The organism is Sulfurimonas marina (assembly GCF_014905095.1).
Taxonomy (GTDB): domain Bacteria; phylum Campylobacterota; class Campylobacteria; order Campylobacterales; family Sulfurimonadaceae; genus Sulfurimonas; species Sulfurimonas marina.
Genome location: NZ_CP041165.1, coordinates 288,358 through 403,700, shown reverse-complemented (window position 1 = coordinate 403,700; position 115,343 = coordinate 288,358). Strand labels below are relative to the sequence as shown.

Genomic DNA, 115,343 nt, shown 5'->3' with positions numbered 1-115,343 from the left:
TATTGTTGAAAGATCTAGTACGACTATTCATGTGGAGGTACACTCAAAAACAAATGAGGTCTCTCACTATGAACATGTTTTTCAATCTACTAAACTCACAGAAGAGATATATGAATATATCACAAGTCATATAAGCGAATCTCCCTATTATTACATCTCATTTTTAGACACATCTCATGAACAAGGTGCACTACCAAGCTGCGATAAAAACAAACTTTCGCAGTATCAAGATCTCTCAACTACCGAATACAGATGTATCAATAAAAGCTGGACAACATACACTTCTAAAACAGATCTTTATGAACTTGAAAAAAAATATGAAGATATAGGAATAGACTTTATATTTTCACCGTTTGTGGTTTTAACAAAGTTTTTTAAAGATAAAATCGATAAAAACCTTGCAATGTTTGTACTCATAGAAGACAGTTCTTTATCTCTTGCTGTTTTTGAAAATTCAGAACTTCTGTTTGCAGAACATCTTGATATGGAGGTCGATCTGGAATCTGAGAACATGGCTTTAGATGATCTAGAAGATGAAAAAGATTTTGAGCTTGAACTGGATGATGAGGGGATAGTTCTTGATGATATGGATGTTGATGATGAGCTTGAAGATTTTTCCGATATTGAAGATCTTGACTCTTTAGAAGATATTGACGAGTTTTCTGAAGGCAAAGACTTAGAAGAGGAACTTTATGAAAATGAAGTTCGAGAAAACACAACAGAAACACCTGAAAGTGATGATTCCCATTTTAATGAAGATTATCAAAGATTCTCTTTAATACAAAATGCATTTAACCACTTTTATAAAGATACGCGATATGAGAGTAAATTTATAGAAAACATCTACATTGCAGACAATACACACGTAAGCAATGATCTTAAACGTTATCTTGAAGAGGAGATGTTTTTAAATACATACATCAGAACTGTCGATTTAGGAGCAGAGATCTGTGAACTTGCAAAAGAGGAGCTTGGTTTATGAAATACAGTTATATAAAACCAAGAACGAAAACTCCTTTTACCCAAGAACTTAAACTCTTGGTAACCTTTTTTTCAATGACACTTATTATGATCTTTTCTACTTTCATTTTTCTGGTATATAAAGACTATAGCTTCCAAAAAGAGAAAGCTGAAACTATTGAAGCACGATTAGAGTTGCAAAAAGATATAGAAAATATGAAAAATCAGATAACATATATTAAAAAACAAAAAGATCTCTCTGAAAGAATTTTTACGAAAAACAGTGTTTTAAAAGACTCTATAACAAACCTTTTTGATCTTGTTCCCGAACGTATAACACTTTCAGAGGCAAAACTGCTCGAAAATGGACTAGTCCTTTACGGTATTACACCAAATAAAGATGTATACAACTTTATGTTACAAGCACCTTTACGCTCCATTTTTCACAAAACATACAGCAGTTTTTATCCGGCAGGAAACGGTTGGTTAAGATTTGTATCTACCAACTACATCGATGAGATGGATCAGGAGTTAGAAAATGAGAATTAATATCCCTCGTCACTATCTTTACCTCTCATTAATTTCGATAGTATTACTTATATTTGTAATTGTTTTTTCATTTACACTGCTTATTCCAAAAGGGAAAGAGTATAGAATTGAAAGACTGGATTTTAAAACAGAGCTAAGAGAGTATAATAAATACCAAGAGTTTTACGATGAAACACTCGATGTACTAAAAGATCTCCAAAGCAAAAATAGACACATTATCCAGGCCTTTGATAAACCTTTTAATCCTCAAAGATTTGAAAAGCAACACAAGACTTATTTTTCTGATTTGAAAATCTCTAAAGTTGATCGAACACAAAACGAGGAAGGTTTTGCAGTATATGAAGTAAATACTACTTCAAAAATAAGCTCACCGACTAACTTCTATGACTTTTTAGATGCAGTTAACAAAGGGGATTGGATCATAGCTGTGAACTTTCCTATAGTTTTTAAAAGAGAGGGGGAGATGATTAACTCCTCTTTTACTATGAGAGTTTACTCTAACAATAACGATACAAACTCTACTGCCTCAAAATCTGAAGCTAAATAGCCTCGAAGCTTCACAGGTACTCTCAGTAAACGGAACTTCTCTTTTAGCTCTTTATCCAAGCCTACTGCTTGAATATAAGGTGCTATAAATACATTTTCACTATCTTGTGTGACGATATATTTTCGCCCTATCACTACACTCTCATTTTTTAAAAGCTCTTGTTTTTCATTTGCCGTTATCAACTCTCCGCAAGATTTTAAATATTTGTCTATATGTACAAGGTTTGTTCTTCTATCTTTCGATTCAAAATACGCCAGCTGATTTACCACTTTCAGTTCAATCTCTTCTATCAGAGAGTCTATATCCTGATCTATATAGCTAAAACTTTTTTCTATCCCGCTTTTATATTTTTGCAGAAGCGGCTCAGAGAAATTATGACGAAAATAGTTTCTCTGAAAACGCTCATCACTGTTTGTTTCATCTTCAAAATATTTAATCTCTTTAGAATTGAGATATTCAAGTAATTCCTGCTTATCTAGATGAAGTAATGGCCGTACAAGATTATAGTTCTCTCTATTCTCAACTCTTTTCATCCCTGAGAGTTCAACACACCCTGCACCTTTACATAACTGCATTAAAAACCACTCCAGTCTATCACCCAAATGGTGTGCAGTTAAAAGGTATTCATATTCATATTCTTCAATCAGCTCTTCAAAAAAACCGTATCGCAGTGATCGAGCTTCAGCTTCAAAGTTTTTCGTAATTTTTGAAGCTGTTTTTTCATGACAAGTAAATCCATACTTCTCTGCCAATACTTTTGCATAAATGAGTTCATCTTTACTCTGCTTACGTACACCGTAATCAACAATAGCGATATCAAATTTAATATTATTTTCTAAAAGGAGAAATAGGAGTGCGGTAGAATCCCCTCCGGCAGAAAATGCCAGAAGGTTTTTAGAGTCTTGTAAAAGCTCTTTAGTTGTTTGAAGGAGCATTGTCCACTGTTGCCATTAGAATATCACCGGCAATTCCAGTAATTTTAGCTTTATAAGGTTTCCCGAAAACAATCTCGGCATCCTCATCTGTTCTGTCATTAACAAAGATCTCACCGTCAATATCTCTGTCCCAAAGTAGTTCTCTGGCACTTAAAAGATACTCATGTTCGTCACTCTCGCCGTCAATAACGATATCAACCTCTTTACCGATTTCAGCCTCAAGTGATTCAAGTGTAACTTCTTTAACAATTTCACCCAAAATCTCGGCACGTTTTGCAATAGTCTCATCATCGATCTTATCTGCCATATCATAAGCAGATGTTGTCTCTTCATCAGAGTATGCAAAAACATTCACACGATCGAAGCCAAAACTTTTGGCAAATTCACACATCTCATCAAACATCTCCTGTGTCTCCCCAGGATGCCCCACGATAAAACTTGTTCTTACAAAAGAGTTTGGCATATTTCTCATATAGTTTAATAACTCTAAAGTTTTCTCTTTGCCGAACCCACGCTTCATAATACGTAACATATCATCGTTTATATGTTGGATCGGCATATCGAAATAGTTATGGAATACTTCACTTTTCTCAATACGTTTGAGTAAATTAAGCGATGTAGTTGATGGGTATAGATAAAGGATTCTTGCAGACTTTACACCTTCGATCAGCTCAATTCTCTCAATCAGAAGTGAAAGTCCATCTTTTACATTTTTATCCCTTAAGTATGAACTTGAATCTTGAGACACAAATGAAAAATCCCAGTACCCTTGTGCGACTAAAGATTCTACCTCTTTTGCGATCGAATCAAGCTCGCGAGAGTTTAATTTTCCTTTGAAACTTGGAATAGCACAAAATGAACACTGTTGGTTACACCCTTCACTCAACTTCACATATGCATGATATGATGAACCTGTAACTACTCTTTCAGCTCCGTCAATAAGATATACTTCATCACTAAATCTGCTTTTTTTCTCTGCTAAAAGCTCATCAATCTTATCGTAGTCACCAACACCTGTAAAAATATCAACTTCAGGAATCTGTTCTTGAAGCTCCTCTTGATATCTTTCACTTAAACATCCAGCCATAACTAAAACAGAATCATCTTTTCTCGCTTCATCTAAAGAGAGAACCGTATTTATAGACTCTTCTTTTGCAGCATCGATGAATCCACATGTGTTTACAATGATCACATCTGCATCTTCATTGTTGTCTGTTAATTCAAAATTTTTGAGTCGTCCCATCATAACTTCAGTATCTACAAGATTTTTTGTACATCCTAGTGAGACTATATGTAGTTTGTTTGCCATTACCCTACTTTTATTGTTTTTGAAATTATATCTTATTTTGGGTTCATCAGTTATAATTGCATTTATGAAAAACTACGATGTACTTATTTTAGGGGCTGGCGCTTCGGGACTTATGTGTGGAGCCAACCTTTCTAAAAATCTCTCCGTTGCCATTGTTGAAGGAAATGACAAAGCTGCAAAAAAGCTCAAAATTTCCGGTGGTGGGAAATGTAACATTACAAATGTTAGTGTCAAACCAAGCAATTTTGACGGTGACAAAGAGCTGATCAAACAGGTTTTTAAAAAATTCAATAAAGAGAAACTGCTTCGTTTTCTAGATCGTAATCATATTGACCTTGAAGTACGTAAAGAGCGTTACTATTTTTGTAAACATTCTGCACAAGATATCATCAACCTGTTATTACAACTAAATGAGCAACACCACTTTTATCTCAATCATAAAATTATATCTCTAACAAAAGAGGATGATCTTTTTGTACTCAAAACAGATAAACAGCATATAAAAGCCAAAAATGTAGTTGTAGCCACGGGTGGGAAAAGTTTTGCAAACCTCGGTGCAAGCGATATCGGTCTGGAGATTGCTAAAAGTTTTAAGCTTGAAGTAAAAGAGTTCACCCCTGCCCTAGTCGGACTTACTGTGCAACCAAAAGAGGCATGGATGAAAGAGTTAAGTGGTCTGAGTACCTATGTAAATATAAAGGTTGGAGACAAACTTCTCAAAGAGGAACTTCTTTTTACCCATAAAGGACTCAGCGGCCCAGCCGTCTTATCGGCTTCTTTGTATTGGAATAAAGGCGACATTAGCGTTAATTTTCTCCCTGAGGAGAAAAAAGAAAATCTTCCAAAACGCTTGAGTAATATAATGAAAGACAAATCCCTTACAAACTACAAATTTTCTCCTGCAGGCAACTATGGTTTTACAAAAGCGGAAGTTTCTCGAGGCGGTGTTCTTGCAAATGAGTTAGATTTTAAAACTTTAGAGTCAAAAAAGGTAAAAGGGCTTTACTTTATAGGTGAAGTTGTCGATGTTACTGGGGAACTTGGTGGTTATAATTTTCAATGGGCTTTCTCCAGTGCTTATTTTTGTGCCAAATGCATAAAAGTATCATAGTTTAAAGATACCATAAAAAAGTATGATGTATAATCATCTATTATGCGAAAGGGAAAAATATGAAAAATAGTTTAACGAAATTAGCTTTAGCTACTTCTATCGCGGCTATGCCTTTATTGGCTGACGACACTTTCAAGAATGCAAAATCATTATTTGCTATTGAGGGTGGCTACAGTGACTTAGGTGTCAATGTGTACGATTCTGGAGTCGGTATCTCTAATTTAGGTAAAGAGAACGGCGGAATGGGGACTATCGGTATTAAAGTGGGTGCGCAAAGTGAAAATTACAGAATTTTCATTAGTGCAAGACACTATGATACAGATAAATTAAGCAGATTAAACACTTATGGCGCTGAAGCACAATATATGTTTAACTTTTCAGAACCTGTTAACTTCTTTGTTGGTATCAATGGTGGTATAGCTAACCTTAGAGTTAGCAGTACAGCGACATATGATACAGCTTATGATAACTTAAAATATGTTGGTGGTGATTTAGGTTTTAACTATCATGCTACTGAACTTGTTGATGTGGAACTTGGATATAGATTTATGACATTTCCGGATGATATAGAACGTTCAACTTACACGTATCAATTCGATAGACTACAAACGTTTTATGTAAGTGCTATCATTAAATGGGATATGGATTAATTTCCTATCTCATTTCCTCTTTTTTTATCTTCCAATATAACAATTCAATTATCATCCAATAAAAATTAAGTTATCATCTTATAAATTTAAAATTTTAGTAAAGCAGTAAATTATTTTTAAGTAAATAGAGAAGAAGTTTCAACTCCAAAAAGGAGTTGAATTTAAGAAAGTTATTTCTTAGAAGTTTACAGTGATGTAAGCGTTAACTCTGTTTGAAGCATCAATATTTTTTCCTAAATCAGTGTAGATATATGCTAATTTAAGATCTAAAGGACCATAAGTTCTGCTAGCAGCTACTGCTACCTCAGTTAAGTCTTGTGAACTAACTAGTTTATCATGGTCTGCATATGTATATTGAGCAGTTAAATCAGTACCTGCTAATGTAGCATCTACACTTGCTTTATATGCAGTAGTATCTGCTGTTGTAACTTGACCAAAGTTACCACCCCAGAACGCTTCAGTATAAAGTTTAGACTGAGAGTTTGCATGAGTACCAGTACCAGTACCAATATTTTGTCCATGTAAATCACCTTTATCAGATGTTTGAGAATAAGCAACTTTAAAAGTAGCCATATCTTTCATCTCATAACCAGCCATTAAAGCGTATGTACCACTTGAATCACCATCACCAACTTTTACTGATGTATACTGAGCACCAGCTAATAAACCAGGAACTTTTTGGCATTTTAAATCAGCTTGTAACCAATATGCTTTTGCAACATTTACTACATCATAATACCAAGCTTGTGCAGTTAATGGTTTAAAAGAGTTATTAATTGCAGCAACTGCATATGCACCGCTTTTACCTAATGTATTGAATTCACCATTAGCATTCACAACTGGTGCCACTGCTAAACCAAGATCATTTACATTACTGCTAATGCCACCACCGTTTGTATTACCAACATATGCACCTACTAAAGTAGTATCTGGAATATCCTGGTTCATTACAACAGCAGCTTCAAAAGTATTTTTTTCAATTGACCATTTTTCAGTAAATGCTATTGGAGTATCAAGTTCCATACGACCAAGTTTAATAGTAGTTTTACCTGCAGTAGCAGCAACCCATGCTTCATTCATCCAAGAAGCATTTTCAACTTTATGACCACCAGCATAATTAGATGTACCGTTATCTGTAGCAGTGTGAGCAGAACCCCATACATTTGATACAAACACATTCTCTAAACCTAAAGTTGTTAGAACAGTATACCCAGCACCTGCACTTAAAGTAACCATATCATTTTTTATTAAATCTGCAGTAATATTTAAGTTAATTGATGCATCAGCAGCAGAGTTATCCTTGCCAAATAAATCATCTTTATTAGCCATTGTTGGATCAGCATACCCAGCTTTAGCATCTGAAGTACTATAATAAAGATTAGCATCTCCACTAACTTTTACGTTGTCAACAGCGAATGCAGCTGAACCAGCAAGTAATGCAGCTACTAAACTTAATTTTGTAAATTTCATATATTCTCCTTGTTTCTTTACAAATTTCATATGCAGTATAGCACACCCTATTCTTAATTTATCATTAAAACTGTTTATTATTTACGCATCTTTAGTTAAAATGACGTTATGAAACAAAAAACACATATCACATTATTTACATTTATCACATTTTTGAGTTTAACTGGATGTAGTTCAAACAGTGCTGTTTCCCCGACTCAGAATGATGAATTAAATAGTGTCAGTCCAACAACAAGCAACAAAAAAGCCGGTTTTATGCAGAACTCTTTAGATAATTGGCTTAAGGATGATTGGTCTCCAGCAGTAGAGAAAGATCCGGAAATTCAAAAAAAGTATATGACAAAAGAGGTAGTGACTGTAAAGGAGAGTAACACTACTAAAGAAGAGGTAAAATATACTGAAAGTAAAACAAAGGGATTTACACTACAAGAGTATGTAGATAAGATTGGAGCATATCAAAAGGCTAAGCCTAGTGATGAAAACAGTTCCCATCAAAAGCAGATGGAAACTTTACCTGTTATTGGGAAGTGAAATTATTTCACATCCCAAGAAAGAACAGTTTTTCCTTCATCGTTTGACTCAACTGCAGCCATTCCCATAACATTATAACCGCTGTCTACATAGTGTACTTCACCAGTTACACCAGAAGCTAAATCACTTAAAAGATACATTGCAGAATTTCCAACCTGATCGATTGTCACATTTCTTTTTAGTGGAGAATTAGTTTCATTCCATTTTAGTATCTGTGAAAAATCACCGATTCCCGCAGCTGCTAAAGTTTTAATAGGACCTGCAGAGATTGCATTTACACGTTGCCCTTTTTTACCTAAATCTACCGCCATATATCTCACAGTAGATTCTAGAGCAGCTTTTGCAACACCCATTACATTATAGTTTGCTACATATTTAGGTCCGCCTAGGTATGAAAGTGTAAGGATAGAAGCATCATCTGCTAAAACACTCTCAAGACGGTTTGTTAAATCAATTAAAGAATATACTGAAATATCCATTGCAATTCTAAATGCCTCTTTAGATGTTTTCATAAATGGTTCAGATAAAGCCTCTTTTGGAGCAAATGCAACAGAGTGTACTAAAAAGTCGATTTTTCCAAAGTCTTTTTCAATTTTTGCCGCAATTCCTGCCATATGCTCTTCATTAGATACATCTAGTTCATATACATAATCACCACTACCAAACTCTGTAGCAATAGGCTCAACTCTTTTCTTAAGAGCATCATTTAAGTATGTAAATGCAAGTTCAGCACCTTGTTCTTTACAAGCTTTTGCAATTCCATATGCAATCGATTTATTATTAGCAAGACCTACGATTAGACCTTTTTTACCTTTCATTACCATCTTTGTATTTCTCCTTAATTTTATTTACTTGTTTTCTAGTTCTTGTGCAAACGTAACCATTTGACAAAAGTCTTCAACTTTTAATGCTGCACTACCAACCAATACACCATCAACATTTTGAAGTGCCATAATCTCTTTTGCATTATTTACTTTTACACTTCCACCATATAAAAGCGGGGCAGGTGATTTTTTCTTCAACTCTCGATGAATTGCTATAATATCTTCATTTGTAGGAGTAAGCCCCGTACCGATCGCCCAAACAGGTTCGTATGCAATAATCAGTCTTTCATATGATGTATCGATACCTCTATATTGAGCATTAATATAATCCATCATTTCAGCAACACCTGCTTCTCTTTTTTCCAGTGGTTCACCTACACAATATACTATCGTATATCCAAGCTCTTTGAAGTAATTAAACTTTTGCAATATTACATCTTGAGTTTCACCTAAAATATGGCGACGTTCACTGTGTCCGATCAAAATAGTTTTCAAACCGAACTCATCTAAATGTTCAACACCTATCTCACCGGTAAATGCTCCATTTTGTACAGGATAAGCATTTTGAGCACCGATAGTTACATCTGTATCATAACTATCTAAAGAGGATGTAGCAGGGAAAACAAAACTCTCTTGGTTTATATGATTTGTTTTTACAAAATCATCAAGTGTTTCTATATACTCTTTTGTTTGTTTTCTTGTCAGGTTTGTTTTTAAATTAGCTGCTACTATCATACTTCTTCCAATTATCCTTTTACTAGTGCTTCAACACCCGGTAAAACTTTACCTTCTAAAAGTTCAAGTGAAGCTCCGCCACCTGTAGATATAAATGTGATCTCGTTTCCTACATTTATACGTTGTACAAGATCAGCCGTATCACCACCGCCAACTACAGTAGTTGCATAGCTATCTGCAACAAAGTGTGCTATTTTCGAACTACCTCTTGCAAATTTTTCCATCTCATAAACACCCATTGGACCATTCCAAAGTATTGTTTGAACATCATTAAGACCTTCACGGTAAAGTCTTACAGTCGCAGGTCCAATATCTAGTCCCATCCATTCAGTAGGAATCTCCTGAGCAGTTACTATTTTACTTACAGCATCTGCCGAGAATTTCTCTGCAGCTATAATATCTACAGGAAGATAAAATTTCACACCTAACTCTTTTGCTTTGTCCATAATCTTTTGTGCCTCTTCAAGAAGATCATCTTCAACAAGTGATGCACCAATGTCATATCCTAATTGTTTTAGGAATGTAAAAGCCATACCGCCACCGATAAAAACTTTATCAACTTTTGGAAGTAAATTAACAAGTGCTTCGAGTTTTCCTGAAACTTTTGAACCGCCAACAATTGCAGCAAATGGACGAATAGGATTGTCGATCAGATTCGCAAAAAAGTTAATCTCTTTTTCAAGTAAGAAACCGGCTGCTTTATGTGCATCGTCAAAATATTTCGTAATTCCGTGAACTGAAGCGTGTGCACGGTGAGATACACCAAATGCATCATTAATGTAAAACTCTGCCATAGATGCAAGTTTCTTAGACAACTCTTCATCGTTTTCAGTTTCACCTTTTTCAAAACGAAGGTTCTCTAAAAGCATAACTTCATGACGAGGTAACTCTTCGGCCATTTTCATAGCATCTTCACCCACTACACTCGGAGCCAGTGCAACAGCACGCTTTAATAATTGTTGTAATCTGCGAGCAACAGGTGCTAAAGAGTATTTTTCAACCACTTCACCTTTTGGACGTCCAAGGTGAGAAGCAAGAATAACTGCACAGTCTTCATCTAAACAATGATTGATAGTAGCAACTGCTGAACGGATACGTCTGTCATCCGTAATATTTCCAAACTCATCCATTGGAACATTAAAGTCACATCTGATAAAAACTTTTTTATCTTTTAAATCTAAATCTTTTAAATGTAATAATTCCATCTACTGCCTTACATAAATATTTCTGCTTCCTGCAAGGAGGCAAATTTTAGTGGCCAAGTGGCCTAAGAGAGACTTAAAGGAGAGCAAACTCCTTTAATTTAATTATTTACTAATATGGATAGCCATATCGATAAGTCTCATAGAGTAACCCCACTCATTATCGTACCAAGCCATAACTTTTACCATGTTACCGCCGATAACCTGAGTAAGATCTTCTGCAACGATTGAGCTGTATTCACACCCTACGAAGTCTTGAGATACTCTCATCTCTTTATCTACTAAGATAAGTCCCTGATGAGAACTAGCAGCTGCTGCATTAAATGCTGCATTTACTTCCTCTTTTGTAGTCTCTTTTCTTACAACTACGTTTAAGTCAACCATAGAAACATCAGGTGTCGGTACACGAACAGACTGACCATGAAGTTTCCCTTCAAGTTGTGGAAGAACAAGGCTGATTGCTTTAGCAGCACCAGTTGTTGTCGGGATCATGTTGATAGCACCTGCACGAGCACGACGCTTATCTTTAGAATGTTTTACATCTAGGATGTTTTGGTCATTTGTATATGAGTGGATAGTTGTCATAAGACCTTTTTCAATTCCAAAAGCATCATCTAAAACTTTTGCAACAGGACCTAAACAGTTTGTTGTACAAGAAGCATTTGAAACGATTTTTTGACCGTCATATTTATCTTCATTTACACCCATTACGAATGTTGGAGTGTTTTTATCTTTTGCAGGAGCAGAGAAAAGTACTTTTTCTACACCGTTGTCAATATGAACTTGTGCACTCTCTTGAGTTAAAAATACACCTGTACACTCTAAAACCATATCTGCACCACAGTCCGCAAATTTTAGATTTTTAGGATCTCTATCAGAAAAAACTCTAATTTTTTGTCCATCAATACTAATGTTTTCTTCATCAATTTGCTCAATTTCACTGTTAAATGTACCGTGAACAGAATCGTTTTTAAGAAGATACAACATCATATCCATACTTGCCATATCATTGATAGCAACAATCTCTACGTCATCTCTTTTTGCTGCTATTCTAGCAACACAACGACCGATTCTACCAAATCCATTAATTGCTATTTTAAGTGCCATTTTATATCCTATAAAAAATTAAATTCGGTTATTTTATCCAAATTTAGTTATAATTCTGATTAAATGAAAAATATAGCACTTTTTGGCGGCTCATTTGATCCTCCACATTTAGGTCATCTAAAAATTGTAGAGGCATTAAAAAAATTAGATTTTATTAATAAGATCATAATTATGCCAACATACCTCAATCCATTTAAATCAAAGTTTGTAGCAGATGCAGCTTTACGGTTAAAGTGGCTAGAAGATATATTTCAAAATGATCCAAGTGTAGAGGTGAGCTCTTTTGAAGTCGATCAGGCTGCAAAAGTTCCTACTATACAAACAGTACAACATCTCAAAAAATATTATGATGTTATCTATCTTGTAATAGGTGCTGACAACTTAGCATCTTTAGAGAAATGGTATAAGTATGATGAGCTAAAAAACTTAGTAAAGTTTATAGTTGTTACAAGAGAGAATATTACAATTCCTGACAGCTATATAAAAGTAGAAGTGGATGTCTCTGTATCATCTACTGAATTACGAGAGAATATAGATATAAACTATCTTCCTCCAAAAATTGCAAAAAAAATAGAAAATTATTACAAGGAACATAATGTTAGATAGAATAGAAAAAATAACTTCTGTACTAGATAAAAATAAAGCTGAAGCTATTGAGGTGTTTGACCTGCAAGGTAAAGACTATATTGTTGACTATGCGATCATCGCTTCATCACTTGGACAAAAACATACAATCGCTCTTTTAGACCACCTGAAAAAAGAGTTAAAACCGGAAGAACACTTCAACAATGTTGATGAGAGCGGAGACTGGGTTGTTATAGATCTTGGAGATATCCTCATCCATATCATGACTCCTGAGTATCGTGTTAAATACGATATGGAAACTTTTTTAGCAGAACTTTCTAAAGCTGGTGAGTAGTATTCTCATCTAGCTTTTTTTCCTCCTCTGCCTTCTCTTTTTCATCAACCAACTTATCTAAAATAGATTTATAATTATAAATAGCCTCAACATATTTTACAGGTTCACTCCCTCTAGCATAACCGAATTTGAGTGTTTTATAGTATTTTTTCTGTGATAAAAGCGGTAAAACAATCTTCAGATCACTCCATACGTATTGGTTGAGTCCAAGTTTTTTTGCTAACGACATTGCATCTTGAATATGCCCGCCACCCACATTGTATGCAGCAAGTGCAAATTTCAATCTATCCTCACCTTCTACACCTTCAGGAACATTTTTAATCATCTGTTTTAGATGTCTTGTACCACCGACAATACTTTGCCTTGGATCTAGTCTGTTTTTAACACCTAGAAGTCTCGCAGTATGACGCGTTAACATCATCATCCCTCTAACACCCGTAAAACTTTTTGCTTTAGGATTCCAGTGTGATTCCTGATATGATACCGCAGCTAAAAGTGTCCAAGGAATTCCAAAGCGCGTCGCTGAATTTTTAAAATAAGACTCATATCTTGGCAGTCTTGAATCAACTCTTTTATAAAACATCTTTGTATTGTAATAGTCAAAGAAAAGTACATAAGAGTAGTAATGATCTTTTAAACGTGTCATTTTTCCTGTTTGAACAAAACTATTGAGCCAGGTGTACATGTTTGTCTCTAACTTTGTAGAGTTAGGCGGCAAGATCCATGCAAGCTGTTCCCGTCCACTGATCGCAAAAGCCATCGCTATATCTGGAAAATATTTTAAATTGATTGAGTAGATGTTAGAATCGGCCAATGTACAATCTATCTGATGGTTTGAAACCATCTCTAAAAGCTCTTCTGTAGAGTATTCTGATGTAACACTGACATTTATATCAAAGCCGTCATCTATAAGAGAATTTACCGTTTCATAGTAACTTGTATTTTCCCCGACAACAATCTCTAAACCTTCCAGATCTTCTACATCTCTTGGAAACTTGGAACTCCCGAGCATCCCACGATGACATATAACCTGCTCTTGTACTTCAAAATAGGATGGTCCAAAATTATATAGCTCTTCTCTATGGGGTGTTTTTGTAAGTGAAGCCGAAACTAAATCTATCCCCTCTTTGCCTACATATTCCAGTGCCTCTTTAACCGTATGTGCAGCAGTGATATTAAGTTCAACTCCTAAGCTTTTTGCATATGCATCTAATAGTTCATATTCAAATCCGCTAGGACCGTCAGGTCCGATATAGTAAGTTGATGGAGCATTTAAAAGGACAACATTTAATGTTTTTCTCTCTTTTATAGTATCTAAAATAGATTTTTTTTCTATACGTTTTCCGGGTTCGTAAGTTGCGTGGCTAAACCACCCAAAAAGGAAAAAAGAGGATGCAAAAAAAAGATACACACCAATGTGGAGAAATTTATTCATTACAACAGTTTACATATTTAAACTTACGCAAATATAAAACGATTTACCCCGTTTTCATACTCGTGAGCTAAAATTTCTCCATGTGCTTTTAAGATAGAATCTACCAGGTAAAGTCCGAGTCCAAAACTATTTTTTGACGGGTTTTCTTTTGTAAAAGGTTCTATATAATATTGTAGAGGATGCTTTAAACACTCCCCTCTACTTTCAAAACAAAGTTCACCTTTTTCATTGATAAGAATTTTAATATATGCATCATCAGAATACTTCATCGCATTGTCAATCATATTTTTTATAGCGGTTGTATAAAGGCGATAATTTACATCTACTTTGACGTCAGTACTTATCATCACTCCCACTTTTTCTCTATCAACCATTGCCATGTCGATCGCACCGTCAATGATATCTACTAAACGGTACTCTTTAAACTCGGTAGTATCACCCAGACTTGTCACCTCTTCGATCAATGCAAACTCTTCAACCAAAGTCTCTAAACGTTTAAAAATTGAAGTGAAACGATCACGCTGTTTTTGCTCCGAGAGCATTTGTGTAACAATGGTCCCTTTTGCAATCGGTGTCTTTAACTCATGCATCAGGTTTCGTAAAAAAAGTGTACGTGATTCTAAAATTGTATTGATCTTCTCTCTTGTATTTTCAAGCTCATTTGCAACAGAGCCTATCTCATCAATATTTTTCGTTTTAAAAGAGATCTCCATATCACCGTTTCCGTAAAGTGCTATCTTTTTTCTAAGTCTGATAAGGGGACGCAGTTTTTGCATAACTAGGACAAACGAGAGTGAGATAATAATAAAAACCATACTATAAAAATATAGAATATTCAGATAACTATATGGGTGCAGTCTTTCATCCTTGATCAACACTTCAGAATCGGGGCTTTCTATATAAAAATAGATCTGCTTTTGATGTTTTAACATTGAAGCTTCAAGGTTTGTCACGGTATTTTTAGTAAAAAGTCCGTTTTTGTTGAGCATTAAAGAAGTACCAAAACTTTTAAACCCCTCTTTTTTAAGGAGTTTCGATTTTTCTAAAATATCTTTTTTCTCTTTTTTATCTTTAATGATGAAGAGATCATATACTGCAAGGTTGGCTTCAAGCATAATCTCCGAAGAACTTCTTTGCATATGCTCACGGTAGATTTGTGCAATAACAGAGTATTTCGTAAAAATATGATCTATATATTGTTGTTTGTTGAGCTTATAAAACTCCCAAAAAATTGCACTGACACTTATGAGTGAAACACTCAATGCAAAAAGTATCGTGATAAGGACTGCGTTTCGTTTCATCATTTAAGCAGTTTATATCCTACGCCACGAACCGATTCGATAAGAGATTTATCCCCTAGTTTGCTTCTAATACGTCCAACCATTACGTCAATTGACTTGTTGGAACTGTCTTCATTGATCGCATTTACGTTATGAATCAGATCTTCGCGAGACACTACAAGACCGTGTTTTTGGATCATATAAGCCAAAATCCCAAATTCGGCATTTGTAAGATCGATATTGCGACCTTTATATGTGATTGTCATTGTTTCTTTATCACATTTGAAATCACTTTTATTTTCCGCTTTTGCCTCTGTTTTTGCAGCATAACGGCGTAGAACAGACTGGATTCTCGCTTCAAGTTCACGAGGGTCGTAAGGTTTTGGCATATAATCGTCAGCTCCGAGTTCCAGTGCTTTTACTTTATCTGTTACGTCACTTCTAGCCGAAGAGATAATTATAGGGATATCTTGACGTTCACGAATTGCTTCACACACTTCAAGACCATCCATCCCCGGAAGTGTCAAATCTAAAATAACAAGGTCAAAAGGCTCTAATTTTAAAATACTAACAGCTTTAAACGGATCATCTTCTACAGTGATCGCAAAATCAAACTGCTCAAGATATTCTGTTAGGATCTCGGCAAGTTCAAGATCATCTTCTATCATCAATATTTTATGTTGTGCCATTCTCTAAACCTTTTTAATTTTTCTCAATTATAACTTTATGAAAATAACAATTAGCTAACACCTGTCAGAGCCAATGTTACTCTGTATGCGATAAACGCCATCACATATGCAGCTACCGAAGTAAATGCAAAAAGGTAGAAAAAGTATTTGATACTACCCGCTTCACGTGTAAAAACGATAGAAGCTGCCAGACACGGTAAATAGATCATAACAACAACTATAAACGATACGGCTGATGCAAAAGGAATATTTTTACTTATCTGATTTACCAAAGTTTGGCTCTCTGCATCTACATCATCCCCTAAAGAGTAAAGAACTCCAAGAGTTGAAACCACAACCTCTTTAGCAGCAAGACCAGTCTGCAATGCTATATTCATTTTCCAGTCAAATCCAAGCGGTGCAAAAATAGGTTCTGTAAACTTTCCAATAGTGCCGAGATAACTCTGTTCCAAATGCTCCATTGCCAGTTTATTCTCAAGCTGAATAATCTCCTGTTCACTTTGTGCCTTTTGAATTTTAACCTCGTACTCAGCTTCAAGCGTACTATTGTGTGGATAGGTTGATAAAAACCAAATCAACATCGATGCACCCGCGATAAAAGTACCCGCTTTTTTCAGGTACATCATTGTTTTTGTAAGTACTGTATGCCAGATAAGCTTCACACTCGGCAATCTATACTTCGGCATCTCCATAACAAATGGTTCGTCCACACCTTTGAATGCAGTGAGTTTTAAAATTTTTGCCGCAATCAGTCCTATGATTGCACCACTGATATAGATAGCAAATAAAACATTTCCCGCCATATCCTCAGGAAAAAAAGCTCCAGCGAAGAGTACATATACAGGGAGTCTTGCACCACAAGACATAAACCCGATAATAAAAAGCGTTAAAAGTCTGTCACGGTCATTTTTTAAAACTCTTGCACTCATATATGCAGGAATAGAGCATCCAAAACCTGTTACAAGCGGGATAAAACTTTGCCCATGAAGCCCAAATTTATGGAAAAATCCATCAAGCAAAAAAGCTACCCTAGACATATATCCCGTACTCTCTAACAGTGCTATACCAATAAATAAGATAACAATATTAGGAATAAAAAGAACAACTGCCCCTACACCGGCAATGATCCCATCCACCACAAGAGAGCGTATACTCTCATTTGTAATAGTAGCTCCGATCACATCTCCGAACCATCCGAAAAATGCATCGATATAATCCATAGGAATTGCACCTATCTCAAAAGTGAGCTGAAACAATCCCCACATAAAAAATAAAAATATCGGAATACCCACAACAGGGTGAATAAGTACCGAATCTATCTTCTCTGTAAGTGTTTTTTTCTCTTCTCTTTTATCCTGTTTTACTACCTCGGCAACTATACCTCTGTTAAATGATGCATACTCTTCGGCAAAAGCTTCTTTTACATCATCCGTATCATGATGGATCTCAATATGTCTTGAAGCTTCGATCAAAACCGGCTGTAATTCTGTCCAAATAGGATTATCATGCAGTTTTTCGTAAGTTTTTTTATTGTTTTTCAGAAGATTGATCGCAATATTTCTATGTGAATTTACCGCTTGATATTTATGCTTTTTAAAATAACTTACAAGATTACTGATCTCATCTTCTACACTCACTGAAAAAACAAGTTTTGGATCAACCTTTTCAGCTTCAAACTCTTTTACAACAGTGTCGATCAGCTGATCGATACCCAGTTTTGTAGCTGCTGAAACCTTTACACAAGGGATCCCCATCAGTTCCGTCATATACTCGGCATCTACTGAGATCCCTTCTTTTTCAGCTTCATCACTCATATTAAGTGCTATCACCACTTTTTTACTCATTGTAAGAAGTTCAGATGTGAGTTGTAAATTTTTCAATAGATTTGTTGAATCTACTACATTAATAATAATGTCATACTCTTCAGCACAAAGATAATCGTGTGTTACACGCTCTTCGATCGTATAATCTGTAAATGCATACGTACCCGGAAGATCAACTACAGTAAAGTTATACCCTTTATAGTCAAACAGTACTTCCGTTTTATCTACCGTCACACCTGAAAAGTTTCCAACATGCAGGTGGGCATTACTTACCGAATTGATAAGCATACTTTTACCTACATTTGGTTGCCCTACAAGTGCTACTTTTATATGTTTTGCAGTAACGGGACAGGCTAATGTCTCTTCATTCATATCTCTTTTACCTCTATCATTTCTGCTTCTTGGGCTCGGAGTGCCACTTGCATATTTCCCACTTTAATCTCTATAGTTTTTTTTCTAGGTGCCTCACCTATAAACTCTATAAGGGTATGTTTCATTATTCCAAAAGATATCAGTCTGTGTTTTAGTTCTTCATTTGCATGAAGTTTTACAACCTCTAACTTTTGCCCCCGTTTAGATTCAATCAATCTCATATAGCCTCTTTTAAAAATTATAATTTATCATTAACTGTGTTCTATCGTAATCATATTCTGTTTTCAAAACACTTTGTTTATCTTCACTCATAACATAGATAAATGCTACTAAAAACTCATCATTGATGTTGTAGTCTACATTAAAGTTTTGCTCAACAATATGTGCTTTCTCACCTAAGCTGTCAGCTTTACCTGAGAAATCACCGTAAGCATATAAAAGTGATATGCTACCGTGATTATACACCAAACCTGAAACGATTGCATCAACTTCTCTGTCTTTTGTAATATTATCCATGATCATCATGTCCATATTCGTAAACAATGTCCCTCCGCCTGCTCCGGAGAAACTCTCTTTATCTGTTTTTTTATCAGAATGGTTATATGCAAAGTTAATCCCTAGATCACCAAAAACGAACTCACATAAACCACCGTAAATACTCGCTTCGTATCCACTATTGCTCAACTCTTGTTCATTCAGATACTGTGCCATTAGATGTAGTGTAAAATCATCATTAAAAGGGTATTGCACTCCAAAATCCACATAATATGCATCCATCATACCTGTCATATTGTAATACCAAGATTGAAACTCCCACATATCGAAGTATCTTGCACCGGCAAAGTTAATACCGTTATCACCAAGTTTTACCTAGCCGTCATCAAGACCGTTTTCAAGGTCTATTCCGTGCCACGATTCAATATGTCCAGCCTGCAGCTCCCAACCGTGTTTGATATATGAAGCTACATATGCTTCAAATGTATTTTGAATCATTCTAATATCATCACTATCAGCTAAAGGAGTGTCAAGCACCTGACGACCAAACCTTAGATTGAAATAGTTATATTTATAATTAATATATGCTTCATTCATATCTTGATCTTCACCCTCAGATGAAGAAAGTTCAAGGTTTCTATTCTCCCCATTACCGCTAAGTGCAGGGATATCTTTTGATGTATAAAAAGCAACACCCCCGTGAAAACCATTATACGCTGCTAATTCATATTTTAATACTCCGCCGATTGCTGTAGCATAAAGATCCGGATCACTGTTTTTATTATGGTAGCCTGCATAAACAACTCTTACCTGTCCGCTCACTTCCCCATCTTGAAACATGTTTTTAAAGTTATCAACAACAGATATCTCTTTCTCTTCCAATTTTCCAATTTCAAAAGCAACTTCTCTTACAGAGTGTTTTCTTTGTAATAGTTCATTTTCTTCTGAAAATAATACGGTTGTCAAAAACAATAGACTTATTAATAGTAATAAACGCTTCATAATTATACCTTAAAAAATAACATATTGAGAATGATAATCAAAGTTTACTTAGTGATATCTTAATACTGATAATACTTATCAATTTCAATACATAACTAATATTTCATTCTTCTGCTATAATTTCAAAAAATTACAAGGCTTATTTTAATAATGAAATTTCTATTTACACCATCATCACATTTTAATCTTGCTAATATGTTTACATTTGTAAATATAACTGCCGGTTTACTCGCAACTTATTTTATTACGCAGAACAATTTCTTTCTTGCTATTATCCTTGCTTGGATCGGTGGAGCATTTGATATTTTTGATGGGAAAATCGCAAGAAAATTTAATCTCTCTAATGAGTTTGGTATTCAGCTTGACAGTTTTGCGGACTTTTTAAGTTTCGTACTTGTTCCCGTATTTTTAATCTTTCAGGCAACATATGCGACAAGTTTTGACGGAGCTTTTCTAATTGTAGCGGGTGTAATCAGTATCTATTACGTTATTTCAGGACTTAGAAGATTGATTCAATTCAATATAAATTCAGATGCGGGTTCAGTTGAAAAACATTTTGTAGGGGTACCGACACCACTTGGTGCTATACTTTTATGGTTAGTATATCTTGCAAATACGTATGAATTCTTACCGGCTTACGGCGTACTTGGATTTATGATCCTTATCGGTTGGAGCCTAAACTCAACTATAAAAGTAAAACACCTGTAAACACTAAATTTATTTAGAGTTTACAGCGTATTTCCCGCTTCCTAAAAGTATCACTAAAATACTCATAATAAAATAAACAAGAGCTAATTCCCAGCTCAGTCCCCCATGCTTTGAAAGACTAAGAGAAAAACCGTATGCTAGATAGATAGCAATAAACATATTAAATGCCAATACGCCTGCAGCGATTCTTGCATATAAACCTAAAATAATAAATATAGGGGCGATAAGCTCCCCTACAAAAACACCGTATGCAAAAAATGTAGGAAATGGTGTTGATGCGATCATCGCTTTTACCCCTCCAAGTCCATGAATCATTTTATGAATTCCGTGAAAGAGGATTAAGATACCAAGACTCAGTCTCAGTAATAGTTTTGCTATATCTGGATTTTGTAACATTATTTTTCCTCTTTTTTTACTCTGAACTTACAAGAACCTACTGTGATCTCTTTACCGGTTTTGATAACCTCTTTGATATACACAAGTGTCCCTTCCGGATCCGCATCACCAACCTCTTCGGCAATGATCTTTAAGAGATCTGCCTCTGAGGTTAGTGACCATGTTTTTTCGTAGCTGTATTTTGTTTCTATCTTCATGATAGATTTATATCATTATTCTCTTTAATAAATCTTTTATACAGCATCGGTAAAAGCACTAATGTTAACACAGTTGAAGAGATCAATCCAAAGATCACAACAATAGCCAGCGGTTTTTGAATTTCCGAACCCGGCCCCGTTGCATACAACATAGGTACTAGAGACAAGGCTGCAATAGTTGCCGTCATAAGTACCGGACGCAATCTTCTTTTAGCCCCTTGAATAACAACCTCTTCTATCTTCATAGTTTGTGCCAATTCGTTAAAGTAACTGATCATCACGACGCCGTTAAGAACTGCAATCCCAAGCAGTGCGATAAATCCGACAGATGCAGGAACCGAGAGATAAGAGTTTGTCAAATAAAGACCAAAGATCCCACCCATCATCGCAAGTGGAATTGTTGTAAAGATAATAACACTCTGTACAATTGATTTAAATGTCATATAAAGTATCATAAAGATAAGTACAAGTGCGATCGGAACAACTAAACTAAGACGCTCCATTGTTGCTTGCTGATTTTTAAACTCTCCACCAAAAGTAAGAGAATATCCCGCAGGCAACTGTAGTTCTTTTGCAATATTTGCTTTAAGATTATCTACAAAAGTTACTAAATCCGTTCCGTTTACATTTGTCTGGATTGAAACAAAACGTCTTGCTTTTTCATGTTTTATTTCAACAGGACCGCTGCTTCTTACAATATCTACAACTTCAAGAAGTGATATAGCCTCCCCCTGTGCACCTACAAGATAGACCTCATCAAGATTTTTTGTTTTATATTCACCCTTTATGATGATTGAGAACTGTTTCATCCCCTGATAGATTGTGCCAACCTCTACACCGCTTACTGCAGCTTTAAGTAAGTGTGCTACATCACTTTTATCAAGTCCGTAGTTTCTTAATTTCTCATCATTAAAACGAAGTTCCTGATAAGCTGCTCCTTCATTTTGACGCATATAAACATCTTCTGAGCCTTGCGTATTTTCAGTGATCTCTTTAATCTTAGTTCCAAGTTCGTTGAGTTTATCTATATCTTCACCAAATATTTTAATTACAACATCACCGCGTGCACCTGTGAGCATCTCTGATGTACGCATCTCAATAGGCTGTGTAAATCCATACTCAATCCCTTGAATCTCTTCAAGAGCTTTTCTCATCTGCTCTTTAAGCCACTCAGTATCTTGCTCTCTCCACTGCTCTTTTGGCTTAAAAACCAAGAATGTATCACTATCATTAAGACCCATCGGATCAAGTCCTATCTCATCAGAACCTGTTCTGGCAATAATAGCTTTAATCTCAGGAACCTCTTTGAGCAGTTTTTGCTGGATCTGCGTATTTAGCGAGATACCTGCCGGGATGTTGATCGAAGGTGGTGCTTCAATCCCAATCACTATATTTCCCTCATCCATTGTAGGCATAAAAGTTTTTCCTATGTTGGAAAAAGCGAAAAATGTCCCTACAAGTAAAAGAGCGAGTAATCCATAGATAGTTTTTTCCACTCTAAAAGCTTTTTTGAGTAACGGCTCATACCATGCGATCAGATGACGTACTAAAAATGTTTCGGTATGCTCAACCTTTCTAATTAAAAACGAGGCAATTGTCGGGATCACAAAAAGTGCCAAAAAGATTGCCGCAGCAAGTGTAAATACAATACTCAAAGCTACCGGAGCAAACAGTTTTCCCCCTAAACCCTGCAGCATCAATAGCGGTGTAAATACGATAATAATGATAAGTACACCTGAGATGATCGGAGTACTCACCTCTTTTGCGGCATTATAAATTGTGTGTAGGCGGCTTGCTCCCTTGTTTTCTGCCAATCTTGCGATCACGTTCTCAACTAAAACAACACCGGAATCTACAATCATCCCTATCGCGATTGCAATACCTCCGAGACTCATCAGGTTCACACTTATCCCAAAATAGTACATAAAGATAAAAGCACTAAGTATTGACAGAGGTAAAATCAGTGCAACAGTGAGTGCCGAAACAAAACTACCTAAAAATAAAAAGAGGATAATAAGTACAAGTATTACCGCTTCAGTAAGTGATTTTTGTACCATGCTTACCGCTTTAGAGATCAGATCTTTTCTATCGTAAAACACATTTATGTGTGTCCCCTCAGGCAGATTTTTCTCTAACTCGTCAAGACGCTCTTTTACTTGTGAAGTAACACGCGAAGCATCTGCACCTTTGAGTCCGAGAACAAGTCCTTCAACCGCTTCACCCTCACCATTTTTTGTAACATATCCGTAACGTGTTAGTTTATCTGTCAGAACTTCTGCTACATCTTTTAAACGCACAATAGCACCGTTCTCATCAACTCTTACTACCAGGTTTGAAAGGTCTCTGCTGTTTTTCATACTTCCCGGAAGTCTTACAAGTAGTGCTTCATCACCACGTTCAATTCTCCCCGCACCGAAATTTGCATTGTTTTTTTCGATCTTGTTTTCTATATCTTCTAAAGTAAGTCCCAATGATGCCATTGAAGTAAAATTTGGTTTAATACGGAAAGTCTGTACCTCACCCCCTAGGGCATTTACATCTGCAACACCCTCTATGTTTCTCAAACTTGGGCGTATAACCCAGTCAAGTAGAGTACGTTTTTCCATTAACGACAAACTTTGAGATTCGATCGTAAACATTAAAATCTCGCCAAGCGGTGTAGTAACAGGTGCGATCCCTCCCGTCATAGTTGAGGGAAGAGAGTTTTTAATGTTGTTAAATCTCTGATAAACCCTATCTCTTGCCCAGTACAGATTAGTACCCTCTTCAAAATCGATCGTAATATCTGCTAAAGCATATTTAGATATAGATCGCACTATTTTTTGATGCGGGATCCCCTGCATCTCAAGCTCAATAGGGATCGTAATCTGCTGCTCCACCTCTTTTGGTGTCATTCCCGGTGACTTTATAATGATCTTTACCTGTGTTGTAGATACATCGGGAAAAGCATCAATCGTGAGTTTTGAATAAGAAAAAACACCGCCGATTGCAATGGCCAAAGCGATAATAAGTGCAAGAACTCTTTGTGAGAGTGCAATACTTATAAGTTTATCAATCATTACCCTGTGCCTCCAGCGCACCTTTGAGTGCTATGGCACCGCTTGCTGCAAGCTGGGAGTTGTTATCTAACTCTTTAGCGATAACATACACATTAGAGATATCTCTGCTGAGTACTGTAACCTGAACCAGTTTATAGCCGTTTTTTACCTTTACAAATACCGATGTATGTTCATTAAAGTCTACAATAGATGATGCAGGAATTTCATAAGCCTCTCTCGGCCAAAACAGTTTAATATTTTTCTTCTCTTGCGGTAAAACAAACATCTCTTTCTTACTTAAAAGGTGTACAGCTATTGTTTGTGTTTTCGGATCAATCTTTGCAGCAATAGATTCAACTTCGACTGCTTGTTCCTCTATGTAAAGTTTAGCACCAACTTTCAACTCTTTCGCTAAATTTATAGGAAGTGAAATCTCAAGGTGTGTTTTTGTAGCATCAACAACACTCATCATATGTTCACCCCGTTGCAGATACATTTTCGGGTTAATATTGAGATCAGCCACTTTTCCAGATATTGGAGCATATATTTTAATCTCTGTAATTGCTTTTTTTGTCTTTGTTACCGTATTTATTTGATTCTCACACAATCCCCATTCTAAAAGGAGATTTCTATAAAACTTTAACTGTGTTTGATATTTTTTAGAAATATTTTGTGCCATAAGATACTGTTTTTTTGCCACTACAGCCGCTTCATAAAGAGGTTTCAATCTTTTTAGCTCATTTTGATTGTATTCTTCTTCGATCAGAAGATTGATATATTCAGCTTCAAGTTCAAGAATTTTTGGACTTTTGATAACGGCAAGTACAGTCCCCTTTTTTACTTTGTCATATATATTTGCATATAGTTTCTCTACGATACCCTCAAGAGGAGCATCTATTCTAAAAGAGGCATTAGCAGGCAGGTGACCTTGAGCTAAATAACTTCCAAGATATACGCTTTTTGTCTGCTTTACTTTTGTTAACTTTACCATTGGGTTTTCACCCACTACTACTAAATCATTTGCAAATAATGATGCGATTGTTATAAAACTTAATATTATTATTTTTACCATTTTTTTACCCCTTGTGGATCGATAGAATAGTCGTACATATATTGCGCAACGGCATTGTGTCTTTCAATTTTTAAATTTAAAATAGTTTCAATCATACTGAGCTTTGTCTCTGTAGCTTTGATCATTGACAGAAAACTCTCTTCTCCGGCTAAAAACCTCATATTGCTCTGTTTAATAAGTTGATTTGCATGTTGTAAAATAGTTTTTTCACTTGAGAGCAAATACTTTTTATAAATATCTATCCTTTGTTTTAAAGCATTGCTTTCATGTCTGTAATGATTATGAAATGCTTCTAGTTTATAGTTTGCGGCACTTGTTTGACTCATAGCTATTGCACGCTTTGCTTCGTTTTTTTCACCTATATTCAAAGGGAGTGAAAGATTTACCATATATCTGTTTGTATCTAGTTCATCTGTATACTTTGCCTCTACGTTTAGAGTACTGAAACTGCTATGTGCCATCTTTAGAGATGCTTCGCTTTTTTGCACATTAGACTCCAGCATCGGCCAAAGTGCTGAGTGTTCTGGATCAAAAAGTTTGTCTATATCAACTTCCAAGTTTTTACACTCAAACTGCCCGTCAAAATCAACTAAAACTTTAATTTGCGATTCATACATCTGAACAAGATTTTCCAATTTTGAGAGTTCAAGATTCAAACTCTCCAATGCCAAAGAGGACATAATAAGTTTCGAGTTTTCAAACTCTCCATACTCTACACCTTTTTGCATATGCTCTTTGATCTCGTCATATACCGATGATAGTTCTGCTTTTGCCTGCAATGCTTCCATAGCGACACAATAATCGCCGTAGAGTTGCCAGATCTGTACTTTATAACGGTTCTGAAGACTCTTTGTTTGCAGGTTTTTATATTGACTGCTTTGACGTAAAAAATTATCTATTTTTGAACCGTTTAAATTCAAATCTTTTGAGATAAAGGCCTCATACTCAAGCCCTGAATCTGAATTGTCTTTGATGTCGGCATAAGCAACACCGCCGCCAACATTAAATCCGTCTGCTAAAACACTTGCTTTTGTAGTTTGAAATTCTACATTTAATGTTTCTACTTTACTTTTATAGTTATTACTCTGAGATACCTTTTCGTAGAGTGTCTCAATGCTATCTGCCATAATGATATAGGGCAATAGCAATACAAGAATAAATCTCATATCTAAATTCCTTTATAGTGGTGATTATTTTTTTATTGTGAATTTAGTTATATGTGTTGGGGTGGTTTAAAGAGGGAGTTTGTAAAATTGATAATTACAAAGTTTTTAAGGGGATAGATACTTTTTTCTATAAATGCGAGTTCAAAATCTGTATCTAGATCGGTTAAAATCATAGGGGTATGAAAAACATTATGCTCCATTTTTGTAAGTGTCTTTTGTTTTTCTACACCACCAGCCAAATCGGTCTGAGTAAGGATGTAATCGTGCATCGAAAAAAATAACATTGCAAACAATAATCCGCTCAAAATCAATTTAACTTTTTTCATAATTCGAAGTATATCAACTAATTAATTTACAAAATTATAAAATTGTTAACTAATCTTTTTTATTCATCTTCATTTGTTTTTACAGGAAGTTCTTTTTTTGTTTTTATCCCTAATTTGACAATATTTTGAGCACGTTTGATCACGTTTCCACGTCCTGAACTAAGACGATTCATAGCTTTTTCATAAGAATCATGCGTTTTTTGGATCTGATTGCCGATGTTATTCATCTCTTCTAAAAAGAGTACAAGTTTGTCATACATCGCTTCTGCTTCTTTAGCTATCTTTTGAGCATGTTCCTCTTGTCTTTGGGTACGCCAGATATGTTCAATCGTTCTAAGTGTCACTAAAAGAGTTGATGGAGACACTACTAAAATATTTTGATCATACGCCCGTTTAAAAAATTCTCCGTCACTCTCGAGTGCGAGTAAAAAAGCTCCTTCGATCGGCATAAATAAAAGAACAAAATCAAGAGAGTTTATATTCTCCAAGTTTTCGTAACTTTTGGCACTTAACTCTTTTACATGGTTTGAGATACTCCCTATATGCTCTTTAAGTGCCTGTTTTCTATCAAGCTCATCTTCAGAATTCATAAAACGCTCATACGCCGTAAGAGAAACTTTTGAGTCAATTACTATATCACGCTCCCCGGGCATATGTACAACAACATCTGGTCTGTATGTTTTGTTCTCTTCATTTTTGAGTGTCGCTTGAAGCTCATACTCTACACCTTTGCGCAGACCTGATTGTTCTAGTATCTTCTCTAAAACGATCTCGCCCCAGTTCCCTTGCGTTTTATTTTCCCCTTTAAGCGCCTTTGTAAGATTTATCGCTTCACTTGCCAGTTGGGCATTCATCTCTTTAAGTCGGTAAAGTTCATCTTTTAAAAGGTGTCTGTCTTTAAGTTCAACTTCAAAACGCTCCTGTGTCTGTTTTGAGAAATTTGCTACTTGTTCACGAAACGGTTTGAGTAAAAGCTCAAGCTGTTCCTTATTTGATGAACTAAATTGTTTTGATTTATCCTCAAAAATCTGATTTGCCAGATTCTTAAACTCTAAAGAGAGTTCATCTTTTGCATCTTGAAGCAATTTTAACTTTTCATTGGAAGCTTTGATCTCTGCTTCATATCTACTTTTTAAAGCTATATACTCTTTTTCAATACTGTTTTTTAATTCTGTCTCATTTTTTGAAAATGCTTTCTCTTTTATAAGTAAAAACAGTGTGCCAAAAAGTGTCACTAATAACACTAAAATTATTAAAATATTTATATCTATTTGCATTATATCCCTTTAGTTTTATCCCAAAATTATACATTTTTTTATTTAACTCATTAACAAAATATTACAATTTGCAATATATAAACTTAAACTATCTATAAAATTAATAATTTTAATAACTTCTATGGTTTATTTGGGTATAATTCGCAAAACAATTTGAGGAGAAGGTGCTATAAAGAGTTTAAATAGTCTGTATCATCTCCTTAATATACAAGGAATATGATGCAAGACAATGCACAACAAGAAGAAAAAGTACTAACGTTTGACGACTTAGGCTTAAAAAAAGAGATACTAAAGAGTATCAAGTTTGCAGGGTTTACTAGCCCTTCTCCAATTCAAGCACAAGCAATTCCAGTAGTTTTAGCTGGCCGTGATATGGTTGGTCAAGCACATACAGGTACAGGTAAAACTGCGGCATTCAGCCTTCCAGCACTACACAATATGAAACTAGACGGTTCAGTTGAACTTTTAGTTATCACTCCTACTCGTGAACTTGCTACTCAAGTAAGTGATGAAATCTTTAAATACGGTAAAAACTTAGGTGTTAGAACTGTAACAGTTTACGGCGGTAGCTCATACAAACGTCAACTTGATCTTATCGGTCGCGGTGCAAACGTAGTAGTTGCTACACCTGGACGTATGTTAGATATCCTAAAGAAAAATATGCTTCCTGATTTTGCTCCAAGTATGGTTGTACTTGATGAAGCTGATGAGATGTTAGATATGGGATTTTTAGATGACATTACTGAGATCTTCTCATATATGCCGACAGATCGCCAAACACTACTTTTCTCGGCAACTATGCCACAGCCTATCAAAACACTGGCACACAAAATTTTAGAAAACCCTGAATTTGTTTCAATCACTAAAGGGGAAACTACAAATGCCGACATCGAACAACTTTACTATGTGATCGATGAGCATGAGCGTGATGATGCTATCATCCGTTTAATGGATAGTGAAACTACTAAAAAATCGGTAGTTTTCTGTAGAACGAAATCTGAAGTAGACAGACTTTCAAACGTTCTTTCAAATGCTGGTTATTTAGCAAACGGTTTACATGGAGATATGGAACAACGTCAACGTGAAACAGTTATCAAAGGTTTTAAATCTAACTCTGTAAAAGTGTTAGTTGCGACTGACGTTGCAGCACGTGGTATCCATGTTAACAACATCTCTCACGTATTTAACTACCATATTCCGTTTGACCCTGAGTCTTACGTACATAGAATCGGTCGTACAGGTCGTGCAGGAACAAAAGGTAAAGCGATTACACTTTTAACTCCTTTAGAGTTTAAAGAGCTTCAAAAGATCAAAAAAATCGTTGGAACTTCAATGGAGCACGCTTTTGTACCAAGCAAAAACGATCTTCGTCAAACAAATATTGACAATATCGTAAAAAGCATCGAAGATCAAAAGATCTATGATGAAGCACACCTTATCCTTGATAAATTAAAAGAGGATATTGATGAAGAGACGATTATGTACAAGCTGATCTCTATGATTCTTAATAAACAAGATATCAAAGGGCCAAGTAACATCGGTATCCCTGCTGATAAACTTCAAGCTATTTTAGATCGTGCTAGTAAAAGAGGCGGAGATAGAAATTCAAGAGGCCGCGGTGGAAACAGACGCGCTGGACATAGAAACTCAAGAGGACGTTCTGGCGGTTCTCGCGATGGTGGTTCTCGTAGTTCTCGCGGTGGAGATTCTAGAAGAAGATCGTCGAACAGACACTAACCAAAACTACACTAAATCCATCTTTGGATTTAGTTTTCCCCCTTTTTATGATAAAATATACAAAAAAGTGACGTGCTTATGTATATTATTTTCGAAAATCAAGATTTTTATATAGAAAAAGAAGAATCCCAAATCCCTTGGGTAAAAGTTTTTACAAAAGAACCATATAAAGAGATAAGTGATTTAAGTGATGAGTTAAGACATCAACTTTTTGATATCGTTAACGTAGTTGAAAAAGAGATGCTTTCATACTACAGACCTACAAAAGTAAACGTTGCATCGTTTGCAAATATGCTTCCACGTGTACATATCCATGTTATGGCTAGATTTGAAGATGATAACTACTATCCAAATCCTATGTGGGGAGAACAACAAAGGGACACTCAGCTAAAACTTCCTGATGAAGAGAGATTTTATAAAAATATATTTAATAAATTAACCGCATTGTATAACTAAAAGGTTCAAAAAACAGACTTGTTATTAAATAATTTTTTTAATTAACTATTTATACTAAATAGACTATCATAGACACTATTTAAAGGATAGTGCTATGTTTAGACGAAGTATCCGAACAAATATTCTAGGAATATTTTTAATAATTGTCGCTATTGTCGCTCTCTCTTTACTAACATCACAATACTATTTTAACAATAGTATGGCTATTGAATCTACACACAAAACATTTAAACTCATAAGCACTAACATCTCTGAAGAGATCACATCTAATAACCGAGATATTGAAGATATTTTAAAAACAAACACTGCAAACACTAAACTTTATAAGAAGATCACATTTGATTATAATCATCCTGCTTTAGATACATGTATACAAATAATGTCACTAAATAAGAACATATACGCGACCTATTTTGCACACAAAGAGGGTACGTTTTATGAAGTGATTAATATGCATGAATCCCCTTTACTCTTTGAAACCTATAAAGCTCCCAAAGATACAAGATGGATAGTACTAATTCATATAAACAACAAAGTAGAATATTACTACTTGGATGCAACAAAAAAACTCTTAAAACAATCTTCTAAAATAAAAAAATACAATCCACTCTCTCGCCCTTGGTATAAAAGTGCGGTCAATACAAATAAACCAATTATGACAGAGCCCTATCTATTTACAAACCTAAAAAATACGGGAACTACATATGCAGTTGAGTTGAAGAAAAAAGGGAGTGTACTTGCTATAGATATGACAATGAAAAAACTCAATAATTTTCTTCATCTGCAAAAATTTGAAAAAAATTCTGAAATATTTCTTTTTAACAGTAATGGGAATATCCTAGCATCTTCCAATGCTCTCGAACAAAACAGTAAAAACAATTTTCAAAAATCAGAACCGGTCAATTTTACACAAGAGGAGCAGGAGTATATAAAAAACTCCCCTCCACTAATCGTCTCAAATGAAAAAGACTGGGTACCTTTTGATTTTCAATCGGCAGGTAAACCGACAGGATATTCCATAGATCTCTTACACCTGATGGCAAAAAAAAGCGGACTGAAACTAGAGTTTATCAACGGTTTAACATGGAAGCAAATTATCCAAAACTTTAAAAACAAAGAGATAGATATTGTCCAATCTATTTATAAGACACCTCAAAGGGAACAGTTTGGTTTATTCTCCGATCCGATTTACCACTTTAAAAACTACTTTATTACAAATCAACATACAACAAATGTTTATTCATTAAAAGATCTAAACTATAAAAGGGTCGGTGTAGTTGAAGGCTGGGCGATAGAAGATCTTATCAAAGAGAAATACCCAAAAATACAACTTAAACGATATGATGATCTTACATCAAGTATCTTAGCGCTTTCCCAAGATGATATTGATGCAATCATTGAGACAAAAGAAGCGTTCCAGTTTTTAACAAAACAACTCTATGTAAAAAACCTCACTATAGGTGCTTGGTGTGCCGAATATGATAATTATGAACCCCGTGCCATCTACCTAATGTCTCAAAAAGATGACCCTATACTTTTATCTATTCTCAATAAAACTATTCAATCAATTACACCTCAAGAAAAAGCACTCTTAAAATATAAGTGGTTTACGAAAAATTCAAATAATAATACCATGATTGATCCACCAATAATGGAACACTTTTTAAAAGGTAAACAACATGTTGTTGAATATAGCACTAACAAAAAACACTACTATGCTATCTATAAACCCTTGCAGAACGGTCATCTGTTTCTTGGTATAAAACTTGATTCTGACGTACTTTTGGCACCATATTATGAGAATATGAAGTTTTCATTTATAATCGCCATTATACTTCTTATACTCTCATTACCTGTCATTTTTTATGCAACACGTATCATTATAGAACCTATTAAAGATCTGATTGTTGAAAATGAAAAAATTAAAAATAGACAATTTACAAAAGTGAATAATATTAATACGAATATAATAGAGTTTATAGAATTATCAAACTCTATGTTTTCTATGTCACTAAGTATTGACGAATATCAAAGGTCTCAAGAACATTTACTTGACTCTATCGTAAAATTAATAGCAGATTCAATTGATGCCAAGTCTCCTTATACGGGTGGACACTGTAAACGTGTACCTGTAATTGCGCAGATGCTCGTTGAAAAAGCCAATGAATCTAATGAAGGGATTTTCAAAGAGTTCAAACTAGAAACTGAGGATGAACTACGTGAATTTGAGCTCGGTGCCTGGCTTCATGATTGCGGGAAAGTAACTACACCTGAATATGTAGTGGACAAATCTACCAAACTGGAAACTATCTATAACCGTATTCATGAGATACGTACAAGGTTTGAAGTTCTATGGCGTGATGCCCAGATCAGATACCTAGAAGCAAGACTTAACGATAAAGATGAACAACAAGCACTTGAACAATTCAAAAAAGAGCAAGCACAACTGCTTAAAGATTTTGAATTTATTGCCAGTGTAAATATTGGCGGAGAGTTTATGAGTCAAGAGCAACAACAAAGGGTCAAAGATATATCAGAAAAAGAGTGGATTAGACACTTTGATGACTCTTTAGGTCTAGGTGAAGAGGAGAGTTTACGTTACGATAAGTCTAAAGCATCTACCCTGCCCGTTACGGAAAAATTACTTAGTGACAAACAAGAACATATTGTCAAAAGAGAATCATTTGATTATGAAGCATACAGACGAAGCGGCTTTAAACTAGAAGTCCCTCAGTATCTTTATAACTATGGAGAGGTCTACAATTTGTGTATTGAAAAAGGGACACTTTCTGAAGAGGAGCGTTATAAAATTAATGAGCATGTTATTATGACAATAAAAATGCTTCAAGATATCCCTTTCCCAAAACATCTGACAAATATTCCTGAATATGCGGGGACTCACCACGAGACACTAATAGGGACAGGGTATCCAAAACAACTCACAAAAGATGAGCTTTCAATTCCTGCTCGTATAATGGCAATTGCAGATATATTTGAAGCCTTAACAGCCTCTGACAGACCTTACAAAAAGGCAAAAACACTTTCCGAATCATTAAAAATACTCAGTTTTATGGTAAAAGATCAACATATTGACGGAGATATATTTAAACTGTTTTTAGAGAGTGACCTACATAATATATATGCAAAAAAATACTTAACTCCTGAACAAATAGATAGTGTAAATATAAAAGATTATTTATAAGAGCTACAAGAGAATTTATATGACAAAAATGGATAACTTTTAGTTCATATATTAATAAATATATTCACAAAAAATAAGCAGACAAGTTACCTTGAATCTACTACAATGATTGCCTGAATTAATTAAAGGCATTATTATGAAAAAAATAGCAAAAATTTTAATAGCAAACCGTGGAGAGATTGCACTGAGAATTATCAGAGCATGTAAAGAACTTGATATAAAATCGGTTGTAATATTTTCCGAAGCAGATGCAAACGGCTTATGGGTAGCACGAGCTGATGAAGCCCACCCTATAGTAGGTAATCCTATCGATGCCTATCTAAAATATGAAAAGATAATAGATATAGCAAAAAAAACTAAGTGTGATGCGATTCATCCCGGGTACGGTTTTTTATCAGAGAGTGCAGAGTTTGCACAAGCTTGTGAAAATAACGGTTTAACATTTATCGGTCCGAAGCCTCACCATATACAACTATTCGGTGATAAAATGGCTTCAAAAGTAGCTATGAAAGATGTAGGTGTACCTGTAGTTGAAGGGACCTCTACACCCGTAGTAGATCTTAATGATGGTAAAAAGATAGCTCAAGAGATCGGTTACCCCGTAATTATCAAAGCTGCATTTGGTGGCGGTGGCAGAGGTATGAGAATTGTCCATTTTGCCAATGACTTTGAAGCGATGTTTGAATCAGCTACGAATGAATCTATCAAATATTTTGGCAAAGGGGAAGTATTTATTGAAAAGTATGTACAAAATCCAAGACATATCGAGATCCAAATTATAGCCGATCAATATGGCAATGTTCTCCATCTTGGGGAGCGAGACTGCTCTATTCAAAGACGCCATCAAAAAGTGATAGAGATAACTCCTTCACCCCTTTTAAATAATGATGTAAGGGAAAAACTCTGCCAAATTTCGGTAGATGCTATGAAAAAGCTTGGCTATGAGAGTGTCGGCACGGTTGAGTTTTTGGTAGATGATAAAGATGAGATCTATTTTATAGAGATGAATACTCGTGTACAGGTTGAACATCCCGTTACAGAGATGGTAACAGGTGTAGATATTATACAAAGGATGATACAGATAGCTGCAGGTGACACTCTTAGATACAAACAAGATGAGATCAACTTCCGCGGCTATGCAATAGAGTTTAGAATCAATTCTGAAGATCCGCAGAAAAGCTTTATGCCCACAGCGGGAACAGTGAAAAAATATCTCACACCTACAGGTCCCGGTGTAAGGCTAGAGAGTGCTCTGTATGCAGGGTACGAACTCCCGACTTGCTACGATTCGATGATAGGAAAACTTATCATCACAGCATTAGACTGGGAAGGTGTTGTAGCAAAAGCAAGACGTGCATTGGATGAGTTTCATATAGAGGGCTTTAAAACAAATATACCTTTACATAAAGCTATAGTTCGAAATGCAGCATTTAAAGCAGGGAAATTTGATACGGGATATCTTGATCTAAATCTAGATACACTTACATTGGATACTACAAGTGATATAGCAAATGAAGATGAGAAGTTTTTAGAGTTAGCAGCAATGATTCAAGAACTCAAAGAGAATAAACTCGTTTCACTGCAAAATGATTTTACACTCTATTAATCTATACACTCCCAACTAAAAGTATGGGAGTGTTTTAAAAAGAGAAAAAATAGTTTTCTTACTATTTTAGGTTGTTAAAATTCTCAGCGAAGTTTGGTTTTGTTGAGGAGCTTACTGAAGTAAGTGACGAAAGAAAACCAAATTTCAACGAAGAAATTTGGCAAAAATGTTATTTTAAAGGTGAAAATGGGACTAGAGCTGAACCCCATGTTAAACCGCCTCCAAAAGCGTCAAGCAACATAAGCTCACCCGCTTTTAGTTTCCCCTCTTCATAGATATCATTGATAGCCATAGGGATTGATGCACCTGAAGTATTACCGTATTTTGCAACAGTAAGTACTACTTGTTCATCTTTCATTTTTAGTGCATCACCAACCGCTTTAATGATACGGTAATTTGCTTGATGCGGTACAAAGTGTACTACATCGTCACTTGCAACATTATTGTCAGCTAAAATCTCTTGAACATCTTTTGTCAGAGTTCTTACCGCAACTTTGAAAGTTTCATTCCCTTTCATTTGCATAAAACAGCTTGCTGCTTCTTGGTCAAGTGAATCGTGAGCTGAACCGCTTCCACCATTTGGAGTCATAAGAAGGTCTGCATATTCACCATCTGCACCTGTATGTACGTCAATGATAGCTTCCTCTTTATTATCTGTAGCAGAGATAACAGCTGCACCGGCACCATCACCAAATAGGATACAAGTACCGCGATCAGTATAATCAGTAATAGCTGAAAGCTTTTCTGCACCGATAATCAGTACATTCTTTTTCATGCCCGCTTCAATGAAAGCTTTTGCGATTGAAAGGATGTAAACAAATCCTGTACAAGCAGCAGAGATATCAAAAGCTGTTGCGTTTTTAATCCCTAATTTTGTACCGATAATAGTTGCTGTTGAAGGCATACAAAAATAATCAGGTGAAATTGTTGCACATACGATCATATCGATCTCATCTTTACTTATACCGCTTCTCTCTAGAGCTTTTTCAGCAGCTTTTACACCTAGGTCACTTGTAAACTCATTGTCAGCTGCAATGTGACGCTCTTTAATACCTGTTCTTTTTGTAATCCATTCATCTGAAGTATCAACCATATGAGTCAGATCTTCATTTGTTAAAATTTTCTCTGGAACATATGCACCAATAGAACGAAATGCAGCGTATGCCATTAAGCTTCCTTTTGTTTTAACTCAGCTATTCTAGCTTCTATATGTTTATTTACACCAGTATCAACATATCTAATTGCCTGATAAATAGCATTTTCAATTGCTCTAGCATTACTTTTACCATGGCTTACAATTGCACAACCTTTTATACCGATAAGCGGTGCACCGCCGATCTCAGCATAATCGATCTCTTTTTTAAGAAGTTTAAAAACTTTTCTCATTAAAAGAGCACCCGTAATAGCTACAGGTGATTTTCTAATATAGTCTTTAATAAGTGCAGAAATTGTTGAGGCTACACCTTCACTCGCTTTAAGTACAAGGTTTCCAACAAATCCGTCACAAGTGATAACATCACAACTTCCATTAAAAATGTCACTTCCTTCAACATTCCCTTTAAAACCTCTGTAACCTTGAAGAAGTTTGAATGTTGCTTTTGTTAATTCATTCCCTTTTGAGTCCTCTTCACCGTTTGCTAATAATCCGATAGAAGGTTCTTCAACATTTAAAACATCTTCAGCATAACAGCCACCCATTACGGCGAATTCTGCTAAATGTTCAGGTTTAGAATCAACATTTGCTCCAACATCTAATACAACAGAACGACGCCCTGTTCTTGTTGGCATAAGTGTTACAAGTGCCGGACGAGAAACACCTTTTAGACGACCGAGTCTAAGTGTTGCTAATGTCATCGTTGCTCCGCTGTGTCCAGCAGAAACTACACCGTGTGCCTCACCGTTTTTTACTAGTTCTACAGCTTTGTAAATAGTACTCTCTTTACGTTTTACTGCATCTGTAGCTGCATCTGACATACTAATTACATCGTCAGCATCAACTATTGAAATCTTATCTCTATAACTTTTTGGTAGTTTTTTTGGTAATAGAGATAAAATCTCTTCTTTGTTACCCACTAGTATAGGTGTGAAGTCTTTACGTTTAAGTGCTTTTAAGCAACCTTTTACAATTGGTTCGGGACCAAAGTCCCCTCCCATTGCATCAATAGCAATTGTAACCATTAATTATTTGTACTCACCAGTAGTTGGATTAATGTGGTGTGGTAATCTATAAGTTCCATCTTTATCTTTAACTGGACGAGCTAAAGAAATTTTATAGTGAGTTCTACGTTTCGCTGAACGTGAGTGAGATACTCTTCTCTTAGGTACTGCCATAATCTATTCCTTTGTTGAATTTTAATCTTCTTTACAATTATCACAAGAGTGGTAATCGCTTTTAATCATTTCAATCTCTGAGTGTAAAAGCTCATCCAAGTCTGCATGGCCGTCAAAAGACTCAACAACATCAAGTTCGATGTCGCCTTCATCTTTATATATTCCATCAGATATATAAAACTCTACATCCTCATCAACTGAGATCTGCATATCCTCTGCGCATATATCGCAAGGCTTTTCAAGCTTTCCGTTTAAATTTGCTTTGAGCAAAATCAACTTTGGCTTATAATACTCCAAATAACCTTTAAAAGTCATTTCGTTTGAGTCTAGCTCAAACTCCACTGGAGTATTTGTTACTTTTCTAAGTAGTATTTTCAAAAAATACAGCTTAACTTATGAAATTTCTCTTTCAGAGAAAAAGAATGCGATTTCAATAGCTGCATTTTCTAAAGAATCACTTCCGTGAACTGCATTTGCATCTATATTTTCAGCGAAATCTGCACGGATTGTACCAGCTTCAGCTTCTTTAGGATTTGTAGCACCCATAAGATCACGGTTTTTAGCCATTGCGTTTTCACCTTCTAAAACAGAAACAACAACCGGTCCACTGATCATGAAATCAACTAAGTCATTGAAAAAAGGTCTCTCAGCATGAACTGCATAGAATGCCTCAGCATCTGCTCTGCTTAATTGAAGTTTTTTAGTAGCTGCGATTTTAAGACCATTGCTTTCAAAACGATCTAAAATTTTCCCTATAACACCCTTTGCAACTGCATCTGGCTTAATGATTGATAGTGTACGTTCCATCAAATCTCCTCTGAAAATATAAAATTAGGGTGCGATTATATCTAAAAAAAAGTATATTTTAGTTTAAAAATTGATTTTTTTGATTTAAATTAAGAAAGATGTCGACTTTTCGACTAAAATAGTGAGGCGAGAGCCCCACTAAAAACCAGAATTATTCTACTACTGGTTCTTGACTTGAACGTTGCTCATCAGTGATATCATCACGGTGCTCTGGAGAATCTCCGATAGCATCCCATACGATACAACCCTCAGTAGGACATGCAGTAGCACATGCTGGCTCATCGTGGTGACCAACACATTCTACACATTTATCACCGTAAACGTAGTAAATTTCTTCACCAGTTGGATTATCATCTTCATCAACGATAGCTTCTACTGGACATTCGTCAATACAAGCACCACAGTTGATACATGTATCATTAATATAAACTGCCATAATTTTCTCCTGTAATTATTTGAAAGTAACTATACAATGAAGAGTTTTAAATGTAGCTAAAACTTATCATATAGTTTACTAAGTGTAATAATTAGTTACACTTAGATGTTTAAAAAGCTTTTTATCGCCTCTACTTTGTCTGTTTTCTCCCATGTAAAGCCCTCTTCTTCTCTTCCGAAGTGACCATACGCCGCTGTTTTTCTATATATAGGACGAAGTAAATCTAAGTCTCTAATAATTCCCGCAGGTGAAAGGTCAAATATCTCTTTTACACATGCTTCAATTTTCGATTCTTCTACTTTACCAGTTCCGTGAGTATCTACCATAACAGATACAGGGTGTGCAACACCGATAGCATACGCTACTTGGATAGTTGCTTTATCACATACACCAGAAGCTACCAAGTTTTTAGCAACCCATCTTCCTGCATATGCTGCACTTCTGTCAACCTTGGTCGGATCTTTTCCAGAAAATGCTCCACCACCGTGAGGACAGCTTCCACCGTAAGTATCAACAATGATCTTACGTCCTGTAAGACCTGCATCACCTTGTGGACCACCAATTACGAACTTTCCTGTCGGATTGATATGAAACTTAGTTTCATCACTCATCATCTCGTGCGGGATTACATGTTTGATAACCTCTTCGATCACATCTTTATGGATCTGTTCTTGCGCAACTTCCGGAGCATGCTGAGTAGATACAACTACCGTATCAACTGATACAGGTTTATCGTCAACATACTTCACACTAATCTGTGCTTTTCCATCAGGACGAAGATATGGGATAATTCCCTCTTTTCTTACTTGAGCTAGTCTTTGCGTTAAACGGTGAGATAAATATATAGGTAACGGCATAAGCACATCAGTTTCACGACATGCATAACCAAACATTAAACCTTGGTCACCCGCTCCAATATCTCCACTTGCTTGATCAACACCTTGGTTAATATCAGGTGATTGTTCACCTATTCCGTTTAAAACTGCAGCAGAACGGTAATCAAAACCGTATGTAGCATCAGTATAGCCTATCTCTTGAACCACTTTTCTAGCAATCTCTTGCATCGGCGCATATGCCGTAGTCTTCAGTTCGCCTGCTATTACACAAAAACCATTAGATACCAGAGTTTCACATGCAACTCTAGCATTTTTATCATTTTCAATAATATAATCCAGAATTGCATCACTGATCTGATCAGCCATCTTATCAGGATGCCCTTCTGTTACAGACTCTGAAGTAAATATGTACTCTTTTTGTGACATTATTTTCTCCCGTCATCGATTGTTTATTGAAGTATGGACGCACATGATAGCGTGCTCATAAATCGATGAAAGTATATCCAAATTCAATAAATAATAGTTTATATCTATCTAAATTTAAAAATGTACTAAACATATTATATAATTAATGTATGCAAAAGAATTCTCTAAAAGCTTATCTGATTGAGCAGTTTGATCAAGCCATTGAAAAACTGCCTTTGATTTCTGAAAAATCAGATATTGAACATCTACACAAGCTAAGGGTAACGCTAAGACGTTTACGCTCTTTAGTAAAACTTTACCTCATTGAGCCTTCAACCTTTAACCATACACTGAAATCTTTTATAGAACCTACAAACCAATTACGTGAACTAGATGTATTTTTATCCTCTCTCGATCCTCTGGAATATCCAACTTTAACAAAAGATATTCAAACATATAGAAGCGAGTGTTTCACTAAAGTTTGGAATGAAGCTTTTAGAACTAAATTTCTAAAGAACCTTTCCTTATTAAAGGAAAAACTTCTAAAGCTTCCCCTCTCCTATGATTCAAGCTGGCTTTTAACAACTACTCAGCTCCATAAGCAAAACACTTTTATTGCATTTGAACACTTAGAGGAACAACCCTCCACTAAAAAAATGCACAAACTGCGTATAGAGTTCAAAGTTTTACGATACGCACTAGAATTCATTCATCAATCTAAAATCAAAGACTACTCCAAAACAATCAAAGAGTGTAAATTAATTCAAAAACATTTGGGGATGGTACAAGACTATGCAAATCAACTTGAATGGCTACAGCACTTTTGTGAAAAAAAGCCATCTAAAGAGTGTCAAAAACTAATTAAAGAGCGTACAGAAATTCTGGAAGCTCTTAAGAGAAATATTTCAGAACCTCATAAAAACAAAAATAGCTCTAAACGATAAAAATTATCCTTAACTTAAAATAATCATTTAAATACTAGGAACTAAATTTAGCTTAATAAACTTTAGATAGAATTTTGGTAACTTAATTTAAAAAAAGGACATATAACAATGTTAGTAACAAACAAAGCTCCAGACTTTACAGCAACAGCAGTTTTAGCAGACGGTTCAATCGTAGAAGATTTTAACTTAATGGATAACTTAGGGGAAAAAGGTGCAGTACTTTTCTTTTATCCACTAGACTTTACTTTCGTTTGTCCATCTGAAATTATCGCTTTCTCTCACAGAATCGAAGAGTTCACTTCTCGTGGTGTTAACGTAATCGGTGTATCAGTTGATAGCCAATTCTCACACTTTGCATGGAGAGAAACTCCGGTAGATAAAGGTGGTATCGGTAGAATCAAATACCCACTAGTAGCTGACCTTTCAAAATCAATCTCTAGAGATTACGATGTACTTTTCGGTGAGTCTGTAGCACTTCGTGGTTCATTCTTAATCGATGCAGACGGTACAGTACGTCATGCAGTTATCAATGACTTACCACTTGGTCGTAACATTGATGAGATGATCCGTATGGTTGATACTATGCTATTTACTAACGAGCACGGGGAAGTTTGTCCAGCTGGTTGGAACAAAGGTGACGAAGGTATGAAAGCTTCTACTGAAGGTGTTGCTGACTACTTAGCGAAACATGAGTCTGAGCTTTAATAGCTCAACTCATTCACTATCTAATTTATTTAGCGATTTTTCACTCGCACTGTTTGAGCGGTCATACTCTTTATCTGAAATCCCACTACTTTTTGAACTACAAGCACTAAAACCTAAAACAACCAATAAACTTACAAAAATAATTTTCATAAAAACTCCTTAAAAAATTCTATACTACTTTTTCTTAATGCCACATTGTCTCTTTACTTAGCAACTGCCTATTTTTCTTAAAGCTCTGATGCATTTCATGTAAAATATGGCGTAAAATCGTAATGGTTTCTGCAGCAAACATCCCTTTGTTTAACATTACACACTCTGCTCGACCTCCCATTGCCGCATCAGTGACCTCAGCACGACTAGGCAAATTATTTTTCATCTGCCCCTCCAATACCTGTGTCGCCCAAATAACAGGAATATGTGCCGCATCACATATGTCGAGTAACTTCTCTTGAATAGAAGCCAGATTTGCAAAACCAACCTCAATAGCAAGATCACCGCGTGCGATCATCACCCCAGAAGATTGCCATTGAAGTAGTTGTCGTAAAATCTCCGGCATCTGTGTAACCGCCTGTTTTGTCTCTATCTTTGGAACAATCCCTATATCAGTGCATCCCTTTAAAGTTAAAATATTTTGTAACTCTTCAACATCTTTTGCACTTTGACAAAATGAGATTCCCAACAGATCTACAAACTCCAGGATTCCATCTATTAAACCTTTATCATGTTCTGTTATAGCTGCTGTCTTTATAAATGTCTCCGGAAAGTTTATCCCTTTCTCCTCTTTAAGTACAACACCCTTGATTTTAGTATTTTGTACTTCACATACTATATCGTTATCAACAACCTTTACAACTTTAAGTCTAATCTTTCCATCATCTATAAAAATCGGATCACCAACTTGTACCATTGAACTTAGATCTTTGAAACTACAACTAATTATTGCAGGAGTAATAACTTCTCCACTTGTTTCAACTTCTGCAGAACGGCCTAATATATCTCGCTCTGTAAGTACCAAAGTATCTCCTGTATATAAACGGATAGATTCCATCTGTTTTACAATATCTTTTACTGAGCTCTCATATATTTTATATTTTAGGTGTGAATCCTCATCGATATAGATCTTTTTTTCAATGCTCCCTTTTACATAATCAGATCTCACATCTATAATTTTTATTCGAGCTTTTTTCCCATCTACACCATAAAGTGTAACTGTTTTTCCAAGTTCTAATTCACTAAAGAGCTCTTCATCAATCTTTATCTTTGCCGGTATCTTCTCTAAAGTAAAAGGGTCACGACTTTGTGGCATAGTGCTTTGAGTAGTAGATAAAAGTACTTCACTTTGATGTTTATTGCTCCCTATCTTCACCGGCAGGGACAACCTTTGTATCGCACCTGTTCTAATCTTTGGTCCTGCAAGATCGACAAATATTCTGATCTTCTCCTCAATTTTACGTCTTTGGTTGATCTTTTCAACTACAGCAGCCATCTTTTTCCATACACTTAGATCATCATGTGCCGTATTGATACGCAATACCTGTACACCCTCTGATGCAAGTTCCTTAATAAGTGCGCCGTCATTCTCAGTAGCATGTGAAGGAAGTGTGACCATCACTGCTGTTTTTTGTTTACTGAGCTTTGCTGCGACATCTCCGCCAAAAAGAGCTGCTGCATTTTTTGAAGATTCTGTAATTGACTCAGATATACTGATATGGAGAAAGCTCTTCATCTTCTTCTTAGAGATACTTTTTTTATCTGCCCAACAACTCAATTGGTCATAAAGAGTATCTATACTGGCTGCGACATGAGCATATGAGCGTCCTAAAGATGAGAGTGAAAGTAAAAAAAGTTTCTCTTGCAGTTCTGTTCTGTCTTTAGAACGTAGGATCATATAATGTTCTAAATTGAGTAAACTTTTGAAATGTGTTTCATTATCTGAGAGCTTGGATCGAGCATGAAAAAGTTCTTCTCTTAATAGTTTGATCTCTTGAAGAGTTTGTTTTATGAGCTTTTTATCTAACATTATATGCACCCTTTTAATTGAACTATGATACCAAAAAATTAACTCTTTTTTCTCCCAACCAATATACCGCCAAAAATAATCAGTGCTATTCCTAAAAATGTTAAATTGTCCGGAAAAGCATCCCCAAGTAAAAATCCAAATCCGATCGCAAAGGGGATGTTTGTATAACTGATCACACCTACGACACTTAATTTTTTTGCACTGTACGCTTTTGTAAGGAGCCATTGTGAGAGTGTAGAGATCAACGCCATAAAAGCTATTAAAGCCCACAGTTTGAAACTACTTGGCATTATAAACTCGGGAAATAGAAAAGCTATCGACTCAGGTGCCGTTATATATGGAGCTGCCAAAAAGAGTAAGCTTGGAAGAATTGTCCCCACCCCTACAAACGATAAAACTATCACCCTTGAATCGTAAATATCTTTGATCCTCTTAATAGTAGTATACGCAGCTGCTGCAAAAAAACCGCCGAATACTCCCAAGATATGTTCATACGATAAACTCATACCAAAAGGTTTTACTATTAAAATCACCCCTAAAAAACCGATAAGCAGTGCTAAAAGTGTCATAGGACTCAGTTTTTCATCCAGAAGATAAAAAGCAAGTATTGTGACAAAAAACGGTGAGGTTTTATTGAGCGTTATTGCTTCGCCTAAAGGGATAGTCGTAATAGTGTAGAAAAAGAGAATCATTGCCAAAAACCCGAACAAGCCTCGTGTTAAGAGCAGATGAAAACTTCCACCGCTGAGTTTAGGCGGGGTATGTCTAAGTGCATAAAGGATTAAAAAGATTCCAATCATATTTCTAAAAAACACTATCTCCAAAGCCGACATATCATCTGCGAGTATTTTTGTAAGTGCACCGTTGAGTGCCGAGATAAGTGCTGAGAGCAACATGTAGAGTATGCCGTTATCGAGTTGTCTTAACATTTTGAACCTTGTTTAACAAATGCGAGTGCTTGAGGGTCTACAAAAGCAAGATTATACCATTGTGTATTTGGTGCGATCAGTATAAGATTATTTGGATTAGAACTTCTTGAGAGCGCTACATAAAACTGTGATGGGGCAAATATCTGCCTTGTATCTATGATCAGGTTTTCAATACTCATCCCTTGCGACTTGTGAATGGTGATCGCAAAGGCAAGTTTTACAGGATACTGATAGATTGAAAAACTGCTCTCCTCAACCATCTCTTTTTTGCCGTTTATCGTTTTTTCAACCCACTGCGATTTGCTTTGTGCAACCGTTTCCAGTTTCACTACACGTCCGTCAGATTTTTGTACGTAAAGATACTGCTCATCTATGTTTACGATCACGCCGCGCTCACCGTTATAGTAGTTCCAAGCGTTTCTTGTAAAAAGTACAGGGGCATTGATCTTTAGTTCCAGCTCTTTTTCAATCCTGGCATCATCAAAAAATCTCTCTACCTCTTTATCGTTAACACTTGTTTTGTGTTTAATTACCTGTGCCTCTTTAGAGTAAAGCTCCCCTTCAATATTTTCCAGCTGATTTTTATTGTGCTGTGAAGCGGAGATATTTTTTCCGAACAAAAAGGTAAAGTTATTGAGTTCATTTGGAAGCGGTTTTATATAATGATTAAGCTGGTTATGGACATCTTCATCTACATAGCCGAAACGTACATGCCCTAAAAGCTCTATAAATTTCTGATCATCGGTTCTGTAGATATGTGTAAGTTCAACAACTTTAAAATCCAATTCATCCCAAGATGGCGATTCAAAAGCAAACTCTGCTCTTTGCGAGCCTCTAACCACAGGCGGCAATTGCAAGAAATCCCCGACTACCAAAACAGAGCCTTCAAATTCACACTGCTCCAAGCGATAGGCAACCATCTCCATCAAAGAGCTGCTAACCATAGAGATCTCATCAATCACAATAAGTGTAAGGGAGTTTATAAGTTTTTTTAACTTCTTCTTCGGTTCCAGTTTGCCGTTTTTTTCCAACTCCTCTAAAGAGCCTGCAATTCCAAAATCAAAAAAACTGTGAAGTGTCTGCCCACCCACAAGGGTAGCTGCCATTGCTGTAGAGGCCAGTTTTGCAACTTTTTTTGCCTCACTTTCATAATGTTTGATCACCTCTTGCGTGATCGTAGTTTTACCAACTCCGGCCCCACCCGTTAAAAAAACATTACTTCCTGATTCAAGCAGACCCGTTACTTCACTTTTCATAAGTGCAAGAGTAGCAAGTATTTGTTTAAATTTGCTACAATTTCAAAAATTTATATTGTTTTACAAACAGTTCAATGAAGGAAACCATTATCAAAGCACTTACACAAACAAAACTCATACTTTTTACGGCACTTTTTTTAGTCCTTTTTGACAACTACGCTTTTTTTCACAATGTGTTAGAAGTGTACCCTTTCAACTTTTCAAATTCAGGGTTTTTAATCTCTTTGGCAGTTGTACTCTTTGCAGTTACAAGCTTGCTTTTAACACTGGTAAGTTCCAAATACACACTTAAACCTATCATTATCCTCATCCTTATTGTCTCATCAATGACAAACTATTTTATGAATTCATACAAAGTCGTTATAGACGACACTATGATCAGAAATATGATGCAGACAGATATGGCTGAAACACTTGATCTTATTAGTATCAAACAGGTTCTTTATTTTATCTTTTTAGGTTTGCTACCGGCATTTTTAGTCTATAAATCAAAGATCGAATACGGTTCGTTTAAAAAAGAGATGTTTGCAAAGATCGTAACTGTGTTTGGTGCGTTAGCACTTGTACTGCTCTCTGTGTTTATCTTCTCTAAACACTACACATCGTTTTTCCGTGAGCATAAACCGCTTCGTTACTCTACAAATCCTCCATACTGGATCTATTCAACTGGAAAATACATCAATAAAACATTTAACTCGGGTCCTATCATTGTAAAACCGTTAGGTGAAGATGCGAAGATCGAAGGGGATGCAAACGAAACTAAAAAACTTGTAATCTTTGTAGTGGGTGAAGCGGCTCGTGCTGATCATTTTTCACTCAACGGTTATGAAAGAGAGACAAATCCACGTTTAAGCAAAGAGGATATTATCAACTTCTCAAATGTATTTTCATGTGGAACTTCAACGGCAGAATCTGTACCTTGTATGTTCTCTCCGTTTGAGAGAGATGAATATTCATACAAAAAAGGGATCACACACGAAAATATTTTAGATGTACTTGCACATACAGATGACATAGCAGTTTTATGGCGTGATAACAACTCAGACTCCAAAGGGATGGCGCTAAGAGTTCCTTATGAGAACTATAAATCCAATAAACTTAACACAATCTGTACAGAGGACGGTGAATGTCGTGATATTGGTATGCTTATAGGACTTGATGACTTCATTGAGAAAAACAAAGACAAAAATATGTTTATTGTACTGCACCAAATGGGTAACCACGGTCCGGCATACTACAAACGCTATCCAAAAGAGTTTGAAAAATATACACCTGTATGTGAAACAAACCAACTTGAAGAGTGTACACAAGAAGAGATCAAAAATGCTTATGATAATGCATTGTTATATACAGACTTTTTCCTTTCAAAAACAATTTCATTTTTGAAACAATATGACAAAGATTATAAAACGGCAATGTTTTACATGAGTGACCACGGTGAATCTCTCGGGGAAGGTGGTGTATATCTTCACGGTCTGCCGTACTTTATGGCCCCTGATGCACAAACACACATTGGTGCATTTATGTGGTTTGGCGAGCAAATGAAACAAGATGTAAATATGGAAAAAATAGAAGCTGTAAAAGAGCAAAAATTTACTCAAGACAACCTGTTTCACTCAATGCTCGGTATCTTTAAAGTAAAAACAGAAGCGTACGACAAAGATCTGGATGTCTTCAATGGCAAGCACTAAAAATATACTTTTTACTTTTTCCCTGCTAGTTTTTAGCATAGTTTTTTTTGGTCTTAGCGGTTTTGATCTATATCTTCAAGATATGTTTTATAACTTAAGTGAAAAACATTGGATCCTCTCACCCAATGTAGAGCCTTATAAATTTATTTTTTATGACGGGATCAAAAAACTTCTTATCCTTATCAGTGTTTTATTTTTATTCTCACTTGCCTTTTACAAAGTGAGTACACTTGTCAGAAAATCAAGACGAGGTATTTTGGTTGTTGTTCTAGCTGCCATTATGGTACCCTCAATCACAGGGCTTTTAAAATCAAATACAAATATGCCTTGTCCAAGAGACGTGATCCAATACGGCGGACTTTACCCTGAAACAAAAGTATGGGAAAACTATCCCGAGGAAGTTCTTTCTCGCGGACATCAGCTAAAGTGTTGGCCTGCGGGTCATGCAAGTGGTGGTTTCGCACTGCTGAGTTTGGCTTTTTTATTCAAAAAGAGAAAAGACCAATACTTCACAATTGGGGTAGCACTTGTTATCGGCTGGAGTATGGGTCTGTACAAAATGATCATAGGGGATCATTTCTTCAGTCATACGTTTATAACAATGGTGCTCGCTTGGCTAATCATTCTTATTATTGCACGTGTTGTAAAAGTTGAAAAGGTAGTAGAATAATGGAAAAACAAAAAATACTAATCGTTGAAGATAACAAATCACTCGCAAAACTCATAGCAAAAAAGCTCTCACTCGCTTTAGATATGGAAGTTGATACCGCTTTTACATTAGCAGAGGCGAAACTCTTTTTAAAAGGGTATAAATACTTTGTTACGGTTCTAGATGTAAATCTTCCGGATGCTCCCGATGGAGAGGTGATCGACTACGCTTTAAAAAACAAAAACCATGTACTTGTTTTAAGCGCTAATATCGACAAAGATTTCAGACAGAAAATGCTTGAGAAAAACATTATTGACTATGTAAACAAAAGTGGTATGAACGATATCGAGTATATTATCAATACTATTAAAAGGCTCCGTCAAAACCAGCAACATAAAATTTTAGTAGTAGATGATTCTCTTGTATTTAGAAACCAGATGAAAACTATGCTTGAAAATCATTTCTTTAATGTTATCACTGTAGCCCACGGTGAGGAAGCTTTAGGGATACTCAACGTAAATCCGGACATCTCTTTAGTTCTGACTGATTACAATATGCCTGTAATGAACGGCTTAGAGCTCACAAAAGAGATCAGAAAAACATACCCGAAAGATCAACTCTCAGTAGTAGCTTTATCGGGTAACGATTCAGATGATATCAATGCACTTTTTCTAAAAAACGGGGCAAACGACTACATCAAAAAACCTTTCTCAAAAGAGGAGTTTTCATGCCGTATTACCAACTCGATCGAAGCGTTGGAAAATATACAGATGATAACTCAGTACGCAAACAGAGATCACCTTACAGGTCTTTATAACAAACGAAATTTTTACAACCTAATGAATGAATTCCTAGAGGATATTCAAGAGGATGAGATAAAGCTCGCAATTGCTCTTATCGACATTGACAACTTTAAACACCTTAATGATACATACGGTTCTGAAGTTGGAGATAAAGTGCTTGTAGCCCTTGGAAATATCCTACAAAGTGGAACAAATGCAAGCGATATCGTAGCACGAATCAGCGAAGAGGATTTTTGTGTAGTTTTAAAAGATATCGACAGAGACACTGCAGCAGATATCTATGAAGCGATCCGTTCAGAAGTGGAACTCGCTACTATTAAAATCGACAAAGAAAAAAGTATCAAGTTTACAATTTCACTCGGTGCAACTCTATACAATACGGACGAGAGCATTGAAGAGAACCTAAACGAAGCAGATATGCTTTTATATAAAGCAAAACACTCAGGCAAAAACCTCTTAGTCTTCGAGTAAGTTCAGCTCTCCAAATGGGATTTCACTCTCTTTTAGAGAGACCCATTTCACTTCATAATTTGGTTCCTCTTTAGGAAAAATACCGTCGAGATCAGTAAAATAAAGCAACAGTTTCACCTCATCTATATTTTGCTCGATAAACTCAAATACAGGGCGAAAATCAGTCCCCCCACTCCCTACAACTTTTACTTCTAAAGGCTCTCCGCTGTAAAAAGTTTGGTGTGAGTGGATCATATCGTCACACACTATAAGAGTAATCTCATAGTTTTGTACATGCTCCATCAAAAAGTTCACTTCGCTCAAAAACTGATTTAACAGCTCCTCATCGATCGAGCCGGAGGAGTCAATGGCAATCACAAGTTTAAAAGTGTTTGAGATGTTTGATGGAAGGTAGATCCCCTGATACAACAGTTTTTTTGAAGGTGGAAGCAAAGTGTAGTCATCTCTATAATATTTATCGATCGCATCTCTAAGCTCATCACGCCAGTTTATCTTTCCAAAGCCACTTATATCAAAAAAACGCTCTATAGATTCAGGAGCTTCACCGCTTTGAAACTTTTGCTCCAAAAGAGAGATCGCCTCTTCCGCCATCAACTGCTCTTGAAGTATCTCCTCTTGCAGTTCCTCTTCAGTTTGTTGCTGTTGCTGCTCCTGCTTTTGCTCTTCATCTTTTTTCTCAACATCGTCGGCATCATCCGCTTCATACTCTAGATCTTCATCATCGCGTAAGATATCATCTTTTAACTCGGCATAAATCTCTTCGGCATACATCCCTGCAAACCGTTTTCTATACTCTGCACCATAAGGCATATCAAGACCGTTTTCAAGAAGCATATCATTAATCGCTATATCTGTAGCCATTCGCCATAACCAACCGCTTCGATCTCCTTTGCGGTTTTCATGAGCTAGAGCCTTGTGCATGGCACCGTTTGCCAAGATAAACTCTATCTCACTAAGCTCAAGATCTGAAAGATACTCTTCGCGATACTCAATCTTTTTACCGTCAGACTTGAAACTCTCTAGATCATCATTAAGTTCTAATGAGATCTTTGAAGCAAGAGTACCAAAGTAAGGATACTCTACTAAAAGTTTTGCTTTGGCTTGTGAAATCTTTTCTTGTATATTCATATTATGCTAGCAGATAAGAAAACTTCTGTACCCATTCTTTAAATGCAGGGCTATGCTCCATAGTTATGCCGTTTCTTTGCAAGTCTTGTACGATCATAACGGCAAATTCCCCTTTAAGTTCAAGTGTATATTTTAAAAGATTTTCTAACTTACTCTCATCTTTTAATATACCGCTTACAAGAGCTGAAGCAAGTGAATAAAGCACATCGATCTCTTCAGGGTACTCAGAACTATTCCCCTCAAGGATTTTGTTAATATCAGGCAGTTTGTCCATCACTTTTACGAAGCTCAAAAAGCCAACTGCCACATCTTTTCCGATCGCACCGCTTAGCGTATCGAGTATCACATCAGAAGTGATCTCCGCTTTCATAATCTTATCTACATATTCCCAGCTTCTCGGAGTGGCAAAACTTTTTGTATCGTTTTTAGGATCAAAGGTAAAAAGGTGTTCGTTTTTGTATGAGATATAGGCAATGATGCTCGGTTCTATCTCACTTTTATACGCCCACTCTCTCCAGTCATCCACATCCACTTCTAGCTCAAAGTGCACAAATCTGTTTGCAAGAGGGGAAGGCATTTTATATGTAACACCGCGATCACCCTCACGGTTTCCTGCAGCTACGATCGCCCAGCCTTCAGGTAGCTCATACTCTCCGATCTTACGATCGAGGATCAACTGGTATGCAGAAGACTGCACAGCAGGAGGAGCGGAGTTTAACTCATCTAAAAAGAGTATCCCTTCCCCCTCTTTTGGTAGAAATGCAGGCGGTGCCCAAAGTGCCGTATGACTCTCTTTATCGTAAAAAGGAATTCCCTTGAGATCTGTCGGGTCCATTAGGGCCAGACGCAGGTCAATAAAACCAACATTTTGAGATTCTGCTATCTCTCTCACTATGGAAGATTTTCCAATCCCAGGAGCACCCCAAAGAAATGTAGGTACTTTTTTCTCGATCAAAGCCGTTAATGATTTTACTAAATTTGTCGCTTTCATAACCATCCTATATTTTCTGTCTGAATATGTTTTCCAAAGGCCTCGTTTGTTCTTACAGCCCTCTCAAATCTGCTGTCTAACTGCATTTGGTAAAGCAGTTCAACCGGTGTGTTTTCATTTTTTGCAAGCTCTAACAGCACTTCGGCATCACCCAATTCATAAAGTTTCGTAAGTATCTCTTGTGGAGTGGAAATATTTTTAGCAAGTGAGAGATGATTGTTAACATCTTCAAAAGCACTCTCTAAAATCTCTTTTGGTGTCGAATTGTTCTCTAAAATGTAACGTTGCAGATGAGCCGATTTTTGATAGAGTTCTTCTAAAAGCTCTCCCTTTACACTGCTGTTTTGTACCAGATTTTCATCAACACTCTCTTCAGACATATCAAATAAGCTTTGCTGCATCTCCTCAGTTAGAGTAGTGTTTTTTGCGAGCTGATCCGAATAGTTTTCTAACAATCTAAACAGCTCATCATCAAGGGCTATGTTTGCCGCTATCTTTTTCGCGATATCTGCTTCATCTATCAAGCTCTTTGCGATCATCTTATCGAGGTTGACGTTAGAGTAGATCACTTCTAAAACCTCATCGTCACCCTCTTTTAAAAATCGTTTTAAAACCTTTTTAGGCGTGTTAGGATGAGTCGCTAAAATAACTTTTATCTTTGGATGAAACTTGATAGGCTCAAGATCACTAATCGCTTCAAGCAACTCTTCATCTTTCGTCTGAGATATAAGATGGATTAGACCCGTTGTCGCAAACTGTACATTGTGGTTACGCTCTATATTCTCATAAAAACGCTCAATGAGTGCCGCCGTTACGTCACGGTTATCATCGTTTTCAAAGAAATCTTCCCCGCCCCATTTGTAACTCTTTAGCAGTTTAAAAAAGAGCCCGTCAGTTATACACCCGTTTTGCAGAAAACTCTTCATTCGATCACGGTCATGTGAGAGTTTCAGACTCATCAAAAGTACGTTATCATCGATCTCCTCAGCTAAGAGTTTTTCGAGTTCATCTATAGAGACAAATTCAAACTTTTTCATCTCATACAACTCATCGGAAAAGTTTTGCTCGTAAGGGCTTAGAACTCTCCCCTCTATAATAAAACGAACATTATCCTCAAGCTCTCTAGTCAGCTCAATATTATGAGTTTTAAGTTGAGAAAGAAACTCCTCCTCGTTAAAAGCTCTCGGTTTTCCAAGCAATAAAATAGTTTGATTTTTCAGATTCTCTAAATTCATAAAAGGATTATACAGCAGTTTTTTCCATACTTTTATATAAACTCGCAAATAGTTGCTATAATTAAGAATTAAGACTTTTTGCAAAACTTTACAAGGAAATATATGAAACTTTATGCACCGTGGGAAAAGACATTTCAAAAGGTGGCGACTCCGCTTGAACACTTTATTCATGCACAAACGACAACGGGTATTATCCTCGTTTTTATGACAATAGTTGCACTTATACTGGCAAATACTCCCCTTTATGAATTTTATAAAGATGTTTTCCATCTTAAAATATCGTTCAATGTTAGTGACTGGAAACTCTCACACACTATTCACCACTGGATAAACGACGGCCTGATGGCAATATTTTTCTTTCTAATCGGTCTTGAGATCAAAAGGAATATACTAGTAGGTGAGCTCTCAAACGTACGTGTCGCAATTCTTCCGATTCTTGCTGCTCTTGGCGGGATGATTGTACCCGCACTCATATACATCTATATAAACAGCGGTCTGCCAAGTCAAAACGGCTGGGGAATCCCGATGGCGACAGATATCGCCTTTGCCATTAGTGCGCTTGTTTTACTAAACAAACGTGTATCTCCGTCACTTGTAACTTTTTTAATTGCCCTTGCCATTGTAGATGACTTGGGTGCCGTTGTTGTGATCGCAGTATTTTATACTGATCAAATACATCTGCTTCCTTTAGTACTGGCTGGAATCAGCTTTTTAATAATGGTTATATTTAACAGATTTGGTATCCATGCAATACTTCCATACTTTCTTGTAGGTATGTTTTTATGGTTTTTCATGCTCGAATCGGGTGTGCACGCAACGATCGCAGGTGTTATAGCGGCAATGGCGATCCCTTCAAAACCAAAATACACTCCAGATGACTTTACCCACCATATGGAAAACAACCTAAACGAGTACGACAACTATCCTGTTGCAACAGACTACTCTTTGCATGAGAAACAAAAAGCACTTCTTATCAATATGTCTGAGAAGATCGACTCTATCCAATCACCTTCTGCAAGGTTAGAGCAGGTGCTGCATCTTCCTGTGAGTTTACTTGTTATTCCCCTTTTTGCCCTTGCAAATGCGGGTATCAGCATCAACTTTGCCGAAGTGGATGAAGCACTGCTGCAGCCTATCTCTTTAGGGATTATTTTAGGGTTAGTGTTTGGTAAAGTTTTAGGAATAGCGGGAGTCTCTTACATCGCTACAAAACTGGGGATAGCTCAACTTCCGGACAACAGCTCTATGAGTCAGGTTTTTGGGGTTTCACTTCTGGGCGGAATAGGTTTTACGATGAGTATCTTCGTAGCCGAACTCGCTTTTTACGGTAATGCCTCTTACATCTTTCAAGCAAAAATAGCTATTTTAACTGCTTCGCTTCTAGCAGGTCTGGGTGGGTTTCTTTGGCTGCGCTTTATCGCACAAAAACCTCACCCCGATCGAAATGGAAACTAAGCAGTTCTGAGGGCTCTTTATAGAGCAGCGGGCTGTCAAGATCGACAAACTTGATCACATCTCTGTAGTTAAAAGCGAGCTGCACAGCTGCATTAATCGAGATGGGACCTTCGATCATTGAACCGAGCATACACGTTATGTTATGCTCCCTTGCATACTCCAAAATCTTTATAGCCTGACTTACACCACCACACTTCATCAGTTTAATATTTATCATCTCTGCAATACCGTTTTGGTGAATATGTTTCGCATCTTCAAAACTAAATACCGCTTCATCGGCTAAGATCGGAATGGGTGAATTTTGCGAGATGTTTTTTAACCCTTCTAGATCTTTTGCGATCACAGGTTGTTCGATCAAAGCTATAGAGCTTAGATCTTTTACCCCCTCGATATACTCCAAACTCTGCGCAACACTCCACGCCTGATTTGCATCTATGAGGAGTTGATGCTCGGGGAACTTTGCAGCCAAACTCTGCGTTACCTCTATGGCATGCTCTATATCTTTGCCGAGTTTTACTTTAAAGAGTTTTATCCCCCGCTCTTGTGCAATACGTGCTTCATTTAACATCTCCTCTTTACTGCCAAGCGAGATCGTAATATCTGTCTCTATCGGCTCACTGTTGCTGATGGTCTCTTGGATAAAAAGTGCCATATCTATTGCCGCTTTTGAAGAGGAGCCGATCGAAGAAGTATGTAGAGTTTGCAGAGCTTCTGCACGATTAAGCCCAAGGAGTAAAGGAGTGAGCTCTTTGATGTTTTGCTCAATGCTCTCTAAATCTTCCCCAGTGATCGCTTTGGTTGCAGGAGCTTCTCCAAAACTCTCACTCCCACTCTCAAACACAATTTTCACCCGTATAAACTCCGCATCATACACAGTTCTTAGAGCTGTTACAAACGGAGTTTTTAAAGGGATCCTCTCCCTTGTTGTTGTAATGCTTACTATCTTCACTGCGCCATCCCCACTAAAATATTTCCCACAAAAAGACCTCCGAAAGTTCCAATGATGTAACCCATGATCGCCATGAGCACTCCCACACCTACAAGTTTTTTATCGTAAGTTGCAGCAAGGATCGGAGCCGAGGCTACACCGCCGATGTTGCTGAGTGACGCCACTGCGATCGAAAAAAGATCGAGTTTAAAAAGTTTTGCCCCAAGTGCCATAAGTACAAAATGGATAGCCAAAATTAGAAACCCTGCAAGAACATACAAGCCCACACTCCAAAAACTCTCGATTACCGCCTGCGAACCTATAAGTGCTACCAAGATGTAGAGCATTGTCGTTGCGATCTCGCTTGAGCCTCCAACCTCTCTTAGTTTTGTAAAGGAACCGAGGATCCCAAAAAGGGTAGCGAGTACCACTATGGTTGTAGTAGAATTTAAAATAGTAAACTGTGTTGCCAAAAGTTGAGTGACAAAAGAGACTAAGATCGCAAGCAGAACCAAAAACCAGTAACGCTTTGCACCAACTGTACATGAACACCCGATTCCATTCATAGTCACAACACTATCGTCCGCTTTGCTCCAACGGTTAAAATAAGATGCAAAGGGAGTTAAAAAGAGTAAAAACGCTACCCAGATCGTATAGTTTACACTGTCAACGACAAGTGCATACGCAAAAGCATCTTCACTCACACCAAGAGCCGAACCGACCGCCACCATATTTGCCGTACCGCCCATCCAGCTTCCAGCCAAGGCGCCAAAAGAGCTTGCGATCGTCTCATCGAATCCAAAAAGATACACCACTGCCATAAAACCGACTGCGATCGAGACCACCGCCAGCAGATAGGCGATGAGAAGTTTACGTCCAAGTTTTATAAAATCTTTTAAATCAACCTGCAAAAGAATTAAAAAGAGCATTGCAGGGAGCAGGTTTGTTTTTGCAAGTTTATAGATATCGTGGATCGCATCGTTTTGTGCAAAAACATTCATACTTGCCAAGAACATGGAAAAAGCGTAAATCATTACAACAGAGGGAAGGAAGGTAAAGATCTTGTGTTTTGACTTCTCTTCCAAAAAGTAAAATCCACTTGCCAAAATAGAAAGTATAAGTAAATATGTCAAAGGATTTTCGATCACTAATCTGCCCTACTTTTTTGGTATAAGTGTAGTGAGTTTTCTATTTTATATAGATAAAATCAAGCTATGACAGATATAATAGTTCTAATACAACAGTTATCTCACAAAAGGAATTTTGACTATATGAAAACAAAACTTACAGATTTTATGCAACATCTTTATCATGAAATTGATGATGAAGAAAAAGCTGAAGAATATTTGGAAAATGCAATTCCATTTATTGGATTAATTATCATGTATTTCAATTCTTTGGAAAGTTCTTTAGATTCAGTACTTTGCGAAAGATTTACAGACCGAACCGATTCTACAGGTTTAATTGTTTTAAGTAAAATGAGCTTTTCTGCAAAAGTAGACTTATTGAAAAGATTTTGCGATGATTTTCAAATTGCTTTAGATAAAAATCTTATAGGTTATGAGCAACTTGTTAACGATTTAAAAGAATCTGCTAAGTTACGTAATCTTGTAGCACATGCTAATTGGGAAAGTACGAACGAAGAGGGATATGCTTTTGTAAAACTTAGAATGTCAAAAAATGGTATGCAACAAGAATATGTACAATTCACAGAAGAATCTTTACAAAAAATCATAGAGCTTATAATTAAGACTAAATACAATTTATATGAATTTTGGGAACATAGAAACAATATATTGCATGAGACGTCAAGTACAGAACAGACATAAAAACAGTATAGTTTAGCCTCCGAAAAAAATTATTACTTCAGACAAATTTTTCATAAAAGAGTATCATTAAATACTTTATTAAAAAATGTACTCTTATGAAAATTCTTTTCTACCAAAATGTTAGATTTCCGCATAGTTAAAGCAGGTATAATTACGCAACTAAAACTTACAAATATCTCTTTCATAATTTTAAGGAGCAATAAATCAAAACCTATTTTTTAATAACTTTATGTGTACTATTTTGGTCTGTAAACTTTGTACTCGGGAGATTTGTCAAAGACGACATAACACCTATGGAATTAGCTTTTTTTAGATGGTTTTTTGTTTTTTTGATGGTATCTCCGATTTTAATCATCAGACACGAAAAAATCATCCATTCTCTAAAACAAAATTTTACAATTCTAACAGTGCTGGCAATACTTGGGATCACGACATTTAATACCCTGTTGTACTACGGACTTACATTCACCACTTCTACAAATGCCCTGATCATAAACTCGACTGTTCCGATCTTAGTGCTTGTTCTCTCTTTCTTTATTTTAAAACAAAAGATAAAGTTTTACCAAACTACGGGGATCATACTATCAACCCTCGGCGTAATATTTTTAATACTCAAAGCCGACATTGCAAATATTTTGACTCTGGAGTTTAATCAAGGGGATATTCTCATTATCATCACTTCATTATCGTGGGCTTTATACTCTGTTTTACTCAAGTACAAACCAAAAGATCTTAATGATTTTGAGTATTTTTCTACAACCGTGGCAATAGGTTTGATAGTCTTGCTGCCGTTTTATCTCTATCAAGGCTACTCGTTTCAACAAGAGCTGGAAGTGTTGCAAAACAACTACCCTGTTTTTTTGTATGTCTCTATTTTTGCATCGATCTCCTCTTACTATTTATGGCATTACGGCATAGAGAAAATAGGTGCATCAAAAACGGCACAGTTTACCCACCTTATGCCGATCTTCGGTATCATTTTAGCTTCAATTTTTTTAAAAGAGAGTTTACACTCCTACCATCTATTGGGCGCTAGTCTCATAGCCTTTGGGATCTACTTATCTCTATTTTATAAAAACACCCAAAAATACTTTTAGACAAATTTTTCATAAAAGAGTATCATTAAATATTTTATTTAAAAGGGTACTCTTATGAAAACTCTCACATCACTTTTACTTCTTTCATCTCTGGGTTTTGGTGCTACGCTTTCAACTGAACCGACAAACTCTTCACTCGTTGTTTACAACTCTAACCGTGCGCTTGTACATGAGGCAAGAGATCTCAAACTAAACCGCAACGACACTCTGATCGTCTACGACAATGTTGCAAACAGCATCAACACCGATTCTGTCAACATAAAACTTCCAAAAGGGGTAACTCTTTACTCGCAGCAGTATCGTTACGATCAACTCTCCCTTAGAAAAATGTTGGATGCCCACATAGCTAAAGAGGTGACATTTAAAACAGATAAAGATAAAACAAAAAAAGCGACACTCCTCTCTGTAGAAGGCTCACGCGCTTTGGTAAAGACAAAACAAAACCAGATCATCCCCGTAAAAGTTGAAAATATCATCTTCAAAGATATCCCAAAAACCCTGATCACAAAACCCTCACTTGTCTGGAATGTTAAAAGCTCTAAAAACATAAAAGCTCCTCTTGAGCTAGAGTACCTCATCTCCAACATTTCACTCACTAGTAATTACATTCTCAACATTCACAAGAGTGCAGTAGATTTAAGCGGCTGGCTGAGTGTCAATAACCGTTCGGGAAAAGCGTTTCACGACACTTCACTCTCGTTTATAGCGGGTGATGTAAACTTTGTAAACAAGCCTCAACCCGTACGCTACAAAACTTTGGCCGCAGCCGAGATGGACACAAGCGTACAACACCAGTCGTTTGAGGGATACCACCACTACAATGTCCCTTTCAAAGTTGATCTGGCAAACAATGAAAAAACGCAGATCAAGTTTTTGTCACTTGAAAATATGAAGTTTCACAAAGAGTATGTAGCCCGGCTCTTTAATCCGCTACACCTAAAAGGGGAAACAAAACATGACGTGATTCAGCATGTAGTTGTTCAAGAGCTTAACCAGCCGCTCCCAAAAGGGACTGTTAGAGTTTACTCAAAACTAAAGGGACAGAGTATCCTTTTAGGGGAGAGTTCAATTTCACACACTCCTAAAAATACTCAAATAGATCTCGCCATCGGCAAAGAGTTTGACATTAAAGTACTCCAAACACTGATCGAGCGACAAGAGAGAAAACATCTTCTAAGTGCCAAGATCAAATACGCCGTAACAAACAGTTCAGATAAGCAAAAAACCGTAATAATCCGTGTTCCTTTTAGTAAAGATAAAAGAGCAAAAGTTTTTTCACGGGAAAAATACAGTTATACTAAGGGAAATTTTGTTACATTTACCCTTACGGTTCAAGCAAATACTACAAAAACATTTACAGCAGAATTTGAAAGAAAAAAATAGAGAGACTTTAATGGCAAAATATATAATATTAGATACGGAAACAACAGGGACAGATGAACTCGATCGCATTATTCAGTTAGGATATTTAGTACTCGGCGGCAAAGAGATAGAGGTTTATAACGAGTTTTGTTCAAGCGATATAGAGATCAAATACCCTGCCATGGAGGTTCACGGTATCACTCCCGAGATGATCGAGGGAAAACCAAAATGTACGGATATGGCTTCATATCAAAAACTATTGGAGCTCAATACTCCCGATAACTACATGATCATCCACAACGCTCCTTTTGACATTGGAATGCTTCAAAAAGAGGGTTTTAATTTACAGATGAAACTGATCGACACTCTTCGTGTAGCTAAACATATCTTTGAAGATGAAGATGCACATAGACTTCAATACTTCCGCTACAAAATGGGTCTTTACAAACAAGAGAAACAAGAAGCGGATGCTCTGGGCATTGAGGTAAAAGCGCACGATGCGATCGGAGATGTTTTAGTTTTAAAACTCTTTTTAACTGAGCTTAGAAAAGCGGTTCAAGCAAAATTTCCAAATGAAAACCCTGTTGAGAAGATGGTTGCACTTACAAAAGAACCTATCCTTGTAAAAATATTCCGATTTGGAAAATACAGAGGAAGAATGCTTCAAGAGGTAGCCGCTGAAGATCCGCAATATCTTCGCTGGATGCTAAAAAGCATGGAAAATCTTGATGAGGATATGAGATACTCTATTAATTTATATCTAGGAGACTAAAATGGTACGGAGCTTTTTTGTTTTTATTTTACTTTTCACTTTCTTCACTGGATGCAGTACGAAAGAAGAGAGAGTCATACATGTTGACCAACCGATAAAACATGAGCTCCAACCAACAACAAAAAAATCCCTCCAGCCATCACTCCATGTAATAGCACCTTCAGGTGCTACTGTTAAAATCCTAAATATAAAACCAAAATACTATGACGGTATAGAACTCGATGCCGGGAACTATCTGATCGAGGTAAGTAAAAAAGGGTATCAAAAGTTTACCAAATGGCTACAAATTGACAAGCCTCTTACTTACAAAGTTGAATTGCACAAACAACTTAACATCCAAACTTTTAACTGGAAGTTTGACAACCAACAGTTCTACACACTCTACGATAAAAAAACAGATCTGATCTGGGCACTCCCTACTCCTTACGTTGACTACGTTGAGAAATATAAACCCACAGAGTATCTCCCTAAAACAATAGGGGTTATATCGAAATGGCCGAAAATAAACAGAGCTAAATTCAACACTCTCATCTATAGCGGTAACTTCAGAGAAAAAGGGAACTCTTACCTCTTTAGTAAAAATAACTCTATGGTGCTATATCTTCAGTCAAAACGTGATTCACAAAAACAGAGTTACGATTCACTCTCACACTTAACTCTTAACGGGGTTAAGAACAGTTGGGATATCCCAACATTGCAAGATTTACAAAGAAACAACCCTTTTAAAGAGTATCAGCAGTATTATCAGGTTGTTTGGAACAAAGGGAACATTGTCAAGATGAACTTGCCGCTGCTTTATACATACAAAGCAAAGGATGGATACCGTACAAACGGTGCATTTGGATACAAGAAAAACAAAAAGCTCTACAATGGTGTCCAAAGCAGTTACATAAAAAAACTGTCTCATGCTCAGGGGATATCACTTATCACTCCCGTACGAAAGAAAAGCTCTGAGGCAGATGCTATTGTCTACGATAGCTCACTCTCTCTCGATGAGAAGTTTGCACAGCTTTATAAACTCATTGGCTCTACAACACAAACAGCCAAAACACTCTTAGGGGATCCAAAGTTCAAAGATATCCGTTACAATAAAAAAACCGGTAAACTCGAAGCTATTCTCTACTCAACTACAAACAGTTTTCACAAAAAGATTGCTCTAAAAATAAAACGAAAAAACTTTCAAGATTTAAAAGAGAAACTTTTAGAGGAGCGTCTTATCCCTGTGGTGAAACTCTCTGTTAAAAAGGGACATTTAGCCTATAAATCTCTTACACTGCAACGTAACCGTATTCAGGAAAAAGAGGCCTACAGAGAAGCAAAACGCTCAGAGAATATAAACTTCTACAGAGAGTACATAAAACGCTATCCTAAAGCGCCGGAAGCGAAAAAACTAAAAGCGCTGATCGAGAAAGAGTATAGAAGTAAATACACCTCTTTATAATGAAAAGAGTATAAAAAACACCAATGCGATCAAAGCACTCAAAAGTGCATAAGGGAGTTGTGTTTTAACGTGTTCTACTACATCACATCCGCTCGCAAGTGAGGAGATGATCGTAGTGTCTGAGATTGGTGAGCAGTGATCCCCAAACACTCCCCCGCTTATAACAGCTCCGATAACCAAAGCTACATCCCCGTCAAGTGCTACAGCCATAGGAACTGCAATCGGAATCATAATAGAGAAAGTCCCCCAGCTTGTCCCAGTTGAAAAAGCGATAATCCCGCTGAGTATAAAGATCACACCTGCAAGCAGAGAAATATTGATATTTTCACTTGCAAATGAAGCAAGATATAACCCAGTTTTGAGCTCACTGGTCACCTCGCCTATTGCAAATGCAAAAAGAAGTACCATTGCAATCGGAAAAAGTTTCTTTCCTCCTAGATAAGAGGCTTTGAGATAGTTTTTAAAAGGCATGTTTTGAATAAATACATACAAGATCAACATAAATATCATCGTCGATACTGTAGTATAAAATATAGAGCTTGAACCGCTCCCTTTTAAGATATCTCCATCACCCGTCAGATATAAAAAACCAAATACAGAGAACACTAAAAACAGAATCGGTAACAACATACTCCAAGCACCTGCACTTCTTATGGAAAAGTGTGCATTAGTTGGTCTATAAACTTGTGACTCTTCCATGCTTTTTGTATAAAGTCCAAACCAAACTACTACAAAAGTCACAATCAGTGCACTGATAGAGTAGAAGTTATACACAACCGCATGGATTAAAAGAGATACGCTGTCACCCTTTATCATCCCACTTTCTATTTGTGTAATAATTAGCCCTAAAAGCAAAGCACCCCAGCCGTTAAACAGTATAAGTGAGCTAATCGGTGCAGATGTTGAATCACACACATACGCAAGCTTTGCACGACTCACCTTTTCTCTGTCACACAAAGGTTTTCCCACAGCACCTGCTATAAGTGATGTTATAGAGGATTCTATAAATATAACTACACCTATAATGTAACTAATCATTAATGCCGAGCGGGGAGAGTTTACTAATGCACGCTTTTCCGTCATATATTTTACAAATGAACCGATCGCACCAGAGCGTTCTAAAATCTCCATAATGCTTCCAACAAGAATAGCAAACCCTAAAGTTTTTAATATCCACCCTTTGGAGAGTAATGTTGTGAAGAGTTCTAGAACACCGCTAAAAGTTGCAAAAATAGAAAAATCGTATATAAAGAAGAGACCTAAAAAGATTGCACCAAATAATGAGAGAAGTACATTTTTTGTATAAAGTGCTAAAAAAATTGCTAAAAGGGGAGGAATAATTGAGAGAATTGAAGGTTCTATGAATCTATCCTAAAACTCTATCTCAAAAAGCATAATCCCGTTACGCCCGAATGTTTCTCTATACCCTTCACACTCTTTTTGTTCTACAAAGATAAAGCCAAGTTTTTTGTAAAACATCTCAGTTTCGAGTGAACCTATCTCTATGATAGTTTGTGCTCTTCTATACCCTTTAAGGCGAGCAGTTAGAAGTGACTTTTGCATAAGAGCTTTTAAGACTCCTACATCTACAAAACCGTCTAACTCCTCCATAAAATCAAACATTAACGTGCTTTTTCTTACATCAAAACTACAATCGTAAAAAGCTTCTAAAATTTTGTTTGCATCTTCACAACACCCTATCTCCTGCAGGGCTTTTATAAATGTTTCTTTGTTGGATATTCTAGGTTCATAGCTACAGAGTGTTCCTACACATTTTCCATCTATCTGGGCAATTAGAAAATTTTTATAATGGCAATGACTTTTTGACTCGGTTTGTGTCAGTTGTTCCAGTTTAGCGATGATCTCATCTTCAGGTTTCATCTCAAATAAGAAGTCGAATAGACCCGTCTTTTTACCTGCACGAGAACTTTTTAATATCATTTGCGCCAAGAACTTTGCGTCATCAGCTGTAGCTTGTTTTATCGTTATACCCATCATATTTTCCAATTTTATTTAAATCAAAACTTTCTAATAGTACCATACTTTATGATAAAAGTTTTCTTAATTACTCTAAGTTTCTGTTCACTACTGTTTTCTTCATCTCAAATACTCCTTGTAGTTGCCGATGATTTCAATGCTTCAAAGGCACAGCTTAGGGCTTATGAGGATGATAAACTAGTCTTTAAAAACATAGATGTAAACCTTGGAAAGAATGGTTTGGGTTGGGGGCTGGGAATTATCACAATTCCTCATAAAAGTGATGAACCGATAAAAATGGAGGGGGATAAAAAAGCCCCTGCAGGTATTTTTAAACTTGGTTCTGCATTTGGTTATGAAAAAGAGCTCTCGTTAAATCTATCATATCTCTATGCCGATGAGAACTTAATCTGTGTCGATGAGAGTGATTCAAAATATTACAATAGATTTTTGAACTCGGCAGAGGGAATCAAAAGTTTTGAAAATATGAAACGAAAAGACAATCAATATAAATACGGTGTAGTAGTTATTCATAACAATGAGCAGATCAAGAAAAGAGGTTCTTGTATATTTATCCATATACAAAAAGCGAAAAATGCCGGAACTGCCGGTTGTACATCAATGAATGAAAAAGATCTGTTGAAAGTTATAAAGTGGTTAGATAAGGATAAAAATCCGATACTTATACAAGTACCGAAAATGTATCTAAAGGAAGTTTATAAACTCTATCCTGAGCTAAAAGAGGATTAATCTTCCTCTTTACTCATTTTGTCTTTTGCTTCGATTCCCATTAGTCCTAGACCAGTTTTGATACTAAGAGCTACTACTGAAAGAAGTTTAAGAAGTTTTGCTTCATCTTCAGTTCCGATGATACGAACATCGTAATAGAACTTGTGAAGTGATGCTGCAAGTGCTTTTAGATAATCAGGAAGCTTTTGGATCTGACGAGAACTAAATGCATCTTCAATCACCTCAGGTAAAAGCAATGCATCAAAAAGTAATGTATCTGCATTTTCACCTAAGTTTTTCAGACTAGCATTTGCAATATCTTCAGCCGATACTTCTGCTTTTTCTAAAAGCGTCTTGATTCTAGCATGTGCATATTGGATGTAAAAGATAGGGTTTGAACTATCTTGCTTTTTGAATTCGCTTAAGTCAAACTCTAAAGCCGTATCACTTTTCTTACTTGCAAAGATAAATCTTAGTGCATCTGCACCAATCTCTTCAACGATGTCACTCATAAGAATAACATTACCAGCACGTTTACTCATCTTATACGGCTCACCGTCTTTAAGTAGACTTACCATTTGAGAAAGGAGTACTTCAAGTTTTTCACTATCATACCCAAGGTACTCAATTGCAGATTTTACACGTGCGATATATCCGTGGTGATCAGCTCCCCAGATGTTAATATAGTGCTCATATCCACGCTCAAATTTTTGGTTGTGGTACACAATATCTCCGGCAAGATAAGTTGGTCGTCCGTCTTCACGAACAACAACACGGTCTTTCTCATCACCTTTAGCTTCTGAAGCGATCCATGTTTTCCCCTCTTTATCGTAAACACCCTCGCCCATCTTAGCCATTACTCTGTCCCAGTCATCATAAAGTGTTGACTCGTATACAAAAGTATCGAACTTGATGTTTGTATCGCCAAGATCTGCTACGATAATCTTCATCACTTCATCTTTAGCCCACATTGCAAGCTCTTTTTGACATGATTCATCCGTAAAAATCTCACGACCGAATTTTGCTTCGGCACCGTTAGCCAGACCCTCTAAATACTCTCCGCGATAATACGCTTCAGGGTACTCAACATCTTCACCTAAAAGGTTCTCTCTTGCATAAAGCTGGATAGAAAGACCAAGTAAGTCGATCTGATTTCCTGCATCATTTACATAATACTCAGCAGTAATATCATAACCAAGGTGTTTTGCCAGACGGTATAAAGTATCACCGTAAACTGCACCACGAGCGTGTCCAATGTGTAGAGGACCCGTAGGGTTAGCAGATACAAACTCTAAAAGTACCTTTTGGTTTTTCTCTTGCGTTCCGAATTCACTTGGATTTTCAAGTGCCCAAGATGCATACTCAGCTAAAAAGTTTTCACTCAAACGGAAGTTTAAGTACCCTTTTACAGATTCTACTGCAGTAAACTCATCATGTTCTTCAAATGAAGTCGCTAAATCTTCTGCGATCATCATCGGAGATTTTCTAAGTTCTTTTGCTAATGAGAAAGCTATTGGAGTTGCAAAATGACCAAAAGAGCGGTCACGCGGTTTTTCTAAAACAACTTCACGACCAAGTTTGTCGCGAAGTATCTGTGATACACGTTGCTTCAAGGCTGTTACGCTTGTGTAGTGTTTTTCGGAGCTTCTTCAGTTTTAGATGCTACTTCAGTAGTGTTGTCACCTTCAACTTTTTTAGGCTCATTAGATGCTACTTCTTCGTTCACATCTTTCATCTCGTCTTTAAAGTTTTTAATACCTTTTCCTAAACCTTTAGCTAAATCAGGTATTTTTTTAGCTCCAAATAAAAGTACGATAATTCCAAATATCAGTAGTAGCTCTGTTCCACTTGGCATACCCATAGTAATATCCTTTATAATTTTAAGTTCGTGATTATATCACTGTTTTTATTTATCTTCTCTTATCAGTTCAAATTATATTATGAACTGTTAAATATCTTCCCATTTTTGGACAAATTCATTAATCTCTTCATTTGCCTGTTTAAATCTTGCAGTTTTTGCGATCAGTAAAAGTTTTTCCGCCGCAACTTTTAGATCATCGTTAATTAGAAGATACTCGTACTCACTTACACGCTGAATCTCTTTTTTTGCCATTTTAATACGGCGCTCAATCACTTCCTCTTCATCTGTCGAACGGTTACGAAGTCTTTTTTCAAGTTCACTAAGAGTCGGCGGTGTGATAAATACAGATGTAGTGATATCACCTAGACGGTTATTCACTGCAGTATTTCCCTGTACATCTATATCGAAAATAACCAGTTTCCCTTCTGAGAGTGCTTGTTTTACAGGTTTCATAGAAGTTCCGTAGTAGTTTCCGTGCACTATTGCATACTCTAAAAAGTTATCATCTTCGATATCTTTTTTGAACTCCTCTTCATCTACGAAATGGTAATGAACACCATCCTCTTCCCCTTCTCTCATTGGACGTGTAGTAGTTGAAATTGAAAAATAACAATTTCCCAACTCATCAAATATCTCATTGATTAAAGAACTTTTTCCAGCACCGCTTGGTCCTGAAAGTACTAATACCGCACCGTTTATACTACTCATTTACCCTCACCTAATGTTATATTTATATTGATTTTCATCCCCTTCATCGAAGCTGCTACATCTTTATCCGTTAGAGCTTTTAGAAGTGCTTTGAGTGCTTCAACACCATCGTTCTCATCTTCAGAAACTTCTTCTTCAGAATTCGCCTCTTCAGACTCCTCTTCAATTAGATCTTCACCTAGATCCGCTTCCTCTGAACTCTCTTGCGGCAGTTCCTCTACAACTTCCTCTTCTTCAGGGATAATCTCTTCGATCTCTTCACCAAGTGCAAGTTTTAGGTCTTGACTGGATAAACTGTCTATATCTAGTTCAATCTCACTCTCTAGTTCTTCAGGAGTTAACTGACTTACAGCATCTTCGATTTGTGCAGAGATATCTTCATCACTCTCTAAACTCTCTTCAAACTCTTCGCCTAATTGCGGCTCCTCAACTAACTCTTCTTCAAAAGACTCATCCTCTAGATCATCAAATTCACTTCCCTCTAGTGTAGTCTCTTCCAACTCTTCAATCTCATCTTCTAAAGACTCTTCTTCACCAAGTTCAGTCGCTTCATCTGCTAATGCTTCAAGGTCAAAATTCTCTTCTAGCTCTTCAGTTTCTTCGGCAGCACTCACCTCTTCTAAACCTTCAAGCTCATCCGGGAGTTCGAGTTCTTCTGGAAGTTCGAGTTCATCAGGAAGCTCAAGCTCATCTGGAAGTTCAGCTTCTTCTGACTCCTCTTCAGGTTCAGATTCTAACTCAGACTCTTCTGCTAAGTTCTCCTCTTCACTCTCTTCCTCTAGAGACTCCACTTCTTCAAGACTAGATAACTCCGCTAAATCCTCGATCATCTCATCTTCAAGTTCATCAATTGTCTCTTCTTCAGTGAGTTCCTCTTCCTCTTTTGCATCTTCTGTTTCAAGTTCATCAAAACCTTCTACTAATTCATCAAGGTCAAAATCTTCATCTTCAAGCTCGTCTAAACTCTCTTCTTTGAGCTCCTCTTCAGCAGAGTCAGCCGCTACTTCATTCACTAATGCATCAAGATCAAAGTCCTCTTCATCCTCTTGCTCAGCAGAACTCTCCTCTTCTAAACCTTCAAGTTCATCAGGAAGTTCAAAATCTTCTTCAAGATCAGTTCCTAATTCTTCAAATTCTTCTGGCTCTTCTAAAGTCTCAGGAGTTTCTTCTATAAGTTCTTCTTCGTCTAAAGAAAGTTCATCTTCTAACTCATCCAGATTTGTCTCATCATCTGAGATAGACTCTTCCTCCGCAAATCCGTCTACAAGGTCATCAAGATTAAAATCTTCTTCTGAACCTTCTAATTCATCTATCTCTTCATCCCCGTCCGACAACTCATCAAGATCTTCTAGAGAATCATCTAAGTCTAATGAATCATCTAGTTCAAAATCATCTTCAGCTTCATCCAATAGATCTTTCACTTTTTGTGCCTCTTCAGAATCTAAAACACTCTCACCGCTTAGAGTATCATCTTCGTGAATTAAAAGTTCATCTTCAAGTTCAGGAAGGTCACCCTCAAGTGCAGGCAATTCATCATCAAGATCTATATCTTCATCCAGTTTAAAGTCACTATCAGCACTACCTTCTGCATCATCTATTAAGTCATCGTCATCTATATTTGCAATCTCTTTGCCAAGCACTGCAAATAGTTCTACTAAGTCTGTAGGTAAAAACGGTTTTTTCAGTGTCGTAGTAAAACCATCTACTGGTTCTGCATCGCGTGATAATATATAGAGTGATTTAACATATGTAGTTTTAAAGTTAAGATCTTCTAGAAGAGTTTCGCTATATTTTGTATCGTCAACAACAAGTAAATCATAATCTTTAGATTCATCAATCTCATCTATGCTCCCAACAACATCAAGTTCATCGGATGTTTTTTGGGCACTTAATGTAACTAATTTAGTAACAACTGGATTATCATTTAAAAGTAAGATTTGCACTTGTTTTTCCTTCGACAATATTCTCTGATTATATCAAAATCAATAATCACTGTATTGTATCAAAAAAAACTAAAAAAACATCTCTAAGGTGTTAAAAGCCTCTTGCATCTGCCCTTTTACGATCAACATTGTTGCTGTGATTGTTGCTATAAGAACAACAAATGCAACCATGATCTTTATCGGGAAACCGATAACAAGTAAGTTGAACTGTGGCATCGTCTTCATAAGCATTCCGAAGATCACATCTGCCAGCCAAGATAAAGCAATAATCGGGAAGGCTATCATAAAGCCTACTAAAAACATATTTGAAGTAGCATGGAGTGTATAGTTAAAAAAATCTTCACTCATTAAAAAGCCCCCTAAAGGAACACTTTTGAGTGACGCATCAACAAACAGAAGTACCCAATGATGAAGATTTAAACTAAAAAGTACCATTAAAGCGATCAGTGACAAAAACTGCGAGATAATAGGCATCGAAACACCTGTTTGTGGGTCAATAGCACTTGCTAGTGAGAAACCCATCATATAAGATATCTGACCACCTGCAAACGTTATAACATGATATGCAAGCAGTAAAACAACTCCAATGGCAAGCCCGAAGATAAATTCACTCAGTATTGCCAACACTATAGTCGGGATATCGATCGAGATTTGCAACGGTGGCATAGAGGAGTAGAATACTATCGTAAAGAAAAAAGCGATAGCAGCCTTAATAGTAATAGGGATATTTTGATGAGAAAATATAGGTACTGTTAAAAATAGGGCAGCAAAACGGAAAAACAGTAATAAAAATCCAACTACATTATAATCGTTAAATATTGCTGCCCATTGCATACTATTTTTCTCTTTTTAACTCTTTATCTTCGAGTCTGTACACTTTGTCGCACAGCTGTGCAAGACCTGTATCGTGTGTAACTAGAACCATACCTGCATCATTTTTGTCACAATATTCAAAAAACAGCTCCATAACTTCATGAGCGGTTTTACTGTCCAGATTTCCTGTCGGTTCATCTGCAAAAATTATTTCCGGTTTTTTTGTCAAAACCCTTGCGATAGATACACGTTGTTGCTGACCGCCTGAGAGTTCCGTAACCTTCTGTTTTATACAATGCTCAATATCGAGTCTTTTTAACAACTCTTCATCAATCGGCTGCTGCGATAGTATCTCGGCTACCTCTAAATTTTCATATGCAGAAAAACCGCGAAAAAGATAATGGGACTGAAATACAAGCCCGATTTTATCTCTTTTAATCTCTGCGAGTTTACTTTTATTGAGATTATAGATATCTTCTCCAAAAAGTTTTACACTGCCGCTTTGAGGTTTTAAGAGTGATGAGATGATATGTAAAAGTGTCGACTTTCCGCTTCCGCTCATTCCGATAATAGCTATGCGTTCTTTTTTATTTAAAGAGAATGAAACATCATCAAATAACTTGTAATCAAATGAGTGTGAAAGGTTGTTTGCTTCTAAAATTTCCATAAAAAGATTATAGTGAAAAGTTACTAAATTAATCTTGTAGGGTACAAAATATCTTTTTACAACCCTTTTTCGATTGCTTATTCAGTTTAAATAGATAAAGTTTTTCAATAGCTTTTTTCATAAGGTATGCACTAAAACCGTTTAGATATAAACCAAAAACTTTTCCACATGCATATCGTCTTCCTAAAGCAATGAGTATCCCTCTTTGGCGTACCATGTGTTTTTTCAATTTTTGTTTGTATATAAGTCTTGTAATATTATTAGCAGCACATCTACCCATCTGTTCTGCAATATCAGCAGTAGGGGGTAAACGTTTTTTATTTTTATCATAAATTGTCGTACAGTCCCCGACAACAAAAACATCTTCATGATTAACACTTTGAAGATACTCATTGGTTTCTAAATAACCCTGTTGATTTTTCGATAACTCTAAGTTAAATACTAATCCGTTTGGCTCTATTCCCCCTGCAAAGATCATAAAATCCATCTCAAGCTCTTCTCCGTTACTAAGGGTTACCCTAGTTGGCGTTAAACTCTGAACTTTTGCATTTCTCTTAATTGTCACATCGAGCTTTTTTAGATGCTTTTCTGAATATTTCACAAGCTTATCATCCAAGTTCTTTAAAACAAACTCTGAAGAATTTACCAGTACAATATTGAGTTTTCTACATAAAAAATTATTGTTTTTATAAAACTCTTTTGCAAAAGATGCCATCTGTGCAGAGATCTCAACACCGCTTAACCCCCCACCTGCGATCACGATATTTAAAGGTTTACAGTATGTTCCTTCTTGATCGATCTTTTGAAAAAGACTCATCTCAAACTTTTGTTTAAAATACATAGCCCTATGAAGTGCCTTTACACCGTAGGCATACTCTCTTAAACCTTCAATATTTGAGAAAAACTTTGTTCTAGCACCTACTGCTATTATGAGATAGTCATAGGTTATTCTTTTTCGTTCAGAGATAACTTTTTTGTTTTTAAAGTCAACGCTCTTTATCTCTTCTTTTAAAAAAGTAACGTTGTGATCAAACCCTGTACAGTAAGTAAAAAGATCAACACTCACTTGGGCAAAATCGTGTTCGTTCGCTATCAGGTCATATACATCTGTCTGCATAAAGTGATACGCTTTTTTATCAATAAGTACAATCTCGTTGTTTTGATCTTTAGCGAGTTTTTTTAGTGCATTGAGTCCGGCATATCCACCGCCAATGATCACGATTTTATTTTTTTGATCTTTTTGCATAAAAAGATTATAGCATGTTAAAAGGAATTTATATAAGGAAAATTAATGTGTAGTAAAGGGGATGGCTAAGGGATAAACACCCTTAGCTCAAAAAGGCATTAAGCCATTTGTGCAGCTACTTCAGCTGCGAAGTCATCTTCAGCTTTCTCGATACCTTCACCCACTTCAAGACGGATAAAGTCAACGATCTCAGCAGTTCCGCCAAGAGCTTTAGCAGCAGCCTCAACAGCCTCTGCTACTGTTTTCTTATCGTCAAGTACGTAAGTTTGGTCAAGTAAAGCTTGCTCTTTATCTAAAGTAGTGTTGTCATCAACAAAACGAGCTAACGAACCAGGGATGATTTTGTCCCAGATTTTTTCAGGTTTCCCTTGAGCCGCAAGATCAGCTTTGATATCTTCTTCAGCTTTTTTCATGATCTCGTCAGTTAATTGAACCATAGATACGAATGATGGAACATTTTTAAGTGTTTTACCTAAACGTGCTAACTCTTCGTTCTCTTTTTTAATAGCTTCGATACGACCTTTAGTTTCAGACTCAACGAATTCAGTAGAGAAATCTTTGTAGCTTAAAACTTGTGGTTTCATAGCAGATGCGTGCATTGCAACTTGCTTAAGTACATCTTTCATACCTTCAGCAGTTTTTGCAGAGTCACATTTAGCTTTTACGATTACAGCGATTCTGTTGTTAGAGTGAACATAAGCATTCATTGCAACAGTATCATCTTCAGCTTCTAAACTACCGAAACGGCGAAGTTCAATTTTTTCACCGATTTTTGCAACGCTTTCAGTGAAGTAAGTACCGAATTCAGTACCCATTACACCTTCAACATCAGTTGGATTAGTGTTGAAAACTTCTTCAGTTGTTTTAAGAACTAAATCTTTGAAACCTTCATTTTGAGCAACGAAGTCAGTTTCAGAGTTAATTTCAACAACTGTAGCTTTAGAACAGTCATCAGCAATTTTAAGACCTACAAGACCTTCTGCTGCAACTCTATCAGCTTTCTTAGCAGCTTTAGCGATACCTCTTTCTTTTAAAAGCTCTTTTGCTTTTTCGATATCTCCGTCAGCTTCAACTAAAACTTTTTTACAATCCATCATTGGAGCGTCAGTTGCAGTTCTGAGCTCCTTAACCATTGCTGCTGTAATTGCTGCCATAATTATGCTTCCTCTGTAGTTTCTACTGCTGCTTCTTCAGTTGCAGCTTCTTCAGATGCTTCCTCGTTAGAGTTATCTGCACCACCTTCTGCTAAAGCTTTACCTTCGTTGATAGCTGCAGCCATCTCACGACAGAAAAGTTGAATAGAACGGATAGCATCATCATTACCTGGGATTGGGTAAGTGATAAGATCTGGATCACAGTTTGTATCTAGTGGAGCTACAACTGGAATACCAAGACGTCTTGCTTCTAAAACTGCAGTGTGCTCTTTAGCAGCATCGATAATGAAAAGCATATCTGGTAGTTTTTTCATATCACGAATACCACCGAAGTACATTTCAAGTTTATCTTTAGTTCTAGAAAGCATTAATGCTTCTTTTTTAGTTAAAAGATCAATTTGACCGTTTTCTTGCATCTCAGTAATTACGTCAAGTTTACGGATAGATTTTTGAATAGTTGGGAAGTTAGTAAGCATACCACCTAACCATCTGTTATCTACGTATGGCATACCACAAGAAAGAGCAGCTTCTCTTACAGAGTTACGAGCTTGTTTCTTTGTACCAACGAAAAGTACTGTTTTACCTTCTGCAGCAGCATCTAATACGATTTGGTAAGTGTTACGGAAGTAACGTAAAGTTTTTTGTAAATCTAGGATATAGATATTTTTACGAACACCGAAAATGAATTTTTTCATTTTTGGATTCCAACGACGAGTTTGGTGACCGAAGTGTACACCACATTCTAATAGGTCTTTCATAGTTACCATATAAGGTCCTTTAAAGGCTACATTTTTGAGCCAGAAATAATGTTAGTTAGCTTTGGAAAATGTCGAACGATGACTCTTATAATCTGAAGAGGTCGCACTAACTTTTTGACATTAGCCTGTTAATATTTTCTAGCCTTGCGGAAGAAAAATCGGCGAATTATACTGAAACTATGTTTAATTTAAGCTTTCTTTTACATAGGATTTAGATATTATATTTTTATCACATAGTTTAAAAAAAGATTTATATAGATTAATGTATAGTAACGGAATTAATGCAGAAAGTATTAATAAATGTAATACGAAAAGGGAAGAGATGAATAAGCCTTTATTATTATCATTGGTCGCTTCAGCTACGATACTAGGGAGTAATTTATCAGCTGACACAATGTACGATCGCTTCGAAGCAATGGAAGCTAAAATGCAAAAAATGCAAAAAGAGCTAGAAGAATTAAGAGCAAAAAAGTCTATATCAGTTACATCTAAAAAATCAGATGACGAAGACGAAAGTGAAGATGCTGACTCTGATGAAGAAACAGATAACGAAGAGGATTCTGACGAGGAAGAAGATTTTGATGTTATCGAAGCATTTGAAGAGCTAGATGAAAGCATTACAGAGATCAATAAAGCTACAAGTGGTAACCATTTAAAATTTGGTGTTGATTACAGATTTGCATTAGAAAATCTAGATTATGAAATGGCAAATGGAGATAAATATCAAAATGATGCTTTCATGACAAATAGATTCTGGTTAAATATGGACTGGGCAGCAACTCACCAAATCAGTTTTCATGGGCAACTAGCATATAATAAAGCATTTGGACACAGAAGTGGTTCAGGAGCTAATATGACTCCGTTTGAAACATTTGACTGGATTACGAATGAGAATGCTTATGATGATACTCTCCGTGTAAAAAATGCATACTTTCTATACAAAAACTCAACATTTGTTGGAACTGATATCCCATGGACATTTAGTATAGGTCGTCGTCCATCAACAAACGGACACCTTATTAACCTAAGAGATGATGATCATGCAGCATCGCCTCAAGGACATTCAATTAATGTTGAGTTTGATGGTTTAAGTTCTCTATTTAAGCTTGAAAACCTGACTGGAGTTAACGGTATGTATGTTAAGTTCTGTGCAGGTCGCGGCGGTACAAATGCAGCTCCAAAATTCTTTGCAATGGATATGAACACAAGTACTATTCAAACTTCAGTTCCATATGCAACGACTGAAGGTGATCTTGCAGATATTGATCTTGCTGGATTTATTTTTAGAGCTTACAGTGACGGTCAGTATACTTTAGATACTCAGCTTTATTATGCAAACAATTTAATCGGAGCCGATATAAACACTGCTACAAATCAATTTTACGGTATGGAAACTGTAGGGGGGATGTATAGTGCTACAGCAAGCTTTATGATTAACGGTATAGGAGATGGTATCAGTGACTTTTTAGATGAAACTACTTTCTTCGTAAGTGGTGCTATGAGTAAAACTGATCCAAAAGCAGATGCTAGAATGCTTTATTCGGAATGGACACTGGATGGACAACAAACAACTGCCGGAGAATCAAAAACAGGTTATTCATACTGGATCGGTACACAATTCCCTTCACTTATCACAGAAGATGGAAGATGGGGATTAGAATTTAACCATGGTACGAAATACTGGAGAAGTATTACTTATGCAGAAGATACAAATATAGGTTCAAAAATGGCTGCACGCGGTAATGCATATGAAGCTTATTTTACAGAATACCTTGTAGAAGATATTTTATCTATGCAGATCCGCTATACGTATATAGATTACGACTTTACAGGAAGTAATGGATTCTTTGGAGATTCAACTGGTGCAGCAATGAAAATTTCTGACATAGAAACAGCTGCGAATGCAGGAAATACGACTGCACAAGATATGCTCGGAAATATAGTTAAAAATGCGCAGGATATTCGTTTTTATCTAAGATATAAATTCTAATATTTAATTAGGTATTGTTCCACTTTTTCAAGTGGAACTACTTTTGGCTCTATTTTGAGCTTCCTATTCTGTAAAAACAGTCCATGCATCAAGCCAAATGAATTAGCCTTGCAACTCCGCAAGCTTCTCTTTTACAGCTTCAACATGACCTTTTACACGAACTTTTTCCCAAACAGCTTGAACTACACCTTGAGGATCGATAATAAGCGTTGAACGAACTATCCCCATATATTCACGACCGTAATTTTTCTTTAGTTGCCATACACCGTACTCTTGCATCATATCAGTTGATTCATCACTTAGTAGTGTAATGCTAAGGTTTTGTTTTTCTATAAAGTTACGATGTCTTTTTGTAGAGTCTGCACTCACACCTAAAATAATAGCATCCATATTACCAAATTCCGGCATAGCTTCCGTAAACTCACACGCTTCAGTCGTACAACCCGGAGTTGAATCCTTTGGATAAAAATAAAGAACTATCCATTTTCCTTTGAGATCACGTAAACAGATCTCCACATCATCTTGATTTGGTAAACAAAACTCCGGTGCAGCTGCGCCAACTTCTATCATTCATTTCTCCTTTAAAATTTTTATATAAATAGTGATATATACACCCAGATACCTGTCATAGATGTAAAGATAATACCTACAAAACTTTTAATCGCCATCAGTTTATGAGTTTTTGACATCTCTCCAGGTATAACATCTGCTTTAAACCATTTATTTGCTTTAATGATTGTAAGTGTCCAGTAAAAAAATGTAGCCACTGCAATTGCAATATGAAAAACTAATACAAAAAGTGCATAGGTATAATTTACTTCCGTATCAGATGCAAAAGTGGCGAACCCACCTCCTATACGTACACCGTATTCAAAATAAATCACAACGATAACAGAAACCACATAGATCAAGTTTTGTGCAAAAGCATGCATTTTATAATTACCTTTTTTTGCAAACATGATTCCACCAAAAATCAATAACGGTAAAACCGCTACTATTAATGTAACAACATCCATAAAAAGTGGTGCTCTAGTACCAAAAAAACCACTCGAAAACATATACTCCATTTTAAACCTTTTTTATTTTGATTTTATAATATATGAAAGCAAATATTATAACTAAAATAACTATAGAGAAAGTTATTTGTTTTAAATACTGATCTATCAACTCTTGATTTTCACCTATGAAGTACCCTAAAAATATCAGAACAAGTGACCATAGTCCAGCACCTAAAGCCGTATATATTGAAAACTTTACTATATCCATATGCGCTAAACCGGCAGGGATCGAGATAAGCTGACGAATACCGGGAATAAGTCTTCCGGTAAAAGTTGATATTGCTCCATGCTTTGTAAAGAAGCTGTCCATTTTAGCAAGTACCTCTTTAGAGATAAAAAAGTACTTTCCATATTTATTTAAAAACTTACGCCCTACAAAATATGCAAGATAGTAGTTAATAAACGCTCCAACCATAGAACCACCAACGGCACTCAAAGCTATTAAAACTATATTCATCTTCTCTTGAGATGCCAAATATCCTGCAGGGACAAGAACTATCTCACTAGGAAACGGGATAAAACTTGATTCAATAGCCATCAGTATAAATATTCCCGGATATCCAAACTCAAATATCTGATCAACTAAAAACTGTGCTAAATCCTTAAGCATTGAGCAGATCCCTCACCTCTGTGATCATTGTGGTCGCTACATTTTTTTGATTATATTCCAAAAGCTTTTCACTTTTAGTAGCGAGTGCACTCTCTTTGATTGCATGAAGCAGTTTTGATTGCAACTCTTCACCCTCTCGCTCACACCAGCCCAAATCATTATCTACAATAAACTTTGCATTATAGTACTGATGATCACCAGCTGCATATGGGTACGGGATGTAAAAAGCTGGACATCCATTTGTACTTAACTCCCAAAGTGTTGAAGCTCCCGCACGGCTTACCGCCATATCTGCCTTTTCGATTAATGTTGGGAGCTCTTTTGTAAAGCCATAGAGTTCAACATCGTCAATGCCTAGTTTTTTATACTCTTCCTCCACCCTTTGCAAGTCACTCTCCCCTGCTTGATGAATAATTTTAATCCCTTGTTTTTTTAATTTCCAGGCTACACTGAGTGCTAGATCGTTAATAGCGCGTGCCCCGTGACTGCCGCCTAAAAATATGATCGTATTTAACTCCGTTCTCACTCGTGCAGTTTTTACAAAAACCTCTTTAACCGGATACCCCTGAATCTTGGAATCTTTCTCATATCCAGAGATAAAACGTTTGGCAAATGGTTTTAAAAGCCCATTGAGTCGTCCTGTTTTTGCATTTTGTTCATGAATGAAAAGGGGTTTAAATAAAGAGAGTGTCGCAAAAGATGCCGCTGCTGCAGAAAAACCGCCGACACTGTAAGTCGCTTCTATTTTGTGTTCTTTTAAAATCTTTCTTGCCTCTAAAAAAGCTTTGAACACTTTATAGAGTGCTTTTATTTTTCCCAAACCTCTTTGGTTGACAACACCCGTAGTTTCCAAAAAGTAGACATGTGAAAACTCACTATGCTCACCGAAATACTTTTGGTCCTGACCTTTGTTTGAACCGATAAATATCGCTTCATCTCCATCATTTACAACAGCTTCAACCAAAGCCTCGGCTACCATTAAGTGACCGCCTGTTCCACCACCTGTTATACAAATTTTCATATAGACCTCTATCACAACCTCTGAATTTTCTTCAGTAAATTATACAAGTTTATAATCAAGGCAGATGTTCTTTAGCATAGTGAGCTATGCTGAAGGTTATCTAACACAGAGTATACGCTTGTATAACTTACCCGAAGGGAGGGTTAAAAAAAATCAACCTTGCACAAAAATTTCCATCACCGTAGCTACAGCTACGCTTCAAAAATATTTTACACAATTTTAACTTTTTTTAGCCCTCTGAAGTTTATTCAGAGGTTGAGATAGAGGTCTTTCCATTCATATTTGCTTTTTTAGATGCCATAAGTACCATTCCTACAGATAAACAAGCACCGAGCATCGCCGAACCACCGTAAGATAAAAACGGTACCGAGATCCCTTTAATAGGGGTAATTCCACTAATACCGTAGGCATTTACCAAGAACTCAAACGACAATACTAGACCTATTCCGATACTAAAAAGATAGATACTTGTATCTTTGGTACGGTTGGCAATTTTAAATATTCTTTGCAGCATCCACATAAAAATAAACACAACAAAAAGTATCCCTATAAATCCAAACTCTTCGGCAATTCCGGCTAAAACAAAGTCGGTATGTACTTCAGATAAAAATCCAAGTTTAAATGTACCGTTACCAAGCCCAACACCAAAGAGTCCACCGTTGTGAATAGCATTGAGTGAGTGACCTATCTGATATGGTTCTACCTCAACAGGTACACGCAACTTCTCGGCAACAAACTCAGGCATGATCTCTAATACAGAATTTTGTGCCAATGCCCACCAAGATTTAATACGGGCAATACGGTGTTCAGCTGTCAGAATAAACAGTACCACCGCTCCGAAGATTCCACCTAAAATACTCAGGAAAAATTTAAAACTGCTTCCTGCAAAGATAAGCATAAACAGAAGCGTCCCGCCAAGAACTACAACCTGTCCTAAATCTTTTTGCAAAAAGGCGATAATAAACATTGCAGCAACAAACACTACTGCATAAGGGAGGAAACGGCGGAATTCACTTCTTATCCCCATGCCGTTATGATGTCCAAGTTTACGAGAGAAACTCCATGCTAAAAAGTATACAAATCCAACTTTAAAAAACTCAACAGGAGCTAAAGAGAATCCCGCTACTTTGATCCAGCGTTTTGCACCACCAACTTCTGAAACCACACTCTCCGGTAAAAAAGGCATAGCTATCATAAGTATTAATGAACCGAAAAAGAGTGTAAATCCAAGCGGTTTAAGATGTTTATCCGGATCACCCAGTGAAAGGACATAAATAAGTACAATCCCAACCAAACCAAAAACAGTTTGACGGATCGCAAAATGGAACTGGTTTGTATCGAAAAGTAAAACCGTATACTCTGTGAGTGAATAGGAGATAATAATACTTAGTCCTACTAAAATAGATACTAAAGTAAAAAGTTTTCTATCCGCCATTAATACTACTTGATTTTATTGATTTTAAGAACAAACTCTACTTCAGGTTTTGAAAGATGGAGTTCTTTTGCTATTGTTTCGATCGATACACCCTGCTTAAAAAGTGAAATAATTTTTTCATCATCATTTGCATGGATAGATGTCGGAATAGAAAATTGTTTTACACCGCTTTCAAGCTGTGCTATTCTATGTTCGATCTGCCCCTCAATCACTTCAATATTTGATTGTAATTGTTTCATGGCTATAGAGAGTGGTTGCACCATATCGTACACACTTCTCTCGATCTCCTGATAGATCTCATCATCATTCATTCTTTGTGAGTTTGACTGAAACTTTGTCTCAGCTTCTGATAATTGTTTTTTGAGATAATAAAGCTCACGATTCAAATCTTCCACAACAGAAGCTACAGAGCGGATATTTTTAGAGTAGGTCGTATCTTTTGTATAAACATAATATAAAAGATATAAAATGATGAGCGCCATAATGACGACAACATACTCCAGCTGAAAATTTATCTGCTCTAAATTCAATTTTTCTTCTCTCTTAACTCTCTGATAAGTACACGTTCACGAGCAGTCATATATGATGCCCACTCTTTTTCGTCTCTCTCATGAATACGGGTAAATTTTGCCAATGTAGGGCTCTGGGCTTTAAAAAACACACCTACATCTCTCTTTGGGTGTACCGGCATCTCAATACGACCATAGTAAGTTTTGCCAACCTCTAAAGCTGGCTGTTTTAATTTGAAGTGCTCAAATCCGATCCCTTCAATATCTTCTTCAGTTGTCAACGAAACTCTTTTAGGAGTTTCATTTTTCAAAAATGCTTCAAGGGCATCTACTTTTCTATGAAGTTCTACAAGTAGATTTAAAAGTACCGGATCACTCTCCGATGCTTCCCCTCTTGCTTTTGCAAGTTTGAGCCATTGTGCGATCGGGTCATCATCACTCTCACTTAAACTCTGAAACTCTCTTTCGTAATTTTCAAGGTCTAAATCTGCTTCACTAAAAGAGATACTTATCGGTGCCGGTACTAAACGTGGTTCACTCATGCTAATATCCTATCGAGTACTATTAAGATAAAAAATACAATACCTAGATAACCGTTAACTGTAAAAAATGCTCTGTCTATCTGTGTAAAATCACGACGTACCAGCTTTTGCTCATACGCAAGAACCAGCCCGCTGCCCGCAGCTGCTAAAAGTGCGAAAAAGCCAAGATCTGCAGCCCATACAAAAAGGAGCCAAAAAAGCACTGCAAGTCCATGGAAAAGTGCTGAGATAAAAAGTGTTGATTCTGCACCGTATTTTGACGGGATTGAGTGCAGCCCTTTTTCTACATCATATTCCATATCTTGGAGTGAATAAAGCAGATCAAAACCAGCTACCCAGAAAATAACACCAAGAGCAAGAAGTACTGACCAGATAGGGATTGCTGCACTTACTGCTATAACTCCCGCAATTGGTGCAAGCCCAAGAGAAATTCCTAAAATTATATGAGCCATTGAAGAGAAACGCTTAAAATATGAGTATGAGCCAAGTACCAACAAGATCGGTATAGAGAGTTTAAATGCCAAAGGGTTAATCAAGTATGCTATTACGATAAAAGCAAGAGCATTCACTCCGATAAAAATAAGTATAGAAGTTGCATCAAGTCTTCCGTCAACATTTGGACGGTTTGCCGTACGAGGGTTATGTGCATCGATATCACGATCTGCATAACGGTTCACACCCATTGCAAAATTTCTTGCAGTTACAGCAGCTAATGCTCCTAAAAACAGAAGTCCAAAACCAAACCATCCATCAGCCGCTACTACCATCGCTATAAAGATAAACGGCAGTGAAAATATAGAGTGTTCAAACATTACAAGTTCATTAAAATCTTTTAGTTTTTGTTTTAAATCTTGCAAACCCTCACCCTTTTTGTATAATTTAAGCTATTTTATCCAAACTTGCTTTAAAATGATATAACTCAATGGTATAATTCTAAAATGAAACAACTCGCAATCATAGGTCCGACCGCATCAGGAAAAAGTGATCTCGCAATCAAAATAGCACAAAAAATAGATGCTTATATACTCTCAATCGATTCACTTAGTATCTATAAAGAGATCGATATCGTATCGGCTAAACCATCAAAAGAGGAACTCTCGTTAATCAAACACTTTGGAATAGATGAGCTCTATCCAAATGAGTACTTTAGTGTTGAGATACTTATCCAGATCTATCAAGATGTTGTAAAAAGATGTCAACAAAATGATAAAAACCTTGTAATTGTAGGGGGTACCTCTTTTTATCTAAAATCTTTGCTTGACGGGTTATCACAATTGCCGGAAATCTCTAAGGAGATAAAAAACAGTGTAGAGCAAAAACTCAAAAACCTTCAAGAGTGTTACGATTTGCTCAATCATATAGACCCCGAGTATATGAAAAACATTGCTCAAACCGACCGCTATCGCATTGAAAAAGCACTTTTGATTTATGAAGCTTCAAAGCTCTCACCAAGTGAGTGGTTTAGACAAAACCCTCCAAAACCTATCATAGAAAATCTGGAGATTTTCAACATCGATGTTGATAGAGAAGTACTTCGCGAGAGAATCAATAAACGAACATCTAAAATGGCCGAGATGGGTCTTATTGATGAAGTAGCCTACTTGGAGCAAAAATATACACGAGAGCCAAATGCAATGTCGGCGATTGGGATTGTTGAAGTGCTTGATTATTTAGATGGGAAAGTGACAAAAGAGGAGATGATACAACTCATTACCATCCATACTGCACAACTTGCAAAAAGACAGCAAACATTTAATCGCACTCAGTTTGAAAATATCACGAGTGCGAAACTTGAAGATTTAGAGGATATTATTCTTCACAAAGTTTTGAGTAAGCAGCGGGACGACGATCGCGGATAAGCCCCCAGTACTCTCTTTGCTTTGCATTCTCTGCAAAGTCAAATTCACCGTAGATGATCTCCTCTTTATCACGGCTCGCTTCAGCTATCTTCTCACCCGTATAGTCAGTGATAAATGAAGAACCGTAAAAAGTAAGCTCGCAACTCTCACCTATTTCTTTTCCAATTCTATTTGCAGCAACTACAGGGATAGTATTTGTTGCAGCATGACCCATTTGCACACGTTGCCAGTGCTCTTTAGAATCTAAATGGATCTCAGGCTCGCTTCCGATCGCAGTCGGATAGAAAATAATGTCGGCACCCATAAGTGTAAGCGCGCGTGCAGTTTCACAAAACCACTGATCCCAGCAGATCCCAACCCCTACATTTCCAAACTCTGTCTTATACACTTTAAAGCCTGTATCCCCTGGAGTAAAGTAGAACTTCTCTTCATATCCTGGACCATCTGGGATATGTGTTTTACGATAGTTATCCATCACTGTTCCGTCAGTGTCAATTGCAACTAAAGAGTTAAAATATTTATCTTCTGTTTTTTCAAAGTAACTCACCAAGATCACAACATGATGCTCTTTTGCCAATGGGATAAACTCTGCAATTACAGGATTATTTTCTAGTGGCTGTGCCCAAGAAAAATATTTTTGATCCATATCTTTACAAAAATAGTATCCTTCAAACAACTCCGGTAAGAGGATAATATTTGCACCATTGTTTGCCGCTTCTTTAACAAAGTCCTTTGCCTTTGCAACATTTTGACTTTTATCTTCACCCATTTGCATCTGAATCGCTGCAACTTTTACCATGGTACTCCCCCACTTCAAATAATTGAATGAATTTTACTACATTTTATCTAAATAAATCCTCTGTATTTATCTGTTTATTTTTCGTACATTTTGCTCTAAGTGCATCTATTTTCTCTTTACGTACTTCAATCTCTCGATATATTTTATCGCTCATTTGTACTTGCGGTACAGCCAAGATAGCAGTTCTATATTTTCCGCTAAACCCTCTGATCTTTTTCCCAAACATTTTTGGAATAGTATCGGCATCAAAACCACTTGAACTGCCACATGTTAAGATACCGTTAGCTATACACTTGCATTTTTGATTTCTTTTCTCTTCAAGTCCACTTTTATAACCCCGTCCAACAGGGTAATCAGTAAAAAATATTTTGCTATTTTTCACATCACCGCTGATCGAAGAGACCATCGAAGTTGAATTTGCCACTATCGCTTTAATTTCTACATTGTAATCATTGACAATGTTCCACGTTACCATTCTATGGGACTGTAACATCAACACAACAGGTTTATCAGACTTTTGAATACGAAGTGTAATATCGTTCCCTTTACGTTCACTCTCATAAACACCTACGTACCAAAACTGAGTTTGCTGTTCTACTAACGGTTTTAGTACCGCCTGTAACTCATTTCGGCTATACTTTTTTACCATCGGAAGTATTTTTACAAGTAAATTTGTAGTGTGCCACCTGTTGAGATGTTCCACCTCTATGGTATGCACCCCTTTTTTAAACTCATACGGAATCTCTGCTGAATTTGTTCCGTCATAAATAATATATCCGTCAACTATTATTCTCGTTGTCGCTTGACTCTGATAAATGACAATATTCTCTTTTGTATCTTTGTCATACTTTACTTTTCCAACCCAGTATCCGCCAAAATTTGCCGAGTTTATATTGTGAAACTGATCGTATGGATAGTTTATACTTACCGTATCAACACCTTCTGAATAGATAACTTTTTTCGGCTCACGTGTGTCAATATAATAAGCTTGAAATGATCCAAGAGGGATCTTGTTTTGAGGATTAAGATATTTTCCCCAAGTTTTTTCCGCTTTTTTCAGTCCACCGCTTTTAACAAATTCTAAAGCATGTTTATCGACTCTTTGTTTCTGTTTCTTTGCAAGCTCTATATATTTTTTATAGGTATCGATCGCCTGTGTACGCATCTTCCCTTTATTTCTATAATAGTTTTGAGAGAAGTAATTGTTTTCATAAGCATTTGCAAGGTAAAGCAGGAAGTTTGGACGGTTAGGATATTTTTTTACAAACTCTTCCAATGTCCTTGTATTTCTAGAGTTTTTAGTACTTTTAGCACTATAAAAAGCATATTTTTCTAAATAAGAAAGATACTGCTTCTCAGTCATACAATCAGGTTTTCGATAAGTTATACTTCTGAAATCGGTTCCATTAAGAAGAACAAGTGCATTTGTAGGATCATCAAACTTTTTATAGATAAAATTTGCCTCTTTCACTGCTTTATCAACATTTACGCAAATTTCTTGAGGATTATAGCCTCTGGCCAGAAGAGATGTAGATAGTAGTAATAGTGAAAAAATCAAAGTTTTCATAAGATACCTTTTCATATTTTTTCACTATTGTACACTATTTTAAATTATTGCACTAATGGAATACCTTTTTCCGTATACCAGTTAAGTATATATTCCCATGCTTCATTGGCATTGTCTACAAATTTAAATATTTCCAAATCTTCAGCTGCAATTACACCCTCTTCCTGTAAAAAAGCAAAGTTCAGGGCTCTCTCCCAAAAACTTTTACCGACAAGTACTATAGGGATAGGAGTTGTTTTTTCTGTTTGTATAAGTGTGAGTGTTTCAAAAAGCTCATCAAACGTTCCAAAACCACCTGGATATACAACAAGTGCTTTGGCACGATTTAAAAAGTGCATCTTTCTTACAGCAAAGTAGTGAAACTGAAAACAGAGTTCCGGCGTTATATAAGGATTTGGAAACTGTTCATGTGGTAACAAAATATTAAGTCCGATCGTCTTTGCACCAACATCGTAAGAACCACGATTTGCAGCTTCCATGATTCCCGGACCGCCACCAGTCATAATCGTAATACGACAATCATCGGGATTTTTTCCACTCTCGCCAACTAATCGACCAAATCTGCGTGCATCTTCATAGTAGATACTCTTTCCGATCATACGCTCGGCAACATACAATTCACGCAATAACACTCTATCGTCAGGTGCTTTTTCAAGCTTCTCTTCCACTTCGTTAAATCGTGCTATGGCAGTTTTAGGTTCTACTATTCTTGCACTTCCAAAAACAACTATCGTATGTTCAATACCAAGTTTTCTAATCTGTAGTTCTGCTTTTAAATAATCTAGTTCTAAACGTACACCGCGTGCTTCACTCGATTCTAAAAAATCGCTGTCTTGAAAAGCCAGTTTATATGTAGGACTCTTTACCAGTCTATCGATTAATTCTGATGCTTTTGGGTCCTCTTTTGATGACTTAGGATCCTCCCAAGGAAATCTTACTCTTTTTTCATTCTGCATATCTGACCACCTTTGCATAATTATACTACTTTCTTTCTTTGTCAATTTAACTCCAGTAAAACGGTATCTCTTTTTGTAGTTTCAACTCTTCTACATGCATTCTCAAAAGCGCCACTTTCACCGATAATTATACATCTGTGTTTTGCTCTTGTGATCGCAGTATAGATGAGTTTTGTGTTGTGCATAATATAGTGAGAAAAACTCATAGGAATAACAACTATGTCATACTCCATCCCCTGCACTTTATGGATAGTAAGGGCATACGAGAGCATCAAATAGTTTTTTGCTTCATCAAACTCATACTGCACCACAATATCCTCATTCGGATAATATACGAACAGTTGTTCATCTTCATCTTCTATCTTAAATAAAAGCCCGCTCATTCCGTTAAATACGCGTCTTTGAGCTGAATCTTCCCCCATCTTAAATCCATCGGAACTCCAAGAGGTCATGTTCTCATTTTTTGTATGAACTACCTTATCCATCAAACGAAACTCTACACCTCCCTTTTTAAAACATTTTTTCGGATTTGGGTTAAAGTACTCCTGCAAAATTTTATTGAGATTTGTCGTACCGAGTGTCCCACCCTTCATAGGAGTAATCACTTGAAAATAGTTCAGATACTCTTTGATCTGTTTATTGTTAAGTCTGTAACGCGCTTTTTCGATCGACTCAACCACTTTATGCAACATCTCAGCAATGATATCTTGAGAATTTTTCTCACGCAGATCTTTTAACTCATCTTGTGAAAGCTGATTTTTCAAAGCGTAATAGTTTGCAATACTTACATCAATAAACTCAAAATCCTCATACTTTGCACGATACTGCGGCACTTGTGCCTGACGAATATCATTAGCGATAAGTGTGATTGCCTGATCTTCACTTTGACGGTAGATCTGTGTAAGTTTTACAATCGGGGCAAACTGCAATTCAAGCATATCACTTAGAACATTTCCCGCTCCGATAGGTGGAAGCTGAGCATCATCCCCAACTACGATCACGATTGCACCGTTGGAAACTTTCCCCATCAGTCTGGCAAAGAGCGAGGAGTTTATCATACTCGCCTCATCAATAAGCACCACCGAGTATGGAAACTTATCCGATTCTTCGTGTTTTACCAAGAGCGATTGAATAGTCGCACTCTCATACCCCGTCGTATCGCTGATACGCTGCGATGCAATACCGCTGAGTGCACAGGTGATGATCTCTTTTTTATCGTAACGCGTGTTTAAAAGATTGAGAATAGTTTTTGAAGTGGTTGATTTACCGGTACCTGCATATCCCACTAAAAAGAGCAGACTTGCACCTTGGTTGATTGACTCTACCGCTTTTCTCTGCTGCTCTCCAAGTTTTAACTCCTGATCCGCTAAAAAACTGTCAAGATCTTTTACAAAACCGCCGTTATCAAGTTTTGCTCTTTTAGAGAATGTATCGTATAAAAACTTCTCAGCATCATACAGTCTTGCAGGAGAGACACGATCGTGCTTCATTAGCACAATGCTTTGCTCTGCAACACGTTCAACTAAAATAGCCTCATAAAGGTTCTCTTTGTTAAAAAATCCAAGTAGTTCATCAAGGGCAGTAAAAAGGATCTGTTTTGAAATACAGCTATTTCCGTTAGCTTCGCAGTACTCTAAAAGTACATAATCCATTGCCGAACTAAGCCTGTTTTCATCCTCAGCTGCTACACCCATTTTAAGGGCTAATTCATCGGCACGTTTAAAACCAATGCCAGAGATATTTGTAAGTACGTAAGGGTTCTCTTTGATCTTTGTACAAGGTTCTTGTACATCTTTCATCGCATTTGCAATTGTAGTAAGTAATGCTGGGGAAACATCAAAAGGGCTTAAAAACTCTCCCAAATTTCTCATAGAGCGAAACTGTTTCCAAGAGGATTGGATCTTTTTAAGACGTTTTTCCTTTATCCCTTTAAACTCTAAAAGTCTCTCTATATCATTATCTAAGATATTTACCAACTCTTTAGAACCAAAATGTTCTATCAGATCGGCTGCAAGTTTTTTCGTAAAACCTTTTATTATTTTGTTTAAAAAGAAAAAGAGTTCATTTTGATTTACTTTAAGAGATTCAAACTTAAAAGTACGTCCGTACTTTTTATGCTCCTCCCATACCCCTTTTAGAGTAACAGCGGAGCCTTTAATACTTTCAATACTACTCTCATAGTATGTACCGCTGACTTTCTCTCCACTTTTAAGTACAGCAATAACAAATCCGTCATCTTCGAAAAGGATTCTGTCGATCTGCCCAATAAGTGTCTGTGTCATATATCTCTTATTTTTTAGTTACGATCGCAAAACTAAGGTCAAGTATCTCTGTATGTTTTTTTATAAATTCGTTTAATTCATCAAGCTGCAGGGCTTCGATCTTTTTTAGCTCCTCTTTAGAGTGATCGAGTTTAAACCCTTTATAGTACTCCATAAATGTACGGTTAAGTCTTTGACTCATTGTCTCAACTCTAAGCGGCTCGCTTCCAAGTAAGAACTTCTTCGTTTGCTCTAGTTCATCTTGTGTCACGCCGTTTTTTACGAAATCGGCAAACACCTCTTTCACAGTTGTTTTTGCTTCATCACTTGATTCTATCTTTGTTTGCAGATATCCCGTTAGATATGAGCGTGATTTTGTCACTTCAACTCTTGCATATGCACTGTAAGCCAAACCGCGTTTTACACGAACCTCTTCCATAAGACGGCTTCCAAAACCACCCATTCCCAAAATAAAAGTAGCTACTCTAGCTTTGTAGTTGTCCTCATCGCTCACATCCATATTGTATGGAGAACCGAAATAGATATATGCCTGTTGTGTTTCTCTGTCTAACACATTCTCTTTAGACTCTGCTCTTACATCAAAATGTGGTAATTCTTCAGCTTTTCCTTTTGGAAGCGTTTTTAGAACTTTTTTGATCTGCTTTTTCACATCCTCTAAAGTCACATCTCCACCAACCACTACAATCGCACGAGATAGACAAATATGCTCATCTACAAATGTTTTTACATCTTTGAGTTTAATCTTTTTAAGTGTTTCGATCTCACCGCTGCTTGGTTGTGCGAGAACTGTCCCTTCAAAAAGTACTTTGTTTAACTCAACTGCTGCAACATAGTCAAAGTCGTTTGCTTTTCTTGAGAGTCCGCCAATCATTGTAGTTTTTACTTTTTCTAATGCACTCTCACTGTAGTTTGGATCATCTACCAGCTCTTTTAAATACTTCATAGACTTGGCATATTCTTCTTTTAAAGAGCTCACTTCGATCACAAAAGTCTCTTTTCCACAGTTTGAAGAGATGTGAATAGCACGAGATTCCAACTCCTGTGCAAAACCGTCTGCACCTAACTTTTTCGTCCCTTCATTTAAAATGCGAGATGAAAACTTTGCAAGACCTGCTATCTTCGTGTCTGTTATACTTCCCGAGTTTGTAAATACAAACTGTGTTGTAACTATCGGAAGTCTTGAATCCTCTTCAAAAATTACGGGAACTTCTATCCCTTTTACCTCTATGCTCTCAATCTTTGCTGCCATTACAATCTGTCCTAATAAAAAAAGTGCTAAAAAAAACTTCATTAAAAAGTCTCTAAAATATCGTACGCCGTATTTCTAATTGCCGGTGTTTCACCTATCTCTTTGATAAGGTGTACCATCTCATCTTTTGCCATTCTAAAGCTAGCTCCCGCCGAGCTTACAACATTCTCTTCCATCATAGTTGAACCGAGATCATTTGCTCCGAAATGAAGAGCCATCTGCCCGATGTACGGCCCTTGTGTCACCCATGAACTTTGGATATTTGGAACATTATCAAGATACAGACGTGCAACCGCTAAAAGTCTAAGGTATCTATTTGATGATGGTTTTGGCATATCCGGAATCAGGCGTAAAAGCTCAGTGTTTTTCCCTTGGAAACTCCACATGATAAACGCACGGAATCCTCCGGTTTCGTCTTGCAAGTTTCTTACCATATCGAGGTGATCGATAATATCTTCATCACTCTCAACAGTTCCGTACATCATAGTCGCAGTTGATTTAATGTCAAGTTTGTGTGCCTGTCTATGGATATCTACCCATACATCACTGTCAATCTTTTTCGGCGCAATGATATCTCTTACTTTGTCTGAGAGGATCTCTGCCCCCGCACCAGGGATAGATGCTAAACCTTTTGCTTTAAGACGTGCTAAAACTTCCGAAACAGAGATACGTGAGACCTTAGCGATAAAGTCGATCTCGATTGAAGAAAAACCGTGAATCGTAATTTGTGGATATTTTGTATGGATATGTTCAACTAAATCCTCATACCATTCAATCTTCAGTTTTGGATGTACGCCTCCTTGAAAAAGGATCTGTGTCCCGCCAATCTCTAAAAGTTCATCGATCTTTGCATCGATCTCATCAAACGTAAGTACATATGCATCTGCATCTTTTTCGTGTCTGTAAAATGCACAGAATTTACAATCAACCCAGCAGATATTTGTGTAGTTGATATTTCTATCAATGACAAACGATGTAACACCATCAGGATGTAACTCTTTTTTTCGTTGTGTCGCTAATCTTCCCAGCTCTTTGAGATCAGCGTTTCTAATTAAATCAAGTGCTTCTTCTTTTGTTAGTCTTTTTTGCATTGTCCCGCTCTTGTTGTAATTTTGTCCATTGCATTATTTACTTTTGCAATTTTTTTAGGGGCATTTAAAAGATGATGCTCAGCCAGCCATGAGCCGTCTCTATATGCCATTTTTACGTTTCCGTTTTGATCTTTATATACCAAAATACGAAGTGGAAGGTCTAATCCTGCTTTTATATCTTGCTGCATTAGTGTTGTTCCAAGTTTAGGGTTTCCAAATATCACCACTTTAGAGTCTGAAAGTTCCATTCCTACATCTTTTGCATTTGCACCGTGATCAATTGTAGCAAACAGAGCAAGTCCTTTATTCTTTACAATATTTTGTATATTTAGAACTGTTTGATCAACACTGCAAGAACTCTCTTTGATAATCATCTCTGAAGAGAATAAACTAAGAGAAAATGTAATTAAAAATAGTAAACTTTTCATCATTTCCAACCTCTGTTTCGCGGATTAATCGATCTCTTTTTTATGACGGTAGTATAGATTATATATATCAATATTAAAACAACGAATAATACTAAAATAATCTGAAACCAAGCACTCATATTGAGTATTCGTTTAAGAATCGTTTGATGCTGTTTTTCATCAATCCCGATCGTAACCATCTGCGTAATATGAGAGACTGTCGAAATTGCTAAATTACCGTTTGGAATCGTATCGTGACATGATAAACAAACACCTCTGCGATCAAGCTTATCTCTTTGTTTCTCGCTTAAAACTTTAGATAGATTAAAGTGTGTAATATTTTTATCTTGAAATACTCCGCTATCAATAGTTCCGTTTAATACTTTAGAGGAAGTATGACACGATTCACAACTTCTCGCTTTTTTCTGAATTGTATGGGGAGCAAATGGTTGCAAAAGGTTCTCACCTTGTTCAATAGTACTATTTCCCTTAGCATCTGTAAGTATCGTCTTTAGAGGTGTTTTTGGTACTGCAGGGCTGATTTTTCCATCTTTGTTTTGCATTAAAAACGGCTCTTCCCATCGTACAAACAAGCTCTCTTTTTCAACTTTTTGCTTTTTGTTTTTCATCTCTTTATATGTAAGTGCAGAGCCGTAAAACTGTGGAGCCCATGTAGCATGACAACTTGAACACTCAAGATTTTTTGAATGAGCCTCAATATTTTTCATCGCTATACATGCCGCTTTGGACAAGGCGTCACTTCTTTTTAAAAGTTTGAGAGGTTTGAGTTCTATAACTTTGCCAGATGCTAGATGAAATAGCAGACTATCCCCTTCTCTTTTAGCTTTTATCTCTGACGAATTTTCCATTTCCCACGGATATTTTTCAATCGTTCCGTGACAATCTTGACACTTTATCTTGCTCGCTTGCTTTGCCTGCCAAAAACCGTCACTGTGAAGCTCTTTTGAACTGTGACAATCTTGACAGATCATCCCTTTTTGGAAATGAACATCACCCTGCATATGAAAATATTGTGATGAACCGTAACTAGTCTGCATTTTCCCTTGATAAGAACGGATGATCGGTCTGTCATCGTTATAAAATTTTTGATAGTTTGTAAGTGTAACAGGGGAAGTTTTTTGTAGATTGTCTTTTAGGTGTGGTTGGGTATCTACATGACAAGTTGTACATTCACTTGTCATATATTTTGTTTGTTCTTGATGGCACGAATTACATTCATTCGCTCCAAAAAGATTTAGAGCAAACGCTATTACGAGTGCAAGATATCGCATAAAACTACTTTTTGTCTTTAGAGATCGCGTCTAATACACCGTTAATAAATTTTGGAGATTGTTCAGTTCCAAAAGCTTTTGTAATCTCAACAGCTTCGTTGATAATAACTGCACTGTCAAGTTCACCAAATAAGATCTCGTATGCTGCAAGTCTAAGTGTCGCTCTTTCAATAGCACCGAGACGCTCAAAATCCCACTCTTTTAGATGTTCTATAATTGCTTTGTCACATTCCGGCAGTTTTTCCATTACACCTTCATACAAATTGAGTGCAAAATCTTTTTGTTTATTACGGATCTTTTTCTCTTCTAAAATCTCGTCTGTGTGTTCAGCGATATTTCCGTTTCCTAAATCGTAAGCATATAAAAGGCTAACTACAGCCATACGAGCATGATGTCTAGTCGCCATTACAGTACCTCGTAAAGGTCAAGCATTTCAAGTACAACAGTCATCGCTTCAAAACCTTTATTCCCGGCTTTAGTACCAGCTCTCTCTATCGCTTGCTCGATCGTGTCTGTTGTTAAAAGACCGAATGAAACAGGTTTTTGATATTTTAAACTCATAGATGCGATCCCTTTTGTCGCTTCAGCAGATACATAATCAAAGTGAGGAGTTGAACCACGAATAACTGCACCTAATGCACATACACCGTCATATTTTCCACTCTCTAAAAGTTTTTGAACAACCATCGGTAATTCAAATGCACCCGGTGCTAATACGTGTGTTAAGTTATCTTCTTCACCGCCGTGTCTTAAGAATGCATCTTTTGCACCCTCTACTAATCTGTCAACTACGAAGTGATTCCATCTTGTACTTACGATCGCTATTTTTTTACCTTCAACAGCTCTTAATTTACCCTCAATAACTTGCATCATTTTCCTTTAATTTATATCGCTTGAATTTTTTTGATTTTTTCTATTAAATCGTTTAGTTGGTCTAATTTTACCATATTCGGTCCGTCACTCAAAGCAATGCTTGGATCGAAGTGTGTTTCAAAGAAGAAACCGTCAACGCCAACTGCTGCTGCCGCACTTGCTAAGTATGGAACCATTGAGCTGTCTCCACCTGTTTTACCGTCTTGTGCTGTAGGCATTTGAACAGAGTGTGTCGCATCGAAAATAACAGGTGCATAGTTTCTCATGATCACTAAGTTTCTCATATCTACTACAAGATTCCCGTAACCAAAAGAGTTCCCACGCTCACACAGATACACACCGTGTTTTGCTGCATTTTCGTATGTCGCTTCATTACATCCGCGAGTTTGAAGCACTTTTAAAAGAGGGTACTTCATTGCATCAGCTGAAAGAAACTGTCCTTTTTTAATATTGATCTCTTTATCCGTCTGTGCACATGCTACAAGCAGGTCTGTCTGACGACATAAAAATGCAGGAATTTGAAGCATATCTACAACCTCAGCAACTTGCGCTACTTGCGTAGATTCATGAACATCAGTTACAACTTTATAGCCAAACTCATCTTTTACTTTTTGTAAAATACGAAGCCCTTCATCAATTCCAAGCCCGCGGAAAGACTCTAAAGAGGTACGGTTTGCTTTGTCAAAACTCGCTTTGAAATAAAAATCTATACTCTCATCTTCATGATATTTTTTTAATTCGCCAGCAATTTTTAAAATATTTTCTTCACTCTCAATAACACATGGTCCAGCAAGTAGTTTCATAATATCTTCTTTAAAAAAATTTTTATAATTATAGCGTTTTGTTGTAAATCTACACTTATTCTGTTTTTAGCCTAATCAAAGTCGGCATATATCTGTGAGTCTTTATGTATTAGAAGATCTTTTAACATCTCTAAAATTACAAAGTTTTTATTCGCAATATAATTACTTCGATCCCTTTGCAGATATTTTTCAAGCTCGTCATATGATCTATGTACATCATCTTTATATCTTTGAAGATCTTTCTCTTTAAGTTGGGCTACCACTTCTGTTTCATCAAAACCTTTTTCAAAAACCAACTCATTTCCCGTATTGCTTATAACATAACTCTCGCCGTTAAAGCCACTCCACCCTTCAAAACAAGTAAGTATACTCAAGATGCTTGAAACATTTAATTGCATGCACATTAGTCTGCTTTCCTCTTCAATAGCACTGATTACTAAACGATAATCGACACTTACACTATGTTCATCCAAGTAGTCCTCTTCATCGTATTCATCAAAATACTCCCCAAGATCAGCACCTTTATATTTAGATGTATCTATCTTTGACTCTGAATAATATCGAACACTTAAATCTAAACTCATTTTGCCCTCGCAACCATAATTCCTGCAACAATAATAAGCACGATTCCGATTGTTGTACTCATACTTGGAAAAGCATCCCCTAACAACATCCCCACACAGATTGAAAAAACAATATTACTGTAACTAACAGTCCCGACAATTCCCGCTTTTGCATATCCGTATGCTTTTGTCATCAACAGTTGCGAAATAGTTGCGAACACTCCCATAGCCAGTACATAAACCCAAACTATCCCCTGCGGAAGTACAAACTCTCCAAGCATAAAATCAAGTTCGGGCAATTCTAAAAACGGAGATACTAAAAATAAAACAACCGGGCCCACTGTACCTACACCCATAAAAGAGAGTACTATGCTTCTTGTATCGTAATAGTTTTTTAACTCTCTGATCGAAGTGTATGCAAGTGCCGCACCCACTCCCGAAAAAATACCCAGAAGATCGTACTTTGTGAACCCCACACCTGTAGGTTGCGTAATAAAAACTATACCGATAAAACCAAGTCCGATTGCACCCCATGCCTTAAGACTTAACTTCTCCTGCAGAAACATCCACGCAAAGATAGCTGTAAATATAGGTGATGTTTTAGAGTATGTCATCGCATCTCCGAGTGGGATATGTGCTATGTTGTAAAAAAAAGCAAGAAGTGCAACAAACCCCATAAACCCTCTAAAAAAGAGTAGAAAAGGTTTTCCACCTTTATTTTGTAAAGGTTTCTTCCAAAGAGCAAGTCCTACTAAAATTACACCCGCTATATTTCTAAAAAACACTACCTCTAATGAACTCATATGATCTGATGCCAGTTTTGCAAATGCACCCATGATCGCAAACGTAAAAGATGCGATGAGCATATAGAGCACACCCTTATTTATTTCTAAAATTCTTTTCATAATTGAAATTCTACTTACATTAACCTCTTTTTTGTATTATAATTTATAAATATTCTATCAAACAGGAGACAATTGATGTCTTATCTCATAATTACTTTACTTACAGGTATCCTTTTTTACTACGTCTTTAGAAGCTATTCAACATATGAAGCATATACGGCAGAGACTATGAAAAACTATGCAGCAACTCCCGAAGCTATTGAAAACAGTGATCTGGGACTTTTTGTTGCACTTGTAGCAAAGGTTGCAAAAGCTGATGGAAAGGTGGATAATCTTGAAGCAGAACTCGTAGGACTGATGTTTGATGATGTTTCTTCTGTGTTTCCAGAACCCCAAAAAACACGTGAAATTCTCAAAGATATTTTTGCAAGAGAAAAAGATCGAAGCGATAACGTAAAAGAGATCGCACAAAAATTAGGGGATGCTACACATAAAAATACCACACAGCAAGAAAAATTTATGGGGTTTTTGATCCAGCTTGCTTTTGCGGACGGTCAAGTAAGTAAAGAAGAGGAAGAACTTTTACAGATCATTGCCGAAACAATGAGAGTAAATCCTGGAATTTACCATCAGATCTTTGATCATTTTGAAGAGATGATTAAAAACATTCAACCGCAACATACGGTTAAAAATGCTTACGATATCTTGGGAGTATCTGAAAGTGACGATATGCAAACGATCAAAAAAGCGTATAGAAAACTTATACGAAAATACCATCCGGATATTATCGCCTCACAAACTCATTCTGAAAAGCACATGGAAGATGCTACGAAAAAAACACAAGAGATCAATCAAGCATATGAGTTGATTAAAAAAACAAGAGGAGAGTAAAACTACTCTGCTCTGTAATCAGCTTCCCAGAAAAAATCTATCCACATCTTTGCCTCTTTAATCCAAAAAGTTGGTTCATATTTTGAGGTATGTTTGTAAAATAGAGTTGCTGAGATAAACTCTATATGTTCAAAGTTCTTTTGAAGATACTCCATCACAAACTTTAATGTTTCACCACTATCAGATATATCATCTAGCACCAAAACTTTTTTATGTTCACCAAACTTACATTCCCCAAAAAGTTTAATAGCATCACGTTTTGTCGTATCGTCATAAAGCTCTGTTCGTATCGTTTGAACATCACGCAGGTCCAATCCTTCCGCAATACAATGCCCAAGTGTCAGACCACCCCGTGAGATCGCAACAATACCGTCAGGCTTTTGCGTTTCAACTTGCTTAAGTAACGCTTTTGTATCGGTTCTAAACTCTTCGTATGTGTAATAATGTTTCAAAATATTCCTATAAATCATGGTTTACTAGCATTACATAATATTTGCTAAAGAATTTTGCTAGTATACTATATCCATAAATAAAATAAAAGGCCATACAATGATGAAAAATATCTCTAAGATTGCTTTATCTTTAACGCTTGCAGCGTTCATATCTGCTTGTGGTGATAAAAAACCTGAGCCTCAAGATCAGCTTCCAACTGATTTTCAATGTAAACAAGAGAATGTTCTTGCACCTACTTGGACTTGTATCCCTGATGTTCCAGGTTATTATTCAGGTGTTGGTGTAGCTGATAAATCTGCTGCAGGTATTGCACATATGAGAAGAGTTGCAGTTATGAATGGTAGAAGTGACCTTGCGCAACAAATTCAAACACAAGTAAAAGACAAAGTAGAAGGTTTTACTCGTGCTACTGGTAACGGTTCAGCTGAGGCTGTTGACATGGTTACAACTGCAGTAACAAAACAAGTTGCAAAAGTTGATCTGAAATCTTCAAAAGCTGTAAATATGTGGCAAGCACCATCAGGAGCTATCTATATGCTAGTAACGGTTCCAGAAGGTGAAGTAAATAAAGAGGTTAAAAAAGCTGTTAAAACTAGCTTCAAAAACGATGAAGCTTTATGGCAACAATTCCAATCTAAACAAGCTCTTGAGCAATTAGATAAAGAATTCCCTACAGAGTAATAACTCTTAAAAAAGTCTCCCCTGTTTCGGGGAACTTTTTGTAAAAAACTTCTCAAAATATTTGATCCATGCTCGAACACTTTGCATTCGTCTCTCTATAGTACTTCCACTTAAATTATATGCTTTAAAATCTTCTTCATTTTGCTCTAACTTTCTTAGCTGTGCAAAACATATTGGCTCAGAAAAAATAATTCTCACAAACTCTTCAAACCTTTTTTCTATGTTTAAAGTAAGCAGGCGCTCTCCACGCTCTGTTAGAAAGATCTCTGAACCTTGCTCTTGACATACACCCATCCACTTTAAAACATTCAGATAATAGTCATACTGTCTTGCAACAATATCAAACTCATCTGTGACACTTGATTTTGTTGGATGTTCCTCTTTGGCAATATTTAAAAAGATAGCATGCACTTTTTCAAAATCATTCGCCTGGGGAAACGGGATAGTGCGATCAACTAAAATAGTTTTGTTTTTCTCTAACAACTCTAGCGTAAACGAACTTTTACGATCAAAAACAAAGGCTTTTTCCTGATTATGTACAGCCGTGATAATATTACCGTCATAGTAAAAAGGGATAAACCGAAAGATATCGTCCTGATAATAAAAGACAAAACTTTTCACCTCTTTTCTCTGCCCTTTAAGTTGGGTTTTCCAAAAAAGTTCAGGATATAAGAGTTGTCTGATGTTGATGTTGTTTCTGTATCCTATTTTTGCTTCCACCAGATTAACGCTGTTTTGCCCTTCATAACCGCCGTCAACCTCTATCTGCACCCCTTCGATATCATAAGGCACCGAGTCTAAACAAAATGAGAGTTCCCCCCGTAATCTTCCGCGTATAGTTAAGTTTGTCGCTTCACCGAAAACTTCATCCAACATTCCAGATATACTTGCAATATCTAATGCTGCCGATTCACTTTTAAGATTAAGAGGATCGAGCGTTGTTATATCTACAGGCTGTTTAATTGTTTTGATTTCACACTGCGGCTCTTTTTCTATATAGATAAAAGGGTCTGTTTTTGCAATTCTGTAGAGTCCGTTTTTAATTGCCAAGATCGACAGGCCGTTCTCCTGCATCACGAGAGGAAGATGCTCTTTGTGATCGGTCTTTGTCATCAGCCTCGCTTCTTTGCCGTCTCTTTTTTTGATCTCTTCGGCCGAGATATCAAAATAACCGTTTTTCTCTATCTCCTCTAAGATATCCAGATCGTCAAAGATATGATTCCATGCTTCATTGTTAGAGACTTTTTGCATAGCACTTCCTAGTAATTTGTAACAACCACTTCCGTAATTTTGCCTCTTTTAGAAGCGTTAGAGTTGATATTTCTCGTCGCTTTTACTTCATGGATCGTATAACCGTCATAAAGTTTATATACATACTCTGCAGAAGAGTTTGAAAGCATAAAAAACGCACCAATGTCGTTTATGTGATCGCATAACTCTTTTAATCTAAACTGCATATCTTCATCAAATCCCTGATCTGTATAGCCAGTAAAACTTGAAGTTGCATTGAGAGGTACATATGGAGGATCAAAATAAACAAAATCACCCTCTTTTACGTGTTCTCTAATAGATTCAAAATCACCGTTATTTATTTGTGTATTTTTCAGCAGTTCGCTACACGCCTGTATATTTTCGCTGTCACAATATTTTGGGTTTTTATATCTTCCAAACGGAACGTTACATTCCCCTTTTGAATTTACTCTATAAAGTCCGTTGAAGCCTGTTTTGTTTAAATAGATAAAACGGCTTGCTCTTTGAATATTGTCAAGTTTATCAAACACTTTTTTATCTCGATCGAGTGCTCTTGTTTGATAGTAGTATTCCGATTCATTTTTATGTTTTTCTAAATCTTTGATCAACTCTTCAGGGTTGTCTCTAATTGTTTTATAAAGGTTTGTAAGCTCTGTGTTGTAATCATTTATAAAGGCATTTTGAGGTTTTAGATCAAAGAAAAGTGCACCGCCCCCTATAAAAGGTTCGAAGTATCTATTATACTCTTTTGGCATCAATCTTTTAAGATCACTAAGTAGCTGTCTTTTTCCACCTACCCATTTTATTATTGGCTTACACATCATTACCCTTCATTTTGTTTACAACATCATACTATCTAAAAAATATATTTGAAAAAAATATGTCAAATTGCAATTCACGATTTGGCATTATATTTAAAGGTAGCTCAAATTTAGATATAATTCCAAAAAAAATATACTTCTTTTAAGGTACATCTCATGAAAAAAATCGCCATTATCGGTCGCCCAAATGTTGGAAAAAGCTCACTCTTTAACAGACTTGTCAAAAAACGTGATGCGATCACATCCGATATGGCAGGTACTACAAGAGATATTAAAAGAAAAGTTGCAATTATCAACGATAAACAAGCGGAGCTTTTAGATACGGGTGGTCTTGACAAAGGTTGTGAGCTGTTTGACAAGATTAAAGAGATGAGTTTAAAAGCAGCCTATGCCGCAGATATCATTTTATATATGGTTGATGGTAAAGGTTTACCTGAAGAGGAAGACAAAAAACTTTTTTATGAACTACAGACTCTTGGAAAAGAGGTAGCGCTTGTTGTTAACAAAATCGATAATGACAAGATGAAAGATAAGCTTTGGGAGTTTTACGAGTTTGGAACTGATGCAATTTTCGGAATATCTGTAGCACACAACAGAAATACGGTAGCTCTATTAGATTGGCTGTATGAGAGAATACCTGATGAAGATATTATTACAGAAGATGAAGAGCAAGAGATTGTTTCTGCTGATGATGAAGAGATCACTGATGAAGAGTTCTTTATAGAACATGATGATGAAGAGGATGGATACTACTACTGGGATGCAGATGATGAAGAAGCTACTTTTGAAGATGATTCAATCTTTGCAGAAAACGACAATATCAAAGAGTACGATCCAGAAGATGACAACCATATAAAAGTTGCCATTATTGGACGTACAAATGTTGGAAAAAGCTCACTTTTAAATGCTCTTTTACATGAAGAGCGTTCAGTTGTAAGTAGTGTATCGGGAACTACTATCGATCCGATTGATGAGACTATTGTTTATAAAGACAAACAGATCACATTTGTAGATACTGCAGGTCTACGCCGCCGCGGTAAAATTATAGGTATAGAAAAATATGCCCTGCTTCGTACAAAAGAGATGCTTGAAAATGCAAATATGGCACTGATCGTTTTAGATGCAAGCCAGCCCTTTTTAGATCTGGATGAAAAGATTGCAGGACTTGTTGATTCAAACCGTTTATCTGCAATTATAGTACTGAATAAATGGGATATCTCAGATAAACAAGAACATGACAAAATCATCCAAGAGGTTCGTGACAGATTTAAATTCTTAGCATATGCACCGATCATTACTCTTTCTGCAAAATCGGGACAGCGTGTTGATAAGCTTCACGATATGATTCTGAGCATTAACGAGAACTATACGCAAAGAATTCCAACTTCACAACTAAACGAAGTATTACAGCGTGCGCTCAGACGCCATACGCTTCCAAGTGTAAGCGGACAGGTGATTCGTATCTATTATGCTACACAGTATGAAACAAGACCGCCGAAGATTGCACTTGTTATGAATAAGCCTAAAGGTCTGCATTTTACATATAGAAGATATTTGGCAAATAAATTCCGCGAGGCATTTAACTTTGAGGGGACACCTTTACTATTTAAGGCAAAGAAAAGGGGTGAGAGATAAGGAAGTTCCCTTTCGGGAATAACCTTGTCTCTTTTTGAGCTTCCGTGAACATTTTTGTTAAAAATGTTCCATACGCTCAAGACAAGGTCAAAACGGTTTGATAACCACCATTGCAACAATCACCAACATTAATAATGTCGGTATCTCGTTGTACATTCTAAAGAATTTTCCACTTTTTGTACATTTGTCAGCTTCAAAATCTCTACGAAACTTTTCTAACGATACAAAATAGATCACTAAAAACACAACAAAAAGTATCTTTGCATGTAACCAAGCATTACCGCTAAAACCGATGCTGTATGCCAGATAACCGCCACTTAAAAGTGTAGCCCACATTGCAGGCACACCAATATACTTAAAGAGTTTATACTCTTGAATTTTCACAACCTCTACAAAACCTTTATTCTCGATATTTTCTGCATGGTATACAAATAAACGAGGAAGATAAAACAGAGCGGAAAACCAAGATATAAACGAAAGTACATGAAACCATACTACCCAGTCATACATCTTTATATCCTTTAAAAGTTTTTCTCTAAATAGATAGAGTTATAGTTTGAACCGCCGTGAACACCGCTAAAAGTTCCAAATATCCCTGAACGATGTTTCATTACAACACCTAAGTAGAGTTCCTCCAAAGGTTTTGATCCTATAAGTTTTCCAAGGTCAAAATCTATACTAAGATCAAGATAATTCAAAAATTTGGAAGTTGGAGAAGTTTTAAGCTCTGCATCAAGCTCTTCAATTTGTAATAGTCTTGTTGTATAGGAGAGTCCTTCACCAAGACCTAAACGAACACGATTATCCAAAAAATCAAGGTTCCAAAATGCTTTGATGTAAACATCTGCACCATAACAATCTTCAAAGTTGTTTTCATTGTAATAAACAAAACCAGCTTTAGCGTAAAGATCTATAGGCCACTTATTTACGTTACTATACAATAACTTACCAGCATCAACAGAATAAAGCTTATACTCTTTATGGTCTGGATCTACGTCACCAAATAAAATATCCCCAAGGTCTTTAACTGAAGACCAACCGTAAACACCACGAATTGAATATTGATTTTCACTAGCGGACAAGCTAGTGAAAAATAGCAGTAAAATACTTAAAAAAAATATTTTATGCATCAACCACTTCTAAGTCTTTTAATGACTCAGCACCGTGAGAAACAACTCTTTCATGTAAACGACGAAGTGCTTTTGTAGCACGCTCTACAGCAAGATCGATCGCAGCATCTAAATCTTCATCATGTTGTGTAATAATTACAGGGTTAGCGTGAGCTACTTTAATATTGAACTCTACCATTACACCTTTTTTCTCTGCAGCAATTACACAATCAATGCTTGTAATATCTAATGAATATTTTTTAAATGCTTCAACAGCGTTACCGATATGATCTTTTGTATTGTCAGTTAATGTAATATCTTTTGCACGAATTTGTAAATTCATAACATATCCTTTATATAGGGGCTTTATACCCTTTAATTTACTCAAATAATAGCAAAATAAAGCTAAGATTAGTATAATACGCAAAAAATTATTAGGAATGTGTAATATGAGAGTTTTTACGGGAATTCAACCATCAGGAGATCTGCATCTTGGGAACTACTTTGGTTCTATTAAACAGATGGTTGATGCACAAGAACAAAATGAAACCTTTGCATTTATAGCAAACTATCATGCTATGACATCATTAAGCGACGGTGAGCGCCTGCGTGAATTAACTATGCAAGCGGCAACTGACTTTTTAGCTTTAGGAATTGATCCAAATGTATCTACATTTTGGGTACAATCAGATGTAAAAGAGGTTCTTGAGCTTTACTGGGCTCTCTCATCATTCACTCCAATGGGACTTTTAGAGCGTGCACACAGCTATAAAGACAAAACAGCTAAAGGGATAGCTGCAAACCATTCACTATTTTCTTATCCTGTACTTATGGCAGCAGATATATTACTTTTCTCACCGGATGTTATCCCTGTTGGAAAAGATCAGATCCAACACGTTGAAATTGCTCGTGATATTGCGATCAAGTTCAACAATGAATATGGTGAGATCTTTAAACTTCCTGAGTATCAGGTTGCAGAAAATGTTGCGACAGTACCGGGAATAGACGGACAAAAAATGTCAAAAAGTTACGGAAACACTGTAAATATTTTTGGTGAAGAGAAGAAACAGCTTAAAACTATTAAAAAGATCGTCACTGAAAACGTACCTTTAGAAGCTCCAAAAGAGTATGAAGAGTGTAATGTTTACAACATGGCAAAACTCTTTTTAAATGAACAGGAATGTGTAGCACTTCAAGAACGTTACACACAAGGTGGTGAAGGTCATGGGCACTTCAAGCTTTATCTTCACGATGTAATTTGGGAATATTTCAGACCGTATAGAGAAAGACGTGCATACTTTGAAAAGAATCAAGACGAAGTGAGAGATATTTTAAACAGTGGAGCTGCAAAAGCAAGAGTTGTAGCTTCTGAGCTTATTGAAAAAGTCAGAAGTGTAACAGGAATCAAGTACTAAAACTTTCCCTCTAGAGTGAGGGAAAGAAAAGTAAAATTATTTAATTTTACCTTTACCTTTAAGGGTGTTACCTTTACGATCAACAGCAACCATCTCAAGAGCGTCACCTTTAGCACCGATACCTTTAAGGTCGAATTTAAAGATAGGGTTTTTAGATAAGAACTGAGAAGTTGACATATCCATTACAGTTTCACCGTTGATTGTAGCAGAGATATGAGTAATGAAGTTAGCATTTTCTCTATCACCAGTTTTTTTCTCAGCCATGTTATATGTAGACATTTCGTGTTTAGCCATTGCTTTAACAGAAACTACACCGCCTTTTAATTTTGCTTTTACTTTAATTGCTGACATATTTATTCCTTATATTTTTTCTTATTCAATAACTATCTGCCTTTAAAAAGGCAAGCTTCAGTTGCCAAAGTGGCGCAAACGTAGCCTATTGGAGCTTTGCTTCAATGGCGTACATATAAGTCCTTAACCTTCACATCCACCAAGAGCAACATCTAAAGTTTGTTTAGCAGCATAAAGTTTACCGTCAGTACCTTCAGCTACGATAGTAATAGTACCAGATTTAGCCATTTTAATTTTGATTGAGTAGTTCATTGCATCGTATTTAGATACAGTGTATACACATACAGCAGCTTCTGGGTTAGCATCTTGGAATACTGCTACAGTTTTAGCAGGAACAGATACTGAAAAATCAACTGGAATTGCACCACCGTTAGATGCAACAGCTTTTTTAGGGCTATCAGATGGAACTTTAGCAGCTGTTAATTTAACATTGCTCATAGTTAAATCTTTTTTACCATACATTGCCATGATAGCATCATCAACAGTGTGTGCAGTCCATACAGCTGGTTTTGATTTTCTGAAATCCTCAGCTCTTACGCTTGCAGGTACAACAGCTAAAGCTAATGCACCTAAAGTCATACTTAAAAATTGTCTTCTTTCCATAATCTTTTCCTTGCTTTGAAATTGAATATTATTTTATAATGTTTTAGCTTATTTTAAACCCTCTATATGTTTAGCAAGTGCTTTCATATCAGCTTCGTTTAATTTTGCAACCTGACCTTTCATAACACCTTTCATCGGACCACCGAATGTTCCATCTTTGTATCCTTTTAAAGCTGCAAGTGTTTTCTCAGCTTTCCAACCTTGAATCACTTGTGATTTTCCTAAAGCTTTTTTCTCACCGTTTGCACCATGACATGCTGTACATTTTGCGAAGTTAGCATCTGCGCTTAAAACGCTCGCACCTAAGATTCCTAAACCTATGATTGTTTTTAATAAAGTTTTCATTTGAAACTCCTTTTTTTGTTTTGTTAGGAGTAGTATAGAAAATAATTGTGAAGTGATTGTGAAGTTATAAAAACTTTACAGTAAAGGATGTATATTGTTCTTTAACAGAGTCTACACTTATATCAAAGCCATATTCATCCAAAATTGATTTAACAATATGCAGCCCTATTCCAAATCCCCCAGTTACATCTGTAAATCTTGCATACCTGCTAAAGAGATTTTCTAAATTCTTTTTCTCTATTCCTATGCCGGTATCTTTAATGGTTAAGCTCTTTTGAGAAAGTGATATCTGTATCATCCCATTTACTTTATTGTATTTGATGGCGTTTGAGAGAAGGTTGTCAATCACCTTTGTAATTTTTTTTCTATCAACCTCTAAAGTAACCTCTTCAGAAAAGTTTTTTACGATCTCTATACTTTTCATCACAGCCTGGGCTCTAAAATACTCAACTCTTTCATCCAGCAGTTCATTTAAAACTATCTTCTCCTCTTGAGAGTTCAGTTTATGTTTGAGGATTAAAAAAGTAAGATCATCATAAATATTTGAAAGTGTTTTTGCCCCTATCTCAATTCTGTTTATCACTTTTTGAGAAAACTTATTTTGCTCTTGTGATTGAAGCAGTTCAATATTTGTTAAAATCGTACTCACTGGTGTATTTAACTCATGGGTTGTATCTTTAATAAATCTATCAAGTAAAAATAGTGTATCTCTCATAGGTTTTAGTATAAGAGAGAGCAGGAAATATCCGACTATCATCATGAATGCTAAAAAGATGCCTGCATACAAACTGACAGAGCGCACCAAACTAATTTCAAAACCTTTATCTTCAATCATCTCAACTATAATATACTGTGCTCCTAGATAATACTCATCACTGTTTTTCAGATAGCGAGCTATCATATTCTGTGTCATTTGAAGATTGCTAAGATCAAGTGTAGGGTTCTCTTTTGTTGAATACAAAAGTTTATAATCTTTATCATAAAGAGTTGTTTTAAACTTTTGATCCCAAGGATAGATAAGCTCATTGGTTGTATCGTTTTTAAGATCTTTGAGCGTTAAACTCAACTCATTTGCATAATCATTTAAAGCAACTAACTGTTCTTGATTATAGATCTCTTTTTGTGAACTGTAATAAAGGTATACACCCAGTGCAGTTATAACCAGTGTAAAAAAGGTATAAAGCAATAAAAAGTTTCGAAGCGTTTTCTTGCTACTTGTGGATAAATTTATATCCAGATTTTTTAATACTGACAATTGTATCCTTTCCCAAGATTTGACGCAGATGTTTTATGTAAGTTCTTACAGCACTTTCACTAGATTCCTCATCATATTCCCATAGTCTGCTCTCGATCACTTCATGACTAACGAGTTCATTTTTATGTTGCAAAAAAAGTTTTAAAAGTTGTAGCTCTTTATTTGCAAGTGATATTAAAGTACCGTTTTGTTTTAAACTCTCACTGTTTGGCTCAAAACTACATCCGTTTGGCAAAATTATCTCATCACTTTTCTGATGATAGAACTCCCTTTTTAAAAGTGTCTCAACTCTTAGTTGCAATTCTTTAAGTGCAAACGGTTTTTTTATATAATCATCACATCCGCTATCATATCCACTCTCAAGGTCTGCTATCCCCCCTAATGATGTAATAAAAATAGCAGGTGTTTGATTGTCCGAATCTCTGATCGTTTGTAAAAGTTCAAAACCGCTCAGTTTGGGAACATTTACATCAAGCAACAATAGATCAAAGTTATTCTCGTATGCTTTCTCACTGGCATCTTCTCCGTCATAACTGCTGATCACTTCATAGCCTAGTGACTCTAAAAAATCTTTAACAGTTTCATGTAATGCCATATCATCTTCAAGAAGTAATATTTTTTTCATAATTAGATTATAACATTCTAAGGAGAGATATAAATTATTTTTGGAAATAGAAGCAGGAGGAATAGCTTCTAAAGTTTTAGGGAAGAGTTACAAGATACTAAAAAAGTACCTTATAACTTTTTAGTTGCTTTGGTAATAGTAAACTTTTTACTCCAAATTGGCTCTTTTAAATCTAAAAGGTCTTTGATCTCATCATTTACAAGTTTATAACTTAGGTTCACTTCAACCTTTTTAGCACCTTTTAACTTCTCAACTTTCAATACTTTTCTCCCTTTTGCAGGAATACTCATATCTTTAGATTGTTTTTTTGCGATATGAGGAGTACTTGCTTTACCTTTTCTTCTTGTGTATTTTGTTGTTAAAGAGATAGTTTTAGTTCCTAAAGCTTTTCCCTGCGCATCTTTAAAAATTACATCTAAAACTAATTCTCTTCCACCAAAACCACTTGGGATATTATGAGGTTGAGGGTTTTCTATACTAATAAGAAGATTATTTTGCTTTGTAGACAATGCAACCTTTAATGCTCCTTCCCACATTGCAGAAGAGTGTGCACCCATAAAACCGTGGTTTCTTACACTTCTAATCTTTTGTTTTCCGTTAATGCTAAACGTTGCAGCCACATCTTGTTTTTGCGGTCCCATATGACATGTTACACACGCTTGGTCACCTTTATACTCAGCTTCCATATTAGTAAACACTAAACCTTTTACACTTCTATCGTTTGCATGACAAACAAAACAAAGTCTGTTAGGTGTTTTGTCCATAAAATCGTGGTGAATAGTTTTATGGTATGGAGATTTAGCATCTTTATACGGCCCCGTCATAGTTCCAGATGGTGTCCACTCAACTCTGTCCATTCCACGCTTTTTCTCATCGTATTCATCATGGATCTTATCTACGTTGTGGCATACTACACAGTTAATCCCTTCACTGATAGCATCATCATTAACTGCCTTATTGACTTTACTACCTTTATCAAGTCCCATAACTGCGGCTATCTCATAATCCATCCCCGTATCTGTTACAGAAATTCTAGGGTTATGACATGTTGCACATTCAACTTTTACACTGTTTAAACTTTTTCTTGTTTTTCTACTTACATACTCTATACTTTTTCTAAAGTATTCATCGTTTTTAAAATGGCTTTTTGCATGCCAAGAGTTGCTCCACTCGTCAACTATCCTTTTGTGACACGTTTTACAACTTGTAGACTCTTGATACTTCTCATCTACCTTAACAACTTCAGCACCATAACCAAAACTAACTGCAAGTAAAAAAACTAGAAAAATTTTCATTGTTTATCCTCTTTGTTTATCTAACCAGACCATAAGCCCTTTTTGAGCATGTAATCTATTTTCAGCTTCAGAAAAAACCACTTCACTATGCTCTTCTAAAACTTCTTCACTCACCTCTTGACCTCGATATGCAGGTAAACAATGAAGAAATATTGCATCTTTTTTCGCTAAGCACATCATAAGACCGTCTACTATATAACCTTCAAAGTCTTTAATACGTTGCTCTTTTTCATCTTCCTGCCCCATAGATGCCCATGTATCTGTCGTTACAACCGTCGCACCTGTAATAGCTTCTTTTGGATCGTTACTTACTTTAATAACAGCTCCGCTCTCTTTTGCGATCTCATAAGCTTCTTTGAGTACTTCACTGTCTACTTCATAACCCTTTGGTGTAGCGATACGAAGTTCAAATCCAAGCTTGGCAGCTAACATTAGCCAAGAGTGAGTCATATTGTTACCATCTCCCACATATGCAACTACTAAATCTTTCTCCATACCATATTCAAGTATAGTCATGTAATCTGCAAGAAGTTGTACAGGGTGGTATGAATCCGTTAGACCGTTTACAACAGGTACCTTTGAATATTTAGCAAATTCTTCGATCATAGAATGCTCAAAAGTTCTAATCATAACCATGTCACACATTCTACTAATTACGCGTGCAGTATCTTTTACAGGTTCACCACGTCCTAAGTGAATATCACGGTTAGATAAAAAGAGTGCATGCCCGCCTAGCTGGAACATTCCAGTTTCAAAACTCACACGAGTTCTTGTTGAACTTTTCTCAAAAATCATTGCTAAAGTTTTGTTCTCTAACTCTTTATTATATATACCGTTTTTCAAATTTTTTTTAATACTAAGACCTAGATCAATAATCTCTAATATCTCTTCTTTACTAAAGTCTTTTAGTGTTAAAAAATGTCTCATTTTCTGTCCTAAATTTTTAAATAAGCATCAATTATACTATTTTTTTAGAAGTTTTGCTACTTCTTTGGCGTGATATGAAATAATTATATCAGCACCTGCACGTTTAAATGCTACCATAGTTTCCATCATCACACGATCGTAGTCGATTAAACCTGCTGCTCCTGCATGTTTTAACATTGCATACTCACCGCTTACATTATATACTGCTAACGGTTTTGTAGTGTTGTCTTTGATCTCTCTTACTATATCAAGATATGCAAGAACCGGTTTTACCATTAAAATATCTGCACCCTGAGCCTCATCTTCAATAGACTCTGCAATAGCTTCTCTGCGGTTTGCAGGATCCATTTGGTAAGAACTTCTATCTCCAAAACTCGGTGTTGATTCTGCTACGTCACGGAAAGGTCCGTAGTATCCTGAAGCGAATTTTGTTGAGTAACTCATGATCGGAAGGTCTTCATAACCCGCTTCATCTAGTGCATCTCTAAGTGTTTCGATAATACCGTCCATCATCCCTGAAGGTGCGATCATATCAACACCTGCTTTTGCATGAACAACAGCTTGTTTACCCGAAAGCTCTAAAGTTGCATCATTTACAACCGTTTCTCTCTCTTCATCAATAATACCGCAGTGTCCGTGATCTGTATATTCACAAAAACATAAGTCTGTAACAACAAACATATCCGGATGTACTTTTTTAATCTCTTTAACCGCACTTGCAATAATTCCATGTTCACATAAAGCATCGCTTCCAACAGAGTCTTTAGTATCCGGGATACCAAATAATATAATAGAATAAATACCTAACTCTTTTAACTCCGCACACTCTTTTACCGCTACATCTATACTCATCTGATATACACCAGGCATAGATGCTACTTCCGTCTTAATCCCTTCCCCACTTCTTACAAATAATGGATAGATAAAATCATCAACACTCACTTGTGTTTCTCGTACTAATGCACGTAAATGTTTGTTTAAACGTGTTCTACGAAATCTTTGGAACATAGTTTTTAACCTTTTTTGCTATAATTGTGATTATTTTACCATTATAAAGATTAATAAATGAATATAGAGATATCGGAAATAGCAAATTTACCTTCACGTTTTGGCGATTTTAAAGTCAAAGCATTTAAAGAGGGTCACAAAGAACATTTAGTTATCTATTCAAAAAATTTAGATGATATTCCTATTGTTAGAGTTCACTCGGAATGTTTAACAGGAGATGCGATCGGAAGCCTGAAATGTGACTGTCGTGATCAACTCGAATACGCCTTGAAGATGGCAAATGAAACAGGTGGGATGGTTATATACCTGCGTCAAGAGGGAAGAGATATCGGACTTCTCAATAAAGTGAATGCTTATGCTCTTCAAGATCAAGGTTACAACACAATAGAAGCGAATCATCAACTTGGATTTTCTGCAGATGAGAGAAGTTATGAGATAGTTACATTTATATTAAACCATTTTAATATTGACAAAATTAGGCTTCTTACAAATAATCCTGCTAAAATAAACTCCATCAGTGGGGTTGAGATTGTTGAGAGGATCCCTATTGTGATGGAATCAAATGAATATAATGAAGGTTATCTCAACGTCAAACGCGATGAGATGGGACACATGATATAAAGAGGGGATAGATGGTCATAAATTTACAGGAAGATAATTTAAACAGTGCTATCAATAAACTAAAAGTAAGAGAAGATATTCTCCATGAGTTTAGCATGCTCTCAGGACTTGGAAATTGGGCGATAGATTTAAAAACCCACTCTACAAAATGGTCCGAGAGCCTCTACAACATCTACCAAATCCCAAAAAATACACCTATCAATTTTGAAACCTTTTTAAACCTTATCTTACCTGAGTACGTTGAAGAAGCAAAACAGATCATAGCAATGTCCAAAAACTCTAAAGATATCTTCTCTTTTCAAGCAAAAGCAAAACGGGGAGATGGGAAGATAATAGATATACTTATCCATGGAAAAACTCTCTTTGATGAAGATGATACACCGTTAAAATTTATAGGTTCAACACAAGATATTACCAATATTATAAAACTCCAACAAGAAGCAAAAGAGTTATCGGAACTTGTAAAACATTCATCAAACGAAATATATATTGTCGATTTTGACACATTAGAGTATCTTTACGTAAATGAGGGTGCGACAAAAGCTCTGCTGTATACAAAAGAAGAGCTTTTAGAGATGAGTGTTCAAGATGTAAATCCCTATCTCAAACACTCAGAAATTGAAAACTTGAAACAATTACTAGAGAATAATGGGCACATCCTCAATAAAACAATCCATCAAAGAAAAAATGGTACTCTGTACTATGTACAATCATATTTACATATTATAGAGTATCAAAATAAAAAATCGTATGTTATTTTCGATACTGACATCTCCCAAATTGTAGAACTGGAATCTGAGTATAAAAAACAGGCAAAGATTTTAGAAAATATTCATGATTCTGTAATCAGTGTAGACAACTGCGGTAATATTGTTACTTGGAACAATGGAAGTCAGAGACTTTTTGGTTATGAAGCTGCTGAAGTGATTGGACGAAATATTAAACTCATCTATAGTAAAAATAATAAAACTGCCCTCTCTGAATATTTTGAAGATATCAATGATACGAATAATATTAACGATGAATTTAAGATGATTAAAAAAGACGGCAGTGAAATTATCTGCGACATATCTCTGAGTGTATCAACCGATAATCATAATAATATAACGGGCTATATAGGATATATTCAGGATATTACAAAACAAAAAGAGACCAAAAAAATGCTTGATATCCAGACAGAAAAGCTACGCCATCAAGCACACCATGATATGCTCACAAATCTTCCAAACAGAGTTTTATTCAGAGACAGGCTCAATCAAAACATAGCTACTGCAAAAAGGTACGATAAAAAATTTGCTCTTTTATTTATCGATCTTGATCAGTTTAAAAATATCAACGACTCTTTAGGTCACCATATCGGTGATGAAGTTTTAATTGAAGCTTCGAAACGTTTAAGCAGTGTAATTCGTGAAGAAGACACCCTTGCAAGACTTGGAGGGGATGAGTTCACCATTATCCTAAAAGATATAAAAGATGCAAAAAGCGCTACAATTGTTGCACAAAAAATTATAGATATTTTAAAAGATCCTATTATTATTCAGGAACTTGAACTCTACGTCTCTTCAAGCATAGGGATTGCCGTTTATCCTGATGATACAAAAGAGGGGGACAATCTTTTAAAATATGCAGATGCAGCTATGTATAAAGCAAAAGATGAAGGTCGTAATAACTACCAGTACTATTCATCGGAGATGACTGAATCGGCATTTGAACGTGTTATTATGGAGCAAAGTCTGCGTGTTGCGATCCAACAAGAAAATTTCCTTGTATATTACCAGCCTCAAATAGATTCAGAAAACAAAAAAGTTGTCGGGATGGAAGCACTTGTAAGATGGGAGCATCCTGATGTAGGCATTGTCTCGCCGGCAAACTTTATCCCTTTAGCTGAAGAGACAGGGATGATCATCCATATCGACCTCATAGTCCTTAAAAAAGCGATGACACAATTTAAAGAGTGGTATCAACAAGGACTTACTCCAGGGAAACTTTCGTTAAATTTATCTGCCAAACAGATAGAAAACAATAATTTTATTGAGATCCTTTCAGATACAATGCAAACGTTGGAGTTTGATCCTGCATGGCTTACGTTAGAGGTAACCGAGAGTCAAATTATGAAAAATCCGGAAGACTCGATTGAAAAGCTTAAAGAGATTAATGCTCTTGGAATTGAAATTGCGATCGATGATTTCGGTACAGGTTATTCTTCATTAGCGTATCTGAAGAAACTTCCTTTAAATAAACTCAAAATAGATAAGGCTTTTGTGGACGGTCTCCCTCATGATGAGGAAGATATTGCTATATCCAGAGCGATCATTGCACTTGCTAAAATTTTAAACCTTGATCTTATTGCAGAGGGTGTTGAGACAAAAGAGCAACAGGAGTTTATGCTGGAGAATGGATGTAAAGTTATTCAAGGCTATTATTACTCTAAGCCTATCGATTCAAACAGTATGGAGAAGTTCCTTCTTGCTATTTAAATTTACTCTCCTGTAGAGCTGTAATTCGTCGAATTGCAGCATCAGCTTCTCTAAAAAGTTCATCCGTAATTTGTGAAAGCTCTTTATAGTAAAGCTTCAGTTTATCATACTCTAAAGCATCCATATTTTTATTTATAATTTTAGAAAAGAATCCTGATTGTCTTTGTTTGTGATTTTGATAAATCTCATAGACTCTACTATAATCTTTATGCCACTTTTCATGCGTTTTGTCTAAACGATCAAAAAGCTGGTGTCCTAAAATTTTTTTCATCATATCTTCATTTGCATAAAACCATTGACCGCAAGCACACTCCATTTTGCCAAGTGCCGTCGGTTCTTCCACACTTTTGCCTTTTATGATATTCTCAATCTTCTCCATCTCTTTTTTATGAATATCTTTTGCAGCCACAACCGCTTCTAACATTTCCGTCTTTGTCATTCATATTCTCTTTTGCCATAAAATTTATAAATTATATACTAATTAGAAAAAATTAACAAATTAAGTTATATAATGAAATTAATTTTTTTAAAAGGATTAGTATATGGCACGCCCAACTCCAATCGATAAAGAGAAAGTATTAAATCCAAAGAAATACATTGTTTCAAAAACAGATCCAAAAGGGATCATTGAGTACGGTAATGATTATTTTGTCGAAATTTCCGGCTATACAGAGGCTGAACTTATAGGAAAACCTCACAATATCATCCGTCATCCAGATATGCCAAAAGTTGTTTTTAAAATGATGTGGGACCGAATTAATCGTGCCCAAAATATCATGGCCGTTGTAAAGAACCTGGCAAAAGATGGAAGTTACTACTGGGTTGTAACAGAATTTGAACCTAAAGTTGATCCTATTACAAACGAGATCATCTCCCATACTGCATTTAGAAAAGCTGCACCAAAAAAAGCAGTTGAAACGATGGAGCCGATCTACCAAAAACTTCTAGAGATTGAAAAAGACGGCGGTGTTGAAGCAAGTGAAAAATATCTTCGTGGCTTTTTAGAAGAAAAAGGTGTAACGTATGATGAGTTCATCAACGATCTAGTCGGTAACAAAGGGATTTTTAAAATGTTTTTCACAGCAATGAAAAAACTCTTTTCGTAAAAAACACTTTTTTAGATAAAATATCCTTTTTGAAAAGGATGTTTTGTTGAATCTACAATCGAAACTGCAAGAACTACAATTACCGGATAATTTTTTTACCAATGTTCAAAAATATAAAGAACATCTTACTAAATGGAATAAGATCCATAACCTTACAGGTGCAAAGGATGAGCAAACTTTAGATGAGTTTATCTTTGATGCCGTTTATCCTGTCAGCTTTTTACCTAAAGTCAACTCGTTAATGGACATAGGAACAGGTGCAGGCTTTCCCGGAATGATCCTAGCCCTAGCTCTTCCCGACACTCAAGTCACTTTAGTAGAACCACTTGCAAAACGTGCAAGTTTTTTACAATTTATCAAAGCAGATTTGGGACTTGACAATGTTAGAGTTGTGAAAAAAAGAGTAGAAGAGATGGAGAGTGAAGTATTTGACATTATCACTTCACGTGCAGTAACTGATACAAAAATGCTTTTGAATTTAAGCAAAAACCATAGAGATGCCCATACAAAACTCTTTTTTTATAAAGGTGAAAAAGTTTTTGATGAAGTGAATGATGTTGTAGAGAATATGCAATATAAAATTATCGAAACACAAAACAGACATTACTTACTTTTAGGAGAACAATTATGATATTAAAAATTTTACTCGTTATCGGTGTAATTGCCGTTGTATACTTTATGTTTATCAAAAAAAAGCCGATAGTAAATTCTAAGAGTGAAAAAAAAGATACTAAATTACAATCTAACGACATGATCGAATGTGCAAGTTGCGGTGTTTATGTTGAAGTAGATGAAGCGATTCTCAGTAATGGGAAATATTACTGCTCTCAAGAGTGTGTAAACAAGGATAAATAATGTTACTCTTTGGCCACCGTTTTATAGAAAGTGAGAGTTTTTACCATATCTCTGATATAGATGATATTGCTCATACGCCACCGTCATCTAAACTATATCTCGCATTTCATGAAGATAACCTCGATATTATTAACTATCTTCAAAAAAACAGCATCTCTTTTGCACTTAATGTACAAAATATAAGAGAGCTTATCTATGCTTCGGCACTTGGAGCACACTATATTTTAGTACCAAAAAGTTTAGCAAAAACAGCACAAAATATTGCCGAAAACTATCTTTTTGATTCAAAAATCCTAGTCCATATAGAGGATGAAGAAGAGATAGAAGAGTTAGCACTACTGGGTGTTGACGGAGCCCTGTTTGCA

The 115,343-nt window shown here is 36.3% G+C and carries 121 protein-coding genes and 1 pseudogene (2 of these 122 only partly in view); 38 read left to right on the top strand and 84 right to left on the bottom strand.

Annotated elements, in window-relative coordinates; translation table 11 throughout:
- The 3 genes in view from FJR03_RS02145 to FJR03_RS02135 are tightly spaced (each overlapping or abutting the next) and all read left to right on the top strand, a layout consistent with a single transcriptional unit that may run on beyond the window.
- Positions 1-982, top strand: the 3' portion of a protein-coding gene (locus FJR03_RS02145; protein ID WP_226962155.1) for a hypothetical protein. Its footprint begins 26 nt before the window's first position; only the last 982 of its 1,008 coding nucleotides appear in the window; its start codon lies off the left edge, out of view; the stop codon is at positions 980-982.
- A complete protein-coding gene (locus tag FJR03_RS02140) occupies positions 979-1,509 on the top strand; it encodes a hypothetical protein (protein WP_193114022.1) in 531 nt (176 codons plus the stop codon). Before FJR03_RS02145 ends, FJR03_RS02140 begins: the two co-directional genes overlap by 4 nt.
- Entirely contained in the window at positions 1,499-2,056 is a 558-nt protein-coding gene (locus FJR03_RS02135) for a hypothetical protein (protein WP_193114021.1), read from the top strand. The genes FJR03_RS02140 and FJR03_RS02135 overlap by 11 nt, the downstream gene beginning before the upstream one ends.
- Here the strand turns inward: FJR03_RS02135 and tilS are convergent.
- Both tilS and rimO read right to left on the bottom strand, forming a co-directional pair.
- Positions 2,002-2,991 (bottom strand): tRNA lysidine(34) synthetase TilS, encoded by a 990-nt coding sequence (gene tilS / locus FJR03_RS02130; RefSeq protein ID WP_193114020.1) that lies wholly within the window; start codon positions 2,989-2,991, stop codon positions 2,002-2,004. The genes FJR03_RS02135 and tilS overlap by 55 nt on opposite strands.
- A complete protein-coding gene (gene rimO, locus FJR03_RS02125) occupies positions 2,972-4,300 on the bottom strand; it encodes a 30S ribosomal protein S12 methylthiotransferase RimO (RefSeq protein ID WP_193114019.1) in 1,329 nt (442 codons plus the stop codon). The genes tilS and rimO overlap by 20 nt, the downstream gene beginning before the upstream one ends.
- Before the next feature lie 64 nt (positions 4,301-4,364).
- On the opposite strand from rimO, the gene FJR03_RS02120 reads away from it, so the two are divergent.
- Together FJR03_RS02120 and FJR03_RS02115 are read left to right on the top strand one after the other, a co-directional pair.
- Complete coding sequence (locus FJR03_RS02120; protein WP_193114018.1) at positions 4,365-5,411, top strand: BaiN/RdsA family NAD(P)/FAD-dependent oxidoreductase; 1,047 nt, start codon at positions 4,365-4,367, stop codon at positions 5,409-5,411.
- A 59-nt stretch (positions 5,412-5,470) separates the two neighbouring features.
- Positions 5,471-6,061, top strand: coding sequence for a hypothetical protein (locus FJR03_RS02115; protein ID WP_193114017.1), 591 nt, complete (start codon positions 5,471-5,473; stop codon positions 6,059-6,061).
- Between the two features lie 177 nt (positions 6,062-6,238).
- Here FJR03_RS02115 and FJR03_RS02110 read toward each other — a convergent pair whose 3' ends face one another.
- Positions 6,239-7,531 (bottom strand): hypothetical protein, encoded by a 1,293-nt coding sequence (locus FJR03_RS02110; RefSeq protein ID WP_193114016.1) that lies wholly within the window; start codon positions 7,529-7,531, stop codon positions 6,239-6,241.
- A 108-nt stretch (positions 7,532-7,639) separates the two neighbouring features.
- Between FJR03_RS02110 and FJR03_RS02105 the strand changes: the two genes are divergently transcribed.
- On the top strand, positions 7,640-8,062 hold the full coding sequence (locus FJR03_RS02105) for a hypothetical protein (RefSeq protein ID WP_193114015.1): 423 nt from the start codon (positions 7,640-7,642) through the stop codon (positions 8,060-8,062).
- A gap of 2 nt (positions 8,063-8,064) precedes the next feature.
- On the opposite strand, the gene fabI is transcribed toward FJR03_RS02105, so the two are convergent.
- The 4 genes from fabI to gap all read right to left on the bottom strand — a co-directional run bounded on the left by fabI (position 8,065) and on the right by gap (position 11,930).
- Positions 8,065-8,886, bottom strand: coding sequence for an enoyl-ACP reductase FabI (gene fabI / locus FJR03_RS02100; RefSeq protein ID WP_193114014.1), 822 nt, complete (start codon positions 8,884-8,886; stop codon positions 8,065-8,067).
- Positions 8,887-8,910: 24 nt separating this feature from the next.
- On the bottom strand, positions 8,911-9,621 hold the full coding sequence (locus tag FJR03_RS02095) for a triose-phosphate isomerase (protein ID WP_193114013.1): 711 nt from the start codon (positions 9,619-9,621) through the stop codon (positions 8,911-8,913).
- Positions 9,622-9,632: 11 nt separating this feature from the next.
- On the bottom strand, positions 9,633-10,826 hold the full coding sequence (locus FJR03_RS02090) for a phosphoglycerate kinase (protein ID WP_193114012.1): 1,194 nt from the start codon (positions 10,824-10,826) through the stop codon (positions 9,633-9,635).
- A 102-nt stretch (positions 10,827-10,928) separates the two neighbouring features.
- Positions 10,929-11,930: a type I glyceraldehyde-3-phosphate dehydrogenase gene (gene gap, locus FJR03_RS02085; RefSeq protein WP_193114011.1), complete on the bottom strand. Its 1,002-nt coding sequence runs from the start codon at positions 11,928-11,930 to the stop codon at positions 10,929-10,931.
- 63 nt (positions 11,931-11,993) lie between these two features.
- Between gap and nadD the strand changes: the two genes are divergently transcribed.
- Together nadD and rsfS are read left to right on the top strand one after the other, a co-directional pair.
- Entirely contained in the window at positions 11,994-12,536 is a 543-nt protein-coding gene (gene nadD / locus FJR03_RS02080; protein ID WP_193114010.1) for a nicotinate (nicotinamide) nucleotide adenylyltransferase, read from the top strand.
- Entirely contained in the window at positions 12,526-12,849 is a 324-nt protein-coding gene (rsfS, locus tag FJR03_RS02075; protein WP_193114009.1) for a ribosome silencing factor, read from the top strand. Before nadD ends, rsfS begins: the two co-directional genes overlap by 11 nt.
- On the opposite strand, the gene mltF is transcribed toward rsfS, so the two are convergent.
- From mltF to FJR03_RS02040, 7 genes are read right to left on the bottom strand one after another with little or no spacing between them, the layout of a single operon-like run.
- A complete protein-coding gene (mltF, locus tag FJR03_RS02070) occupies positions 12,833-14,284 on the bottom strand; it encodes a membrane-bound lytic murein transglycosylase MltF (RefSeq protein ID WP_193114008.1) in 1,452 nt (483 codons plus the stop codon). The genes rsfS and mltF overlap by 17 nt on opposite strands.
- A gap of 23 nt (positions 14,285-14,307) precedes the next feature.
- Positions 14,308-15,588: an ArsS family sensor histidine kinase gene (locus FJR03_RS02065; RefSeq protein WP_226962154.1), complete on the bottom strand. Its 1,281-nt coding sequence runs from the start codon at positions 15,586-15,588 to the stop codon at positions 14,308-14,310.
- On the bottom strand, positions 15,585-16,253 hold the full coding sequence (locus FJR03_RS02060) for a response regulator transcription factor (protein WP_193114007.1): 669 nt from the start codon (positions 16,251-16,253) through the stop codon (positions 15,585-15,587). The genes FJR03_RS02065 and FJR03_RS02060 overlap by 4 nt, the downstream gene beginning before the upstream one ends.
- A 50-nt stretch (positions 16,254-16,303) precedes the next feature.
- Positions 16,304-18,448, bottom strand: a complete 2,145-nt coding sequence (feoB, locus tag FJR03_RS02055; protein WP_193114006.1) for a ferrous iron transport protein B — start codon at positions 18,446-18,448, stop codon at positions 16,304-16,306.
- The gene (locus FJR03_RS02050) at positions 18,445-18,669 is read right to left on the bottom strand and encodes a FeoA family protein (protein WP_193114005.1); all 225 of its coding nucleotides are present in this window, start codon (positions 18,667-18,669) and stop codon (positions 18,445-18,447) included. The genes feoB and FJR03_RS02050 overlap by 4 nt, the downstream gene beginning before the upstream one ends.
- A 10-nt stretch (positions 18,670-18,679) precedes the next feature.
- On the bottom strand, positions 18,680-19,267 hold the full coding sequence (locus FJR03_RS02045; protein ID WP_193114004.1) for a hypothetical protein: 588 nt from the start codon (positions 19,265-19,267) through the stop codon (positions 18,680-18,682).
- 51 nt (positions 19,268-19,318) lie between these two features.
- A complete protein-coding gene (locus FJR03_RS02040) occupies positions 19,319-19,945 on the bottom strand; it encodes a hypothetical protein (protein ID WP_193114003.1) in 627 nt (208 codons plus the stop codon).
- A gap of 150 nt (positions 19,946-20,095) precedes the next feature.
- Between FJR03_RS02040 and FJR03_RS02035 the strand changes: the two genes are divergently transcribed.
- Positions 20,096-20,653, top strand: coding sequence for a CDP-alcohol phosphatidyltransferase family protein (locus FJR03_RS02035; RefSeq protein ID WP_193114002.1), 558 nt, complete (start codon positions 20,096-20,098; stop codon positions 20,651-20,653).
- A gap of 9 nt (positions 20,654-20,662) precedes the next feature.
- Here FJR03_RS02035 and FJR03_RS02030 read toward each other — a convergent pair whose 3' ends face one another.
- Genes FJR03_RS02030 through FJR03_RS02000 form a run of 7 tightly spaced genes read right to left on the bottom strand, consistent with a single transcriptional unit; the run spans position 20,663 to position 28,125 of the window.
- Positions 20,663-21,049, bottom strand: coding sequence for a DoxX family protein (locus tag FJR03_RS02030; protein WP_193114001.1), 387 nt, complete (start codon positions 21,047-21,049; stop codon positions 20,663-20,665).
- Positions 21,049-21,246 (bottom strand): hypothetical protein, encoded by a 198-nt coding sequence (locus FJR03_RS02025; protein ID WP_193114000.1) that lies wholly within the window; start codon positions 21,244-21,246, stop codon positions 21,049-21,051. The genes FJR03_RS02030 and FJR03_RS02025 overlap by 1 nt, the downstream gene beginning before the upstream one ends.
- Positions 21,243-24,305, bottom strand: coding sequence for an efflux RND transporter permease subunit (locus FJR03_RS02020; RefSeq protein WP_193113999.1), 3,063 nt, complete (start codon positions 24,303-24,305; stop codon positions 21,243-21,245). Before FJR03_RS02020 ends, FJR03_RS02025 begins: the two co-directional genes overlap by 4 nt.
- Positions 24,298-25,356 carry an efflux RND transporter periplasmic adaptor subunit gene (locus FJR03_RS02015; RefSeq protein WP_193113998.1) on the bottom strand — a complete coding sequence of 353 codons (1,059 nt, stop codon included), beginning with the start codon at positions 25,354-25,356 and terminating at the stop codon, positions 24,298-24,300. Before FJR03_RS02015 ends, FJR03_RS02020 begins: the two co-directional genes overlap by 8 nt.
- Positions 25,350-26,522, bottom strand: a complete 1,173-nt coding sequence (locus tag FJR03_RS02010; RefSeq protein WP_193113997.1) for a TolC family protein — start codon at positions 26,520-26,522, stop codon at positions 25,350-25,352. The genes FJR03_RS02015 and FJR03_RS02010 overlap by 7 nt, the downstream gene beginning before the upstream one ends.
- Before the next feature lie 47 nt (positions 26,523-26,569).
- Positions 26,570-26,848 carry a hypothetical protein gene (locus FJR03_RS02005; protein ID WP_193113996.1) on the bottom strand — a complete coding sequence of 93 codons (279 nt, stop codon included), beginning with the start codon at positions 26,846-26,848 and terminating at the stop codon, positions 26,570-26,572.
- 59 nt (positions 26,849-26,907) lie between these two features.
- Positions 26,908-28,125: a DNA recombination protein RmuC gene (locus FJR03_RS02000; protein WP_193113995.1), complete on the bottom strand. Its 1,218-nt coding sequence runs from the start codon at positions 28,123-28,125 to the stop codon at positions 26,908-26,910.
- Between the two features lie 219 nt (positions 28,126-28,344).
- Here FJR03_RS02000 and FJR03_RS01995 point away from each other — a divergent pair, with 219 nt between their 5' ends.
- The 4 genes from FJR03_RS01995 to FJR03_RS01980 all read left to right on the top strand — a co-directional run bounded on the left by FJR03_RS01995 (position 28,345) and on the right by FJR03_RS01980 (position 35,126).
- Positions 28,345-29,862, top strand: coding sequence for a DEAD/DEAH box helicase (locus FJR03_RS01995; RefSeq protein WP_193113994.1), 1,518 nt, complete (start codon positions 28,345-28,347; stop codon positions 29,860-29,862).
- Positions 29,863-29,940: 78 nt separating this feature from the next.
- Entirely contained in the window at positions 29,941-30,318 is a 378-nt protein-coding gene (locus FJR03_RS01990) for an HIT family protein (protein ID WP_193113993.1), read from the top strand.
- A 94-nt stretch (positions 30,319-30,412) separates the two neighbouring features.
- The gene (locus FJR03_RS01985; RefSeq protein ID WP_193113992.1) at positions 30,413-33,520 is read left to right on the top strand and encodes an HD domain-containing phosphohydrolase; all 3,108 of its coding nucleotides are present in this window, start codon (positions 30,413-30,415) and stop codon (positions 33,518-33,520) included.
- Positions 33,521-33,656: 136 nt separating this feature from the next.
- Positions 33,657-35,126: an acetyl-CoA carboxylase biotin carboxylase subunit gene (locus FJR03_RS01980; RefSeq protein ID WP_193113991.1), complete on the top strand. Its 1,470-nt coding sequence runs from the start codon at positions 33,657-33,659 to the stop codon at positions 35,124-35,126.
- A 169-nt stretch (positions 35,127-35,295) separates the two neighbouring features.
- Here the strand turns inward: FJR03_RS01980 and FJR03_RS01975 are convergent, their stop codons facing one another.
- The 7 genes from FJR03_RS01975 to metK form a co-directional block, all read right to left on the bottom strand.
- Positions 35,296-36,294, bottom strand: a complete 999-nt coding sequence (locus tag FJR03_RS01975; RefSeq protein WP_193113990.1) for a beta-ketoacyl-ACP synthase III — start codon at positions 36,292-36,294, stop codon at positions 35,296-35,298.
- Complete coding sequence (gene plsX / locus FJR03_RS01970) at positions 36,294-37,304, bottom strand: phosphate acyltransferase PlsX (protein WP_193113989.1); 1,011 nt, start codon at positions 37,302-37,304, stop codon at positions 36,294-36,296. The genes FJR03_RS01975 and plsX overlap by 1 nt, the downstream gene beginning before the upstream one ends.
- A gap of 3 nt (positions 37,305-37,307) precedes the next feature.
- Complete coding sequence (gene rpmF, locus FJR03_RS01965; RefSeq protein WP_013326319.1) at positions 37,308-37,457, bottom strand: 50S ribosomal protein L32; 150 nt, start codon at positions 37,455-37,457, stop codon at positions 37,308-37,310.
- Between the two features lie 21 nt (positions 37,458-37,478).
- On the bottom strand, positions 37,479-37,835 hold the full coding sequence (locus tag FJR03_RS01960; RefSeq protein ID WP_193113988.1) for a DUF177 domain-containing protein: 357 nt from the start codon (positions 37,833-37,835) through the stop codon (positions 37,479-37,481).
- A gap of 15 nt (positions 37,836-37,850) precedes the next feature.
- Positions 37,851-38,264, bottom strand: a complete 414-nt coding sequence (ndk, locus tag FJR03_RS01955) for a nucleoside-diphosphate kinase (RefSeq protein ID WP_193113987.1) — start codon at positions 38,262-38,264, stop codon at positions 37,851-37,853.
- Between the two features lie 151 nt (positions 38,265-38,415).
- The gene (locus FJR03_RS01950; protein ID WP_193113986.1) at positions 38,416-38,700 is read right to left on the bottom strand and encodes a 4Fe-4S dicluster domain-containing protein; all 285 of its coding nucleotides are present in this window, start codon (positions 38,698-38,700) and stop codon (positions 38,416-38,418) included.
- A 101-nt stretch (positions 38,701-38,801) separates the two neighbouring features.
- Complete coding sequence (gene metK / locus FJR03_RS01945; RefSeq protein WP_193113985.1) at positions 38,802-39,962, bottom strand: methionine adenosyltransferase; 1,161 nt, start codon at positions 39,960-39,962, stop codon at positions 38,802-38,804.
- A gap of 149 nt (positions 39,963-40,111) precedes the next feature.
- Here metK and FJR03_RS01940 point away from each other — a divergent pair, with 149 nt between their 5' ends.
- Positions 40,112-40,885 (top strand): CHAD domain-containing protein, encoded by a 774-nt coding sequence (locus tag FJR03_RS01940; RefSeq protein ID WP_193113984.1) that lies wholly within the window; start codon positions 40,112-40,114, stop codon positions 40,883-40,885.
- A 108-nt stretch (positions 40,886-40,993) separates the two neighbouring features.
- The gene (locus FJR03_RS01935; protein WP_193113983.1) at positions 40,994-41,590 is read left to right on the top strand and encodes a peroxiredoxin; all 597 of its coding nucleotides are present in this window, start codon (positions 40,994-40,996) and stop codon (positions 41,588-41,590) included.
- A 9-nt stretch (positions 41,591-41,599) separates the two neighbouring features.
- Here FJR03_RS01935 and FJR03_RS01930 read toward each other — a convergent pair whose 3' ends face one another.
- The 4 genes from FJR03_RS01930 to FJR03_RS01915 are packed head-to-tail and all read right to left on the bottom strand — an operon-like array spanning position 41,600 to position 45,795.
- Positions 41,600-41,740, bottom strand: coding sequence for a hypothetical protein (locus FJR03_RS01930; RefSeq protein ID WP_193113982.1), 141 nt, complete (start codon positions 41,738-41,740; stop codon positions 41,600-41,602).
- A gap of 34 nt (positions 41,741-41,774) precedes the next feature.
- Complete coding sequence (locus FJR03_RS01925) at positions 41,775-43,610, bottom strand: pyruvate kinase (RefSeq protein WP_193113981.1); 1,836 nt, start codon at positions 43,608-43,610, stop codon at positions 41,775-41,777.
- 38 nt (positions 43,611-43,648) lie between these two features.
- Positions 43,649-44,539: a DMT family transporter gene (locus tag FJR03_RS01920; RefSeq protein ID WP_226962153.1), complete on the bottom strand. Its 891-nt coding sequence runs from the start codon at positions 44,537-44,539 to the stop codon at positions 43,649-43,651.
- Entirely contained in the window at positions 44,533-45,795 is a 1,263-nt protein-coding gene (locus FJR03_RS01915; protein ID WP_193113980.1) for an ATP-dependent DNA helicase, read from the bottom strand. The genes FJR03_RS01920 and FJR03_RS01915 overlap by 7 nt, the downstream gene beginning before the upstream one ends.
- Before the next feature lie 74 nt (positions 45,796-45,869).
- Here FJR03_RS01915 and FJR03_RS01910 point away from each other — a divergent pair, with 74 nt between their 5' ends.
- The 3 genes from FJR03_RS01910 to FJR03_RS01900 are packed head-to-tail and all read left to right on the top strand — an operon-like array spanning position 45,870 to position 49,409.
- Entirely contained in the window at positions 45,870-47,486 is a 1,617-nt protein-coding gene (locus tag FJR03_RS01910; RefSeq protein WP_226962152.1) for a phosphoethanolamine transferase, read from the top strand.
- Positions 47,464-48,156: a phosphatase PAP2 family protein gene (locus FJR03_RS01905; protein ID WP_226962151.1), complete on the top strand. Its 693-nt coding sequence runs from the start codon at positions 47,464-47,466 to the stop codon at positions 48,154-48,156. The genes FJR03_RS01910 and FJR03_RS01905 overlap by 23 nt, the downstream gene beginning before the upstream one ends.
- A complete protein-coding gene (locus FJR03_RS01900) occupies positions 48,156-49,409 on the top strand; it encodes a GGDEF domain-containing response regulator (protein ID WP_193113979.1) in 1,254 nt (417 codons plus the stop codon). The genes FJR03_RS01905 and FJR03_RS01900 overlap by 1 nt, the downstream gene beginning before the upstream one ends.
- Here FJR03_RS01900 and FJR03_RS01895 read toward each other — a convergent pair.
- Genes FJR03_RS01895 through FJR03_RS01885 form a run of 3 tightly spaced genes read right to left on the bottom strand, consistent with a single transcriptional unit; the run spans position 49,395 to position 52,763 of the window.
- A complete protein-coding gene (locus tag FJR03_RS01895; RefSeq protein ID WP_193113978.1) occupies positions 49,395-50,537 on the bottom strand; it encodes a vWA domain-containing protein in 1,143 nt (380 codons plus the stop codon). The two genes, FJR03_RS01900 and FJR03_RS01895, sit on opposite strands and share 15 nt — an antisense overlap.
- 1 nt (position 50,538) lies before the next feature.
- A complete protein-coding gene (locus FJR03_RS01890; protein ID WP_193113977.1) occupies positions 50,539-51,528 on the bottom strand; it encodes an AAA family ATPase in 990 nt (329 codons plus the stop codon).
- Positions 51,525-52,763: a hypothetical protein gene (locus FJR03_RS01885; RefSeq protein ID WP_193113976.1), complete on the bottom strand. Its 1,239-nt coding sequence runs from the start codon at positions 52,761-52,763 to the stop codon at positions 51,525-51,527. Before FJR03_RS01885 ends, FJR03_RS01890 begins: the two co-directional genes overlap by 4 nt.
- Positions 52,764-52,865: 102 nt before the next feature.
- Here FJR03_RS01885 and nhaA point away from each other — a divergent pair, with 102 nt between their 5' ends.
- Positions 52,866-54,218, top strand: coding sequence for a Na+/H+ antiporter NhaA (gene nhaA, locus FJR03_RS01880; RefSeq protein WP_193113975.1), 1,353 nt, complete (start codon positions 52,866-52,868; stop codon positions 54,216-54,218).
- Here nhaA and FJR03_RS01875 read toward each other — a convergent pair.
- Both FJR03_RS01875 and FJR03_RS01870 read right to left on the bottom strand, forming a co-directional pair.
- Entirely contained in the window at positions 54,178-55,167 is a 990-nt protein-coding gene (locus FJR03_RS01875) for a dipeptide epimerase (protein WP_193113974.1), read from the bottom strand. The two genes, nhaA and FJR03_RS01875, sit on opposite strands and share 41 nt — an antisense overlap.
- Positions 55,164-56,252, bottom strand: coding sequence for a DUF819 family protein (locus FJR03_RS01870; protein WP_255524253.1), 1,089 nt, complete (start codon positions 56,250-56,252; stop codon positions 55,164-55,166). Before FJR03_RS01870 ends, FJR03_RS01875 begins: the two co-directional genes overlap by 4 nt.
- Before the next feature lie 165 nt (positions 56,253-56,417).
- On the opposite strand from FJR03_RS01870, the gene FJR03_RS01865 reads away from it, so the two are divergent.
- The 5 genes from FJR03_RS01865 to FJR03_RS01845 all read left to right on the top strand — a co-directional run bounded on the left by FJR03_RS01865 (position 56,418) and on the right by FJR03_RS01845 (position 61,647).
- Positions 56,418-56,975 carry a hypothetical protein gene (locus FJR03_RS01865; RefSeq protein ID WP_193113972.1) on the top strand — a complete coding sequence of 186 codons (558 nt, stop codon included), beginning with the start codon at positions 56,418-56,420 and terminating at the stop codon, positions 56,973-56,975.
- A gap of 203 nt (positions 56,976-57,178) precedes the next feature.
- The gene (locus FJR03_RS01860) at positions 57,179-58,072 is read left to right on the top strand and encodes an EamA family transporter (RefSeq protein WP_193114726.1); all 894 of its coding nucleotides are present in this window, start codon (positions 57,179-57,181) and stop codon (positions 58,070-58,072) included.
- Between the two features lie 54 nt (positions 58,073-58,126).
- Positions 58,127-59,455, top strand: a complete 1,329-nt coding sequence (locus tag FJR03_RS01855; RefSeq protein WP_193113971.1) for a DUF4139 domain-containing protein — start codon at positions 58,127-58,129, stop codon at positions 59,453-59,455.
- A 10-nt stretch (positions 59,456-59,465) separates the two neighbouring features.
- Positions 59,466-60,206 carry a 3'-5' exonuclease gene (locus FJR03_RS01850; protein ID WP_193113970.1) on the top strand — a complete coding sequence of 247 codons (741 nt, stop codon included), beginning with the start codon at positions 59,466-59,468 and terminating at the stop codon, positions 60,204-60,206.
- A 1-nt stretch (position 60,207) separates the two neighbouring features.
- Positions 60,208-61,647, top strand: coding sequence for a hypothetical protein (locus FJR03_RS01845; RefSeq protein WP_193113969.1), 1,440 nt, complete (start codon positions 60,208-60,210; stop codon positions 61,645-61,647).
- On the opposite strand, the gene FJR03_RS01840 is transcribed toward FJR03_RS01845, so the two are convergent.
- Positions 61,642-62,778, bottom strand: a complete 1,137-nt coding sequence (locus FJR03_RS01840) for a Na+/H+ antiporter NhaC family protein (RefSeq protein WP_226962150.1) — start codon at positions 62,776-62,778, stop codon at positions 61,642-61,644. The genes FJR03_RS01845 and FJR03_RS01840 overlap by 6 nt on opposite strands.
- A 1-nt stretch (position 62,779) precedes the next feature.
- Between FJR03_RS01840 and FJR03_RS11585 the strand changes: the two genes are divergently transcribed.
- Positions 62,780-62,953: a hypothetical protein gene (locus FJR03_RS11585; RefSeq protein ID WP_226962149.1), complete on the top strand. Its 174-nt coding sequence runs from the start codon at positions 62,780-62,782 to the stop codon at positions 62,951-62,953.
- 65 nt (positions 62,954-63,018) lie between these two features.
- On the opposite strand, the gene FJR03_RS01835 is transcribed toward FJR03_RS11585, so the two are convergent.
- Positions 63,019-63,645 (bottom strand): acyl-CoA acyltransferase, encoded by a 627-nt coding sequence (locus FJR03_RS01835; protein WP_226962148.1) that lies wholly within the window; start codon positions 63,643-63,645, stop codon positions 63,019-63,021.
- 48 nt (positions 63,646-63,693) lie between these two features.
- On the opposite strand from FJR03_RS01835, the gene FJR03_RS01830 reads away from it, so the two are divergent.
- Complete coding sequence (locus FJR03_RS01830; protein ID WP_193113968.1) at positions 63,694-64,374, top strand: L,D-transpeptidase family protein; 681 nt, start codon at positions 63,694-63,696, stop codon at positions 64,372-64,374.
- On the opposite strand, the gene argS is transcribed toward FJR03_RS01830, so the two are convergent.
- The 9 genes from argS to rpsB all read right to left on the bottom strand — a co-directional run bounded on the left by argS (position 64,371) and on the right by rpsB (position 73,512).
- The gene (argS, locus tag FJR03_RS01825) at positions 64,371-65,966 is read right to left on the bottom strand and encodes an arginine--tRNA ligase (RefSeq protein ID WP_193113967.1); all 1,596 of its coding nucleotides are present in this window, start codon (positions 65,964-65,966) and stop codon (positions 64,371-64,373) included. The two genes, FJR03_RS01830 and argS, sit on opposite strands and share 4 nt — an antisense overlap.
- 5 nt (positions 65,967-65,971) lie before the next feature.
- Positions 65,972-66,214, bottom strand: coding sequence for a Sec-independent protein translocase subunit TatA/TatB (locus FJR03_RS01820; protein ID WP_193113966.1), 243 nt, complete (start codon positions 66,212-66,214; stop codon positions 65,972-65,974).
- An 87-nt stretch (positions 66,215-66,301) separates the two neighbouring features.
- On the bottom strand, positions 66,302-66,922 hold the full coding sequence (gene gmk / locus FJR03_RS01815; protein WP_193113965.1) for a guanylate kinase: 621 nt from the start codon (positions 66,920-66,922) through the stop codon (positions 66,302-66,304).
- Positions 66,919-68,865, bottom strand: coding sequence for a hypothetical protein (locus FJR03_RS01810; RefSeq protein ID WP_193113964.1), 1,947 nt, complete (start codon positions 68,863-68,865; stop codon positions 66,919-66,921). The genes gmk and FJR03_RS01810 overlap by 4 nt, the downstream gene beginning before the upstream one ends.
- Before the next feature lie 69 nt (positions 68,866-68,934).
- Complete coding sequence (gene fliR / locus FJR03_RS01805; protein ID WP_193113963.1) at positions 68,935-69,699, bottom strand: flagellar biosynthetic protein FliR; 765 nt, start codon at positions 69,697-69,699, stop codon at positions 68,935-68,937.
- A 1-nt stretch (position 69,700) separates the two neighbouring features.
- Positions 69,701-70,345, bottom strand: coding sequence for an ABC transporter ATP-binding protein (locus FJR03_RS01800; protein ID WP_193113962.1), 645 nt, complete (start codon positions 70,343-70,345; stop codon positions 69,701-69,703).
- A gap of 28 nt (positions 70,346-70,373) precedes the next feature.
- Positions 70,374-71,591: an NAD(P)/FAD-dependent oxidoreductase gene (locus tag FJR03_RS01795; RefSeq protein ID WP_193113961.1), complete on the bottom strand. Its 1,218-nt coding sequence runs from the start codon at positions 71,589-71,591 to the stop codon at positions 70,374-70,376.
- A gap of 98 nt (positions 71,592-71,689) precedes the next feature.
- Entirely contained in the window at positions 71,690-72,745 is a 1,056-nt protein-coding gene (gene tsf, locus FJR03_RS01790) for a translation elongation factor Ts (RefSeq protein WP_193113960.1), read from the bottom strand.
- A 2-nt stretch (positions 72,746-72,747) separates the two neighbouring features.
- Complete coding sequence (gene rpsB, locus FJR03_RS01785; protein WP_193113959.1) at positions 72,748-73,512, bottom strand: 30S ribosomal protein S2; 765 nt, start codon at positions 73,510-73,512, stop codon at positions 72,748-72,750.
- Between the two features lie 313 nt (positions 73,513-73,825).
- Here rpsB and FJR03_RS01780 point away from each other — a divergent pair, with 313 nt between their 5' ends.
- Positions 73,826-75,493: a DUF3373 family protein gene (locus FJR03_RS01780; RefSeq protein WP_193113958.1), complete on the top strand. Its 1,668-nt coding sequence runs from the start codon at positions 73,826-73,828 to the stop codon at positions 75,491-75,493.
- Between the two features lie 102 nt (positions 75,494-75,595).
- Here the strand turns inward: FJR03_RS01780 and bcp are convergent, their stop codons facing one another.
- From bcp to mqnP, 8 genes are all read right to left on the bottom strand, one after another.
- The gene (gene bcp / locus FJR03_RS01775) at positions 75,596-76,063 is read right to left on the bottom strand and encodes a thioredoxin-dependent thiol peroxidase (RefSeq protein ID WP_193113957.1); all 468 of its coding nucleotides are present in this window, start codon (positions 76,061-76,063) and stop codon (positions 75,596-75,598) included.
- A 20-nt stretch (positions 76,064-76,083) separates the two neighbouring features.
- Positions 76,084-76,560 carry a DUF420 domain-containing protein gene (locus FJR03_RS01770; RefSeq protein WP_193113956.1) on the bottom strand — a complete coding sequence of 159 codons (477 nt, stop codon included), beginning with the start codon at positions 76,558-76,560 and terminating at the stop codon, positions 76,084-76,086.
- 1 nt (position 76,561) lies between these two features.
- Entirely contained in the window at positions 76,562-77,161 is a 600-nt protein-coding gene (locus FJR03_RS01765) for a DedA family protein (RefSeq protein ID WP_193113955.1), read from the bottom strand.
- On the bottom strand, positions 77,154-78,182 hold the full coding sequence (gene murG / locus FJR03_RS01760) for an undecaprenyldiphospho-muramoylpentapeptide beta-N-acetylglucosaminyltransferase (protein WP_193113954.1): 1,029 nt from the start codon (positions 78,180-78,182) through the stop codon (positions 77,154-77,156). Before murG ends, FJR03_RS01765 begins: the two co-directional genes overlap by 8 nt.
- A gap of 244 nt (positions 78,183-78,426) precedes the next feature.
- Positions 78,427-79,617 (bottom strand): FtsW/RodA/SpoVE family cell cycle protein, encoded by a 1,191-nt coding sequence (locus FJR03_RS01755; RefSeq protein WP_193113953.1) that lies wholly within the window; start codon positions 79,615-79,617, stop codon positions 78,427-78,429.
- A gap of 5 nt (positions 79,618-79,622) precedes the next feature.
- Entirely contained in the window at positions 79,623-80,147 is a 525-nt protein-coding gene (locus FJR03_RS01750) for a DUF6115 domain-containing protein (RefSeq protein ID WP_193113952.1), read from the bottom strand.
- Positions 80,144-80,668: a hypothetical protein gene (locus FJR03_RS01745; RefSeq protein WP_193113951.1), complete on the bottom strand. Its 525-nt coding sequence runs from the start codon at positions 80,666-80,668 to the stop codon at positions 80,144-80,146. The genes FJR03_RS01750 and FJR03_RS01745 overlap by 4 nt, the downstream gene beginning before the upstream one ends.
- Positions 80,665-81,525: a menaquinone biosynthesis prenyltransferase MqnP gene (gene mqnP, locus FJR03_RS01740; RefSeq protein WP_193113950.1), complete on the bottom strand. Its 861-nt coding sequence runs from the start codon at positions 81,523-81,525 to the stop codon at positions 80,665-80,667. Before mqnP ends, FJR03_RS01745 begins: the two co-directional genes overlap by 4 nt.
- Before the next feature lie 81 nt (positions 81,526-81,606).
- Between mqnP and miaA the strand changes: the two genes are divergently transcribed.
- Positions 81,607-82,527, top strand: coding sequence for a tRNA (adenosine(37)-N6)-dimethylallyltransferase MiaA (gene miaA, locus FJR03_RS01735; RefSeq protein ID WP_193113949.1), 921 nt, complete (start codon positions 81,607-81,609; stop codon positions 82,525-82,527).
- Here the strand turns inward: miaA and aguB are convergent.
- From aguB to FJR03_RS01670, 13 genes and pseudogenes are all read right to left on the bottom strand, one after another.
- Entirely contained in the window at positions 82,478-83,326 is an 849-nt protein-coding gene (gene aguB / locus FJR03_RS01730) for an N-carbamoylputrescine amidase (RefSeq protein ID WP_193113948.1), read from the bottom strand. The two genes, miaA and aguB, sit on opposite strands and share 50 nt — an antisense overlap.
- A gap of 43 nt (positions 83,327-83,369) precedes the next feature.
- Positions 83,370-84,893: a tetratricopeptide repeat protein gene (locus FJR03_RS01725; protein WP_193113947.1), complete on the bottom strand. Its 1,524-nt coding sequence runs from the start codon at positions 84,891-84,893 to the stop codon at positions 83,370-83,372.
- Positions 84,894-84,937: 44 nt separating this feature from the next.
- Positions 84,938-85,849 (bottom strand): LOG family protein, encoded by a 912-nt coding sequence (locus tag FJR03_RS01720; protein WP_193113946.1) that lies wholly within the window; start codon positions 85,847-85,849, stop codon positions 84,938-84,940.
- Positions 85,850-85,890: 41 nt separating this feature from the next.
- Complete coding sequence (locus FJR03_RS01715) at positions 85,891-88,131, bottom strand: AAA family ATPase (protein ID WP_193113945.1); 2,241 nt, start codon at positions 88,129-88,131, stop codon at positions 85,891-85,893.
- 7 nt (positions 88,132-88,138) lie between these two features.
- The gene (locus FJR03_RS01710; protein ID WP_226962147.1) at positions 88,139-89,422 is read right to left on the bottom strand and encodes a M16 family metallopeptidase; all 1,284 of its coding nucleotides are present in this window, start codon (positions 89,420-89,422) and stop codon (positions 88,139-88,141) included.
- Positions 89,422-90,471: a dehypoxanthine futalosine cyclase gene (locus FJR03_RS01705; RefSeq protein ID WP_193113944.1), complete on the bottom strand. Its 1,050-nt coding sequence runs from the start codon at positions 90,469-90,471 to the stop codon at positions 89,422-89,424. The genes FJR03_RS01710 and FJR03_RS01705 overlap by 1 nt, the downstream gene beginning before the upstream one ends.
- Positions 90,456-90,899, bottom strand: a complete 444-nt coding sequence (locus tag FJR03_RS01700; protein ID WP_193113943.1) for a DUF302 domain-containing protein — start codon at positions 90,897-90,899, stop codon at positions 90,456-90,458. Before FJR03_RS01700 ends, FJR03_RS01705 begins: the two co-directional genes overlap by 16 nt.
- Positions 90,899-92,170, bottom strand: a complete 1,272-nt coding sequence (locus FJR03_RS01695) for a cytochrome c3 family protein (RefSeq protein ID WP_193113942.1) — start codon at positions 92,168-92,170, stop codon at positions 90,899-90,901. Before FJR03_RS01695 ends, FJR03_RS01700 begins: the two co-directional genes overlap by 1 nt.
- A 4-nt stretch (positions 92,171-92,174) precedes the next feature.
- Positions 92,175-92,576: a transcription antitermination factor NusB gene (gene nusB, locus FJR03_RS01690; RefSeq protein WP_193113941.1), complete on the bottom strand. Its 402-nt coding sequence runs from the start codon at positions 92,574-92,576 to the stop codon at positions 92,175-92,177.
- Positions 92,576-93,040 (bottom strand): 6,7-dimethyl-8-ribityllumazine synthase, encoded by a 465-nt coding sequence (ribH, locus tag FJR03_RS01685; protein ID WP_193113940.1) that lies wholly within the window; start codon positions 93,038-93,040, stop codon positions 92,576-92,578. The genes nusB and ribH overlap by 1 nt, the downstream gene beginning before the upstream one ends.
- Before the next feature lie 14 nt (positions 93,041-93,054).
- Positions 93,055-93,855 (bottom strand): annotated as a pseudogene (kdsA, locus tag FJR03_RS01680) (3-deoxy-8-phosphooctulonate synthase); the annotation flags it as partial.
- Positions 93,856-93,917: 62 nt separating this feature from the next.
- Positions 93,918-94,430, bottom strand: a complete 513-nt coding sequence (locus tag FJR03_RS01675) for a hypothetical protein (protein ID WP_193113939.1) — start codon at positions 94,428-94,430, stop codon at positions 93,918-93,920.
- A complete protein-coding gene (locus FJR03_RS01670) occupies positions 94,427-95,314 on the bottom strand; it encodes a DMT family transporter (RefSeq protein ID WP_193113938.1) in 888 nt (295 codons plus the stop codon). Before FJR03_RS01670 ends, FJR03_RS01675 begins: the two co-directional genes overlap by 4 nt.
- 75 nt (positions 95,315-95,389) lie before the next feature.
- Here FJR03_RS01670 and FJR03_RS01665 point away from each other — a divergent pair, with 75 nt between their 5' ends.
- Positions 95,390-96,145: a DnaJ domain-containing protein gene (locus FJR03_RS01665; protein ID WP_193113937.1), complete on the top strand. Its 756-nt coding sequence runs from the start codon at positions 95,390-95,392 to the stop codon at positions 96,143-96,145.
- Between the two features lie 2 nt (positions 96,146-96,147).
- Here the strand turns inward: FJR03_RS01665 and FJR03_RS01660 are convergent, their stop codons facing one another.
- Entirely contained in the window at positions 96,148-96,597 is a 450-nt protein-coding gene (locus tag FJR03_RS01660) for a phosphoribosyltransferase (RefSeq protein ID WP_226962146.1), read from the bottom strand.
- Positions 96,598-96,694: 97 nt separating this feature from the next.
- On the opposite strand from FJR03_RS01660, the gene FJR03_RS01655 reads away from it, so the two are divergent.
- The gene (locus tag FJR03_RS01655) at positions 96,695-97,279 is read left to right on the top strand and encodes an LPP20 family lipoprotein (protein WP_193113935.1); all 585 of its coding nucleotides are present in this window, start codon (positions 96,695-96,697) and stop codon (positions 97,277-97,279) included.
- Between the two features lie 6 nt (positions 97,280-97,285).
- Here FJR03_RS01655 and FJR03_RS01650 read toward each other — a convergent pair whose 3' ends face one another.
- The gene (locus tag FJR03_RS01650; protein WP_193113934.1) at positions 97,286-98,530 is read right to left on the bottom strand and encodes a type II restriction enzyme; all 1,245 of its coding nucleotides are present in this window, start codon (positions 98,528-98,530) and stop codon (positions 97,286-97,288) included.
- Between the two features lie 8 nt (positions 98,531-98,538).
- A complete protein-coding gene (locus FJR03_RS01645; RefSeq protein ID WP_226962145.1) occupies positions 98,539-99,351 on the bottom strand; it encodes a DNA adenine methylase in 813 nt (270 codons plus the stop codon).
- A gap of 156 nt (positions 99,352-99,507) precedes the next feature.
- Between FJR03_RS01645 and der the strand changes: the two genes are divergently transcribed.
- Positions 99,508-100,986 (top strand): ribosome biogenesis GTPase Der, encoded by a 1,479-nt coding sequence (gene der, locus FJR03_RS01640; RefSeq protein WP_193113932.1) that lies wholly within the window; start codon positions 99,508-99,510, stop codon positions 100,984-100,986.
- Positions 100,987-101,073: 87 nt separating this feature from the next.
- On the opposite strand, the gene hemJ is transcribed toward der, so the two are convergent.
- Genes hemJ through hpf form a run of 3 tightly spaced genes read right to left on the bottom strand, consistent with a single transcriptional unit; the run spans position 101,074 to position 102,438 of the window.
- A complete protein-coding gene (gene hemJ / locus FJR03_RS01635; protein ID WP_193113931.1) occupies positions 101,074-101,496 on the bottom strand; it encodes a protoporphyrinogen oxidase HemJ in 423 nt (140 codons plus the stop codon).
- An 11-nt stretch (positions 101,497-101,507) separates the two neighbouring features.
- Positions 101,508-102,116, bottom strand: a complete 609-nt coding sequence (locus FJR03_RS01630) for a hypothetical protein (protein WP_193113930.1) — start codon at positions 102,114-102,116, stop codon at positions 101,508-101,510.
- Positions 102,109-102,438 (bottom strand): ribosome hibernation-promoting factor, HPF/YfiA family, encoded by a 330-nt coding sequence (hpf, locus tag FJR03_RS01625; RefSeq protein ID WP_193113929.1) that lies wholly within the window; start codon positions 102,436-102,438, stop codon positions 102,109-102,111. The genes FJR03_RS01630 and hpf overlap by 8 nt, the downstream gene beginning before the upstream one ends.
- Positions 102,439-102,544: 106 nt before the next feature.
- Between hpf and trpS the strand changes: the two genes are divergently transcribed.
- Positions 102,545-103,510, top strand: coding sequence for a tryptophan--tRNA ligase (gene trpS, locus FJR03_RS01620; protein ID WP_193113928.1), 966 nt, complete (start codon positions 102,545-102,547; stop codon positions 103,508-103,510).
- Positions 103,511-103,546: 36 nt separating this feature from the next.
- On the opposite strand, the gene soxZ is transcribed toward trpS, so the two are convergent.
- The 8 genes from soxZ to hemB form a co-directional block, all read right to left on the bottom strand.
- Positions 103,547-103,861, bottom strand: a complete 315-nt coding sequence (gene soxZ, locus FJR03_RS01615; RefSeq protein ID WP_193113563.1) for a thiosulfate oxidation carrier complex protein SoxZ — start codon at positions 103,859-103,861, stop codon at positions 103,547-103,549.
- A gap of 123 nt (positions 103,862-103,984) precedes the next feature.
- Positions 103,985-104,464 carry a thiosulfate oxidation carrier protein SoxY gene (locus tag FJR03_RS01610; RefSeq protein WP_193113562.1) on the bottom strand — a complete coding sequence of 160 codons (480 nt, stop codon included), beginning with the start codon at positions 104,462-104,464 and terminating at the stop codon, positions 103,985-103,987.
- 48 nt (positions 104,465-104,512) lie between these two features.
- Complete coding sequence (locus tag FJR03_RS01605; RefSeq protein WP_193113927.1) at positions 104,513-104,809, bottom strand: c-type cytochrome; 297 nt, start codon at positions 104,807-104,809, stop codon at positions 104,513-104,515.
- Positions 104,810-104,873: 64 nt separating this feature from the next.
- Positions 104,874-106,064: a sensor histidine kinase gene (locus FJR03_RS01600; RefSeq protein ID WP_193113926.1), complete on the bottom strand. Its 1,191-nt coding sequence runs from the start codon at positions 106,062-106,064 to the stop codon at positions 104,874-104,876.
- Positions 106,021-106,689, bottom strand: a complete 669-nt coding sequence (locus FJR03_RS01595) for a response regulator transcription factor (protein ID WP_430739131.1) — start codon at positions 106,687-106,689, stop codon at positions 106,021-106,023. Before FJR03_RS01595 ends, FJR03_RS01600 begins: the two co-directional genes overlap by 44 nt.
- A 110-nt stretch (positions 106,690-106,799) precedes the next feature.
- Positions 106,800-107,984: a multiheme c-type cytochrome gene (locus tag FJR03_RS01590; RefSeq protein ID WP_193113925.1), complete on the bottom strand. Its 1,185-nt coding sequence runs from the start codon at positions 107,982-107,984 to the stop codon at positions 106,800-106,802.
- 3 nt (positions 107,985-107,987) lie between these two features.
- Positions 107,988-108,911: an ornithine carbamoyltransferase gene (argF, locus tag FJR03_RS01585; protein ID WP_193113924.1), complete on the bottom strand. Its 924-nt coding sequence runs from the start codon at positions 108,909-108,911 to the stop codon at positions 107,988-107,990.
- A 36-nt stretch (positions 108,912-108,947) separates the two neighbouring features.
- The gene (gene hemB / locus FJR03_RS01580) at positions 108,948-109,919 is read right to left on the bottom strand and encodes a porphobilinogen synthase (protein WP_193113923.1); all 972 of its coding nucleotides are present in this window, start codon (positions 109,917-109,919) and stop codon (positions 108,948-108,950) included.
- 57 nt (positions 109,920-109,976) lie between these two features.
- On the opposite strand from hemB, the gene ribA reads away from it, so the two are divergent.
- A complete protein-coding gene (gene ribA / locus FJR03_RS01575; protein WP_193113922.1) occupies positions 109,977-110,540 on the top strand; it encodes a GTP cyclohydrolase II in 564 nt (187 codons plus the stop codon).
- An 11-nt stretch (positions 110,541-110,551) separates the two neighbouring features.
- Positions 110,552-113,017, top strand: a complete 2,466-nt coding sequence (locus FJR03_RS01570; protein ID WP_193113921.1) for an EAL domain-containing protein — start codon at positions 110,552-110,554, stop codon at positions 113,015-113,017.
- On the opposite strand, the gene FJR03_RS01565 is transcribed toward FJR03_RS01570, so the two are convergent.
- On the bottom strand, positions 113,010-113,456 hold the full coding sequence (locus FJR03_RS01565; protein ID WP_193113920.1) for a CZB domain-containing protein: 447 nt from the start codon (positions 113,454-113,456) through the stop codon (positions 113,010-113,012). The two genes, FJR03_RS01570 and FJR03_RS01565, sit on opposite strands and share 8 nt — an antisense overlap.
- A gap of 103 nt (positions 113,457-113,559) precedes the next feature.
- Between FJR03_RS01565 and FJR03_RS01560 the strand changes: the two genes are divergently transcribed.
- The 4 genes in view from FJR03_RS01560 to FJR03_RS01545 are tightly spaced (at most 46 nt apart) and all read left to right on the top strand, a layout consistent with a single transcriptional unit that may run on beyond the window.
- The gene (locus tag FJR03_RS01560) at positions 113,560-114,123 is read left to right on the top strand and encodes a PAS domain-containing protein (RefSeq protein WP_193113919.1); all 564 of its coding nucleotides are present in this window, start codon (positions 113,560-113,562) and stop codon (positions 114,121-114,123) included.
- Between the two features lie 46 nt (positions 114,124-114,169).
- Positions 114,170-114,754, top strand: coding sequence for a 16S rRNA (guanine(527)-N(7))-methyltransferase RsmG (gene rsmG, locus FJR03_RS01555; protein WP_193113918.1), 585 nt, complete (start codon positions 114,170-114,172; stop codon positions 114,752-114,754).
- Positions 114,751-114,978 (top strand): PP0621 family protein, encoded by a 228-nt coding sequence (locus FJR03_RS01550; protein WP_193113917.1) that lies wholly within the window; start codon positions 114,751-114,753, stop codon positions 114,976-114,978. The genes rsmG and FJR03_RS01550 overlap by 4 nt, the downstream gene beginning before the upstream one ends.
- Positions 114,978-115,343: the 5' portion of a hypothetical protein gene (locus tag FJR03_RS01545; protein WP_193113916.1), read on the top strand. Its footprint extends 24 nt past the window's final position; the window shows 366 of its 390 coding nt (coding positions 1-366); its start codon is at positions 114,978-114,980; its stop codon lies beyond the right edge, outside the window. The genes FJR03_RS01550 and FJR03_RS01545 overlap by 1 nt, the downstream gene beginning before the upstream one ends.

Excerpts from the sequence above, each read along its gene's own strand:
- FJR03_RS01930 (WP_193113982.1), bottom strand. The coding sequence starts at position 41,740 with ATGAAAATTATTTTTGTAAGTTTATTGGTTGTTTTAGGTTTTAGTGCT.
- FJR03_RS01665 (WP_193113937.1), top strand. The coding sequence starts at position 95,390 with ATGTCTTATCTCATAATTACTTTACTTACAGGTATCCTTTTTTACTAC.
- FJR03_RS11585 (WP_226962149.1), top strand. The coding sequence starts at position 62,780 with ATGCTTCCAACAAGAATAGCAAACCCTAAAGTTTTTAATATCCACCCT.
- FJR03_RS01890 (WP_193113977.1), bottom strand. The coding sequence starts at position 51,528 with ATGAAAGCGACAAATTTAGTAAAATCATTAACGGCTTTGATCGAGAAA.
- rsfS (WP_193114009.1), top strand. The coding sequence starts at position 12,526 with ATGTTAGATAGAATAGAAAAAATAACTTCTGTACTAGATAAAAATAAA.
- FJR03_RS02000 (WP_193113995.1), bottom strand. The coding sequence starts at position 28,125 with ATGCAAATAGATATAAATATTTTAATAATTTTAGTGTTATTAGTGACA.
- FJR03_RS01925 (WP_193113981.1), bottom strand. The coding sequence starts at position 43,610 with ATGTTAGATAAAAAGCTCATAAAACAAACTCTTCAAGAGATCAAACTA.
- FJR03_RS01725 (WP_193113947.1), bottom strand. The coding sequence starts at position 84,893 with ATGAAAACTTTGATTTTTTCACTATTACTACTATCTACATCTCTTCTG.
- FJR03_RS02110 (WP_193114016.1), bottom strand. The coding sequence starts at position 7,531 with ATGAAATTTACAAAATTAAGTTTAGTAGCTGCATTACTTGCTGGTTCA.
- FJR03_RS01630 (WP_193113930.1), bottom strand. The coding sequence starts at position 102,116 with ATGCATAAAATATTTTTTTTAAGTATTTTACTGCTATTTTTCACTAGC.
- hemB (WP_193113923.1), bottom strand. The coding sequence starts at position 109,919 with ATGTTCCAAAGATTTCGTAGAACACGTTTAAACAAACATTTACGTGCA.
- FJR03_RS01595 (WP_430739131.1), bottom strand. The coding sequence starts at position 106,689 with ATGAAAAAAATATTACTTCTTGAAGATGATATGGCATTACATGAAACT.
- FJR03_RS01715 (WP_193113945.1), bottom strand. The coding sequence starts at position 88,131 with ATGACACAGACACTTATTGGGCAGATCGACAGAATCCTTTTCGAAGAT.
- nusB (WP_193113941.1), bottom strand. The coding sequence starts at position 92,576 with ATGGCGACTAGACATCATGCTCGTATGGCTGTAGTTAGCCTTTTATAT.
- mltF (WP_193114008.1), bottom strand. The coding sequence starts at position 14,284 with ATGAATAAATTTCTCCACATTGGTGTGTATCTTTTTTTTGCATCCTCT.
- rimO (WP_193114019.1), bottom strand. The coding sequence starts at position 4,300 with ATGGCAAACAAACTACATATAGTCTCACTAGGATGTACAAAAAATCTT.
- FJR03_RS01950 (WP_193113986.1), bottom strand. The coding sequence starts at position 38,700 with ATGGCAGTTTATATTAATGATACATGTATCAACTGTGGTGCTTGTATT.
- FJR03_RS01610 (WP_193113562.1), bottom strand. The coding sequence starts at position 104,464 with ATGGAAAGAAGACAATTTTTAAGTATGACTTTAGGTGCATTAGCTTTA.
- FJR03_RS01850 (WP_193113970.1), top strand. The coding sequence starts at position 59,466 with ATGGCAAAATATATAATATTAGATACGGAAACAACAGGGACAGATGAA.
- trpS (WP_193113928.1), top strand. The coding sequence starts at position 102,545 with ATGAGAGTTTTTACGGGAATTCAACCATCAGGAGATCTGCATCTTGGG.
- FJR03_RS01650 (WP_193113934.1), bottom strand. The coding sequence starts at position 98,530 with ATGCAAAAAGTCTCTAACAATGAAGCATGGAATCATATCTTTGACGAT.
- FJR03_RS01985 (WP_193113992.1), top strand. The coding sequence starts at position 30,413 with ATGTTTAGACGAAGTATCCGAACAAATATTCTAGGAATATTTTTAATA.
- FJR03_RS01780 (WP_193113958.1), top strand. The coding sequence starts at position 73,826 with ATGAATAAGCCTTTATTATTATCATTGGTCGCTTCAGCTACGATACTA.
- FJR03_RS02030 (WP_193114001.1), bottom strand. The coding sequence starts at position 21,049 with ATGTTACAAAATCCAGATATAGCAAAACTATTACTGAGACTGAGTCTT.
- FJR03_RS02035 (WP_193114002.1), top strand. The coding sequence starts at position 20,096 with ATGAAATTTCTATTTACACCATCATCACATTTTAATCTTGCTAATATG.
- FJR03_RS02015 (WP_193113998.1), bottom strand. The coding sequence starts at position 25,356 with ATGGTAAAAATAATAATATTAAGTTTTATAACAATCGCATCATTATTT.
- FJR03_RS01905 (WP_226962151.1), top strand. The coding sequence starts at position 47,464 with ATGTCTTCAATGGCAAGCACTAAAAATATACTTTTTACTTTTTCCCTG.
- FJR03_RS02095 (WP_193114013.1), bottom strand. The coding sequence starts at position 9,621 with ATGATAGTAGCAGCTAATTTAAAAACAAACCTGACAAGAAAACAAACA.
- FJR03_RS01915 (WP_193113980.1), bottom strand. The coding sequence starts at position 45,795 with ATGAAAAGTGAAGTAACGGGTCTGCTTGAATCAGGAAGTAATGTTTTT.
- FJR03_RS02025 (WP_193114000.1), bottom strand. The coding sequence starts at position 21,246 with ATGAAGATAGAAACAAAATACAGCTACGAAAAAACATGGTCACTAACC.
- nadD (WP_193114010.1), top strand. The coding sequence starts at position 11,994 with ATGAAAAATATAGCACTTTTTGGCGGCTCATTTGATCCTCCACATTTA.
- FJR03_RS01645 (WP_226962145.1), bottom strand. The coding sequence starts at position 99,351 with ATGTGTAAGCCAATAATAAAATGGGTAGGTGGAAAAAGACAGCTACTT.
- FJR03_RS02105 (WP_193114015.1), top strand. The coding sequence starts at position 7,640 with ATGAAACAAAAAACACATATCACATTATTTACATTTATCACATTTTTG.
- FJR03_RS01820 (WP_193113966.1), bottom strand. The coding sequence starts at position 66,214 with ATGGGTATGCCAAGTGGAACAGAGCTACTACTGATATTTGGAATTATC.
- FJR03_RS02135 (WP_193114021.1), top strand. The coding sequence starts at position 1,499 with ATGAGAATTAATATCCCTCGTCACTATCTTTACCTCTCATTAATTTCG.
- FJR03_RS01695 (WP_193113942.1), bottom strand. The coding sequence starts at position 92,170 with ATGCGATATCTTGCACTCGTAATAGCGTTTGCTCTAAATCTTTTTGGA.
- FJR03_RS01765 (WP_193113955.1), bottom strand. The coding sequence starts at position 77,161 with ATGCTTAAGGATTTAGCACAGTTTTTAGTTGATCAGATATTTGAGTTT.
- FJR03_RS01830 (WP_193113968.1), top strand. The coding sequence starts at position 63,694 with ATGATAAAAGTTTTCTTAATTACTCTAAGTTTCTGTTCACTACTGTTT.
- ribH (WP_193113940.1), bottom strand. The coding sequence starts at position 93,040 with ATGCAAGTTATTGAGGGTAAATTAAGAGCTGTTGAAGGTAAAAAAATA.
- murG (WP_193113954.1), bottom strand. The coding sequence starts at position 78,182 with ATGAAAATTTGTATAACAGGTGGTGGAACAGGCGGTCACTTAATGGTA.
- FJR03_RS01900 (WP_193113979.1), top strand. The coding sequence starts at position 48,156 with ATGGAAAAACAAAAAATACTAATCGTTGAAGATAACAAATCACTCGCA.
- FJR03_RS02120 (WP_193114018.1), top strand. The coding sequence starts at position 4,365 with ATGAAAAACTACGATGTACTTATTTTAGGGGCTGGCGCTTCGGGACTT.
- FJR03_RS01990 (WP_193113993.1), top strand. The coding sequence starts at position 29,941 with ATGTATATTATTTTCGAAAATCAAGATTTTTATATAGAAAAAGAAGAA.
- bcp (WP_193113957.1), bottom strand. The coding sequence starts at position 76,063 with ATGATAGAAGTTGGCGCAGCTGCACCGGAGTTTTGTTTACCAAATCAA.
- FJR03_RS01705 (WP_193113944.1), bottom strand. The coding sequence starts at position 90,471 with ATGCAAAAAAGACTAACAAAAGAAGAAGCACTTGATTTAATTAGAAAC.
- FJR03_RS01885 (WP_193113976.1), bottom strand. The coding sequence starts at position 52,763 with ATGAATTTAGAGAATCTGAAAAATCAAACTATTTTATTGCTTGGAAAA.
- ribA (WP_193113922.1), top strand. The coding sequence starts at position 109,977 with ATGAATATAGAGATATCGGAAATAGCAAATTTACCTTCACGTTTTGGC.
- FJR03_RS01710 (WP_226962147.1), bottom strand. The coding sequence starts at position 89,422 with ATGAAGTTTTTTTTAGCACTTTTTTTATTAGGACAGATTGTAATGGCA.
- feoB (WP_193114006.1), bottom strand. The coding sequence starts at position 18,448 with ATGAATGAAGAGACATTAGCCTGTCCCGTTACTGCAAAACATATAAAA.
- FJR03_RS01745 (WP_193113951.1), bottom strand. The coding sequence starts at position 80,668 with ATGAGTGAACCACGTTTAGTACCGGCACCGATAAGTATCTCTTTTAGT.
- FJR03_RS01910 (WP_226962152.1), top strand. The coding sequence starts at position 45,870 with ATGAAGGAAACCATTATCAAAGCACTTACACAAACAAAACTCATACTT.
- nhaA (WP_193113975.1), top strand. The coding sequence starts at position 52,866 with ATGAAACTTTATGCACCGTGGGAAAAGACATTTCAAAAGGTGGCGACT.
- FJR03_RS01865 (WP_193113972.1), top strand. The coding sequence starts at position 56,418 with ATGAAAACAAAACTTACAGATTTTATGCAACATCTTTATCATGAAATT.
- FJR03_RS01855 (WP_193113971.1), top strand. The coding sequence starts at position 58,127 with ATGAAAACTCTCACATCACTTTTACTTCTTTCATCTCTGGGTTTTGGT.
- tsf (WP_193113960.1), bottom strand. The coding sequence starts at position 72,745 with ATGGCAGCAATTACAGCAGCAATGGTTAAGGAGCTCAGAACTGCAACT.
- FJR03_RS02005 (WP_193113996.1), bottom strand. The coding sequence starts at position 26,848 with ATGAAAAAAGTTAAATTGATTTTGAGCGGATTATTGTTTGCAATGTTA.
- fabI (WP_193114014.1), bottom strand. The coding sequence starts at position 8,886 with ATGGTAATGAAAGGTAAAAAAGGTCTAATCGTAGGTCTTGCTAATAAT.
- FJR03_RS01795 (WP_193113961.1), bottom strand. The coding sequence starts at position 71,591 with ATGCAAAAAGATCAAAAAAATAAAATCGTGATCATTGGCGGTGGATAT.
- FJR03_RS02140 (WP_193114022.1), top strand. The coding sequence starts at position 979 with ATGAAATACAGTTATATAAAACCAAGAACGAAAACTCCTTTTACCCAA.
- aguB (WP_193113948.1), bottom strand. The coding sequence starts at position 83,326 with ATGGTAAAAGTTGCAGCGATTCAGATGCAAATGGGTGAAGATAAAAGT.
- FJR03_RS02045 (WP_193114004.1), bottom strand. The coding sequence starts at position 19,267 with ATGTGGGAGTTTCAATCTTGGTATTACAATATGACAGGTATGATGGAT.
- FJR03_RS02020 (WP_193113999.1), bottom strand. The coding sequence starts at position 24,305 with ATGATTGATAAACTTATAAGTATTGCACTCTCACAAAGAGTTCTTGCA.
- FJR03_RS01980 (WP_193113991.1), top strand. The coding sequence starts at position 33,657 with ATGAAAAAAATAGCAAAAATTTTAATAGCAAACCGTGGAGAGATTGCA.
- FJR03_RS02060 (WP_193114007.1), bottom strand. The coding sequence starts at position 16,253 with ATGGCACAACATAAAATATTGATGATAGAAGATGATCTTGAACTTGCC.
- FJR03_RS02010 (WP_193113997.1), bottom strand. The coding sequence starts at position 26,522 with ATGAGATTTATTCTTGTATTGCTATTGCCCTATATCATTATGGCAGAT.
- tilS (WP_193114020.1), bottom strand. The coding sequence starts at position 2,991 with ATGCTCCTTCAAACAACTAAAGAGCTTTTACAAGACTCTAAAAACCTT.
- fliR (WP_193113963.1), bottom strand. The coding sequence starts at position 69,699 with ATGCAATGGGCAGCAATATTTAACGATTATAATGTAGTTGGATTTTTA.
- FJR03_RS02090 (WP_193114012.1), bottom strand. The coding sequence starts at position 10,826 with ATGGAATTATTACATTTAAAAGATTTAGATTTAAAAGATAAAAAAGTT.
- FJR03_RS01800 (WP_193113962.1), bottom strand. The coding sequence starts at position 70,345 with ATGGAAATTTTAGAAGCAAACAACCTTTCACACTCATTTGATTACAAG.
- FJR03_RS02115 (WP_193114017.1), top strand. The coding sequence starts at position 5,471 with ATGAAAAATAGTTTAACGAAATTAGCTTTAGCTACTTCTATCGCGGCT.
- FJR03_RS01720 (WP_193113946.1), bottom strand. The coding sequence starts at position 85,849 with ATGCAGAATGAAAAAAGAGTAAGATTTCCTTGGGAGGATCCTAAGTCA.
- metK (WP_193113985.1), bottom strand. The coding sequence starts at position 39,962 with ATGTCACAAAAAGAGTACATATTTACTTCAGAGTCTGTAACAGAAGGG.
- FJR03_RS01770 (WP_193113956.1), bottom strand. The coding sequence starts at position 76,560 with ATGGAGTATATGTTTTCGAGTGGTTTTTTTGGTACTAGAGCACCACTT.
- FJR03_RS01565 (WP_193113920.1), bottom strand. The coding sequence starts at position 113,456 with ATGACAAAGACGGAAATGTTAGAAGCGGTTGTGGCTGCAAAAGATATT.
- ndk (WP_193113987.1), bottom strand. The coding sequence starts at position 38,264 with ATGGAACGTACACTATCAATCATTAAGCCAGATGCAGTTGCAAAGGGT.
- FJR03_RS01840 (WP_226962150.1), bottom strand. The coding sequence starts at position 62,778 with ATGGAGATTTTAGAACGCTCTGGTGCGATCGGTTCATTTGTAAAATAT.
- FJR03_RS01940 (WP_193113984.1), top strand. The coding sequence starts at position 40,112 with ATGCAAAAGAATTCTCTAAAAGCTTATCTGATTGAGCAGTTTGATCAA.
- soxZ (WP_193113563.1), bottom strand. The coding sequence starts at position 103,861 with ATGTCAGCAATTAAAGTAAAAGCAAAATTAAAAGGCGGTGTAGTTTCT.
- gmk (WP_193113965.1), bottom strand. The coding sequence starts at position 66,922 with ATGAGTAGTATAAACGGTGCGGTATTAGTACTTTCAGGACCAAGCGGT.
- FJR03_RS01920 (WP_226962153.1), bottom strand. The coding sequence starts at position 44,539 with ATGTTAAGACAACTCGATAACGGCATACTCTACATGTTGCTCTCAGCA.
- der (WP_193113932.1), top strand. The coding sequence starts at position 99,508 with ATGAAAAAAATCGCCATTATCGGTCGCCCAAATGTTGGAAAAAGCTCA.
- FJR03_RS01550 (WP_193113917.1), top strand. The coding sequence starts at position 114,751 with ATGATATTAAAAATTTTACTCGTTATCGGTGTAATTGCCGTTGTATAC.
- FJR03_RS01845 (WP_193113969.1), top strand. The coding sequence starts at position 60,208 with ATGGTACGGAGCTTTTTTGTTTTTATTTTACTTTTCACTTTCTTCACT.
- plsX (WP_193113989.1), bottom strand. The coding sequence starts at position 37,304 with ATGGTTACAATTGCTATTGATGCAATGGGAGGGGACTTTGGTCCCGAA.
- hpf (WP_193113929.1), bottom strand. The coding sequence starts at position 102,438 with ATGAATTTACAAATTCGTGCAAAAGATATTACATTAACTGACAATACA.
- hemJ (WP_193113931.1), bottom strand. The coding sequence starts at position 101,496 with ATGTATGACTGGGTAGTATGGTTTCATGTACTTTCGTTTATATCTTGG.
- FJR03_RS01670 (WP_193113938.1), bottom strand. The coding sequence starts at position 95,314 with ATGAAAAGAATTTTAGAAATAAATAAGGGTGTGCTCTATATGCTCATC.
- FJR03_RS01605 (WP_193113927.1), bottom strand. The coding sequence starts at position 104,809 with ATGAAAACTTTATTAAAAACAATCATAGGTTTAGGAATCTTAGGTGCG.
- FJR03_RS01675 (WP_193113939.1), bottom strand. The coding sequence starts at position 94,430 with ATGAGTTTAGATTTAAGTGTTCGATATTATTCAGAGTCAAAGATAGAT.
- FJR03_RS01570 (WP_193113921.1), top strand. The coding sequence starts at position 110,552 with ATGGTCATAAATTTACAGGAAGATAATTTAAACAGTGCTATCAATAAA.
- FJR03_RS01995 (WP_193113994.1), top strand. The coding sequence starts at position 28,345 with ATGCAAGACAATGCACAACAAGAAGAAAAAGTACTAACGTTTGACGAC.
- FJR03_RS01655 (WP_193113935.1), top strand. The coding sequence starts at position 96,695 with ATGATGAAAAATATCTCTAAGATTGCTTTATCTTTAACGCTTGCAGCG.
- FJR03_RS01835 (WP_226962148.1), bottom strand. The coding sequence starts at position 63,645 with ATGATGGGTATAACGATAAAACAAGCTACAGCTGATGACGCAAAGTTC.
- miaA (WP_193113949.1), top strand. The coding sequence starts at position 81,607 with ATGAAACAACTCGCAATCATAGGTCCGACCGCATCAGGAAAAAGTGAT.
- FJR03_RS02065 (WP_226962154.1), bottom strand. The coding sequence starts at position 15,588 with ATGATGAAACGAAACGCAGTCCTTATCACGATACTTTTTGCATTGAGT.
- FJR03_RS01895 (WP_193113978.1), bottom strand. The coding sequence starts at position 50,537 with ATGAATATACAAGAAAAGATTTCACAAGCCAAAGCAAAACTTTTAGTA.
- FJR03_RS01560 (WP_193113919.1), top strand. The coding sequence starts at position 113,560 with ATGGCACGCCCAACTCCAATCGATAAAGAGAAAGTATTAAATCCAAAG.
- rpsB (WP_193113959.1), bottom strand. The coding sequence starts at position 73,512 with ATGGTAACTATGAAAGACCTATTAGAATGTGGTGTACACTTCGGTCAC.
- FJR03_RS01975 (WP_193113990.1), bottom strand. The coding sequence starts at position 36,294 with ATGGCATACGCTGCATTTCGTTCTATTGGTGCATATGTTCCAGAGAAA.
- FJR03_RS01935 (WP_193113983.1), top strand. The coding sequence starts at position 40,994 with ATGTTAGTAACAAACAAAGCTCCAGACTTTACAGCAACAGCAGTTTTA.
- FJR03_RS02050 (WP_193114005.1), bottom strand. The coding sequence starts at position 18,669 with ATGAGATTGATTGAATCTAAACGGGGGCAAAAGTTAGAGGTTGTAAAA.
- FJR03_RS02040 (WP_193114003.1), bottom strand. The coding sequence starts at position 19,945 with ATGAAGCGTTTATTACTATTAATAAGTCTATTGTTTTTGACAACCGTA.
- FJR03_RS01700 (WP_193113943.1), bottom strand. The coding sequence starts at position 90,899 with ATGAAAAGTTTACTATTTTTAATTACATTTTCTCTTAGTTTATTCTCT.
- argF (WP_193113924.1), bottom strand. The coding sequence starts at position 108,911 with ATGAGACATTTTTTAACACTAAAAGACTTTAGTAAAGAAGAGATATTA.
- FJR03_RS01590 (WP_193113925.1), bottom strand. The coding sequence starts at position 107,984 with ATGAAAATTTTTCTAGTTTTTTTACTTGCAGTTAGTTTTGGTTATGGT.
- FJR03_RS01755 (WP_193113953.1), bottom strand. The coding sequence starts at position 79,617 with ATGGCGGATAGAAAACTTTTTACTTTAGTATCTATTTTAGTAGGACTA.
- gap (WP_193114011.1), bottom strand. The coding sequence starts at position 11,930 with ATGGCACTTAAAATAGCAATTAATGGATTTGGTAGAATCGGTCGTTGT.
- rpmF (WP_013326319.1), bottom strand. The coding sequence starts at position 37,457 with ATGGCAGTACCTAAGAGAAGAGTATCTCACTCACGTTCAGCGAAACGT.